The following is a 92,348-nucleotide window of genomic DNA, read 5'->3' as shown; positions in this document are numbered from 1 at the left end:
AGCTAATCTCACTTGGGCCCCTCTTTGCGCGAGAGCCCGAAAGCCCCCTTTGGTCCGAAGACATTATGCGGTATTAGCAGTCGTTTCCAACTGTTGTCCCCCTCGCAAAGGCAGATTCCCAAGCATTACTCACCCGTCCGCCGCTCGTCACCCAGGGAGCAAGCTCCCCTGTGCTACCGCTCGACTTGCATGTGTTAGGCCTGCCGCCAGCGTTCAATCTGAGCCATGATCAAACTCTTCAATTAATAAATCATGAATATATCTTTTGCCGACACTCTTTTAACGAGTGTCCACACAGATTGTCTCGTTGCTAATTGTTAAAGAACACTGCCTCTTGGGCTGCCCGAGTCGGCCTGGGCCTCTCTCAAGCGGGACGCGAATTCTACGCTATCCTTTGGTGATGTCAAGCAAATTTATTTAGTAATTTGTTTTTGTCACCCTTCGGATTTGTCGTTGCCGATGTCTCTCGAAGTGGCGCGCATTCTACAGAGTGGAGAATTTTGATCAACCGCTTTTTTCGGTTTTTTTGTTGTTTGATGGCTTATTAGCCATCTGGCGCATTAAACCGTCGTTTTTGCTAGTATTCTATGTAAGCAGAAGAGGAAAGCCGACCAATGAATTTAGCTTATTACAAAGACAAGTATCCCCGCCTGGGCATAGATTGCTATATAGAAGACAGCGCGATTGTTAAGGGCGATGTAACACTGGGGGACGATTCTAGCATCTGGCCCTTTGTTGCAGCCCGCGGGGACGTTAACCATATCCGTATTGGTGACAGGACCAATATACAGGATGGCACAGTATTACACGTTACCCGTAAATCGGAATCCAACCCTGATGGCCATCCCCTATTGATTGGCGATGATGTGACCATAGGCCACAAATGCATGTTGCATGGATGCATATTGGGCAACCGCATCCTGGTAGGCATGGGCGCTGTGATCATGGATGGAGTTATAGTGGAAGATGATGTGTTTATTGGGGCTGGGAGCCTGATTCCACCGAACAAGCGACTGTTGTCAGGTTATCTTTATGTGGGCAGTCCCGCAAAACAGGCCAGGAAACTCAACGACGCCGAGCTGGCCTTTCTCAAACAATCCGCCCTCAATTATGTCGAGCTGAAAAACGATTACCTCGCTCAGGGCTAGGCCAGATAATCTCTCAATGCCTGTCTCACTCTGGTTGTGTCAGGCATAACCCCCCGCCATAGGGAAAAACTCAACGCCGCCTGCTCGACCAACATACCGAGGCCGTCCAGTTGCCTGGCCGAACCATGCTCTTTGGCCCAACGATTGAAAGCCGTTTCTTCCCTGCCATACAGCATGTCATAGCAAACTATCCGGTTGTTAAGCAACCGGCTGTCGATGGAGGGGACCTCCCCTGCCAGGCTGGCAGACGAGGCATTGATAATCAGATCGTAAGGCTCATGGGGGACGTCCACCAAGCCGCTGGCGGATACCTGCCCGTAGGCGGAAAACTGTCTGGCAAGATCCAGCGCTTTTTTCTCCGTGCGATTTGCCACATGAATCAGAGCCGTTTCTTTCTTCAACAGCGGTAGCAGTGCGCCTTTAGCCGCCCCACCGGCTCCCAGCACAAGAACCCTGCTATTTTTTAACTCAATCCCATTAAAGATAAGATCGGTAACCAGGCCAGATCCATCAGTATTCTCTCCCAGTAACCTGTTGTCCTTCATTATCAGGGTATTCACTGCACCCGCCATCTCGGCTGACGAAGAACACTCATCAACCAGTCCAAAAGCCTGTTCTTTGAATGGCAGGGTCACATTGGCGCCTTTACCTCCGTGAGCGAAAAAGGTCTGCACTGTTTCGGAAAAGGCGTCCAGCGGTGATAGGATTGCGTCGTATTGCAAAGACTGATTTGTCTGCTCGGCAAATAATTTATGAATATAGGGCGATTTGCTGTGAGCGACGGGATGACCGAAAAGTGCGTACTTATCCATGGCATTGACGAAGATGAAGAACTGGCTGTCGAGACTAACGCAGAAAAGAACTGACGACAAACCATCCAGCCTGTATGAATTGATTGGCGGGGAAAAGGTGGCGGCAAAGCTGTGCCAACGTTTCTACGATATCATGGAGGAAGAGGTCAATGTGGCCGAGCTGCGCGCCATCCATCCACAAGATTTAACCCAGACCCGACAGAAGTTTTATGAATTTATGACGGGCTGGTTAGGCGGACCGCCTCTGTTTGAAAGCAAGTATGGACATCCAAGGCTGAGGGCCCGCCACCTGCATGCCAGGATAGACGATCAGTTGGTCAACCAATGGCTGTATTGTATGAAGCTGGCCTTAGAGCAAAGTGTCAAAGATAGGAAGCTGCGCCAGGTCATCTGGCAGAATCTGCTGCCCCTGGCGCACCATATGAAGAATCATTCGGCTATTTCTGAAAGCCAGTTGCGTGGCTGAAGAAAGTGTTGGTAGAGCTGTTCCTCACGACTACCGGGTAGAGGTGTGAAATCGTACTCCCACCTTGCCATTGGGGGCATGGACATCAGGATGGATTCGGTCCGTCCTCCACTTTGCAGGCCAAACAGAGTGCCCCTGTCATAGACCAGGTTGAATTCCACATAGCGGCCACGGCGGTATAACTGGAAATCCCGCTCCTGTTCACCAAATGGCAAGGCTTTGCGACTTTCAACTATCGGCACATAGGCGTCCAGAAAGCCGTTACCTACGGCTTGCATAAAGGCAAAACTTCTCTCGAATCCCCACTCGTTCAGATCATCGAAAAATAGTCCACCGACACCACGGGTTTCATCCCTGTGCTTAATATAGAAGTATTCATCACACCATTTCTTGTATTTGGGATAGACCTCTTCCCCAAAGGGTTGGCAGAGATCCCTGGCCACCTTGTGCCAGTGCTGCACATCTTCCATAAAAGGGTAGAATGGCGTGAGATCGAATCCTCCCCCAAACCACCACACTGGCGGTTCTCCTTCCTTTTCGGCAACGAAAAAACGAACATTGGCGTGGGAAGTGGGGACAAAGGGATTATGCGGATGAATAACCAGCGAGACCCCCATAGCCTGAAAGCTGCGTCCCACCAGTTCTGGTCGGGCAGCCGTGGCTGAGGGCGGGAGCTGAGTACCATAGACATGGGAGAAATTGACCCCTCCCTGCTCGATAACCTGACCTTTTCGGAGCACCCGAGTACGACCCCCACCGCCCTCCTTTCTCTGCCAGTTATCCTCGGCAAAGTTACCTTTGCCGTCCACCAACTCCAGGGTCTGGCAGATGCTGTTTTGTAATCCCAACAGGAACTGTTTAACCCGATCCAGATTAATTTCTGACATATTCAATCCACTACGCTCTGATTAGCTGACCGGTCAGGCCATGACGAATCTGCGAAGGCTGTGCATGCGCTCCCACCGCCCCATCTACAATCAGCACCTGATCCCTAAAGGCCTCTTCGACCTGCTGAGCAGTGCGGGCTGGCTCCTCACCCGCCAAATTGGCACTGGTGGACACCAGCGCCTTACCAAAAAAATCACATAAATCGCGCACTAACGGGTGGGCCGATACCCTTACAGCAACCAGATCGGACCCACCGGTAATCCAATCCGGCGCGGCCAGGGATTTGGGTAACAGCCAGGTAAAGGGACCTGGCCAACTGGAAACGATTTCCGTACGTCTGTCCATTGGAATGGCACTGTCTTTAACATAAGGCAGAAGCTGGGAGTAATTACTCGCTATCAGTATAAGACCTTTTTCCACTGGTCTATTCTTCAATGCCAGCAATTGCATGACTGCTTCTTCGTTATCCGGATCACACCCGAGGCCATAGACGGCCTCTGTAGGGTAAGCCAGCACAGCACCCTGTTGAAACGCTTCTTTTAACGCGGGTTGCCAATTGAAAGACATAAGAACTCTTACTTATTTTATGGTCTGGCGGCATGATAAAGCATGGACTGGGATGTGCAAACTGCCCTCTCAGTCCGAGGAAAGCTTATGTTGGCAGCCTCGTTGCGGACATTGCATTATACCGCCTTTATTAATCATCAGGGGCCACTTACAGACCGGGCAGGCGTGCTGCACAGGAGGCTGATTAAGTAGATAACGGCATTGTGGATACTGATCGCAGGCATAGAAGGTCTTGCCAAAGCGGTTGGTACGTTTTTGCAGATGACCTTTTTCACAAGCCGGGCAGGTAATGCTGCTTTCCTGAGGCTGCTCCAGCTTATCCACATGGTGACATTCCGGGAAGTTGGTACAGCCGATAAACAGACCGTAACGACCCTTCTTAACTGCCATGGAGGATTGGCAATGGGGGCACCGGGAACCCTCAATGACTTTGACTTCCTGGTACTGGTATTCATGCAGAGGTTTACTGAAATGGCAATCGGGGTAACCACTGCAGCCGAGAAAAGGACCGCTTTTACCTGAACGAATCTGCAATTTAGCCTGACATTGAGGACAATCCCCATAGGCATGCTGCAGAGCATGTTCATCGGCTTTGAAGAGGGAGTGATCTATCTTGGACATAAGGCCATTATGTCACACTCAAAGCCCGCTTAATATCTAAGCGTTGTCTGGGTCGGCTTGTCAGTGTAAGGGGCCTTCCGGCTCCTCAAACAACAGGTCTTCCATCTGTGCATAGGCATTCTCCTTACCTGGCACATTGAAAAGGACCATCAACACCACCCACTTGAGATCTTCCAGGCAAAATTCCATGGCGTCGATTTCCATGACCCTGTCAATGACCATCTCTCTGGTACTGGCATCCAGCACCTTGATCTGCTCCAGAAACATCAGAAATCCGCGGCATTCCACATCCAGACGCATCTCCTCCTCGTGGGTGAAGATACGGGTAACTGGCATGGCGGACATGTTCGCCAGGTAGGGGTTTGTATCGGATTCCTGCAAGGCAGCCAATTTTTCCAGCCAGGACAAAGCCTTGTATATTTCATCATGATGGAAACCTGCACGCACAAGCTCATCGGTCAACTCGTCCTGGTCGACACGGATTTCGGTTTCACTATGGATGAAGTTCTCGAAAAGATACATGAGGATGTCAAACATACTATTTTCCCCCCAATTTGACGTAACCACCGGGGACGGCAGTTACCAGGCCACGCAGCTCATATTCTAATAATTGTGCAAGCACTTGTGTCACCGGCATGCCGCTGCGCTGTGCAATCACATCAATGGATGTGACTTCGAATTCTACACTATCTAACAATGGATCCTTTGCCAAGCAATTCCCGGCACTTTTTTCCTCTCCAGGACCGTGGATACTCTGGGATTCTGAAGCAAACTCCTGAAATTCATCGAGAATATCTTCTACCTTTTCGACCAGTATAGCACCCTGCCTGATGAGGTGGTGACACCCCTTTGCCAGCGGATTATTAATGCTGCCCGGGACGGCAAATACCTCACGTCCCTGCTCAAGGGCGTACCGGGCCGTGATCAGGGAGCCGCTGCGAAGGGCCGCTTCCACCACCAGAGTTCCAACACTCAGCCCGCTGATAAGACGGTTACGCCGGGGAAAGTGCTCAGGCAATGCCCCCACTGGCGGGGCAAATTCCGACAACAGGCATCCGCCCTGTGTAATGATTTCATCAGCCAAATCCACATGCCGCCTGGGATAAATGTGATCCAGTCCGGTGCCCAGCACGGCGATGGTTCTTCCCTTCGCCGCCAGGGCCCCCCGGTGGGCCCACCCATCAATACCCAATGCCAATCCGCTGGTCACCACAATACCCCTTTCGGTCAGGGCTTTGGCCAGGTTATGAGCGGTGTCGCGGCCAGCGGGGCTTGGGTTCCGGCTACCGACAATGGCGATTTGCAACAGGTTCAAAACAGTGGGGTCGCCCTTAGCAAACAGAATCAGAGGTGGTCGGGCGATCTGCCTTAACCGGTCTGGATAATCCGGGTGATCTAAAGTGAGCAGAAAGTGGTGGGGTTCTGATTTCTGCCAGTGGAGTGCAGCATCAATCCAGTCAGTATTGGGATGGCGCAGACTCTGGATCTGCGTCGCCGAGAGCCCCATGTCCCGAAGCCTGGCGTCGTCCATATCAAACAGGCTGACCAGGTTATGGTCCGTCCGCTCCAGCAGGTTGGCCATACACTTGCTGCCCAACCCTGGCAATTGTTCCAAAGCCAGCCATTGCCTGAGTGAGTTCTTAGCTGACATGTTCCTCCCCTGAGCCTTACCCCTGGCTGTTTACGCTTCAGGGGTGCGCAACAATGGCCCCTCTGGTCACCATTTTGGAGGCTTTGGTAATCAGTGCATAGCTGGTTTTGTCGAACACTTTGAAAACCACCAGTTCGCCTATTTTCATCGGCGGAGCGGTAAGCGCCTCCTCCTCACCAAGCGCCTTGGAAAACCAGGTGGTTCCGGCGACATATTCGGGCTTATCCCGGGCGCTGATACTTGGACCTGGCTGATAGATGCCCATTACCGTCCCGGGTTGCATGTTCTGGTATTCTCCCAGATCCAAAGCGACCACATCCAGCTTGCCCATCATATTGTGCTCACGCAGGTTACCTATAACAAAGCCCCGTTGCTGTCCTGCGGGCGTCAATCGAATCTCCTCCCCCAACGGCAAGGTGTCTGCAGAAGCGAGTCTGTCTCCCTGTGTTGCCTCAAAATTAGACGCCTTGACCCTGACCAGGTGCATGCTCACTTCTTCGGTGGGTACCAGGCTGGCATCTGCCACATGCCTGACCTGCACGCCCAGAGGGTTATCGTCCATGTCATACAGTACATTCTGTTTACGCAGCACTATCATGTCGTCCAAGCCTGCATCATTCTGGCCCAGCACCAGATCCCCTTCCGCAAAACGTATTCCGCCGTCATAGTCTCCCAATAGCTTGGGCAGTCCAAGATAGGCTTCTTCTGTCATGACCAGTCCATGCTCCAGATATGGCTCGATCACTGACCAGGGCAGAACAGGTACAGGCTCTGCAGACTTCTGCATGCGCTCAACCGTTGGGCTTATTTTGATCAGAGGTTTGGCCCTGCTCACCAACAACTCGGGCTCGCCATCGGCATTGACTGTCAGCCTCAGTTCATCGCCGGGAAAAATCAGATGCGGGTTACTGATGGTGGGATTGTTCCGCCACAGCTCAGGCCACTGCCAGGGCTGTTCCAGATACAAGGACGAGATATCCCAAAGGGTATCCCCTTTTTTAACCACATAAGTACCGGGGGCATCAGGTTTGACCTGGACCGCCATACACCAGGCCGGAAGCAGCCATAGCAACAACCACTTCTTGGAAAACGTTAATTTCATATCTCCCCCAACGGGCAATGTTTTACCCTTGCGATGTTCAAATAGTGCCCAAGCACTTGGAGCAACGGCCCCATCACCCTGCCTGCGATCCCAGAAACAGAACGGGAACAAGTTATTATGTTTTATTGTCAATTGGGCTAGAATAGCTGGTAAATCCAAGGATTAAATAGCCTTTTGCGGCAATTCGTATGAGATTTAATATTCTTGGGATCACCCACCAATTGTAGCTGAAGAAAACATGGCCAAATTAGAAGTTCTGCGTTTCCCCGACGAACGCCTCAGAACCGTTGCCAGGCCGGTAACGGAAGTCGATGATCAGGTCCGCCGCCTGGTGGATGATATGTTCGAAACCATGCGCGAAGAGAATGGTATTGGTCTGGCAGCTACCCAGGTCGATGTCCACCAACGCATTGTGGTGATGGATGTGTCTGAAGAACAGAACCATCCGCTGGTATTCATCAATCCGGAAATCACCGAGAAAGACGGTCTCACCATCAGCGAAGAAGGTTGTCTGTCTGTCCCGGGCAACTACGCCAAGGTGGAGAGGGCCGAAAGAATCAAAGTCACGGCACTGGATCGCAACGGTAAGGAGTTCACCCTTGATGCAGAAGGGCTGCTGGCCATCTGCATCCAGCACGAGCTGGATCACCTGCGAGGAGTGCTGTTTGTTGATTATCTTTCCCCCCTCAAACGCCAGCGAATCAGGAAGAAACTGGAAAAAGAAGCCCGTCTGTTGGAAAAAGCCTGAGGTCCAGTCTTGAATCCCATGAGAATCGTTTTCGCCGGTACCCCGGATTTTGCCGCTCGTCACCTGCAAGCGCTGTTGACGTCCCATCATGAAGTGCTGGCAGTTTACACCCAACCGGACCGGCCGGCTGGGCGCGGGAAAAAATTGCAAGCCAGCGCCGTCAAACAGCTGGCTGAATCTCACTCCCTGCCAGTCTATCAGCCCGCATCGCTGAAGACAGAAGCGGCCCAGCAGGGGTTGGCCAGGCTAAAACCGGATCTGATGATAGTAGTCGCCTATGGACTGATCCTGCCCCAGACGGTACTCGACATACCCTCCATGGGCTGTCTGAATGTGCACGGCTCACTGCTGCCACGCTGGCGCGGGGCCGCACCCATTCAACGGTCTATCTGGGCGGGGGATGAGGAAACCGGTGTGACCATCATGCAGATGGACAAGGGCCTGGATACCGGAGCTATGTTGTATAAAGCCTCAGTACCCATCGAGACGACAGATACCAGTGCCAGTCTCTATGAAAAGCTGGCCAAAGTCGGTCCCCGGGCCCTACTTCATACGCTGGACCAGTTTGACAAACTGGTTCCCATCACCCAGGACGACAATCAGGCAAGCTATGCTGAAAAGCTCACCAAGGAAGAGGCCCGGATAGACTGGCAGCAGTCCGCAGAACAACTTCAACGTAATGTCCGCGCCTTTAATCCCTGGCCAGTGGCATACTTTGAGCTTGACGGCCAACCGATCAAAGCCTGGCAGGCCAGCGTATCAGCAGGTTCCGGACAGCCCGGTGAAATTCTTTCTGCTGACAAATCCGGCATTGTCGTAGCCACCGGCCAGAAGGCCCTTTGCCTGGAAGTCGTACAGTTACCGGGTAAGAAAGCCATGCCGGTGGCAGACATCCTTAATGCCAGGAAAGAGTTATTTAAAGTGGGAAGACAACTTAATTGAAGCCCTCCAGACTCAGGGCCGATGCGGCCACAGCTCTTTTCAGCGTGCTGGAGCAAGGTAAGTCTCTCAGAGAAGTGATGCCGGCTCTGCAGGCAAGGCATGAAGATAAAGACAAAGCCTGGCTCCAGGAGATGATTTATGGGTGCCTCAGAACACTACCCCAGTTGCAGCACTGGTCGAGACAGCTACTGAGCAAACCCCTGAAAGCCAGGCAGAAAGTGGTCGAGCATCTGTTACTGTTGGGCATCTATCAGCTGGCATTCACCCGCATCTCCCCCCATGCCGCAGTGGCAGAGACTGTGGGCGCCTGTCAGGAGTTAAAATGTCCCGGTTTAAAAGCTCTGGTTAATGCCTGCCTGCGCAACTTTATCCGCCAGCAACTGGCTGATAGACCAAGTGAAGATCCCCAGATTGTTTCTGGCCTGCCCAAATGGCTGTATAAGAAGCTGGTGCAGCAGTATCCTGACCAGTGGCAACAGATTGCCCAGGCCATGAACAGTAAAGCGCCGATCTGGCTAAGGGTGAATCAGACAAAAGTAAGCCGCCAAGTCTTCTGTGAAGCATTGGATCAGGAAAATGTTCAGTATCAGATACCACCGGATCATCCGTACGGGGTGATACTGGCCAAAGGATACGATCTGATGCGCCTACCGGGTTATGACCTGGGTTGGTTTGCCGCCCAGGACGGGGCGGCGCAATTGGCAGCCCCCTTGCTTGATCCACAGCCTGGCGACCGGCTCCTTGATGCCTGTGCGGCACCGGGAGGAAAAACCTGTCACTTACTGGAACTGCAAGATCAGTTACAAGAGTGTATTGCCCTGGACTCCGATGCAACACGCCTTAAACGGGTGGAGGAAAACTTGCAGCGACTAGGGCATCAAGCCAGGGTAATCTGCGGCGATGCGGCCAATCCTGCTACCTGGAACGAGAAAGGGTCGTTCGACAGGATTTTGCTGGATGCCCCCTGCTCTGCAACGGGCGTCATACGTCGCCATCCCGATATCAAATGGTTGAGAAAAGGTACAGACATAGCCCCTTTGGTCGCGCTGCAAGCCAGCATACTGGATGCCCTATGGACCCGGCTGAAGCCCGGTGGAGTACTGCTGTATGCCACCTGTTCGGTACTGCCTGAGGAAAACGCAGACCAGATCCGGCACTTCCTGCAGCGCCAGCACGATGCCGGACTGCTGCCGATAAATCCTGAGGAAACTTTGGATTCACCCGGTTTGCAACTCTTGCCGGGTGAAGGGCAAATGGATGGTTTCTATTATGCGAGACTGTTAAAGTCATAGAATTCAACGAATTCCGTTTCAGACACTCCTTTGAGCAGGCTGACAGGCAAATATAAGACAGACTATGAAGATCATCATTGTTGGCGCAGGTCAGGTGGGCGGTACACTGGCAGAGAACCTGGTCGGTGAAAAGAACGAAATCACCGTCATAGATTCAGACTACGACATACTGCGCAATCTTCAGGACAGGCTCGATCTGCAAGTGGTTTCAGGTTTTGGCTCCCATCCCGACGTGCTCAAAAAGGCCGGGGCGGAAGATGCCGATATGCTGATCGCCGTAACCAACAGTGACGAAACCAACATGACGGCCTGTCAGGTCGCCCACAGCCTGTTCAAGACTCCCACTAAGATAGCCCGTATCCGCTCGGAGCAATATCTGGCCTATCAGGATCAGTTGTTTAAGCACTCCGATGTACCGGTCAATCACCTGATCGCACCCGAACAACTGGTAACCCGCTCCATCAAGCGTCTGATCGACTATCCCGGTGCCTTGCAGGTAGTGGAATTTGCCGACGGGAAAGTCAGTCTGGTGGCAGTCAAGGCGTACTACGGCGGACTACTGGTGGGTCACGCTTTATCTGCCCTTAAAGAGCATATGCCAAATGTGGAAACGCGGGTGGCAGCCATCTATCGCCGTGGCAGGCCCATCCGCCCTCTCGGCACCACGGTGATTGAGGCGGACGACGAAGTCTTCTTTATCGCGGCGACCAAGCACATCCGTGCAGTCATGAGTGAATTGCAGAAACTGGAAGCCAGTTATAAGCGAATTATGATCGCGGGAGGCGGATTGATTGGCGCAGGACTGGCCCGCCAACTCGAGGACAAACATCAGGTTAAGCTGATAGAGTTCAACCAGGACAGGGCTAAGTACCTTTCCTCCCACTTAAAAAGAACCACGGTTTTCTTCGGTGACGCCTCAGATCAGGAATTATTGACGGAAGAACAAGTCGAACAGACGGATGTCTTTATCGCCGTCACTAATGACGATGAAGCCAATATCATGTCCGCCATGCTGGCCAAGCGCATGGGTGCGCAAAAAGCCATGGTGCTGATTCAACGAAGTGCTTACGTGGATCTGGTGCAGGGCGGTGAAATAGATATAGCTATCTCCCCCCAGCAAGCCACTATTTCTGCTCTCCTCACCCATGTAAGACGAGGGGACGTCGTCAATGTTTACTCACTGCGACGAGGTGCCGCTGAAGCCATAGAGGCCATCGCCCATGGAGATGCCAATACATCCAAGGTGGTAGGCAGAACCATCAACGACATCAAGCTGCCGCCCGGGACGACCATCGGCGCCGTAGTGCGCAAGGATGAAGTCATAATTGCGCATGGTGATACGGTCATCGAAGCAGACGACCATGTCATCCTGTTCCTGGTGGACAAGAAGTTTATCGGTCCGGTGGAGAAACTTTTCCAGCCCAGTGCATTCTTCTTTGGCTAGCCAGGACTGGCCTCTCCCCGCTTGTTGAACTAGCCTTGTATTTAGTCGACCAGACAGGTCGACGATGACAACCTGTTCTTGACGAGGATGTTCACCTCGCCCTTTGTCGCCGCCGTTACGTTTTGCCGGACCGTCAAACTGAATCTATCTTTCCCCTCACACTGGCGGCGGGTTGTCGCTACCGGTCAGGCCATACTGATTGCATAGCAAAAGGAGGACAATATGCAGAATATCAGTCGTCAGGAGCTGGAAGCCATGAATGAACAGCGTCACGAGGATTTTGTTCTGATAAATGTATTACCGCAGGAAGATTTCAATCAGGCTCACATTCGAACGTCGGTGAACATTCCGCTGGAGCAAGACGATTTTACCCGCTTGGTGGAAAAGGTCGCCGGGGACAAAGATCGCAAGGTTGTGGTTTACTGCGCCAACTTCGATTGTCCGGTATCCGGTAAGGCTGCCGAAAAACTGGAGCAAGCTGGCTTCAGTCGGGTCTATGACTATGAGGGTGGCACCGAAGACTGGAAAAAACATCACTGAAATACGCTGATTCGGATTCGATCTTTAAACCAGCTCACAACACCAATAAAAAACCCCAGTCCTATGACTGGGGTTTTTCGAGAATTGGTGCCCAGGAGAGGACTTGAACCTCCACGGGGTTTCCCCCACTAGCACCTGAAGCTAGCGTGTCTACCAATTCCACCACCTGGGCGAGAAGTGCGCGTACTTTATTGAGTCGGACCAAACTTGTCAACAGCCAAGTTTACTTTTTTATACTGACCGCTTAATTTGTAACCTTTGTCTTGGGAAAGTGCGGCGAAATGCTTTGACGTATCTCATTTCCCCATACAATGGCCTGGTTAAACAAGCCATGCAGCATCTTCTGGCTCAGTTCCAGTTGTCCCGACAACTTGATCAATGCCAGCCAGTTGGCACTCTCGAAAGCCCTCGCCAGGGCCAGATAGCTCTTCAGGCGCCCTTCCTGGCCACATAAGGCTGACTTGATTTCCTCGTCAATAGGCAGCTTATCCACCAGATTCAGCATATTTTGATCCAATAGGGCATCGAGCAGGGAAAACAATCCCACCAGGAACCCCTTGGGTGGATTGTCCTGATCCTTCTTGGCCAGGCTGACCAGCTCACAGAATTTAGCCCGCACCAGGGACAAGTGCAGCAACTCCATGGGCTTTTCCTCGCCCATATTGGCCAGCGCCAGAATGGAAATGAATTTCTTCAGCTCCATTTCGCCCAGATAATTCAGTGCATGTCGAAGAGAGGATATTTTGTAGCGCTTGTTGATAGTGGGATTATTGATAAAGCGCAGCAACATATAGGACAGTCCCACATCCCGTTCGAAGATCGCATTGACCCGCTCGAAATTGAACTCCCGGTTGGCACTCTCCTGCAGCAATTCCAACAACGCCAGCTTGGAAGTGGGCAGGTTGCGCTGGCGGATGACTTCCGGCTTGGAGAAGAAAAACCCCTGGAAATAGTCGAAACCCAGATCGCGAAACCGGTTGAAGTCCTCATGGGTTTCAACTTTCTCGGCCACCAGTTGCACCTTGGCCTGCTGGAACTTGGCAATATTGCGGGCGATGGTCTCGTAATCGCTTCTTAGGGTGTCCACCTTGATAATATCGACAAAGGGCAGGAATACATCCCATCTGGGATCGAAGTTATGGTCATCCAGCGCCAGCTTGTAACCCATATCCTTAATTTGCTTGCAGGCAGTGACCATTTCACTGTCCGTAGGTACGGCCTCCACTATCTCAACCACCACGGTCTCCGGATCCAGCATGGAGGGAAACCCATGCATCAGGGTTTCCTTGTGGAAGTTGATAAAGGAGGTCTTATGACAGGCAATATCCTCCAGCCCCAGGGTCAGGTGGCTGCCAGTGATAATCTTGGAGGTCGCCTCATCAGGCTTGATATCGGGAAAACAATTCTTGCGGCCATCCCTGAACAATAATTCGTAGGCATAGACATTCTTGTCACTGTCAAGGATCGGATGGCGGGCGATATAGGCAAACATAATCAGTCCCTCGGAGGGTCTGCTTTCCCGCGGGTTCACAGACCTGTTACTGGCATCTTTTCTCTGTCGTCGATAAGGCTGACTTTATCAGATGGCGGACAGAAAACCAGCGAAATGAAGCACCAGAGGCTCAACTGCGCCAAAAAGTTGGCGACAACAATACCAGCAAAGAGAAAACCTCCAGACGTCCGAACAGCATGGCCAGTACCAGCCACCACTTGCCCATGTCCGTGACATCGGCATAGTTTGCAGCCACGCCGCCCAGACCGGGGCCAAGATTATTCAGACAGGCGGCCGTAGCCGAGAAAGCGCTGATGTTATCCATACCACTGGCGATCATGGCAATCATAATAACCAGAAAGACCACTGCATAAGCTGAAAAGAATCCCCATACAGCCTCCACGACCCTGTCTGGCAATGCTCTGTCTCCCAGCTTGACCGAATAGATGGCTTTGGGGTGAATCAATCTGTCCACTTCCCTTTTACCCTGCAGGTATAGCAGCAATACCCTCACCACTTTCAACCCTCCCCCTGTCGAGCTGGCACACCCGCCTATAAAACTGGCGAAGAGCAGCAAAATAGGCAGATAAACCGGCCATTCGGCAAAGTTGTCGGTGGCAAATCCGGCAGTGGTGCTGATAGAAACCGCATGAAACAATGCCTGATCAAAAGCTGTCTCCACACTCCCGTACCACTGATGGGCCGTAAGGGTGGCAAAGCAAATCAGTACCAGTACGATTTGAATGACAAAAAACGCTCTCAACTCAGGATCATGCAGATAGGATCTCAGGCTGCGGTTATTGACGGCATTGTAGTGCAGGGCAAAGTTCAGCGCCGAGATCCACAGGAAGATTACGCAGACCAGGTTGATAGCCGGACTGTCGAAATGCCCCAGGCTGGCGTCATAATTGGAGAAGCCGCCAATGGCCACCGTCGAAAATGCGTGACAGATGGCATCAAACCAGTTCATTCCGGCAATCCAGTAGGCCAGCATGCAGGCGATCGTCAGACCCAGATAGATAAACCACAGATGTTTTGCCGTATCGGCAATTCGGGGCGTCATCTTGGAGTCCTTCACCGGCCCGGGAATCTCAGCCCGATACAACTGCATGCCTCCGACGCCGAGGATTGGCAGTATCGCAACCGCCAGGACGATGATTCCCATGCCTCCCAACCATTGCAACTGCTGCCGGTAGAACTGCATGGCTTTGGGTAAGTAATCGATACCTTCGATGACAGTGGCGCCAGTGGTGGTCAAACCGGAAAAAGATTCGAAGAAGGCATCGGTCACCGACATCTGCGGCTGTTCAAGCAGTAGAAAAGGCAGTGCACCGAAACTGGCCAGGACGGTCCAGAACAACGCCACTATCAGGAAACCTTCCTTGGCCCGCAACTCTTTGCGATAGGCGCGGTTGGGATACCAGGATAACAACCCCGTGATCAGGCAGAGAAAAAAAGCCATCAGAAAAGGCAGGCCTCCCCCATCTCCATAGATTAGCGAGACCAGGGCGGGAGGAATCATCGTTACACTGAACAGGGCAACCAGTAAACCCAGGATACGGATAATAGTTCGGTACTGCATCTTGGCCTTAGCTTGCCATCTGTGATTCGGCCAGCGACTGAAGAATAAACATCATCTGGTCCATATCGTGTGCTACATGGAGGGCCACCCGGTCCAGACTAGCCAATTCTTTATCCAGTGAAGAGGGATGGTACAGGATCAACGGCTTGCCTTTTGCTATCAGTCGTCCGGCTTCAGAAACGGCATGCCAGTGCCTGTATTGTTCGCTCAGGCGTAACACAACCAGATCGGCGCTGTCTTCCAGGGCCTCATTGACAGTAAGCATGAATCCCTGCAGGCGGCCTGCAGACGCCAGCCCGGATTCTTCTTTCCAGGGTTCGACCTCCTGCGGACAAAAAACCATCAGAGCCAAACCCAGTTTTGTTGCCCGGTCCCTCAGTATTGCCCGCCAGTCTGAGTGATTGTCTCCTGCCAGATAGATTCGCAAGGCCATGTGCCTGTGGTTGGTTAGCATCCGATAGACAATTATTGACCGACTGGGATCAAATCAAAAGACCAATCGGACAAAAAAGTAAATAAAGTCCACTGGTTATCTCAACCCGGACAAACTTTTTTACCAACCAATGCTGGGCAACCCCCGGTACCCGGTAATAGACTGGTTGGCGAATACATTGAGGGAATTAAGATGAAGTTTAAACAAATGCTGACGCTGCTGCTGGTGCTGACCTTACCTGTCCAGGCCGAGCAGCCCGAGCTTGAGCTGGACGTGAAGGAATTCAGCCTGCCCAATGGCATGCATTTTATCGTGCTTGAAGATAATTCCATTCCCAACGCCAACAGCTATTTTTTCTGGCGGGTGGGCTCTCGGAACGAGTATCCGGGAATTACCGGCCTGTCACACTTCTTTGAACATATGATGTTCAATGGCGCCAAGAAGTATGGTCCCAAGGAGTTCGATCGGACGATGGAAGCCGCAGGTGGCAGCAATAATGCCTACACCACGGAGAACTTGACCGTTTACACCAATTGGTTTCCAGCCGATCAGTTGGACCTGATCTTCGACCTGGAGGCAGACCGTATCGCCAATTTGGCCATCGACCCGCAGATGGTGGAAAGTGAGAGGGGGGTGGTGACCTCAGAACGCTCAACCGGTCTGGAAAACTCGAATTTTCGCGCCATCTGGGAAGAAGTCAAAGGCAGTGCGTTCCGCGCTCATCCCTACAGTTGGTCGGTCATAGGGCATGAATCCGATATCGCCAACTGGAGTCTTGAGGATCTGACTCAGTACCACAAGACCTATTATGCCCCCAATAATGCCGTGGTGGTCATTGCCGGAGCGGTGGAATTTGCTGAGGTGAAAAAACTGGCTACCAAGCACTTTGCCGCCATTCCCGCTCAGCAGCCGCCAAGGGAAGTGCATACGGTTGAGCCGCAACAAAGAGGCGAACGCCGCGTTTATCTGCACAAAGCCTCCGTTTCCAGCCCTAACATTCTGATGGCTTTCCATGTTCCTGACAGTCGCCATGCTGACTACTATCCACTGGCTATGCTGGCTGACATCCTGGCGACTGGCAAAAGCTCGAGACTGCAAAGTTCACTGGTGTTTGAACAACAGCTGGCCACCGATTTGTTTACCTACTTCCCCGAGTCTATCGACCCCAACCTGTTCTACATCTATGCCGTGGCAACACCGCAAACCAGCGCTGAGACACTCGAGCAGGGGATTATCAAGCAGTTGCAGGAAATCAAACACGACGGTGTTACAGAGGATGAGTTGCAGAAGATCAAAAACCGCCGCCTGGTAGACTTCTACCGGGAAATGGCCACTATCAACGGCAAGGCCAATACCCTGGGATCTTTTGAGATGTATTTTGGCGACTACCGGGCCCTGTTTGACGCGCCGCAGAAATTTGCCGCCGTGACTGCAGAGGATATTCGCCGGGTCGCGACCCAGTATCTGAAAAAAGCCAATCGCACCGTAGGGATCCTGGCAGCAGAGGAGGACAGTCATGAAGCGGATCTGTAAGGTATTTATCCAAATGACCCTGGCGGCTCTGGCCTTACCGGCTCTGGCTGGCAACTTTACCCTGCCCGCTTATCAGGTCCATAAACTGGACAACGGCCTGACACTTTATCTGATGGAACAAGATGAAGTACCGCTGGTGGACATGGTGGTGACAGTCAAAGCGGGTGCCATTGATGACCAGACGGCTGGCCAGGCCAGGCTCACGGCCGCCAATCTGTTGCTGGGGACCCAGTCGATGAGCCGGGCGGAATTTGAGTCGAAGCTTGACTTTGTTGGTGCGCAAGTCTCCGCCGAGGCGTCCCTGGAAGCCACTCATATTAAGGCTTCCATGGCCAGCAGGGATTTGGATCTGGTCCTTGGTATGATCAGGGACGCGGTGCTGCACCCAGCCTTAAACGGGGAGGAATTCAGCAAACACAAGCAGCGTTACCTTGCAGGGCTGGTACAAAAAACTGAGAGCCCCAAGGCCGTGATCAAGGACTATTTTAACAGCCAACTTTTTGCAGGCCACCCCTATGCCAGCCTGGTTGATGGCTCCACCGAGTCGGTGGAATCTATCGATCTTGAACAGGTCAGGGCCTTCCACCAGCGTTGGTACCAGCCGGACAATGTGGCCTTGGTTCTGGCCGGCAATTTTAATGCTGAGCAGTTGAAACAGAAGTTGCAAGATCTGTTTGGCCAATGGCAGGGAAAGGCACAGACCAGACCTCCGCTCACAGCCCCGAAGCCTTTGGAACAGGCCCACCTGCTGTTGGTGGACAAGGCAGATGCCTCCGAAAGCACGTTTATGATCGGCGGTCCCGGTATTGCCAGGAGTAACCCTGATTACGTGCCCTTACAGGTCATCAACACGGTATTGGGAGGCCGCTTCACCTCCTGGCTGAATGATGAACTCAGAGTCAACTCAGGGCTGACCTATGGCGCCAGAAGTCACTTCGAGACCATGCAACAGGGTGGCAGCTTCTATATTTCCACTTTCACCCGCACCGAAACCACCAAAGAGGCGATAGACCTGGCGCTGAAAACCTACGCAAAATTGTGGCAACAGGGAATAGACACTGAGACCCTTGAGTCAGCCAAAGCCTATGTAAAAGGGCAGTTTCCGCCAAGATTCGAGACCTCCTCGGAACTGGCAGATCTGATGGCCCAGATGTATATCTACGGCTTCGATGAGGACTTTATCAACGGTTTCTCTGCACGGGTTAACCAATTGACCACTGAGCGGGCCAAAGCCATCATCGCCAGGTACTTCCCCAAAGAAAAGCTACAGTTTGTGGTGGTTGGAAAGGCAGCAGACATCAAGGAAAAGCTGTCTGAGTATGGCAAAGTGCGGCAAACCAGCATTCAGGCTCCCTGAAACACTCATACAGAAACTCTCACTGGCGGCTAATGCCAGTGAGAGTTTTTAAAAGCTTCAGGCCAGTTCCAGTACCTTATCCACCAGCTTGTTAATACCAGTGGCCGCTTCGCCGATATTCTGCGCCAACATATAAGCCGGTGTGGTTACTACCTTGTGCTGTTCGTCAACGACAATGTCCTCTACCTGGCACTCCTGATGCTCTCCGCCCATCTGGCGGATTGCCGCAGCCGTATCCTGATCCGTGCCAATAGTCAGTTTGACACCAGGGCCATAGACCTTTGTAATCATGGCCGGTGCTATGCAAAGGTAACCAACGGGTTTGCCGGTCCTGGCAAAAGCCTGGCAGGCCGACAGTACCTGGGGATGTAACTGGCAGTCTGCACCTTTAAGTGCAAAATCACACAAATTCTTCGCCGCACCAAAGCCTCCCGGCAAAATAAGTGCATCGAAGTCTTTAGCATCCAGTTCATTCAGTGCCTGGATTTCTCCTCTGGCAATCCTCGCCGCTTCTACCAGCACATTGCGCGTTTCTCCGTCCATGACTTCCCCGGTGAGATGATTGACCACATGAAGTTGCGCTATGTCCGGCGCGAAGCACTGGTAACTGGCTCCCTGACTCGACAACGCCAGCAGTGTCAATACAGATTCATGAATTTCAGCACCATCGAAGACGCCACACCCGCTTAGTATTACCGCTACTTTCTTTTGCATACTCTTCCCTCCAGACAGCGTCATTTGTTACTTATGCTCTTTGCCACGAAACCCCATAGCCAATCGATATAAAGATTCGACAAAGAACACTTTTCATCCAACAGGGTTATGGTAGAGTAGCCTTCCGCTGGGGCCAAGTGAGATTTCTCTACCCCAGTGTTATCCACAAAGGATAATAATAAAAATAAACGGTTCCGCAGTTCCCCGTTTTATTCCAGAACCAGTAAATGTAAGCCCTTCAAGCACTTTGCCTGTAATCAGGTGATGTGTCTATTCGCCTGCCAGAAAACTTAATCAACAACTTTATCCACAGACTGAAGCTACTGTGGACAAGACTGGCATGGCTCAACGAGTTGGCTTGTGGCATGCTACCGGGCATTGTCAGCCAAGGGCTCTTCAACATGTCCAAACAACCTGAATATCCTCTGATCCTGGTCGACGGCTCGTCCTACCTTTTCCGCGCCTTCCACGCGATGCCGAACCTGACCAACTCCAAGGGTGACCATACCGGAGCCGTGTATGGGGTAATCAATATGCTGCGCAGCCTTATTCGCCAATATTCCCCTGAAAAAATTGCCGTGGTATTTGACGCCAAAGGTAAGACATTCCGTGATGATATCTATCCGGAGTACAAGGCCCACCGGCCCCCAATGCCGGACGATCTGCGCGCACAAATCCAGCCTATTCACGATATTATTCGCGCCATGGGATTACCAATCATTGTCGAAGACGGTGTGGAGGCAGACGACGTGATAGGCACCCTGACAAGACAGGCCAGCGAAGCGGGTATCAGGACGCTGGTCAGTACAGGAGACAAAGACCTTGCGCAGTTAGTGGATCACAACGTCACTTTAATCAACACCATGAACAACAGCCTGTTGGATCCAGACGCGGTGGTGGAGAAATTTGGCATCCCGCCGGAGCTGGTAATCGATTTTCTCGCCCTCAAAGGGGACAAGGTAGACAATATCCCCGGGGTACCGGGTGTAGGTGACAAGAGTGCGCTGGCCATGCTTCAGGGGCTGGGTGACCTGAACAGTATTTATGCCAGGCTGGAAGACATCGCCAGCCTTGATTTTCGTGGCGCCAAGGGTATGGCTGCCAAAATGGCTGAATACGAAGAGCAGGCCAGACTGTCTTATCAGCTGGCCACAATCAAGACGGATCTGCAGCTGCAAGTTACGCCGGAAGATCTCACACCATCGGGAGCGGACAAGCAAAAGCTCGCAGCGCTCTTTGCAGAGTTCGAGTTCAAACGCTGGCTGGAGGAACTGGGCGATCAGGATCCCACCCTTCCGGAAACTTCCTCTGACACCTCAATCAGCGCCGAACGCTATGAAACCATTCTGACCGAAAAGCAATTTTTCTACTGGCTGGAAAAGCTCAGCCAGGCCCCCCTGTTCGCTCTGGATACCGAAACGACCAGCCTGAACTACATGGAAGCCCAGATTGTAGGACTCTGTTTTGCCGTCACTCCAGGTGAGGCGGCCTACCTGCCCGTTGGCCATGACTATATGGATGCCCCACAACAATTGGGCCGCGCCTGGGTGCTTGACCAACTCAAGCCCCTGCTCGAAGATGAAAACCGTCTCAAGGTTGGCCAGCACATCAAATATGATATGAATGTACTGGCCAATTACGGTATCCGATTAAAAGGCGTGGCATTCGACACCATGCTCGAATCTTACGTACTCAACAGTGTCGCGGGCCGCCATGATATGGACAGCCTGGCTGAGCGCTATCTCGGCCACAAGACCATTCATTTCGAGGAGATTGCCGGCAAGGGTGCAAAACAGCTTACCTTTAATCAGATCCCGCTGGAACAGGCTGCTACCTACGCTGCCGAGGATGCCGATGTCACCTTGCAGTTGCATCAGACCCTCTGGTCACAATTGAAAGAGTCCAAACAGCTGCCGCAGATTGTTACCGAGCTGGAGGTGCCCCTTGCCACTGTGCTGGCAAAGATGGAGTATCGGGGTGTGCTGATCGACAGCCAGAAGCTCAGGCTTCAAAGTCAGCAACTGGCATCCAGGATCCTCGAGCTCGAGAAGGAAGTGTATGAACTGGCAGGTGAAGAATTTAACCTGGGGTCTACCAAACAATTGCAGGAAATCCTGTTCAACAAGCTTAATCTGCCGGTCGTAAAGAAAACGCCCAAGGGCGTGCCCTCCACCTCAGAGGAAGTCCTTCAGACCCTGGCTAATCAGTTCCCCATGCCCAAACTGCTGATGGAATACCGGGGCCTGACCAAATTGAAAAATACCTACACCGATAAACTGCCCAAGATGATCAATCACCGTACCGGCAGGGTGCACACCTCCTATCATCAGGCAGTGGCAGCAACCGGAAGACTGTCGTCCACGGACCCCAATCTGCAAAATATTCCGATTCGCACCGCTGAGGGCCGTCGGGTACGCCAGGCGTTTGTGGCCGAGCCGGGCTATAAAATCGTCGCGGCCGATTATTCCCAGATAGAACTGCGGATCATGGCCCACTTGTCCGCCGATAAGGGATTAGTGGACGCCTTCGCCCAGGGCAAGGATATTCACCGGGCTACCGCAGCGGAAGTATTTGGTGTCGCCCTGGACCAGGTCAGCGCCGATCAGCGACGCAGTGCCAAGGCAATTAATTTCGGTCTGATCTACGGCATGTCTGCCTTTGGTTTGGCGCAGCAATTGAACGTTCCCAGGCAGGAAGCGCAGAGCTATATGGATCTGTATTTCGATCGCTATCCCGGCGTACTGGACTATATGGAAAGAACCAGAGCGCAGGCTAAACAGCAAGGCTATGTCTCAACCGTTTTTGGTCGTCGACTTTATCTGCCGGAAATAAAATCCAGCAATGGTGCCAGAAGAAAAGGTGCAGAACGGGCGGCCATCAATGCCCCTATGCAAGGAACCGCTGCGGATATTATCAAGAGAGCCATGCTGGCAGTTGATAGCTGGATTGAAGCCCATGCGGCAGAAGAGGTGCGGATGTTGATGCAGGTTCATGACGAACTGGTATTTGAAATAAAAGAACAGAATCTGGACTCGCACCGGCAGCAGATTGTCGAGCTGATGGAAAACGCAGCCAGTCTGGATGTCCCTCTGCTGGTGGAAGCAGGCGTTGGCGCCAACTGGGATGAGGCCCACTGACCTATAGGGACTGATCAATAAAATCCGCATTTTCTGTAATAAAATTACAAAAAACACTTGCTTTCATCCGTAACCTGGCTATTATTCGCTCTGTAGGGTACAGAGGTAAGATGTTCTATCTTTCAGACCTTTGCTTTAGCCCCGGCTTGCCGGGGCTTTTTTTATGCCCGCAGGGTTTGCTGTTTGAGAGAATAAACCCTACCCCCAGACTGAATCTCAGGGTCCTGCCGCCAGTTGGCTGGAGACCGGGGTCGGGCCTTTCCCCAAGATCTAATTTAATTTCATAAAAGAAAATCAATTTCTTTTGAACTTATCCAATCTGCAGGGTTCTATATAAACGGTTTATGTGTGTCCCTGAGTGTGTAAAAAACCCCATCCGGCAGGATGGGGTTTTTTATTGGTAGACCAAAATCACAGGGAAGAGCTCAGGGTGTCTCTTTTGCGGGCGAATAGCCAAACCATTTATTCAGTACGGCCTCCATCTCACTGAGACCAATCCCCTCCAGTGACGAAAATGCGTGCACCGTCACGTCACCGCAAAAGGCCAGGCTGGCCTCTCTGGCCATCAACAACTGAGCCTTGCGTTTGCCGGACTTCAGTTTATCGGCTTTAGTCAGCAGGGCCAGGACAGGTAACTTGCTGTTAACCGCCCAATAGATAAGCTCCTGATCCAAATCCTTGAATGGGTGACGAATGTCCATCAGCACCACCAGCCCCTTGAGACTCTTGCGATCTTGAAGATATTCCCCAAGGGCCTTCTGCCATTTCTTCTTCATCTCCACCGGCACCTGGGCAAAGCCATAGCCAGGCAAATCGATAAGACGTCTTTCCTCATCCAGCTCAAATACGTTAATCAACTGGGTTCGTCCAGGAGTCTTACTGGTTCTTGCCAGTCCCTTCTGTCTGCTCAGGCGATTCAGGGCACTTGACTTGCCGGCATTGGACCGGCCGGCAAATGCGACTTCAATCCCCTCATCCGGGCCAAGATGACGAATATCAGGGGCGCTCATTAGAAATTTAGCCTGACTGTAACGACTCACTGGAACTCCTGGCGGGTCTGGCCAACGGGACCCGAATTTAGGGTAAAAAAGAATTCCGGGCTCTGGACCCGGACGTGACCAGCACATTGTACCATCGGCCGCCTGAGATGGCGTACCGGCGGTGCTAAAACCCTACAAATAAACGGGAAAATATTTTCCTCATGGATTAAATGTGTAAAATACGGCATGACCAGTAGCCAGCCCATAACAAAAGCTCAACGAGAATGACTATGAAAAAACTATGCCTGACGCTTTGCTTGATCTTTGCCCTGCCTGTATTTGCTGAAGGCGATGCCGAAGCCGGGAAAGCCAAGTCTGCCACCTGCGCCGCCTGCCATGGCGCCGATGGTAACAGCGCCGTGGATATGTATCCCAGCATTGCCGGTCAGCACGCGAGCTATCTGGTTAAGCAATTGCAGGAATTCAGATTGGGCTCCCAGACCAATGGCGAGGAAGGGCGTTACGATCCTGTTATGTCTGGTATGGCAGCCCCATTGTCTGATCAGGATATACTGGATCTGGCGGCTTATTTTACTGATCAGAAAGCCAAACCTATGGCCGCCCCTGAAGAGGTAATTGACGACGCCTCGATCCTCTACCTGGGCGGTAACCCTGAGGAAGGGATCACCGCCTGTGCCGCCTGTCACGGTCCCCGAGGTGACGGAGTAGGTCTGGCCAAGTTTCCCGATATCAGCGGACAGCATACAGCCTACATCAAGAAACAATTGCTGGATTTCCGTGCAGGCAAGCGTACCAACGACATGAACGGTATGATGCGGGATGTGGCCATGCGACTGAGCGATGCGGATATTGAATTGCTATCCAAATATATCCAGGGCTTATACTGATCTTTTTAAGGGCCGAGCATATCGGCTTTTTTATGGTGTGGGCGGTTCTGTAACGGATAGCAGACAGATAGACAGACCCAGCCGTAAAAATTTTTGTAAAAAAGTTGTAAAATATTTTCTATCCTGTATTCTTTCGCGTCAAACAACAAGGACAGAATTATTCCATCGGAAGGGAATGTTTTGAATTTTTTGTTGCGTTAGCTCGCATTTAGCGGATCCAGGGAAGAGTTGATAAAGCGTCTGGAAGACCAATAACAACAAGACTTCGTCAACAACAAGAAAAAGAGAAGTCGAGCGATAAGGCTGTCTGCACAGTTCAGGATGAACGAATAACGGGAGAAGTGTCATCTGGCACTTGGTTATACGAGAGGCGATAGGTAGACTGTCGCCTTTTCTTTTTTCTGAATTCACCTGCTTTGATCCTCTGCCCCCTCTGTCAGCATACGTCAATTGGCCATTATCACACCGATAAGCGCCGTGACTACCTTCATTGTTATCGATGCGCGTTAGTATTCGTTGACCCTGACCAGTTACCAAGCCCTGAACAGGAAAAGACCATCTACGATCTGCACCAGAATCACCCTGATGATGCTGGCTACCTGACATTTTTGCGCCGGCTGGCCATTCCCCTGCTGGAGAGGTTACCAGCCAATAGCCAGGGACTGGACTACGGCTGCGGACCCGTGCCTGTTCTTGCCAAAATGCTGGCGGTCGAAGGGCACAAAATGCAGTGGTTTGACCCCCTTTACCATCCGCTGCCCAGCGTCCATCAACAAAGAGTCGATTTCATCAGTTGCACGGAAGCTATTGAACACTTCCACCAGCCTGGAGCCATCTGGCATAACTGGATGGATATGCTCAACCCAGGCGGTTGTCTGGCCATCATGACCAAACGGGTGATCAGTGTTGAGCGGTTTGCCCATTGGCATTATAAGAACGACCAGACCCATGTTAGTTTTTTCAGTGAAGACACTTTCCACTGGCTGGCGACCCACCATAATCTGCAGCTGGAAGTTGTAGGCTCTGATGTGGTGTTTTTATACAAAGCCACAGTGTAAAATGGCCTTATTCCAACCGAGGTATTCATTCATGGCGCGAGCGTCAAAAAAGCCCAGGCTCCCTGGCGGCAAGGCATCCAAAAGTTCATCGGCCGATGATAAACGACATAAGCGCCATAGCGGGAAACCGGCAGGCAGTCGAAACACCGAGGCGAAAGAGGCGCTGGTGACTAAATCCAGGTCCCCCAAGGATCCCAGAATTGGCAGCAGGAAACCTGTCCCTCTGGTTGCTCCGGAAAAAACGCCGGCAGAGCCCCTCCGGCATTTCTCCCCTGCCAGAGAACTAAAAGCCATAGAACAGGACCAAAGGTTGGAGGCCCTGATGGACAAAGTCGATTCTGGTCACAAGCTGACCGCCGAAGAGAAGTCCTATGTAGACAAGCAACTGGCCCGCCATTTGGAACTCTGCCAGATGCTGGGTATTGAAACCGAGACCCCGGAGGCGCAGGATGATCCGGAGGAGGATTTGTACGACAGGTTTCACAACATCGATGTCGACAAGTTCAAGTAACGATGTCTGAGATCCTGCTCGTCAGCTTGCTGAGTCTGGCCTTCCTGATTGTCGCTTCACTGGCCTTGTATGCCGGCCGCCTGCTGTTTTTGCTTAAACGCCAGAACCAGCAGGAGAAGGGTAACAGACTGCGTCGTGAGGCACACATACGCCAGAGTATCCGCACCATCGCGCTGGCTGTTGAACAACAGCAGTGTGACCTGTCTGAAGCCAGTATCAGGCTGTGCGTTCTGATGGAGAACCTGTCCGACCGCGAGGATTATGCAGCGCTTTACCCTGCCCTGCATGAGCTGTACAGCAGGGTCAGTCATATGCCCACGCATGACGCCTGGAAGGCCTTATCAAAGGCCGACAGGCGGAGGATGGAAATGGAACGTCAGGAGCATGAAACAGAACTGGAGAGCCGCATTCTGAAAGAAACCCACCTGCTTAAGCAGAGGGTGTGAATCGCCCGTTCAGGCTTTTGACCTCATGGTAGCAATGACAGTCAACCAGATGATCATTGACCAGCCCCACCGCCTGCATGAACGCGTAGCATATGGTGCTGCCAACGAAATTGAAGCCCGCTTTTTTCAGGGCTTTTGACATGGCGTCCGACTCGGAAGTTGTTACCGGTACCTGACTGAGGCTTTGCCAACGGTTTTGTATGCTTTGTCCGTCGACGAATCGCCAGATAAATTCAGCAAAATCTTCGCCTTTTTCCTGCAACGCCAGGTAGGCCCGGGCATTCCTGATCACCGACTGCACCTTAAGCCTGTTGCGCACTATGCCGGGATTTTGCAACAGCCGTTCCACATCCCCTTCCCCCATTTCCGCAATACGTTGCGGGTTGAAACCATGAAAGGCCGCTTCGTAGCCGGGTTGCTTCTTCAGGATGGTTATCCAGCTCAGACCAGCCTGCTGTCCATCCAGGCATAACTTGGCGAACAGCTCCTGCGAATCATAAACCGGTCTCCCCCAGATTTTGTCATGATAATGCAAATACAAAGGATCCTGGGTTACCCAGTCACAACGAGTAAATTCTGACATTTAGAGCTCCTGTTTCGGCTATTTGGCCATCTTCGAGGCAAATGCCACGGCAAGTTTTAGTCCCTTACAGAACAAATTAGCCTACATACAAAGTCGCTCAAAAGGTATACTTGGCTGCATTTTTCTCAATAAACCAGCAAAAAACGGATCTCATGCAAAAGTTCGATATCAAAACCTTTCAGGGCCTTATCCTGGCTCTGCAGGACTACTGGGCTCGGCAGGGATGTGTCATTATCCAGCCGCTGGATATGGAAGTCGGCGCAGGCACCTTCCATCCGATGACATTTCTGCGTGCCATAGGTCCAGAGCCCATCAGCAGCGCTTATGTGCAACCCTGTCGCCGCCCCACTGACGGACGCTACGGGGAAAATCCCAACAGGCTACAGCACTACTATCAGTTCCAGGTCATGCTGAAACCCTCCCCTGATGATATTCAGGATCTCTATCTTGGCTCACTTAGCGAGCTGGGTTTCGATCCCCTGGTCCATGATATCCGCTTTGTCGAGGACAACTGGGAGTCCCCCACATTGGGAGCCTGGGGTTTAGGCTGGGAAGTCTGGCTGAACGGTATGGAAGTCACTCAGTTCACCTATTTTCAACAGGTGGGAGGCCTGGAGTGCGCCCCTGTGACCGGCGAGATAACCTATGGCCTGGAACGTTTGGCAATGTATATCCAGGGCGTGGACAGCATCTATGATTTGGTCTGGACAGATGGTCCCAGAGGCAAAGTCACCTATGGCGACGTATTCCACCAGAACGAAGTCGAGCAATCCACATATAACTTCGAATATGCCGACGTGGATGCCCTGTTTAGAACCTTCGATCAGTGTGAGAAGGACAGTCAGTTTCTAATTGAGAAAGGACTCGCTCTGCCCGCTTATGAGCAGGTCATGAAAGCGTCCCATGCTTTTAACCTGCTGGACGCCAGGCATGCCATCTCAGTTACGGAAAGGCAACGATACATCCTGCGGGTCAGGACGCTGGCCAAGGCCTGTGCCCAGAGTTATTACGACGCCAGGGAGGCCCTGGGCTTCCCCATGTGCAGACAGGAGGCTAACTGATGCGCCAGGAAAACTTGCTGATTGAGATAGGTACCGAAGAGTTACCCCCTAAATCCCTGACAAAACTGGCCTCTGCTTTTGCTGAGGAAATGCATAAGGCATTGCAACAGGCCGATCTGCAACATGAATCCGTACACTGGTTTGCCGCCCCACGTCGGCTCGCCCTTAAGGTAACAGGCCTGGCATATCACCAGCAGGATAAAGTGGTGGAGAAACGGGGGCCTGCCCTTAATGCAGCCTTTGATCAGCAGGGCAATCCAACCCGCGCAGCTCTGGGCTGGGCCGGGGGGCTGGGTATCAGGGTCGATGAAGCGGAGCGTCTGGTGACAGACAAGGGCGAATGGCTTATGCATAAGGCCAGAGTATCCGGACAGGGGTTGCCCGAGGTTCTTGCCGGGCTGGTGAACAAGGCTCTGTCTGCCCTGCCTATTCCCAAACCGATGCGTTGGGGTAACGGCAGCACACAGTTTATCCGCCCTGTGCATACTGCCTGCATGTTATACGGTGATGAGCTTATTCAAGGCACCGTACTGGGAATACAGGTGACAGATAAGCTCAACGGACACAGGTTCCACCATCCTGAACCGATCCAGCTGACCCATGCCGACGACTACCTTTCCACACTCAGGCAAGCCTATGTTATGGCGGATTTTGAAGAAAGGAAGGCCGCCATCAAGCAGGGCCTGACGCAAGTTGCAAGCCAGGAAAAGGCCAGGATTGCGCTTGAAGAGGATTTGCTCGAAGAAGTCACGGCGCTGGTGGAGTGGCCTGTTGTGCTGACCGCCTCTTTCGGTGCGGAGTTCCTGGCCGTTCCCAAGGAAGCCCTGATCCACACCATGAAAGGAGATCAGAAGTATTTTCCCTTACTGGACGAGGAAGGCAATCTGCTGCCCAGATTTGCCTTTGTCAGTAATATTGAAAGCAAGGACCCCATACAGGTAGTCAGGGGCAATGAGAAGGTCATCCGACCGCGACTTGCAGATGCAGCATTCTTCTTCACACAGGACAAGAGATCCAGCCTTGAGAGCCGTCTTGACAGCCTGGATACAGTTCTGTTTCAGCAACAGTTAGGCACGCTGAAAGACAAGTCAGTCAGAATCGCCGAGCTGGCAGGCCGGATTGCCACTGAACTGGGTGATGATGCCAAGCTGGCCAAGCGGGCCGGTCTGCTGTCCAAGACAGACCTGATGACCCAGATGGTTATGGAGTTTCCGGAAGTTCAGGGTGTAATGGGCATGCATTACGCGCGTTACGACCAGGAGCCGGAGCAGGTAGCCCTGGCGCTGGATCAGCAATACATGCCCAGGTTTTCCGGCGATCAGCTTCCCCAATCAAACATCAGCTGTGCCGTTGCGCTGGCAGACAAGCTGGATACGCTTGTAGGGATTTTTGGCATTGGCCAGGCACCTAAGGGGGACAAGGATCCCTTTGCGCTACGCAGGGCCGCTATCGGCCTGCTGCGTATAATTGTGGAGAAAGGGCTGCCTCTGGACTTAGCCGTGCTGATACAGAACTCTGTCAGCCTGTTTGGCGATAAACTTACCAATGCGGATGTCGAAGAACAGGTACTGGACTTTGTCCTGGGAAGGTTCAGGGCCTGGTATCAGGAACAAGATGTCCAGGTGGATGTGATTCAGGCCGTTCTGGCTCGTCGCCCTACCCGTCCCGCCGACTTCGACGCCCGAATAAAAGCCGTACAGCATTTCAAATCCCTTGAGTCTGCCGTGTCTCTCGCAGCCGCTAATAAGCGGGTGGCCAATATACTGGCCAAGAACGAGGTAGAGGGCCTTTCTGTGCTGAACCAGGCATTATTAAGGGAACCGGCGGAGAAGCAACTGGCTGAGGCTCTCGAACAGGCACATGACCGTGTGCAGTCTCTGATAGTGCAGTTGGAATACCGCAGTGCTCTGGAAACCCTGGCCAATCTCAGGGAGCCTGTCGATAAGTTCTTCGACCAGGTAATGGTGATGGACGAAGATCCCGCCATTCGCGATAACCGCCTGGCCCTGTTGCTGAAGTTACGCAACCTGTTCCTGCAGGTGGCGGATATCTCCATTCTAAACTGACGCTGATATTCTTAGTGTTAAGGCCATCCCCGGATGGCCTTTTTTAGCGCTAGCTATTGGTAAAAGGACAAAATGTTCACATCATGACGGGCAATTTGCTATAAATAAGGCAATTTTGCTCTCAATACCCTGTTCAAGGATTTCTCAATGCAATTCTGTTCCCTCAAGTCATTGCTGCCTCTGGTGTTATTCGCTACTTTGCTGGGTTGCGCCAGCCAACCCGAGATAGCAGCGCCTCAAACACCCCAAGAACTTTACTTGCGGGGCGTTTTTACCTGGTGGGAAGCAGATGAAAACTTCAAGCTTCAACAGGTGGACGATGATCTCTATAAGGCCGAGGCTGAGCTGATTGCCGACGGCCAACCCTATGATTTTCGCTTTGCCGACAGTCAATGGTCCAGTGGAGCCAATTGTGGTTATCTGAACAAGGCACAGGATGAGGTAGTAGGTCTAGGAAAACGGGTCAGCGCTACCTGCCATGCCGTTAATAATAATTTTAAATTCACCCCCAGAGAAACGGGCGTCTATGAGTTTTTTATTGATTTCAGCCAGCCTGAACGGCCACAGGTATATATAGAGCGCAAGGGTTAACGTAACTTACTGATAGTAAAAGAAAAAGCCTGCTTAAGCAGGCTTTTTTTTGGGTTCTATACGTCCAGATTGGCGACTCTGAGCGCGTTTTCCTCGATAAACGCCCGGCGTGGCTCGACCTGGTCGCCCATCAGACAGGTAAAGAGCTGGTCAGCGGCAACGGCATCTTCAATGGTTACCTGCAACATGCGACGACTTTCTGGATCCATGGTCGTTTCCCAGAGCTGACTCGGGTTCATCTCGCCCAGTCCTTTGTATCGCTGGATGTAAACACCGCGTTTGGACTCCGCCAACAACCAATCCAGCGCCTCGGCAAAGTGGTTGATCTTGTGAGTCTTCTCACCCCGGCTCACGTATCCACTCTCCTCTATCAGCCCGTTGATAGCAAGGTTCAAATCGCGGATTCGCTTGTATTCTGTGGAATCGATAAAGTCATAATCCAGCTTATACTCAGTGTCGATACCATGCTGACGGACAATGATGACGACATACTTATTCAACCTCTCCTTATTCTCACGAATTTCATAGCGGTACAGTGCCCCGTCATTTTCGTGATCCTGCAGGTTCTTAACCAACACTTGACCGACGGACTCAAGCTTTTGGGAGTCGTTCAGATCGGCCAGATTCAACACTTCCGAGTAGACCAAACGATTCAACAAATTCCTGGGCATGATTCGGCTTATTCTGTCGATCATATTCATGGTGGTCTGGTACTGTTTGACCAGGCTCTCCAGGGCAACGCCGCTGATGGGTGGAGCATTTTCGTTTACATGCAGTGCGGCATTATCCAAAGCCATTGAGGTCAGGTAGGCGGTCAATGCCGGGTCGTCCTTGATGTACTGTTCCTGCTTGCCTTTTTTCATTTTATACAATGGCGGCTGGGCGATGTAGACATAGCCTCTTTCAATAATCTCAGGCATCTGTCTGTAGAAGAAGGTCAGTAGCAAAGTCCGAATATGCGAACCGTCCACGTCAGCATCGGTCATGATGATAATACTATGGTAACGGAGCTTGTCTGGGTCGTATTCGTCTCTACCTATGCCACAACCCAGCGCAGTGATAAGGGTAGCCACCTCCTGAGAGGACAGCATCTTATCAAACCGGGCCTTTTCCACGTTAAGGATCTTGCCCTTGAGTGGAAGGATCGCCTGGTTTTTCCTGTTGCGCCCCTGCTTGGCTGAACCGCCGGCAGAATCACCCTCCACTATATACAGTTCTGATTTTGCCGGGTCTTTTTCCTGACAATCAGCCAGTTTGCCTGGCAACCCCGCCAGGTCCAGGGCGCCTTTTCGGCGGGTCATTTCCCTCGCCTTTCTGGCCGCTTCTCGGGCGCGCGCCGCATCGATGATTTTTCCGGCTATGACCTTTGCATCGCCAGGATTTTCCAGCAGGTATTCCTGAAGTTTCTCCCCCATAGTCGCTTCAACTGCAGTCTTCACTTCAGAGGAAACTAACTTGTCCTTGGTCTGGGAAGAGAATTTCGGGTCCGGCACCTTGACGGAGATAACCGCAGTAAGCCCTTCCCTGGCATCGTCTCCACTGGCATTGGTCTTGGCCTTCTTGTTCAGGCCTTCCGCTTCCATATAGTTATTCAACGTCCGGGTGAGAGCGCCTCGGAAGCCGGCCAGATGCGTACCGCCATCCCGTTGGGGAATGTTGTTGGTAAAACAATAGATATTTTCCTGGAAGCCATCGTTCCATTGCATGGCTACCTCAACGCTGATACCGTCGTCCCGCTCAAGGGAGAAGTGAAAAGCTTTCTGGTGAACAGGTGTTTTATTCTGATTCAGGTACTGGACAAACGCTTTGATGCCCCCTTCATAGCAGAAGTGGTCCGTCTTTCCGTCTCTTTCATCCAGGAGAATAATGGATACGCCCGAGTTCAAAAAGGACAGCTCCCTCAGCCGCTTGGCCAGGATGTCGTAGTGGAACTCAGTATCAGAAAACGTAGCAGCACTGGGCCAGAATCGGATACTGGTACCCCGCTCTTCTGTTTCCCCAACAGCAGACAGGGGTGCCTGAGGAACTCCGTGATGGTATTCCTGTTCGTGGATTTTTCCGCCTCGCCTGATTCTCAGTTGAAGCTTTTCAGACAGGGCGTTGACAACGGAAACCCCTACTCCGTGCAGGCCGCCTGAGACCTTGTAGGAGTTATCGTCAAATTTTCCTCCCGCATGCAGCACGGTCATGATGACTTCTGCGGCCGATACCCCTTCTTCCTGATGAATTTCTGTGGGGATACCTCGCCCATCATCCTTGACTGATACGGAACCATCTGTGTGGATCGTAATTCTGATGTCTTTACAGTGACCGGCAAGCGCCTCGTCGATAGAGTTGTCTACCACTTCAAACACCATGTGGTGCAGGCCCGTGCCATCGTCTGTGTCACCGATGTACATCCCAGGTCGCTTACGAACGGCATCCAGCCCCTTCAGGACTTTGATGCTGGACGAATCATAATTGCTCTCTGACATTTCTTACTCCTCTTTGACCTGGCCATGTTCCACGTGAAACACTTTCTTATCTGTATAGTTGTCGACAAAATCAATTTGTCCTTTCTCAATGGCGGTAACAAACAATTGTGCAGATGTATTCAGAAGGGCCTCAATGAAAGCCTGTCTTTTATCTTCATCCAGTTCTGCACCTATGTCGTCCAGCAGGAATACGCATCCCCTGCTTCTCGTATCCTGAAAATGTTGTGACTGAGCAAGTAGCAAGGCTGCCATCAGCATTCTTGCCTGGCCCCTGGAAAGTAGCTCCTGCGCAGCGACTGATTTAATCCTGAAACGAAGGTCAGCTTTGTGAGGGCCTACTGAAGTAAAGCCATATTTCTGATCCTTCTGTTTACTCTCGTGCAACGCCTGCTCCAGCGTCAGACTCGAATCCCATCCGCTATGATACGAGATTTCCGGACAAAACTCAGGTAGAAAATAGCTCAGATTACGCAATATGTAGGGCTCCAACGCCTCCACAAACACTTTTCTCAGCCTGTCAATCTGCTCGCCTGCAGTGGCTAGTATTTCATTCCAGTAGTGGCCTTCCCTGGATAAGTTACCCTGTCTAATCAGGGCATTCCTTTGTTTCAAAACCTGCTGATAGCGAAGTGAAAGCTCCAGATAAGAGGGTTCCACGTGGAACAATCCCCAATCGAGGAACTTTCGACGCAGGCCAGGAGAGCCCGAAATCACCTCAACACTGGCTGGAGTAAAAAGTTGTATCGGCAACAACCGCACGAGGTCAGATATCCGCTTCTGCGGTTCACCGTCAACTTTAATCAATGAGTCGCCGTTTCTGAACCTCTGGTATCCGATGTTCAGTAGTCCTGATCTTATTTCCGTAGCCACCTGACAGAACACGGTGAAAGCATCACACTCGTGTTGTATGACATGCTGGTGCTTATTACTTCTGAAGGAACGGCCAAAGCCAAGATAATGGATTGCTTCCAAAAGAGAAGACTTCCCGCTTCCATTGCTGCCAAGCAACAGATTCAAGCGGGAAGCGGGTCTGATATCGATATCGGTCAGATTTCTGAACTGCCGTATCTGGATTCGGTCCAGTTTCATTACTGGCTTACGGCCGGCATGGAATCGCTGATTACAACCTCATTGGCATGATCACATACAAGGCGGCGTCATCACCGGCGTCTTCAATCAGAGCACTACTGTTCGCGTCTGACATGGTCAATTTCACTGATTCAGAATGCACTGCGTTCAGCACATCGATCAGATAGGCAACATTAAAACCAATCTCCAGACTATCACCCTGATAACGAACGTCGACAATCTCTTCCGCTTCTTCCTGCTCTGGATTGTTGGCCGTTATCTTCAGCTCTCCCTCGGCCAGGTTTAATCTGACACCACGAAACTTCTCATTGGAGAGTATAGATGCACGTGAGAACGCCTGTTTCAGCACTTCCTTACTGGCCTCAACCACTTTATCACCGTCTTTGGGTAAGACACGGCGATAGTCTGGAAAGCGACCATCAACCAGCTTACTGGTAAAGATAAAATCGGTAGAGAAAATACGAATATGGTTGGCCCCTACCTGAACTTTCAATGACTTGTCGTCATTCTCTATCAGTCGAGAAATCTCCGTAACGCCTTTTCTAGGCACTATCACCTGCCGTTCAGGCAGATTCCCTTCTTCATAGGGAATGCGGCACAGTGCCAATCTGTGGCCATCAGTGGCCACCGTCCTGATAAGATTACTCTCTGTTTCGAATGACATACCATTCAGATAATAACGGACATCCTGCTGCGCCATGGAAAAATGCGTGCTGTCGATCAGGCGCTTCAGTTGGGCTTGGGTAATCTCAAACTCCAACTCACCCTGCCAATCCTCAAGATTCGGGTAGTCGGAAGCAGGCAATGTGGATAACGAGTATTTACCCCGTCCGGCTTTAAGTAATGCCTTGCTGCCTTCTAGCTTGAACTCCAAACTACTGCTATCGGAAAATCCCTTGCAGATGTCCAACAGCTTCTTGGCTGGTACTGTAATCTCGCCGTCTTCAACCTCACCTTCCAAGGCGACATTGGAGATCAGCTCAACCTCTAAGTCCGTGCCGGTTAGCCATAGTGTGCCCTCACTTACTTTGATAAGCACATTGGACAATATAGGAAGGGTGTGGCGGCGCTCCACAGCCCCGGCAACCAACTGCAGCGGTTGTAAGAAGTTTTCCCTACTTATTGTAAATTTCATGGGCGACTCGTTATTGTTCTCTAGGACGACAGGGTGCGAATCAGGTTCTGATAATCTTCTTTAATATCATGACTTTCTTCACGCAACTGGCTTATCTTACGACAAGCATGCAGTACAGTGGTATGGTCACGTCCACCAAAAGCGTCACCAATTTCAGGTAAGCTGTGATTGGTCAGCTCCTTGGCCAACGCCATGGCCACCTGCCTGGGTCGGGCAACGCTGCGGCTGCGTCGCTTCGAAAGTATATCGGCGACCTTGATCTTATAGTATTCCGCCACCGTTTTCTGGATGTTATCTATAGTAACGAGTTTTTCCTGCAAGGCTAACAGATCTCTTAATGCCTCGCGGACAAAATCTATTGTAATGGGCCTGCCGGTGAAATTGGCATTGGCTATCACCCGGTTAAGCGCCCCCTCCAGTTCCCTGACATTGGATCTGAGTCGTTTTGCAATAAAGAAGGCCACTTCATCGGGCAACTGAATCCTGTTTTCCACCGCCTTGCGCATCAGGATTGCGACCCTGGTTTCCAGCTCAGGAGGCTCAATGGCGATCGTCAATCCCCAGCCGAACCGGGACTTAAGACGATCTTCCACCCCGTCAATCTCCTTTGGGTAGCGATCTGAGGTAAGAATTATCTGTTGGTTGCCCTCAAGCAGAGCATTAAAAGTGTGGAAGAACTCTTCCTGGGATCGGTCTTTCTTGGCAAAAAACTGGATATCGTCAATCAGCAGCGCGTCCACCGAGCGGTAGTATCGCTTGAACTCCTCTATTGCGTTGTTCTGCAGGGCCTTAACCATATCCTGTACAAAACGTTCCGAGTGCATGTAAACCACTTTCGCTTCTCGGTTTCGTGCAATCAGGCCATTACCCACAGCATGCAACAGATGTGTCTTACCCAATCCTGTTCCACCATAGATAAACAAGGGATTGTAGGCGCCTCCCGGATTATCTGCGACCTGGCTCGCCGCCGCCCTGGCAAGCTGGTTTGACTTACCTTCAACAAAGTTGTCAAAGGTATAGGTGACATTGATATTACTTTTATGCTCCACCCTGACCTGATTTGCCTGTCCCTGTGCAAGACCGACGTTAAACCCCCTGCTCACAGCAGGGGCCTGGGAGGGAGACGGCTGATGCACCGGACTACTGGCGGGAACAGGGTTTGCAACACCGACATCAAAATGCAAGGTGGGCATATCCTCAGGATGACATAACTCGGCAAACAGTTCAGTGATACGGGAAATGTACTTGTCGCGAACCCAATCCAGCACAAACCTGTTTGGCGCAAACAGGGTCAGGGTTGAGTCTTCTATTTGCGCCTGTAAGGGTCGAATCCACATACTGAATTGCTGGGTCGGCAACTCTTGTTGAAGCCTCTTAAGGCATTCATCCCACAAAGACATTGAAAGGAAACTCCTCTTGGACAAGACACCTTGCCCAATGCATTTTTATGTTTTTATCGAACGCGGGGCCACCAAAACTGGCTCAAGATATTCTTAGCCGGACAAAACCGGGTTGTGAATTATCACCGATATTTATCCACATCTTCAATATTGATCTTTTCTGCAAATGTGCTCCTCCAGTAAAAAACGGGTATATCTATGTTTTTAATCACTTTATTATTTTTATTGGCGCCCCCTCTCTGGACCTGGAGCGACCGTTTCCAGAAAGGCACTGGGGATAAAATCCCACTTCTAAATGAAGAAATTATCACCACCTTCTCCCAGTTCTGTGGATAAAACAAGAAATCACCAAACTTTATTAACACAGGGCCTCTTGCTGCGGGGATATAATGCACAGGACGCCTTTATTTACATTGACAAGGGTCGGTCTGATCTCTAAAATTCGGCGTCCTTTTGAGCACATCCCGTGCTTGAATTGTCAACATCAGTAATAGAAGCGGCGGACTAGGTTATGAAAAGAACATTTCAACCAAGTAATTTGAAGCGTAAACGTTCACACGGTTTTCGTGCCCGCATGGCGACAAAGAATGGCCGCAAGGTTCTTGCCAGTCGTCGTGCTAAAGGCCGTGCTCGTTTATCAGCCTAATTGCATTTATCGAAGTGGGAGAAAATCAGTTTTCTAGGGAGCTAAGGCTACTTACTCCCACCCATTTCGAGAATGTTTTCCAACAAGCCATCCCTGCAGTCTCTCCCCAGCTGACTCTTCTTGCCAGGTTAAACAATCTGGATAATCCAAGAATCGGTATTACCTTGTCCAAGAAGCGTGTCAGGCGGGCCCATGACAGAAACCGGATAAAACGTATTGTCCGTGAGAGCTTCAGATTACATCAACACAAGCTTCCCCATGCTGATATAGTAGTGGTAGGCAAGTCCGGACTGGACCAGCTCACCAATGCACAGCTATTCGAGCTTCTGGAGAGGCTATGGAAAAAAATCACTCACCGCTGCAGTCAGCCGGTATCTGGCTGATTCACCAGTATCAGAAGTGGTTGTCTCCCCTGCTGGGACCCCGATGCCGGTTCCACCCCAGTTGCTCAGAATATGCCGTTGGCTCAATAAAAATCCATGGATTGTTGATTGGTTGTTGGTTAACCACCAAACGCATATTAAAATGCCACCCTTTACATCCGGGGGGAGATGATCCTGTCCCACCTCGAACACAAGATAATAAGTAGTCTGATATGGAATCCCAACGCAGTTTTCTCTTAATTGGTCTGGCCCTGGTCAGCTTTCTGCTCTGGCAACAGTGGCAACTGGATTATGGCCAGCCGCCAGTCCAGCAACCCGTTGCCGAGGTATCTTCAAGCCCGGTAGCAGAGACAGCTTCCACCCACGACGATGTCCCAACCGGCGAGACCCCTCCCCAGGCGCCTTCTGCTGCTGCAGAAGAGCAAAATCAGTTGATTCATGTGCGTACAGACAGTCTTGACGTATTGATTGAATCCCGGGGCGGTGACATCGTCTCTGCCAAACTGGTGGATTTTCCAGTTGAACAAGGCTCAGACGAAAGTTTCCAGTTGCTGAATCCGGCACCCGGGCAACTGTACGTGGCCCAAAGCGGCCTCATCGGCCAAAACGGCCCGGACGCAGCCAAAAGTGGTCGTCCGCTTTATCAGGTTCAAACAAACGAATACACACTGCAGGATGAGAGTCTGACGGTGCCGCTGACCTGGCGCTCGGCAACGGGTTTGACGGTAACCAAAAATTTCATCTTTACCTCCGGCAGCCACGCCATCCGGGTGGAGTATCAGATAGACAACCAAACCGGGAATGAGGTCCAACTGCAGCAATATGCCCAGTTGAAGCAGACCCTGGCAGGTCCTGAAGGCAGCATGTTTATGCCCACTTACCGGGGCGCGGCTTACTCAACCACAGAAGACCGTTACAACAAGTATGATTTCGAAGACATTCAGGATGAAAATCTTCGCAAAGCGACCATGGGTGGTTGGGTCGGCATGCTGGAACATTACTTTGTTTCGGCCTGGATCCCACCACAGGACCAACAGAACACTCTGTACAGCCGCATTCTGGGCGGCAGTTATGCCGCCATCGGTTACACCGGTACCCCTGTCAGTCTGGCCGCCGGCGAGTCCACTACGCTGAGCAGCACCCTGTATGCCGGACCCAAGGACCAGGATACCCTGGCAGGCCTGGCCAACGGGCTGGATCTGACGGTGGACTACGGTGTGCTCTGGTGGCTGTCGCAACCGCTGTTCTGGTTACTGCAGTTTATTCATGGCCTGGTGGGTAACTGGGGGCTGGCGATTATCTTTATTACTATTATCGTCAAGGGCGCCATGTATCCCCTGACCAAGGCCCAGTACGAATCCATGGCCAAACTGCGCGCCCTGCAGCCCAAGATGCAGGCTCTGAAGGACAGGTATGGGGACGACAGGCAGAAAATGTCCCAGGCCATGATGGAAATGTATCGCAAGGAAAAAGTTAATCCTATGGGGGGCTGTTTCCCTTTGCTATTGCAGATGCCTATTTTCCTGGCCCTGTACTGGGTATTCCTGGAAAGTGTCGAATTACGCCATGCCGACTTCTTCCTCTGGATCACCGATCTGTCAGTCAAGGACCCCTACTTTGTCCTGCCCATCCTGACGGGTGCCAGCATGTATCTGTTGCAGAAGCTGCAACCTATGACCATGACCGATCCCATGCAACAGAAGATCATGCAGTGGATGCCCGTAATGATGAGTATTTTCTTCCTCTGGTTCCCGGCAGGACTGGTACTTTACTGGCTGGTCAGTAATATCATTACCCTGATTCAGGCCAAGATGATCTATGCCTCCATGGAAAAGCGTGGGCTGAAAGCCCGCTAAACTGACAGGACAGTCGAAAGGCCCGTTGAACGGGCCTTTTTTATTTTCATTAGGTAGAATTCCCTATCTCATACAGCAACAGACAGCTAGGAGCCACGATGCCCTCATTCGATATCGTCTCAGAAATTGATCTGGTCGAAGTCAAAAATGCCGTTGATAACGCCAACCGGGAACTGGATACCCGCTTTGATTTTCGTAATGTGGAAGCCAGTTTCGAACTCAAAGAAGGCCAGGTAACCCTGACCGCAGATGCCGATTTCAGGCTCCAGCAGATGATGAGTATTCTGCGTGACAAATGCGCCAAGCGTGGCGTCAATGCGGCTGCCTTGGAAGAAGGCAAAGTCGATCCCACTGGTAAAATCGTCAAGCAGCAGGTGACCTTCCGACAGGGTATCGACCAGCCCATGGCTAAGAAGATCATTAAACTGCTCAAAGACAGCAAGATAAAAGTCCAGGCCTCCATCCAGGGCGAGCAGGTTAGAGTGAACGGGAAAAAACGGGATGATCTTCAGGAAGCCATCGCCCTGGTAAAAGGCGCCGAACTTGGCCAACCTTTCCAATTCAACAACTTCCGCGACTAAGCCGAAATGGCCGATTTGCAATCCATCGTAGCCCAGGCCACGGCTCCCGGCCGTGGAGGGGTTGGCATCGTCAGAGTATCCGGTACCCTGGCCGTACAAGCAGCCGAGAGAGTTCTCGGCCGTTTACCTAAGGTAAGGCAAGCCGAATACCTGTCTTTTCATGACAACGACGGGAAGGTCATAGACCAGGGCATCGCACTGTTTTTCCGCGGGCCCCATTCCTTCACAGGTGAAGATGTGCTCGAACTGCAGGGACACGGTGGGCAGATAGTAATGGATATGCTAATCCGAACCATCTTGTCTGTACCAGGGATCAGATTGGCCAGAGCGGGAGAATTCAGTGAACGGGCTTTCCTCAATGACAAACTGGACCTGGCTCAGGCCGAAGCCATTGCCGATCTGATTGATGCCAGTTCCGAGCAGGCCGCCCGCTCAGCCCTGCGCTCCCTGCAGGGAGAGTTTTCCCGACAGATTCATGACCTGGTCGAGGCGGTAATTCATCTGCGCATTTATGTGGAAGCAGCAATAGATTTTCCCGACGAAGAAGTGGATTTTCTTTCTGATGGCAAGGTGCAAGAAGATTTGGAATCCATTCTTACCGATTTGCACGCCATCCGTCATCAAGCCAAACAAGGCAGCATACTTCGGGAAGGCATGCGGGTGGTAATCGCCGGTCGTCCCAATGCGGGGAAATCCAGTCTGCTCAATGCCCTGGCCGGCCGGGAAGCCGCCATTGTCACTGATATCGCCGGCACCACCCGGGATATTCTCAAGGAACATATTCACATCGATGGTATGCCGCTGCATATCATCGATACGGCGGGTCTCAGGGAAAGCGACGATAAAGTGGAGCAGATAGGCATACAGCGTGCCTGGAAGGAGATTACCGAAGCCGATCGGGTTTTGCTGATGGTAGACAGTACGACCACCACACAAACCGATCCACACCGCATCTGGCCGGAATTTGTTGACCGTCTGCCCGACAGCCTGAAAATCACCCTTATCCGCAATAAAATTGACTTGTCCTCAGAAAGACCTGGACTCGACCAGGTCGGCAATATGACCCTGATTCGCCTGTCGGCTGAAAGACGTGAGGGTATTGAATTACTGGCGCAACACCTGAAAGACTGCATGGGCTTTAGCGCCGGTACTGAAGGGCAATTTATCGCCCGGCGCCGGCATCTTGATGCACTGGAAAGAGCGAATGAGCACCTGCAGACAGGCGTGAGCCAATTAGTGGAGAATAAGGCCGGTGAACTGCTGGCCGAAGAGCTGCGCCTGGTACAGCAACACCTCAATGAAATCACCGGAGAATTCAGTTCCGATGACTTGTTGGGCCGGATATTCTCCAGTTTCTGTATCGGTAAGTAACAACGTTGCAGATCAGGGCTTCTGCTGACCGGCCAGTTCCTGTCGCATCATATCGACCACAGGCTGAAATGTCTGACGATTCTGTTCACCCAACTCCAGCAAGGCTTCGTGCGCCGTCAGCAACATTTTCGCCCTGTCCCTGTCATCGGGCTCAATCTGCTGCCACTGTTGTAAAGGCTGCCCCAATTTTTCAGGCTGATCCAGCAGAATAAACACCTGATCCAGGCACATACTTTGAAGTATTCGATTCACTTCCTGGTTGGTCGAAAGCAAGGTAGGTTTGTGGTCATGGGCAGTGATCAGTTTCCTGGCAATCATCGCCAGCAGACCGAGGTTGGTGCTGTCCAGGTAGCTGGCCTCGCGCAGATCCACTACCGCATCGCGGCATTGACCAGGATCCTGAAACAACTTGTCGATAAGCCTGTCCAGTCCGCCGCTGGCCGTATAACGGACTTCACCGACAAACTTGAAGAAACAGATATCGTTCTGTCTGGCAAAGAGTATTTGGTTATCATTCATCAGATCCACCACGAAATAACCTAGGCTGGGGGGTTCCTGGCAAGGGAAAACAAAGCCAGATCATCAGGTAACTGGTTGGCCTCGGAGACTCCCAGCCTCCTGATCAACTGCGACAGACTACCGGGAAAAGGCGTGAGGCACCCTCTTAACCTGCGTAGCTTTTCGTCCAGGCTCGGTTCACTCAGGATATCCAGCACACCGTCGGAAAACAAATACAACGCAAAACTGTCAGGTAAGGTCAGGCTGTCGCTCCGATACCGGGCAAAATCGAACAGACCAGCAGGCGTGCCTTTATCTTCGATTGAGTGAATGCCGTCCTGTGTCACCAGCAAAGGCCAAGGAAACAGACCTGCGTTGGTATAGGTCATGCTGCCTGAAAGCTTGTCCAGCACAGCATAGAATATCACCACATGTTTACCCAGGTCCTCTTCCAGCAGCGCCTGATTCAAACTTTGAACCAGCAACTCGGGATGGACTATCTGGGCATTCTCGCCATGCCGGTACTGCTCGAGCAGGGTCATGATAAAACGCTTCAGATAAACAGTGACAAAGGCGGAAGCCACACCGTGACCGGACACATCCGCCATATAAAAACCAGCGAAGCGATCGTCGATATCGAAATAGTCGACAAAATCGCCGCTGACAAACTCTGACGGTAGCAGCAGGTGATCGAAACGCATACCGCCAGTCAGCAACGGCCCCTGAGGCATCAACCTGAACTGGATACGCTTTCCGGCTTCCTCCCCTTCCTGCAGAGCGTCCAGGGAGGTTTGCAACCTGATATTGGCTTCCTCCAACTCCAGGGTGCGGACCCTGACTTTATCCTCCAGTTGCTGATTGAGGCAGACAACCTGTTCGATATAAAGGTAGGAGCGTAATGACGCAATGACCGCAGTAACCAGCTTCTGGGAGGTCAGCTCGGTCTTTTCCTTATAATCATTGATATCGTACTTCATGATGACTTGTTGTTCCGGCGCATGGCCGGGCTGGCCGGTACGAAGGATTATACGTATGGCCTGGTTGGCAAGTTCACTGCGGATGTAATGGACCAGTTGCAGTCCGGCGTCATCAGACTCCATCACCACATCCAGCAAGACCAGGGCGATACCCTGTTCACTGTCCAGGATCTTTCGGGCTTCCTGGCCACTTCTGGCACTGATGAGTTCCACTCCCTTACCTTCAAAGATCAGGTCACGCAAAACCAGACGGGTAAGAATATGAACTTCTTCATCATCGTCGACGACAAGAATCCGCCAGGGCAGCAAATCTTGCTGGCTCTCAGGGGCAGCCTCATCATCGGCATAAAACAACAACTCGTCCTGATCATAATTCATTGTGAGTTTTCATGCCCTTGCTCAGTAGCCAAGCTTAGGAATACTTTTTGGTTCAACATAATTTTCACTATAGCGTCCAAAGCCAGCCACTGACAGTTTTGTCAGACTTATCCTCCTGCCCATGCCAATGATCAGGTTATTTTTACTGCAAGCAGGTATAATGGCGGCCTGTTTTTAGCATCGGGAGAAAGCGTGACTCAATTTGAAATTGTGGTTGGATCCATGCTTGGTGCCACCGAATATGTAGCCGATGCAGTGGGTGAAAAGCTCGAGCAGCTCGGCATTTCTTTCAGGATCCATCTTGCCCCGGATTTACACGAACTGGATCAGGCTGCTGTCTGGTTAATCTGCAGCTCCACCCATGGCGCGGGGGATCTTCCTGACAACATCCAGACGTTCGCCGGACAATTGCATAAGACCAGCCTGAGGGGGATACGCTACCTGCTGATAGGACTGGGGGACAGCAGCTACGACACCTTCTGTGAGGGGGGGAAACAGTTGCACAGACTGATGCAACAGGCCGGAGCAGAAGCCATTGCAGAGCCTTGCTATATTGATGTGTTGAGTCACCCCATCCCTGAGGATGAAGCCGTCAGTTGGCTGGCAGACTGCCTGAGCCAGTGCGAATGGCAACTGCAATATTCAGCAACAGGGACGACCCATTGAACCAGTCAGAACTGATTGCCCTGCAAGGGCCCATCAGCAATGAAGCCAGAGTAATTTACACCCTGGTATTAAGACCCGGTGCGGATCCGGCCACCGGCATGACACAACCTCTCAGTTACAGGCAGATGCTGGATTTACTGAACAGCAAACAATCCTTGTTCAGCCTGGGCCGGCAGATAAATCAGTTGTTAAAGGAACTCGCCGATCACGGCCTGTTGGATTGCAGGGAAGAACCCATCAGTAATAAGAGTCTGAACGGAAAGAGCCTGTTGCTGCCCCTGCTGGCCAAAACCAATCAGGAATTTGACCAGTTGCATCTGACCTGGCAACCCATGCAGATGAAATGGCAGCCTCATCAGGCTTTGTTCGAAGAGCTGGCCAGACTGGTGGGACTGCTGGACAATCAATACAATCAGGATGAGGTGGGAGACTTCATTGCCTACTGGTTGAGCCGTCCGGAAATGAACCTGACCCTGTTTCAGTGGACGCAAAAATTTGTCCTGCACCTGAAACGGAAACGTCTGGGACTGGGTACAATGAGCCGACAGGTGGGACATCAACTGATACCCAACACACCTGGCCTGACAATAGATGACAACGCCAAGAAACTGGTGGAGAAATACAGTGCAAAGCATAAAGGATAGACTCGAACAGTTGGCCAGGAGCCTGGGCAAGACCACACAGGTTAGCCAGGTGACAGACTATGAGGCGCTCAGAAAGGAATTTGAGGCCAAGGCCAACCGGGATGTTCGCCAGATGCAACTGGAAGCGAAAAAAAAGCGCATAGAACAGATTCACGGGCGCTCAGACCTGAATCCCAAATGGACCTTCACCAACCTGATTGAAGACAGCCAGGACGTGCGTGAAGCAGTCAGTATCGCCAAATCTTTTATCGCCGCCCATGATGATCCCAGTTGGCGCAACAGCGGTTCACATATGATGCTGTTCTATGGGGATTATGGGCGCGGCAAATCACATATTGCCGGCTCTATTGCCCACGAACTTATTGACCGGTACGAGATATCGGTACTCTATCGTCAGCTCTCCAGTCTGCTTGAGATGCGCTATTTCTCTTATGATTACAGTGCCAAAGACGACATCGGACAAAAGTTTCGCGATATCACCCAGGAATTGATGACAGTGGATCTGCTGATTTTGGATGAGGTTTGCGTCAATGAGATGCAACTGAAGAAAAGCGCACAAAGCTGGCTGGGTACCTTGCTGAGACAAAGATACAGCCAGAACAAAAACTGTATCCTCATTACCAACCATGATCTGGCAGGTCTGGAACAGGCGGTTGGACCATATTGTTTCGAATCCATTCGCGAATACGATACTTACAAAGTCAGATTTTCGGGTCCCAGTCGCAGAAAAACCGTACAGGACGAATTACAGCCGAACACAACAAAACCAGGCTACGTTCCCAATCAGGTCCGGTAGGCAGCCGGATCCTGACAACTGTTTACTGATCTTTATCCCCAGAGCCTGCCTGAGCAGAACCCCTACCTGTCCGGATCCGACCAGGATCAAATTCGATCCTGCTTCATTTTATGCACAGCTGGAGCACAGGAATATCTCTTGTGTGGATAAGATCTATAGCAAAGCTGTTAGGAACCCTTGCTTACTAAAAGAATAACTTTCAACTTTCCCTGCCCTGTGGATAAGATCCCCGTTTAACCCCAGCTTATACCCACAGGATCAAAGCTTTCCCACAGCAATCAACTCATTGTAAGTGGTTGTTTAAAAAGTGTTTTATTCACTTACCCCAAGGATCTGGCCTCCTTAAAAACAATAATAATAAACAAATAGATCCTAAAAGATCCTTTAATACATTTAACGGATCCGAAGATCCGGACGATCCTTTGTTCGAATTTTAGTCGTTCCGTTTAGCAGGGAAAATCTATAGAATATGCGCCCCGATTTTGCTGGACTGAGGTGAGGATGTTCTACACAGAAGATTTTGATGTCATCGTCATTGGTGGTGGTCATGCCGGTACCGAAGCCGCCCTTGCTGCTGCCCGCATGGGCGTAAAAACGCTGCTGCTGACGCACAACATCGAAACACTGGGCCAGATGTCCTGCAATCCAGCCATCGGTGGTATTGGCAAAGGCCACCTGGTCAAGGAAATAGACGCCTTGGGTGGTGCAATGGCCCTGGCTGCAGATCGTGGCGGGATCCAGTTCAGAACACTTAATGCCAGTAAGGGGCCGGCCGTCAGGGCTACCAGGGCCCAGGCCGATCGCGCTTTGTACAGGGCCTCCATCCGGAAGATGCTTGAGAATCAACCTAATCTGACCTTGTTTCAGCAATCCTGTGAGGATCTGATCGTCGAAAATGATCGCGCCTGCGGCGTGATAACACAGATGGGATTGAAATTCCGCGCACGGACAGTGGTATTGACGGTGGGAACCTTCCTTGGCGGTGTGATCCACATTGGCCTTGAAAACTACCAGGGAGGCCGGGCCGGTGACCCGCCCTCCAATGCCCTGGCTAATCGTCTGCGGGCATTACCCTTCAGAGTCGGCAGGCTGAAAACCGGCACCCCTGCAAGGCTTGATGCCCGCAGTCTGGATTTTTCCAAAATGCAGGAACAGCCCGGAGATGATCCGCTGCCGGTGTTTTCCTACATGGGCAGGGCCAGCGATCATCCGCGCCAGATACCCTGCTATATCACCCATACCAATGAGCAGACACACGAAATCATCAGAAATAACCTGCACAAGTCGCCCATGTATGCAGGGGTTATCGAAGGTATCGGTCCCCGTTATTGCCCCTCAATCGAAGACAAGATCGTACGTTTTGCCGATAAGACTTCTCATCAGATCTTTGTCGAGCCAGAGGGACTTAACAGCATCGAAGTTTACCCGAACGGCATCTCCACCAGTTTGCCATTCGATGTACAGTGGCAGTTAATCCGGTCCATCAATGGATTTGAAAATGCGCATATCGTCCGACCGGGTTATGCCATTGAATATGATTTTTTCGATCCCCGGGATCTGAAACAATCCCTGGAAACCAAGTTTATCCAAGGGTTGTTCTTTGCCGGCCAGATTAATGGTACGACAGGCTATGAGGAGGCGGGGGCCCAGGGGTTGATTGCCGGCATGAATGCCGCCCTGCAAGTGAAGGAAAAACCTTCCTGGACGCCCAGAAGAGATGAGGCTTATGTAGGGGTGTTGATCGACGACCTGGCCACCATGGGCACCCAGGAACCCTACCGGATGTTTACCAGCCGTGCCGAATACCGTTTACTACTGCGCGAGGACAATGCCGATCTGCGTCTGACCACCAAAGGCAGGGAACTGGGGTTGGTTGGGGACCTGCGCTGGGCTGCGTTTAACCAGAAGCTTGAAGCCATAGAGCTGGAACGCCAACGTCTTCGCAGTCACTGGGTCCACCCCGGACATGCTGCAGCGGAAAGTCTCAATCGGCACCTCAAGAGTGCCATTGTACGCGAGCATTCCCTGGAAGAGTTGATCCGCCGGCCAGAAATGACCTACCAGCAGTTGATGCAGATAGAGGATCTTGGCCCAGGCGTCAGCGATCCCCAGGCGGCAGAACAGGTAGAGATCCAGATAAAGTATGCCGGCTACATTGAGCGCCAGCAGGAGGAGATAGAGCGGACCCTGCGCAACGAAAACACCGTGTTGCCACTGGAATTTGATTACAGCCGTATCTCTGGCCTCTCCAACGAAGTGGTCGCCAAGCTGAATGCGGCCAGGCCGGAAACCATTGGCAAGGCGTCCAGGATCTCCGGCATTACACCTGCGGCCATTTCTCTGTTGCTGGTCTACCTGAAGAAACAAGGCCTGCTGCGTAAGAGCGAGAGAAAAACAGCCTGATGATCCCAGCAGATGCCGAACTCCTGGCCAGCTTGCAACAGCATCTGGCCTCTTTATCCCTGGAAGTCGACGCCGGAAAGCAGCATGATCTGATCGCTTTCGTGCAATTGATCAACAAGTGGAACAAGGCCTACAACCTTACCTCAGTCCGCGATCCGCAGGAGATGCTGGTTAAGCACATACTCGACTCCATCGTCGTCGCCCCTCACCTGAAAGGGCAGCATTTTATCGATGTGGGAACGGGGCCTGGTTTACCGGGTATTCCACTGGCCATTATGTTGCCGCAGTGCCAGTTCGTGTTGCTGGACAGCCTGGGAAAACGTATTCGTTTTATCAAGCAGGCGGCACATGAACTGGGGTTGACCAACATAGTGGCGGTGCAGAGCCGGGTGGAAGAATTTGTTCCTTCCCGCCCCTTTGATGGAGTGCTCAGTCGTGCCTTCGCCTCGGTAAAAGATATGTTGCACTGGTGTCAGCATCTGGTAGATTCACAAGGGGTATTTATTGCCCTCAAGGGCCAGTTTCCGGCCGACGAAATACAGCAGATGCCACCGCAATTCCGGCTGGGGGAGGTCATCCGGTTAGAGGTGCCGGGGCTGCAAGCCGAACGCCATCTGGTGACTATTCACAAGCACTGACTAGACAATTTTGGGGAAAGCGAATCTTGGGTAAGGTTATAGCCATAGCGAACCAGAAAGGCGGCGTGGGTAAAACCACAACGGCAGTCAATGTGGCCGCTTCCATGGCTGCTACAAGGCGTAAAGTATTGCTTATCGATCTCGATCCCCAGGGTAATGCCACCATGGGCAGTGGCGTCGACAAATTTGAGGTGGACGCCACCTGCTACGAATTGTTGATCGAGGAAAAGCCTGTTGAAGAGGTGGTCATCAGGGAAACCAGCGGCAAATATCATCTCATCGCCGCCAATGGTGATGTCACCGCTGCCGAAATCAAACTCATGGAGCTGTTTGCCAGAGAGGTCAGATTGCGTAACGCCCTCAAACCGGTGCGCGACTATTACGATTATATCTTCATCGACTGCCCCCCTTCCCTCAACCAACTGACCGTTAATGCCATGGCGGCTGCCGATTCCGTATTGGTTCCCATGCAATGTGAATACTATGCGTTGGAGGGGCTGACCGCGCTGATGGATACCATCCGCAAGCTGGCTTCCGTGGTCAATCCTGAGCTGAAGATTGAGGGGGTACTGCGAACCATGTACGACCCCAGAAATCGACTGGCTAACGATGTGTCCGAACAACTCAAACGCCATTTCGGTGAGCAGGTCTATCGTACTGTCATTCCCCGCAATGTCCGTCTGGCTGAAGCCCCCAGCTTTGGTACGCCGGCCATGTACTATGAAAAGTCTTCCGCGGGGGCCAAAGCTTATCTGGCCCTGGCCGGGGAAATACTCAGACGCCGGGACAGAGAAAGACCTGTGGCCAAGGCCGGGTAATTCGGTAGAATTCCGCCGCAGCCAGAATAGAACTTGAGGATTTCATGTCGAGCAAGAAAAGAGGACTAGGCCGGGGCCTGGACGCATTATTGGCGACCAGCAGCCAACACAGCAGTGAGGCATCCGAGCAGGAAAAGCTGGAAAAAGGCGGCGAGTTGCAAAAATTGCCCATCGAATTCCTGCAGCCGGGAAAATACCAGCCGCGCAAGGACATGTCTCCCGAAGCCCTGGAGGATCTGGCCTCTTCCATCCGCTCCCAGGGCGTTATCCAGCCAATTGTGGTGCGTAAGCTTTCCGAACAGAAGTATGAAATCATTGCCGGGGAAAGACGCTGGCGGGCTTCGCAGATGGCGCACCTGGATGTGGTGCCCTGCCTGATCAAGAACGTGCCCGATGAAGCTGCCGTGGCCATTGCCCTGATTGAAAACATCCAACGTGAAGATCTCAATGCCATGGAAGAGGCACAGGCTCTGCAACGACTGCTCACGGAATTCGAACTGACCCATCAGGAAGTGGCTGATGCGGTAGGAAAATCCCGGGCCAGTGTGACAAATCTGCTCAGACTGAACAATCTCAACGATGACGTAAAATTGTTGCTTGAGTACGGCGATCTCGAAATGGGCCATGCCAGGGCCCTGTTGTCACTGGAAGGCGATCTGCAGAACGACGCCGCCCGTGCCGTGGTGGCAAAAGGGATGACAGTCAGGGATGCGGAGAAGCTGGTGCGCAAGATGCTTGAACCGGTGCAGCCAAAAGCCGACAAGAGAACCGATCCGGATATCAAACGACTGGAAACTCAACTTTCCGAAAACCTTGGGGCTGCCGTTTCCATCAGTCATAACAGTCGCGGTAAGGGCAAGCTGGTGATCAGCTATACCAGCCTGGATGAGCTGGATGGCATACTGTCGAAAATTAACTAGCCAAAAACAATCTGTTAGTCCTTTATTCTCAGAATTTATAAGGCTATAGCTGTATCGGTTAATTGTTGAATATTTGCGGTGAAACAGTATAATTTTGGCGCTTTTGATTTGAGTTTGAACTGAACGGGGATACAGGTGGCATCAGATTTGGCCGGAGCGGGTAAGTTACTGGCCAGGAAAATGATTGCCGTTCAATGTGTTACAGCTACCTTCCTGTGTGGGGTTTTGTGGCTGCAATGGGGCTGGAAGAGCGGATTATCTGCGGCTGTCGGTGCGCTTGTAAGTATTCTTCCCAATCTTGTATTTTCCCACCTTGCCTTTAAATTTGCCGGCGCCAGTAAAAGCCAACTGGTAGTGCGCAGTTTTAGTCAGGGCTCAAAGCTCAAATTGTTAATAACGATTTTTCTATTTGTTGCGGCGTTTCAGTGGCCGGATCTCAAAGTCGGGTTCATGTTTGTCGGCTTTATCGCAACAATGCTGATTCAGTGGCTTAGTCTTATTTTCATCGAGAAGCGCTGAGAAAAACGATTTCTAAAAACTTGTTGGGTTGACTAATGGCATCAGAAATAACATCGCAAGAATACATTATCCACCATTTGACCAATGCCACCATGTGCACCACGGATTCAGGCATCGCCTTCAACAAGGCATGCGCCGATGCAGGATTCTGGACATGGCACATTGACACCTTGGGTTGGTCCATCGGACTGGGTATCCTGTTCCTCTGGTTCTTCCGCTCGATCGCCAAAAAAGCGACTTCCGGCGTACCTTCCAAAACCCAGGCCTTTATCGAAATGGTGGTGGATTTCGTCGACAGCAACGTCCGCGACACCTTCCATGGCAAGAATAAGCTCATTGCCCCTTTGGGCCTGACCATTTTTGTCTGGGTCTTTTTGATGAACCTGATGGATCTGGTTCCTGTGGATTTACTGCCCTGGATTGCCGGTCAGATTGGTTATGTGGGATTCGGTGTGGATCCACACGATGTGTATATGAAAGTGGTTCCTACCACTGACCTGAACATGACCTTTGCCCTGGCCCTGGGCGTATTCTTCCTGATTATCTTCTATTCCATCAAGGTCAAGGGTATCGGCGGCTTTATGAAAGAGCTGACGTTCCAGCCGTTTAATCACTGGGCTTTTATCCCGGTCAACTTTATCCTGGAAACCGTCACCCTGCTCGCCAAGCCCATGTCATTGGCACTGCGTCTGTTCGGCAACCTCTATGCCGGTGAGCTGATCTTTATCCTGATGGCCATGCTGGGATTGTGGCAGTTGCCACTGCATTTCCCCTGGGCGGTGTTCCATATTCTGGTCATTGTATTGCAGGCCTTTATCTTCATGATGCTCACTGTGGTTTACCTGAGCATGGCCCACGAAGACCATTAACGCATTAGAGAGCTTATTTCTAATTTAACCTTTAACATTCAACTTTAACTTAACTAAAAATCGGAGATATACATGTTATACATCGCTGTTGCTCTACTTATCGGTATGGGTGCTCTGGGTACGGCCATCGGCTTCGGTCTGCTGGGTGGTAAATTCCTGGAATCAGCTGCTCGTCAGCCAGAGTTGGCGCCACAACTGCAAGTTAAAATGTTCATCGTGGCCGGTCTGATCGACGCCATCTCGATGATCGGTGTTGGTATCGCTCTGTACCTGTTGTTCGCTGTTGGTGCTTAAGTTTTATCCACTTTCAACGCGAACAACTAACGAGGAGGAGCGGTCGTGAATATTAACGCCACTCTAATAGGCCAATTAATCGCATTTGCCGTGTTCGTGCTGTTCTGCATGAAATTCGTGTGGCCGCCTATCATGGCTGCGATTGAAGAGCGTCAGAAGAAGATTGCCGATGGGCTGGCTGCTTCTGACCGTGCCGAAAAAGATCTGCAAATTGCTCAGGAAAAAGCCAAGGAGCAATTGAAAGAAGCCAAGTATCAGGCAGCGGACATCATCGAGCAGGCCAAAAAGCGTGCCGCGCAAATAGTCGACCAAGAGACAGAACGCGCGCACCAGGAGCGTGAGAAAATCATTGCCTCCGGCCACACCGAGATTGAAGCCGAGCGCAACCGTGCCAAGGAAGAACTGCGTAAGCAGGTCGCCGTCCTGGCGGTAGCAGGGGCAGAGAAAATTCTGGCGCGTCAAATTGATGCGGCGGCACAGAGCGACATAGTTGAAAAACTGGTCGCCGAACTATAAGGGATATGAGCTATGTCTGAATTGACTACCATTGCTCGTCCCTATGCCAAAGCTGCTTTCGATAGTGCGGTCGAGAACCAGGCAGTGGACAAGTGGCAGCACATGCTGTCTTTTGCCTCTGCCGTTGCTGGTAACGACAGGATACAAGATTTGCTCAGCAGTGCCATGGCGGCAGAGAAGCTGGCAGAAATCTTTATCAATGTGTGTGGTGACGAGCTCGACCAGCAGGGTCAGAACCTGATAAAGGTGATGGCCGAAAACGGACGCTTGAAAACGCTTCCTGATGTATTGGGTTTGTTTAACCAGCTTAAAGCCGAATTCGATAAAGAGGTAGAGGTCGTTATTACCTCTGCCACCGAACTCAGCGCTAAACAACAGTCCGATCTCAGCGCGTCTCTTGAAAAACGCCTTGCACGAAAAGTTAAGCTGAATTGTAACGTGGATCCTGCTTTAGTCGCCGGCGTCATTATCAAAGCCGGTGATACGGTTATCGACGGTTCCATCCGCAGTAAACTGAACCGTCTCGCAGACGCGTTGCAAGCATAACGGGGAAAGAGTATGCAACTGAATTCCACTGAAATTGCAGAACTGATCAAAAAGCGAATTGAGCAGTTCGATGTAGCAAGTGAAGCACGTAATGAAGGAACTATCGTCGGTGTGACCGACGGTATTATCCGTATCCATGGCCTGGCAGATGTCATGCAGGGTGAGATGATCGAGCTTCCTGGCAATCGCTATGCTATCGCACTGAACCTGGAGCGGGACTCCGTGGGTGCGGTAGTGATGGGTCCTTATGCCGACCTGCAGGAAGGCGTTAAGGTAAAATCCAGTGGCCGCATTCTGGAAGTGCCGGTAGGCCGTAACCTGCTGGGCCGTGTGGTAAATACCCTGGGTGCGCCAATCGACGGCAAGGGTGCTATCGACGCCGAAGCTTATGAGCCGGTTGAAAAGATTGCACCTGGCGTTATCGAACGTCAGTCGGTCGACCAGCCCGTGCAGATCGGTTACAAGTCCATCGATGCTATGATCCCTGTTGGTCGTGGCCAGCGTGAGCTGATCATCGGTGACCGCCAGACCGGTAAGACTGCCCTGGCGGTGGATGCCATTATCAACCAGAAAGGCACCGGCATTAAATGTATCTACGTGGCCATCGGCCAGAAGGCGTCGACTATCGCCAACGTAGTGCGTAAGCTGGAAGAGCACGGCGCTATGGCCCATACCATTGTAGTCGCTGCCTCAGCTTCCGAGTCAGCCGCCCTGCAATACCTGGCGCCTTACTCCGGCTGTACTATGGGTGAGTACTTCCGTGACCGCGGTGAAGATGCCCTGATCATTTATGATGACCTGTCCAAGCAGGCCGTTGCCTATCGTCAGATTTCACTGCTGCTGCGTCGTCCGCCGGGCCGTGAAGCCTACCCTGGTGACGTATTCTATCTGCACTCCCGTCTGCTGGAGCGTGCATCACGCGTCAATGCCCAGTACGTGGAGAATTTCACCAAGGGTGAAGTGAAAGGCAAGACGGGTTCTCTGACCGCCCTGCCCATCATTGAAACCCAGGCTGGTGACGTATCTGCCTTCGTACCCACCAACGTAATCTCCATCACCGATGGTCAGATCTTCCTGGAAACCAACCTGTTCAACGCCGGTATTCGTCCTGCGGTGAACGCCGGTATCTCGGTTTCACGGGTAGGTGGTGCGGCACAGACCAAGATCATCAAGAAACTGGGCGGCGGTATCCGTCTGGCCCTGGCCCAGTATCGTGAACTTGCAGCCTTCTCTCAGTTCGCATCAGATCTGGACGAAGCGACCCGTGCCCAGTTGGAGCATGGTGAGCGCGTAACCGAGCTGATGAAGCAGAAACAATACAGCCCGCTGTCCGTGGCGAAAATGGCTGTGTCTCTGTTTGCCGTTGAGAAAGGCTTCCTGAAAGACGTAGAGCTGAAGAAAGTCCTGGACTTTGAATCTGCCCTGCATGCTTACATGGACAGCGAATATGCCGAGCTCATGAACACGATCAACAGCACGGGTAACTACAACGACGAGATCGAAGCAACCTTGAAAGAAGCCCTGGGCAAATTCAAGGATACGCAGACTTGGTAATGTACTGGATGCGCTTTAAGCGCATCCATCGTTGAGTAATCGGGAGAGTGTCATGGCCGGTGGTAAAGAGATAAAAGGTAAGATCGGGAGTATTAAGAATACTCAGAAGATCACCAGCGCTATGGAAATGGTCGCCGCCTCTAAAATGAAGAAGGCCCAGGACCGTATGGCTTCCAGCCGTCCATACGCTGACAACATGCGAAGCGTGATTGGTCACCTTGCCAACGCCAACCTTGAATACCGTCATCCTTATCTGGAAGAACGTGAGATCAAGGCCGTAGGGTATATCGTTATTTCTACTGATCGTGGATTATGTGGTGGCTTAAACACCAACGAATTCAAGGCAGTGGTAAAAGACGCGAAGGAATGGCAGAAGAAAGGCGCGCAAGTGCACTTTGCTGCATTGGGTTCCAAGGCCTGCGGTTTTTTCAATCGTTTCGGCGGCAAGGTATTGGCAGCGGAATCGGGTATTGGTGATGCGCCCAGTGTTAAAGACGTGATTGGCCTGGTCAAGGTCATGCTAAACGCTTTTGACAACGGCGAGATCGACCGCCTGTATCTGGTATACAACAAGTTTGTGAATACCATGACCCAGGAACCCACGATCAATCAATTGCTACCTTTGCCCAAGTCTGACGACAAAGCATACAAGCACCGTTGGGACTACCTGTACGAGCCGGATCCAAAACCCATTTTGGATATGTTGCTGGTACGTTATGTGGAATCCCAGGTATATCAGGGTGTAGTGGATAATGCCGCCTCCGAGCAGGCTGCGCGAATGGTTGCCATGAAAGCCGCGACAGATAACGCGGGCAACCTGATAGATGAACTGCAACTGATCTACAACAAGGCCCGCCAGGCGGCGATTACGCAGGAAATCAGCGAAATCGTCAGCGGCGCCGCTGCTGTGTAGGCAAAGGTTTTAAAATCAAGAGGACAAATTATGAGTCAAGGTAAGGTCGTCCAGATTATCGGTGCCGTAGTGGACGTAGAGTTTCCACAATCAGCGGTACCCAGGGTTTACGACGCACTCAGGGTAGCCTCTGGCAACCTGAGCGGGCTGACACTGGAAGTTCAGCAACAATTGGGTGGCGGCGTGGTGCGAGCTATTGCCATGGGTACCACAGACGGTTTGAGCCGTGGTCTGGAGGTAGAAAATACCGGTGAACCCATCATGGTGCCAGTGGGTAAAGCCACGCTGGGCCGTATCATGGATGTACTGGGCAATCCTATCGATGAGGCAGGTCCCATCGGTGAGGAAGAAAAATGGTCTATCCACCGTGAAGCCCCAAGCTATGAAGAACAGTCCAGCACGGTAGAACTGCTGGAAACAGGCATCAAGGTTATCGACCTGGTATGCCCGTTCTCCAAAGGCGGTAAAGTCGGTCTGTTCGGGGGTGCCGGTGTGGGTAAGACCGTTAACATGATGGAGCTTATCCGGAACATCGCCATCGAGCACAGCGGTTATTCCGTTTTCGCCGGTGTGGGTGAACGTACCCGTGAAGGTAACGACTTCTACCATGAGATGAACGACTCCAACGTTTTGGACAAGGTTTCTCTGGTATACGGTCAGATGAACGAGCCGCCGGGCAACCGTCTGCGTGTGGCCCTGACCGGTCTGACCATGGCTGAGAAGTTCCGTGATGAAGGCCGTGACGTACTGTTCTTCGTGGATAACATCTATCGTTACACCCTGGCCGGTACTGAAGTATCGGCCCTGCTGGGTCGTATGCCGTCTGCGGTAGGTTATCAGCCCACCCTGGCCGAAGAGATGGGTGTGCTGCAGGAGCGTATTACCTCCACCAAGACAGGTTCAATCACGTCCATCCAGGCCGTATACGTGCCCGCGGATGACTTGACTGACCCCAGCCCGGCAACCACCTTCGCCCACTTGGATGCGACTGTGGTACTGAGCCGTGATATTGCTTCTTTGGGTATCTACCCTGCGGTTGACCCGCTGGATTCCACCTCCCGTCAGTTGGATCCACTGGTTATCGGTCAGGAGCACTACGACGTGGCCCGTGGCGTGCAGTCCGTACTGCAGCGCTACAAAGAGCTGAAGGACATCATCGCCATTCTGGGTATGGATGAACTGTCTGAGGAAGACAAGCAGGTGGTCAGCCGTGCGCGTAAGATTCAGCGTTTCCTGTCCCAGCCTTTCTTCGTGGCTGAAGTCTTTACCGGATCGCCGGGTAAGTATGTGCCTTTGAAAGACACCATCAGTGGCTTTAAGGGCATCCTGGAAGGTGAATACGATCACCTGCCGGAGCAGGCCTTCTATATGGTGGGTTCAATCGAAGAAGCCATGGAAAAAGCCAACAAGGCTAAGAAGTAAGGGTGCTGTGCCGGCTTATGCCGGCATAGCGGTTCAAACCGTTAGGAGGTGAAATGGCTGCTATGACTGTACATCTCGATGTGGTTAGTGCCGAGGAGAAGATTTTCTCCGGTCGGGTCGAAACCATTCAGGTGACCGGCAGCGAAGGCGAGCTGGGTATCTATCCCGGTCATGCCCCGCTACTGACTACCCTTAAGCCTGGTATGGTGCGCCTGGTCAAACAGCATGGTCACGAAGAGTTGATCTATATCGCTGGCGGCGTGCTGGAAGTCCAGCCCGGTAATGTTATCGTGCTGGCCGATGTGGCCGTACGCGCTGCTGACCTGGACGAACAGGCCGCCCTGGAAGCCAAACGTCGTGCCGAAGAACACATTGCCAACCTGAGCAGTGATCTGAATTACGCCGAAGCGGCTGCCGAACTGGCAGAGGCCATCGCCCAGCTTCGACTGATCAAGAGCATGCGCAAGTAAGCAAGGCGCAGTCAGATTAAAAAAACCCCGCCTCGGCGGGGTTTTTTATTGGGTTCGTGCAGCGAATCAATGCAGGGGTTGTGAGACTGCCTCTGCCTGTCCCCGACAACTCTGAAATTGTTCGATTTCGAACACTTCTGTGCGTATTCGGTACATCTACTTAGGCCAGTTCCGGCTGAGTATGTGTAACATATTGAATATATGTAGAATTATAAATGGCACGGCTTTTTCAATATCGCTATGACAAGCAATTGGAGGAAGAAGCCATTGGACATTCAAATTACCCCCCGTCGATCCGCTAAGCCTGTCTGGCTGGGTGCTGGACTTGCCGGTCTGTGTTTCCTGTCTTTTTACCTGCTCGGGCAGGATAAACTGCCCACAGCCAGCGCATCGGACCTTACCCTGTTGACAGTGCATCAGGGTCCCCTGGAAATGCACAGTCAGGCGTTTGGTGAGTTGTTCTCGGCGGAAGAGCGACTGCTCACCAGCCAGGCACTGGGCAAGGTAGCCGCCATTCACGTTCGCCCCGGGGCCAAAGTGGAGCCTGACAGTCTGATCCTGACCCTGTCCAATCCTGAACTGGAACAGCAGGTCAGCCACGCCAGAGGCGAACTGGTTCGTCAGCAAGCGGCGCTTCAGTCTTACCAGTTGGAGCAGAATAATGCCAGGCTGGACTTTGAGGGGCGCATTGCCGCTATCGCCGCCGATCTCGAGGAAGCCGAACTGGAGCTTAAGGTGTTCAAGGAGCTTTCAGAACGGGGAGTATCCGCCAGGCTCGATATCCTGCGGGCCGAACTGGAAGTCAAACAACAGGCCAAGCGTCTGGACTTCGAACAGCAAAAATACCGGCAATTCCTGAAGATGCAGACCCTGCAGTACAAGCAGCAGGAAATCGAGGTGGATCAGGAACAGCAGCAACTGGATCTGTTGGTCAGGCAACTGGAGAACATGCAGGTCCGGGCCGGGATCGCCGGTACTCTGCAGAGCCTGGAAGTAGAGCTGGGTCAGAACGTGCCCCAGGGCGCTTCGCTGGGCAAAGTCGGCAGTGACAGCAAACTGCTGGCAAGACTCAGGATCCCACAGCATCAGGCCGACCTGATCAAGGTCGGTGCCCCGGTACAGGTGGAAACGCGAAAAGGCCAGGTAACAGGCCGGGTTAACCGGATCGAGTCGGTGGTGAACAACGGTGTGGTGCTGGCTGAAGTCGGCTTTGATCAAGCACTGCCGGTGGACGCCAGACCAGCCATGCCGGTTACCGGGCAAATCTTCATCCAGTCAATGGATAATGCCCTGTCTATTCCCCAGGCGGCTGGACTCAGTCCCCGTACCCAATTGCAACGCTTTGTGATTGCAGAGCATGGCCTGGCGGTGAAGCGCACCATAGAGCTGGGTGATGTCAGTCAGGGCAGGCTGGTGGTGCTTTCTGGCCTTCAGCCCAATGAACAACTGGTGGCGCAGATGCATGACAGCTGGGCCGACCATGAGAAAATACAGTTGCAACAAAAAGGATAAATCATGAAAACCGTCGTATCGATGCAAAATATTCACAAGAAATATCAGGGTCAGCAGATCGAAACCCATGCTTTACAAGGGGTATCGCTGGAAATACAGCAGGGCGAATTTGTTGCCATAACCGGACCTTCGGGCTGCGGTAAATCCACCTTGCTGACCATTATGGGACTGTTGGACGGTGCCAGCGAAGGACAATACCGTCTGGCCGGCATCGACACCCAGCATCTGAAAACGGATGAACGCACCCGCATCCGTAACCTGCACATAGGTTATGTGTTTCAGTCTTTTAACCTGATTGACAGCCTGACAGTATTTGAAAACGTGGCCCTGCCTCTGGAGCACAGGGGCGAAAAAGCCGCTGTTATTAAAGAAGCTGTGGTAGAGGCGCTGGACAAAGTCGGCATGCGGCACAGAATGCAATACAGGCCGAATCAGATTTCAGGTGGTCAACAGCAGCGGGTGGCCATTGCCAGAGCCCTGGTGGGTAAACCGGATCTGATCCTGGTGGATGAACCCACTGGAAACCTGGATACCAAAAACGGTGATGCAGTTATGCAGTTGTTGCTCGAACTGAACAAGCAGGGGTCCACCATCGTCATGGTTACCCACGACAGTCGGTACAGCGGCCTGGCTCACCGCCAGATTCAACTGCTTGACGGCCGGGTGGTGGCAGAAAAACAAGTTCGCCAGGCGGACAGGGAGGTCGCATGAGCCTGTACCGAGGATCGCTCAGACGGGGCCTGATAAGGTTGTTTTCAGAACCCCGGTTATCCCTGCCTTTGATGCTGACACTGGGTCTGACCCTGGCGGCGGTGCTGACGGTACTTTCCATCGCTCAAACCCTTCTGTTTCAGCCGCTGCCCGGGGTTAAACAGGAACAACAGCTCTATCAACTGGACGTCAGACTGCAATTCAACGACGAGATGAATGTGTCCTTTCTCAGTGATCGGCGTCGCTTCGCCCATCTGCAGCAACGCTTTGCCGGGCTGGGGGACTGGGCCCAGGTTGTCAATCAGGATAGCCAGGCGGAAGTGGAGGGTCAGCAGTACCAGGTCACCCTGCTTAATGCCACCAGCGGTGCGACCGATGTAATTGGTCTGCCTCTGTTGCTCGGTGAAGGGACCTCGGCTGACAACGCCAAAGAGGGGGTCTGGATTTCGGCATCCCTCTGGCGGGCGGTGTTTGGTGAGCGGTCAAATCTTCAGGGAGAGACCATTCGTATCGGCGGTCGGGACTGGCCGGTTTTTGGGGTGCTGGGGGATTTCACCAGCATGGATATAGAGGGTAACAGCAGCCTGATTCGGGAGCAGGTCTGGCGCTTTGCCCCCCTGCAAGAGTCTCTTCTGAACAACGAATCACTGAGCCTGGGCACTACCCAGTTGAATTTACTGCGGGCACCAGGCGGTCAGGTTCCGGACAATCGTCAGTTGGAAGACTGGTATCTAACTTACCTGGATACTCAAATCAGTGAGCCCCGGGCCCGTGAGTTCATCTTGTCAAAGCCCCATTCAGTATCGGTACAGTCATATCGGGATTTCTTTGTCGGTGACAGCGGTAAGCTGGTGAGTTTGCTGATTGTGGCCATGGTCAGCCTGCTGGTCATGGCCTGTCTGAATCTGCTGAACATGTTTATCGCTCACTATCAGGGACGCAGCAAGGAGTTCTCTGTTCAGCTCTGTATGGGCGCTTCAACCAGGCGCTTACGCCTGCTGGTATTCCTGGAGAACCTGCCCATGTTTATGCTGGCCAGCGTTACCGGACTGTTGGGGGCGGCCTGGCTGATCAGGGTGCTGCCTGACTTGGCTGGTGACAGTCTGCCGCTGCTCGATAAGATCAATCTGGACAGCCTGAGTTTGCTGGTGGCGATGCTGCTGGTGATGCTGATCAATCTGCTGTTTGCCAGTGTGTCCCTGCTGCATGTGCAACAGCAGGCCCTGACCGACAACCTCAACAGCAGTGGCAAGGGCACGCCTGCGCAACAGAAACAGGGCCTGAACCGCATGTTGATGGTCCTGCAACTGACCATCGCCTGTACCCTGATGACTGCCGCCATGACTTCGGTATACAAGAGCTATCAGGATGTCTACCAGTATCCAGGATATGAGATGGTCAATGCCTATGAGATTAGCCTGGCTTACAAAGACGAAGCCTGGCAACAATCTTTGTATGACTTTGAGAGCTACAGTGGCAGCGAGCTTCAGCAATTGCGTTCGGCGCTGGCGGACAGGCTGCGCAAGCTGGAGCCGCAGGCGGTGGTCGACGTGGAGAGCTTGCCCCTCAGTCAGAGCCTCACCATGCGGGCCTACCCGGATCCTGAGACAGGCGAGTCCCGCATGTACCTGCCCAGACAATGGGGCAGGGGTTACCTGGAAAGCTTCCATATCCCCCTGCTGGCGGGAGCCGACCTGACTGGCCCACAAAACGGCTCACGGGAAGTGCTGGTGGATCTCGACTACGCCAGGCAGTTGGAGGGGGTTGAGTATTGGCAGAACCTGGTGGGTAAGGAAATTAAGCTGGGCAACGACAGCGATGACATCTTCCGGGTGGCCGGCATAGTGGGCAATACCAGACCTGTGTTAGGGGGGCTGCTGAATAGCACGCCGCCGGTAATCTATTTTGCCGATGTCAATGCCGATGCTAATGGCAGTGACCAGCCCCGGTTGCAGATGGTGGTGCTGATGCCAGAGGGACAAACTCTGACACGGGAGCAGCTTGTTCCCATATTGTCTGACCTGGATCCAAGACTGGGTGAAATCGGCTTAGAGAGTATGCAACAGCGGTGGCAGACCATGACTGCAGAGTCGAGGCTGAATATGTATGTGGTGCTGGGAATGGCCGTTCTGACTCTGGCCCTGGCTGCCATCGGTGTGTCCGGACTGAGTCAGATGAATGCGGCGCAAAAGCGTTATGAGCTGGCCGTGCGCATGGCGACGGGTGCCAGGCAGAATCGCCTGTTGGTTTTGCTATTAAAAGATGCCACCCTGATGTTGAGTGCCGGCCTGGGCTTGGGTTTGTTTGGCTCAGTGCTGGGCTATCAGTACCTGACAGGTCTTATAGACCAGGCACCGGCGTTTAACTGGCCAACCAGTCTGCTGGTCAATGTGATTCTGGCGGTGACCATGCTGTTGTCCGTGGTATTGCCCGGCTGGCGGGTGATCAGGGCTGACCCCATGCAAGTATTGCGTGAGTTGTAATTGTCCATCAGAATCTGTCAGGGGCCGCAGGGCCCCTTTTTTGAATTAGGTGGGGAGTAACATGGGGGCAACCAAGGGGCTGATCTTAGTGGCCGACGATGATCAGGATATCCGCCTGGCACTGAAGATGCTGCTTGAAAATGAAGGCTACCAGACAATAGAAGCGGCCAGTCAGAAGGATATCGCCGTGGTGCTGAGCCGGCAGCAACCTGACCTGGTATTGCTGGACATGAATTTCAGCCGCGATACCACCAGTGGCGAGGAGGGCCTGACGCAGCTTCGCCATTTAACCGAACTGGGTATCAGGACCGTATTAATGACGGCCTGGGGCAGTGTCGAGCTGGCTGTGAAAGGTATGCAGGAAGGCGCCGCCGATTTCATTGAGAAACCCTGGGACAAACACAGATTACTGCAGATTCTGGAGCAGCAATGCAAAATCAGGGATCTTGCGGTTCAGAATCAGACATTCAGGGCCATGTTAAACAGCCCCGAGGAGGACTGGATTGCCAATTCCTCCTCTATGAGGGCATTGGAGAGTCTGGTCAGGCAGGTGGCACCTACCCGCGCCAACATACTGATACTGGGTGAAAACGGCACGGGCAAGTCGGTGCTGGCCAGGCGCATTCACCGGCTTTCATCCCGCAGCCAGCATGCCTTTATCTCGGTTAATATGGGCGCTATCCCCGCCAATCTGTTTGAGAGCGAGTTGTTCGGACATCGCAAAGGAGCCTTTACCGATGCGCGTGAATCCCGGGTGGGGCGTTTCGAACTGGCCAACGGTGGCACTCTGTTTATGGATGAGGTCGGTACCTTACCGCCGGAAGTGCAGCCAAAACTGTTGCGGGTACTGGAAACCGGCGAGTATGAAATGGTCGGTGCCAGCCAGACCCAGCAATCAGACGCCAGAATTATCAGTGCCACCAATGCGGATTTGCAAAAGCTGGTCGGTGAGGGACGGTTCAGGCAGGACTTGCTGTTCCGGCTCAATACCTTTGTGCTGGAATTGCCGGCGCTGCGCCAGCGGCGGGATGATATCGCCGATCTGGCAGACCTGTTTTGCCGTCGGTTTTGCCGCCAGTATGGCAAAGAGCTGGCTATAGCCGACTCCACTCTGGACCTGTTGCTGGACTATGACTGGCCCGGCAATATCCGTGAACTCAGTCATATTATCGAGCGGGCGGTGCTGATATGCCAGCATAAACTGATCACCGCAGAGCACCTGCTGCTGCCACAGCAGGCATCCATGCAGGCCTCCTCACTACCCTCCAGGACCCTGGATGAGGTTGAACAGGAAATGATCCAGTCCGCCCTGTCCAGATGCCGGGGTAGAATCAGCCAGGCGGCACAAGCACTGGGTATTTCCAGAAATGCGCTATATCGGCGGATGGAGAAATTCGGCCTGGATAAGCGGGAATTCAGTGATGACTGAGAGGTTCAGCAGAGAAACGCTGCTGCTGATGGCGATACTTGCCACTGTTGTTCTGATATTGGTATTGGTCGCTCTTTTGCTGTCAAGCTGGCAGTGGAGCTGGCTCGGAATAATTACCACCCTGCTGATTTTCACCTATCCCCTGGGGTGGTGCGGATGGCGGGCATGGCGATATCTGACGGAGCCCTGGATGCGTCTCACCGCTTACACCCAGAGTTTAAATGAGGGCGAACAGCGGGTGGTTTTGTCGCAAGCCAGCCGACCTTCTCTGACAGAGGGCTTGGTGGTTGAGATAGACAGGTTGGCCCGTCACCGACTCCAGGCTGTGCAACAGCAGCAAAGTTTCAGTCTGCTGCTGGCTCAGGTATTCGATAACTGGCCACAGCCTGTCTGTGCTTTTGGAGAATCCACCATACTGGTGTACGCCAATCGAACCGCCCGTGAACTGCGTGGCATTTCGCTTTTGCTCGGGGCCAGGGCTGGCGATATGGGATTTGTGTTCAGCGACAACCAGCTCCATCACCCCAGTTTGCAAAAGGGCTGGCAAAACCAGAGCATCCGTTACCGTCTGGCCGAAGAAGACTATTGGCTGTTTATTGCCAACGATATTTCCCTGCCATTGCACCAATCAGAAATGATCATTCAGAACAATCTGGTCAGGGTGCTCAGCCATGAGTTACGCAATTCCCTGACGCCCATGGCATCCATGACAGATACCCTGTTGGAAATGCAGAGCTGGCCCCCCGAACAGGTCAGGCAGGTACTGGACAGAGTTCGCCAGCGGGCGCGGGGCCTGCTCAACTTTGTTCAAAGGTTTGCCTCCGTGAGCCAGGTGCCGCAGCCGCGCCAGGAATGGTTTGACCTGAGCTCGCTGGTCGAGCAAAGCCGCAGCCTGTTACCTGGGGGCACGGAATTAAGCTTTTTCGGGGAGCATCGCTGTCACGGGGATCCCATCCTGCTTGGACAAGTGCTGATGAATCTGGTTAAAAATGCCGTGGAAGCCCAGCTAAAACCGGAATCGGAAATACAGGTGCGCTTTTTCCACGCAGACGGCATGCAGTTCCTGATGGTGGAAGATCAGGGCGAGGGATTCGCCAACCTCGACAATGCCCTCACTCCCTTGTACACCACTAAAGCCGAGGGGGCGGGCATTGGTCTGGCACTGGTCAATATGATAGTGGCCAGACACGGCGGCAGAATCAGGATTACCAACCGGCCTGAGGGCGGGGCTTCGGTAGAACTGAGCTGGCCCCTGACAATCCGTTCCCCCTAGCTGACAGCCGCCGCTGGCGTTCGTCCTGTAACTGATAGAGAGGATCACAATCCAGGCTTTCCAGCAGGGTCAGGGCGTGGGCCGCGGCCTCGAGTGTGGACAACTGATGTTCGGCCCTGGCCTTACGCTTGTAACGACTGGCAGGGGGCGATTCCAGATGGTAGCAGCGCAAGCCATGCAACCAGGTATTCAACTGCCAGATTCTAAAGGCTTTTCGCCAGGTGCCATCAATAAGTATCAGGGCTTTGGGCAAGACCCTTGAGGAGTTGGACTGTTCCAACGCTGCACTTTCCGGGTTGGGATAGAGCACGGCCACATGCTGCGGTTGCTGCCGGCAATAGTGTTCCACAGCCATGAAATCTTCGGGTGTTTCTCCCACAACAATATCCAGTCTGGTCAGACACAGAGCCAGCAGACGCAGGGTATTTTTTGCAACCCGGATCTCGCTAGGATGCTGCAGCACAATTAACCTGGTCTGATTGTCCAGTTGTCTGACCAGGTGGCAAAGACAAACGGATTGAGGATAGCGGCAGATTGCACAATACTGGCGTGGGGACATAAGGCACAGATCAAGATGAACAGCGAACACAAGTATACCCGAATCTGGAAGACGGTTCAGTTGGTGCCCCCTGGCAAGGTGGCCAGCTATGGCCAGATCGCCGATCTGGCCGGCCTGCCTGGGCGGGCCAGGCTGGTCGGAAAGGCGCTGGGATACGCTCCTCCCGGGATGCAGGTGCCCTGGTATCGCATTCTGCGATCCAATGGCCAGATAGCCTTTCCTCCAGGCTCTGAGGCGGCAGAAGAGCAAAAAGGCCGTCTTCAGGAGGAAGGGGTGGCCGTGCTAAACAACAGGGTAAGACTGAAGGCGTTTCAGTGGACGCCGGACCTGGCTGAGTTGTTGTTCAGGCTGGAATTTTGAACCGGCGTATAATCAGTACAGCTTAACTATCGGAACTTGCTATCATTATTCGCTCTGCCGAAGTGGATCAATCCCGACTGGCAAGCAAAGGGAGAGGCCCTTCAGAGTGACTTGGGTATGTTGAAAGAAATCAGTATTGATGAATTGGCAGTAGGCATGTATGTGCACAGCATAGCCACCCAAACCGGCGACCTGAAAATCAAGACCCGCGGCATGGTTTCCAGTTGGGACACCATCAGGGATTTGAAGCGCAAGGGTATCCAGTCCCTTATCATCGACCCGGAGAAGCAGAAACAGCGACAAAAGTCCGGCGTGCCGGAAGTGCTGCCGGACGAGGACAAGGATGTTTCGGTTTCTTATGATACTGAGATTGGCCGGGCCAGGTTTCTGCATGACCAGGGCAAAGTGCTGATGAAAAGACTGTTGACGGCCATGGAGCTGGGATCCCCTCCGGAGCCTGAGGTGGTCGATGAATATGCTGATCGGGTCATTGCTTCCAGCAAACGTAATCCTGACGCCTTGATGACCCTGACCCGTATCCGTGACAAGGGCGGATATCAGATGGAACATGCCACTAATGTGTCAGTGCTGATGGCCAGATTTGCCCAGTTCAGGCAGATGTCAGAAGGGGAAGTCCATGCCCTTACCCTGGCAGGGCTGATGCATGATCTGGGTATGGTCCTGATCCCCGACAGCTTGCTGGAAAAGGAAGCCGCGTTGTCGGCCCATGAGCGAGAAATGGTTCAGACCCACGTGGAAAAAAGCCTGTCGGATCTCAGAAAACAAGCTGTCTTTCCCGCCGAGGCTATACAGGCTATTGCCGAGCACCATGAGCGTCTTGACGGCAGCGGCTACCCTGATGGTTTGAAGGGAGACCATATCAGTCTGTATGGTCGGATGCTGGCCATTGTGGACAGCTTCGATGCCATGACAGCGGAGCGACCCTATCGTAAGGCCATGCCTACCAGCAAAGCATTAAAGATATTACTGCAGGCTCCTGAACTTTACGATGAAACGCTGGTGCAACAATTTGTCAAATGCGTGGGGGTCTATCCCACAGGCAGCCTGGTCAGGCTGGATAATGGCAAGGTTGGGATGGTCATCAGGCAAAATGAGAAATTGCCGCTGCAGCCCAGAATCAAGGTGTTCTATTCACAGACTGCCGGACACTATCTGCCTCCCAAGGTATATGACCTGGCCACGCCCAGAATGAACTTCGATATTGAAAGGGCAATACTTCCTGAAGAGCTGGGCATTGATTTTGTACGGTTCTTTAATACCTCCATCGCCCCTTAACCCCGTCCCCGAGGTCGTCCATAATGCTCTGCAACTGGTTGGGGGTTAGATCGGAAGGTCAAAGGCCCAGACCTATCAGGGGGTTGCTCAATACAGAACTGCCTGGGCGAGATTTCAGCAGTAAGGGATGCGACTTCAGGTAGCGGGCCAGGTGTTGCTGTAAATCTCGGGTAAGACATACAGCTGCTCCTCAGACTTCTTACACCCGGACCTTCAGCTCGTTAACAAGATGATGGTTTAAGCCCGGCCAGACATCTGTTAAAAAGGTATAAACAATCCACGGGACAATCCATGAGAATCATTTTTTCCCTGCTGCTGCTCTTCTTCTGCCTACCCCTCCTTGCCGGGGAGAATAGCGCTGAGCTGCTAAAACAGCGGCTGGACTGGTTTATGGAAGGAGCTTCGCGAAATGACGCTCAGGTACACCAGGCTTTCTGGGACGAAACCCTGATCTATACCAGTTCGTCCGGAAAGCGGTTTGGCAAGGCCGAACTGATGAAAGATGTCCTGTCGGCGGGCCCCGTGTCCGCGGGGCATGACGCCGTCCAATACAGTGCTGAACAGGTTGAAGTCCGGGTTTTTGGTGAAGTGGCTGTGGTGGCCTTCCGCCTGATAGGGAAAAACTCGCACCAACAGACCGACTACCTTAACAGTGGCACATTTATCCGCCGTGAGGGTCAGTGGCGGGCAGTCATCTGGCAGGCGACCCGCGCGGCCGAGTAACCCTTACAATGCCAGTGCCGGCAGGCGGCTAACAATGCCACAGCCAATAGACCAAGCCAGCCAATGCTGCCTCCGCCATGCACACTTACATGGGTTTCACGGTACTCATACTCCTGACTTTCCAGTGGCAGGTAGAGCAGATCACTGTCGTTATAACTGTCGTAAACGGCCACCAGTTCATTGGTGTCACCGTCATACAGCTCAATCAACAGTTCATAATCATCGTCAACAAAGCCCTCCAGCAGCTCGGTGCTTACTTCAAAGTAATCTTCGCTGTTTTCGCCTTCAATAGTGAAGATGGAAGTAGTGTGATATTCCCGAAATGTGTCGCCCCTGGTCAGATACAGCCTGGCATAGACAGGGACAGTGACATAACGGCTGTCGGCATCGAAGCCCAGCAGGAACTCTGAGTAGTAGCCATCATGATCAGTGTCACTGATCAGGCTGATCCAGGCGTCGTAGATCCAAAAATCCTCCGGACCTGAATAACTGGATCTCAGTTTGAGTTGCTGAGCCGGTTGTTGCTGAAGATTCGCCCCCTGACTCTGGGCCAGTGGGACCGAGGATTTGATACTCTGCCCGGATTGGTTTCCCGGCAGCTTTTCAATGGATCTGGCCCGCCAGATCTCGCTTGACTGGGCAATTGGCGCCGCCGCGAGCAGCAAACAGGTAAGTAGCAGTGGCTTCATGGGGATCTCCTTGATGACTCCATGTCAGTGTGGGAGACCGCCGGTGAATTGAAACTGAACCCTTCCTAAACCCCGTAGGTTGAAGGCTTAAAACCGCACGCAAAGTCATTGAAATACCTGAAAAGTAAGCACTAACTTAGTGTTTTGTGTTGCGCCAAGTTACGGAAGTAATCATAAAGCTGTGATCAAGCCCGCCTGGAGGCCAAAGGGTCGAAAAGCTGCATTAAACACAGCAAGGGTCGGACTTCCCTGATCCTGTTCCAGTGCACAGAGAGTGCGGCGACTGATACCGACCAAAATTGCATATTCGGTCTGGTTCATTTCCAGAATTTCCCGGCGCATGATCTTCAGAATCTGGCCGGCGGTCAGCTCTCCTTTCTGATAAGAAATCAGCAATGCCGTAATGATCTCTCTTTCAGGATTTTGTGCAGAATTTTTCCCAGGCTTTACTGAATCAGAACACATTGGCAGATTGGGTGTAGCGGTAAATTATGCGCAAAATAATACACATGAACTGCTTCGCTCTCAATGGCTAGTTCAGTGAATCTTGCCCCGAGGTGATGGTAAGATGGACAAAATTCAGCCTCTATCTGTACAGGGGATAAAGCACCCGGCAACTGCCGGGCATCCACTGATGTGCAAAATATTGCTCTATTCAATATTCTGGATCTGCTCGCGCATCTGTTCAATCAGTACTTTGAGCTCCACTGCAGACTGAGTGATATCGGCATCGATGGACTTGGATGCGAGGGTATTGGACTCGCGGTTGAACTCCTGCATCATAAAGTCCAGTCGGCGTCCGACCGCCCCTCCTTTGTGCAGAATTTTGCGCGTTTCAGAAAGGTGTGAGTGAAGTCTGTCCAGCTCTTCGGCCACATCAAGACGGGCTGCCAGCAGGATCATTTCCTGTTCAAGGCGGCCGGCATCCAGCTCGATCCTGGCCTCCTCGAATTTGCTGCTGATTCTATCTCTCTGCCATTTCATCACGGCGGGCATTTTCTCCCTGACTTTGCCCACTTCCACTTCTATGCCCTGCAGACGTTGCTCAATGAGTTCCTTCAGATTTTCCCCTTCGGCGCCTCTGGCACTGACCAGTTCTTTCAGGGCATTGTCGAAGGTTTCCAGCAACTGGGCCTGCACGGTATCCATGTCTGCTTCCTCAGCACTGATAACTCCTGGCCAACGCAATACGTCGAACGGACTTACCCCGGTTGACTGGCCATGGGATTGCACCCAGTCCGCCGCCTCCATCAATTGCTTAGCCAGGGCTTCGTTAAGTGTTACTTTGCCGACGGCAGCATCGTTGGCCACATAGCGCAGACTGCATTCCACCTTTCCCCTTTGCAGGGCCTGGCGGAATCGCTCTCTTAACAGCGGTTCCAGGGAACGAAATTGTTCCGGAAGCCTGAAATAGGTTTCAAGATAACGCTGATTCACAGAGCGGATTTCCCAAACGGCTGTGCCCCATTCGGCAGTGTGTTCCTTGCGGGCGAATGCGGTCATGCTGTATATCATCGGGTAGCGTCCTTCACTGAGTTTTGAGCCAGTATAACTGATTCTGCATCTTGCAGCAGTTTGCGGTTATAATTGGCGGCCAAAATCGACTGATATCGTCCCAGGAGTTCCCAATGCGTCCAAGTGGCAGAACCGCCAGCCAGATTCGTCCCGTTTCCATCACCCGCCAGTTCACCTGCCATGCAGAGGGCTCTGTGTTAATTGAGTTTGGAAATACCAAAGTGATTTGCACCGCCTCAGTCGAAGAAGGCGTGCCGCGGTTTATGAAAGGACAGGGAAAAGGCTGGATCACCGCCGAGTACAGCATGCTCCCGCGCTCCACCCACACCCGTAGCGATCGTGAAGCCGCCAGGGGTAAGCAGGGCGGTCGTACCCTGGAGATACAGCGTCTTATCGCCCGTTCTTTGCGGGCCGCAGTGGACCTTAAGTTGCTGGGAGAAAATACCATCCTGCTGGATTGTGACGTAATTCAGGCTGACGGCGGCACACGCACGGCGTCGATTACCGGTGCCAGTGTGGCCCTGGCGGATGCCCTGACCTGGATGCGGGCCAGGGGATTGATTAAGACAAACCCGATGAAATACATGATTGGCGCTGTGTCAGTAGGTGTATTTAAAGGCACCCCCGTGGCCGATCTGGAATACCTCGAGGATTCTGTAGCCGAAACCGATATGAACGTGGTGATGACAGATTCAGGCAAGTTGATCGAAGTTCAGGGCACGGCCGAAGCCGAGCCGTTCAGTTTCGAAGAAATGCAGGAAATGATGGAACTGGCCAAACACGCCCTGCGCGAGATATTCGATATCCAGCGTGCCGCGTTAAATTGAGCCGGGGACAACATGCAGACTTATCAAAAACAATTTATTGAGTTCGCGTTAGAGCGTGAGGTGTTGAGGTTTGGTCAGTTCACCCTGAAGTCCGGCCGTACCAGCCCTTATTTCTTTAATGCCGGACTGTTCAATACCGGGCGGGATTTGGCCAGGCTGGGCCAGTTTTATGCTGCAGCCCTGCTCGACTCAGGTATCGAGTTTGACCTGCTGTTCGGCCCGGCTTACAAAGGGATTCCTATCGCCACCACTACCGCAGTGGCCCTGGCTGACAAATTCGGTGTTGACAAGCCTTACTGTTTCAATCGCAAGGAAGCCAAGACCCACGGTGAGGGGGGTTCACTGGTAGGCAGCCCGCTGCAGGGCCGGGTGATGCTGGTGGATGATGTCATCACGGCGGGCACCGCCATCCGCGAATCCATGCAAATCATTGAAGCCGGCGGCGCGAGCCTGGCCGGCGTGTTGATTGCCCTGGACCGGCAGGAAAAAGGCCAGGGAGAGCTGTCTGCCATCCAGGAGGTCGAGCGGGATTTCCAAACCCGGGTAGTGTCCATTGTCAGTCTCAATGACCTGGTGGAGTATCTGCAAGACAAACCGTCGATGGCTGAGCATTTGAACAACATCAGACTTTACCGTAAGCAGTATGGTATCTGAGTCTTTTGCCGAGGCGGATCATCAGCTGGACACCCTGGGTTTACGTTGTCCCGAGCCGGTAATGATGGTGCGTATGACCTTGCGTAAGATGACCGAGGGTCAGACGCTGCTCGTGCTGGCCGACGATCCGGCCACCACCCGTGATATTCCAAGTTTTTGCCGCTTTATGGACCATCAACTGTTGAGCAGCGAAACAGCTTCCAGCCCCTATCGTTATCTGATCAGGAAAGGCCTGTAGCTTCCAGGTTAGTTAGCACTTGCTTTGGATGCATTGCCTGAGTAAGTTTTTGAGTGTGCCGGCAGTTTGGCTGTCGGCACTGCTCAGCTCCTCCAGATACAGCTGCCGGGTTCTAAGCAACCGTTCCAGCGTGCTTCTGTGAATCTTCAGATTAAGGATTTCCAGTCCCTCGTCGCTGTAGGTCAGCCTTGTGACCGGTCTGAACTCCTTCTGAGGGTTGACCGTTGCCTTCAATGCAGTCCACCTGAGACTCTCTCAGCCAAGGCTCCCTGCAGATTGCTCAGTGACGCTTCCTTCAGGGTTTTCAGGCACTTCTGGCAAGTTTGCCAAAGGTCTCTGTGCCGCTGCACCAGCTCCGTCAGCAGATCGCGTGTTCTGTGGATGACTTGCCAACCCTCCTCGTTTCGATGCAACTTCGAAAAGGTATCGGCCAGCAGTATCGCGGTAGCAGTGAGCTGTACCACCCACATCCTGTCTTGTGCGCGGGGCTGCTTCAGCAAGAGCTCGATTGTTTCGAACGCACAGCCAAGAAAAGGTAAGGCCTGCTCCCATTGCTCCTGGTAACGAAAACATTGAGCAGCCGACCACCAACGATTGAAATGAGACATGACGAAATCCGGATTGGCGCTCAGCCAGGCCCGGTGAGGAGGGCAGAGAAAATCACGTTGCATATGACGATCCTTGGTCTGTTAAAAGAGGATAAGACCAAGTTAGTGCAAATGAGAATAATTATCAACAACGCATTTGGTATGCCTTGCATAGCAGGCAGCAGAGCAGAAAAGTGACTCAGTCGAGAGAGGCGGGGCGCCAGGGCACCCCTGAACGTAGCTGTATTATTGCATTGCCCGCAACATCCAGGCAGTTTTCTCATGGATGCGCATACGATCTGAAACAAGAGCCGCGGTAGACTCGTCGTCGCCTTCCTGGGCCAGTTTCAATACGTCCCTGCAGGTCTTGACGACCTGCTCGTGACTCTTGGTCAGAATCACCACCATCTCTGAGGCGGCCGGTATGTCTTCGACCTCTTCGATGGAAGAATACATGGAGAGAGCCTTGTATGTGCCCGGTGCGTAGACGCCCAGGGTCCGGATGCGCTCGGCAAGATCGTCAACGGCGATGGCCAGCTCAGTATAATGCTCTTCGAACATCAGGTGCAGCTCGCGAAACTGTGGGCCGGTGACATTCCAATGGAAATTATGTGTTTGCAGATAGAGAGTGTAAGAATCTGCCAGTAACCGCTTCAGACCCTCTGCAATATCTTCGCGGTCCTGGGTGGTAATGCCAATATCAATGTTGCTCATCTTGTGCTCCTTTTTCCCTTAGTCATCATGTTCCTGTTATCCACGATGACCTTTTATGAAGGACAAATACGCCGTAAACAACTATCTCATCGATTGCTTGCGGGTGCCAATGCAACAGGTCAATTCTGGCAATCGATTTTTTCGTTACTTGATCAGTTGATTGACCTGAGTCTTGACATAAAGGGGGATTCACTGGGAATTTGCATCTGTGGCAGGGCCTGTTTGACAAAATCCATAGCAAAACTTGAGGGAAAAGTGGTCGTAAATTTAACTATCTTGTCATGCTGAATGAAGAAAAAGTACGAAGCATAAAATGGTTCGGCGCTGCTCTCGATACTCGCATCCAGATAGTAGCCGTTGATTTCCCGTCCCTGTACCTGAAGATTCACCAGGATATCCTCACTCATGAACAGGGGGGGCAGACTGTGTTCCCGGGCAAAGGAAGTCAGGTTTTTGCGCAGTTTATCCGTTTCGTCTTCTATAATGCCCGGTAAATTGCTGAGATCGCTGGTGGGAATAGGATAAACGCTGACCTCAATACGGTCATTGTCAAAGTCGGGATCCTGATACGTCAAGGTCGAGCCTTCCAGCGGATCGTTATAGACCAGCCGTTTGCTCAGTTTGAAATTAGAAACCTGATTAGGGGCCTTGAGATCCACCTCATAATCATCCGATTTAAGTGTCCTGGCCAGATAGCCTGAGCCGAATACACCTTCAGAGAGTGCATCACTGACAAAGTAACTCACCAGTTGATCGGCCAGTTGTTGTGGACTGTCCAGCCCCTCCGCGAGCGGCAGACTGTAGCGGTACTCTTTGAGCAGTATTCCACGCCAGGCCAGCAGCAGTTCTGCTTTCATTTCACTTTGCGGACCATAGAAGCTGGCCGTGGTCAGAATCAGTTCGTAATCGGGGCCGGACTCTTCCAGCATGACCAGGGGAAACAGATTCGTGCCTTCGAAGCCCGCCTGGTAGTGGCTGGCATCCAAGGCATTTTCCTGGCAGTGGCTGGCCAGTGACTGTCGGGATTCTTCACACTCACGGCTCAGCGCCTCACTGTGAATGCGATAAAACAGGCTGATAGCCGGCAGGTTTTGTTCTTGCTGGAGCTTTTTACTTTCCTGGATGCTCAATTCCGGCAATAACTCAGGCTGGCTGCTGCACCCCGCCATCAGCAGGCAGAAACATATCAGTGGAAAAGAGGAGAATCGCATTGCCGTCCCTGTGGCGGAGAATGAGCCAGAGTGGGCATTGTAGAGCCTGGCCAAGATTTAGCCAAATGAAACTTTATCGACAGCCCCAGGCAAAGACTTACACCCAAATCAGGATCAAGCGCAACAGATGCCAGGGTAGCGTGACCTTGTCCCGGGCAACCTCGGTGACACAGCCAGCTGTGAAGCAAATTGCCAGTCCAGGTGGCGAGCTGAGGGCCCGAGTGCCTTTGCTGCGGGCAATCTGTTGATACGCCAGTATAAAGTCAGTATTACGACGGTATTCTGCCCGCTGCTTTTCCAGACGCTTCAAATGCTTATGTAATAGCCATTCAGCCAGCATGTTCCGGTGCCTTCTGTATCGGCAGGCTGACCAGGTGACGGGCAGCCTGCTGCGTCTGGGAGAACCCGACCCGGGCAAAAAGACGGTGCAGGGTACGTACCAGATACACCAGCATCAGCAACTGGAGTAACAAAGTAGTGCTGATACTCAACAGCCAGGAAGCGCTGACGGCATGGAGGGCAAGGGTAAGCAGCAGCAAACCAGACAGCCAGAAGGCACCGAGTAATGACCCAAAACAAATCATGCAAATCAGGGCCAGTACCACTGCCCGGACTGACAGGCGCCACTCTGTGCGGGCAATCCGGCCCACGCATTTGGTCTGGTCCTTATAGGCCGCGGCCAGTTCTGACAGGGCTGCCGCCAGCAACTTAATGCTGTCGGCGAAGGATTCCTGACCAGACTGGCCGGGGGAGGAGCTATTCACCAGCCCCCCTTATTTGCGACGCATCAGGTAGGTAAAGAGTGCGCCGGCTGCGAAGGCGACTCCCGCGCTGGCCAGAGGATGGTCGGCAATCAGCCTGTTGGTGCGGGATACGGTACTGTCAATCTGACGCTTAAGTTCTTCTTTTCTGGCTGCCAGGGCCTCATTTGAGTCGGCCGCGCGTCGGCGAACGGTCTCTTCTGCGCTGGACGCTCTTTCTGCCCATTCGTCTATCTTCTCATGTGCAGCCTTGGTGGCGCGCTCGGTGGTTGGCGATTTGCCGCCGTTGCCTGCGCTGCCTGTGGGAGTTGCTGTAGCCATAATATTCTCCTTTCGTGATGCCGGGTAAGGTTTTAGCTTTCCAGGTAACTTCAGCAACCCTAATGCCAGGTGAGGTAAGTTGTTAAAAATCAGTTGCTTAGGGAGAAGTGCTCGTAGGGAGGAGCAGGCAGGTCATGTACGGACGGTAGGGAATTACAGTTGAAGTGGTAAATTTTACAGGGATTGGCAGGGGTAAATACCTGTCAGATGGGTATACGACCCCCTGCCGGACTTGTCAGAGATTCTTGTAGACCTGACCGTCTTTCATTACAAAATTGATCTGATTCATGCGACTGATATCCTCGATGGGGTTACCCGGCACAGCGACCAGGTCGGCCAGTTTACCGGCTTCCACTGTACCCAGCTGATCTTCTATATTCAGCAATTTGGCACCGTGGTAAGTGGCTGCCCTGATAGCTTCAATGGCCGGCATGCCGGCCTCCACCATCAGGACAAACTCCTGTCCATTGTCACCATGGGCGGAAACACCCGAGTCTGTGCCGAATGCGATTTTTACGCCGGCTTTGTAGGCCCTGGCGAACGTTTCCTGAATCAGTGGACCAATGGCCGCCGCCTTGGGCCGTACCAGCTCCGGGAAGAAGCCATCAATCTTGGCTTTTTCCGCCACCCAGTTTCCGGCCAGCACGGTAGGGACATAGTAGGTGCCGTGTTTCTTCATCAGATTGATCACCTCCTTGTCCATGTAAGTACCATGCTCAATGGATGTGACCCCGGCCTCTATGGCGCGTTTCATCCCCTCTTTACCATGGGCGTGCACCGCGACCGTCATGCCGTAATCCCTGGCGGTATCGACAATGGCCTTGAGCTCATCCTCCATAAACTGGGGATTCTGGCCACTCTTGGCCACACTCAAGACCCCGCCGGTGGCAGTAATCTTAATCAGGTCGGCACCATCTTTATAGCGCTGGCGAACGGCCTGTCGTGCTTCGGCGACGCCGTTAACCACGCCTTCGTTGGGGCCCGGATCACCCATAATCGCCTTTGCCCGTCCGTTGGTGGGATCCCCATGGCCGCCGGTGGTGGCAATAGTCTTGGCGGCCGTGTAGATGCGGGGGCCTTTGACCAGCCCCTGTTCGATGGCTTTTCGTAAGGCTACCGATTCGTTGTGGCTGTCACCCAGATTGCGAATAGTGGTAAAGCCTGCATCCAGTGTCTTGCCAGCGTAGTGCACCCCTTTGAGGGCGTAGTCCGCTTCATTGAGAGTGAAGCGCTCCATATAGGCCCCTGGTCCCTGTTGCGAACTGATATGGGTATGCATATCCATCAGGCCGGGCATCAGAGTACTGTCTTTCAGGTCCACCAGGGTATCCTCCGCCCCCGGCTGGATATAGCCTTCCATGACGTTGGTGATCTGGTTGCCTTCGACTATCACCGTCATTTCGGTCAGCAGCTTATCGTTCTTGGCTGTGATCAGTTTACCGGCGTGGATATAGGTGGCGGCTTGGGCTGAGCAGGCCAGGCCAAGACCCGCCAGTAATGTGAGGGCGGATTTTTTCATTATTATGTTCCTGTGGTATGGGAACTACCCACAGTAGAAGACCAGGGAGCACAGATCAAAGCTTCTGGTCGCAGGGAGGCTGCCAGTCGTGGCAACTGGGGTCCCGGCGGCCTCCGAACCTGCTTGACCAAAGGGCGTATGCGACTGAACCCCCTCCTTTGCGGATAAACTAAGCTGCTGGATGCAAGGCAACATTTGCTATGATAGGCCTTTAGTAGTCCGCTCTTGAACAGGGGAAGCCAGATGCGCCGCAGTCAGACAGTAGTAAATGAAGAAGTCCAGTATTCCGAGCAACAGGAACTGGTGTCGACGACAGATCTGCGGGGTGTGATCACTTATGCCAACGACAGTTTCTGTCAGGTCGCCGGTTACAGGTTTGATGAGTTGGTGGGTAAAAACCATAACCTGGTACGTCATCCCGATATGCCTAAGCAAGCCTTCAGGGATTTATGGGAGAAGTTGGAAAAAGGGCAGGCCTGGCGCGGCATGGTCAAAAACCTGTGCAAGGATGGACGTTATTACTGGGTGGATGCCTATGTCACCCCGATCTACGACAAAGGTAACAAAGTGGGCTACCAATCGGTCCGGGTCAAACCTCAGCGGAAGTTTGTCGAACGGGCTGAGAAGGCATACCGTGACCTTAACGCCGACAAATTCAGTGCCCGGGAGACCGGTCCGCAGCAGAAGTTCCTGGCTGCCGGTGTTATCGTCCTGCTGATGCTGGTCATGCTGTTCTGGTTTGGCGGCTGGATAGCGGGTGCCACCGGACTGGTTTCCCTGGCTTTGTTAGGGGGACTTTTCTGGGATGAAGTGGTCAAATTGCCGGTTGCGGCGAAATCCCTGCAACGATCCTACGACAGCATCAGCCGCTACATATACAGCGGCAAGGGTGTGGACAGCCACTTCGACTTCCATCTGGGACTCAAACAGGCCAGGATCCGCACCGTGCTTGGGCGTATGCTGGATTCATCCCATGGGCTGGCCGGGGTGGCAAGAACCACCAGCGAAGCTGCCCACACCACTGCTGCAGGCCTGGAGCAGCAGAAATTTGAAGTTCAGCAAATTGCCACGGCTATTACCCAGATGGCCGCCACCAGCCAGGAAATTGCCCGTAATACCGTCGACACCTCATCCAAGGTTCGTGAAGCCAGCGATTTCTGTTCCACTGCAAGGGACAGCGTGCAGCACAGTAAAGGAAAGGTCAGCAACCTGGCCAAGGTGGTGGAACAGGCCGCGGGGTCGGCCAACCAACTGGTGATGGAGGCCGACAAGGTCGCCGGGGTGATGGGTGAAATCGAAGCCATCGCCGAGCAGACCAACCTGCTGGCCCTGAACGCCGCCATTGAGGCGGCCCGGGCTGGCGAAAGCGGCCGGGGATTCTCGGTGGTGGCCGATGAAGTTCGCGCCCTCAGTACCCGGACCCAGACTTCCACTGCCAATATTCACAAAAGTCTGCAGGCCATGCGTAAGACCCTCAAGGAGTGGGTTTCCAGCATGGAGGCCAGTAAGGAGCAGGCGATGGATTGTGTGCAGGATGCCAATGAGTCAGCCGGGGCCATCGGCGATATCTACCAGATGATGGCCGAGATCGCCGACTTTTCAGCCCAGATTGCTACGGCTTCAGAAGAGCAGGAAAAAGTCTGTGAGGAGATCAGCCGCAATATCGGTAACATTACCCAGGTGGCAGACGACAACACCCAGGTGGCCCAGTCCATGGAACAAAGTTCCGATTCACTGAAGAAGAGTATCGACCAGATCGCCGCCATGGTAAAAACCTTCGGCTAGCACTGGCTTTCAGAGTATGCCAAGGCTGAAGCTGTAGTCACCACTGTCGATTACCAATTGCCTGTGTCCCTCCAGTTGGGTCTCTCTGCCGCGTCCGACCAATTGGTAAAACACATTCTGATGCAGCCTGGCGTAGAGATTACGCCAGGCATTGGCATAAGGCAGCAAATCGGCGGTGACACGATCCGACATCAATGTCACCGGATGTTCCTCACCAACCACAAAGCTATGACCCGTATTGGTAGTGAAGACTAACACACCCTGTTCTTCTCGCCAGTTGGTGACGATCAGGGGAACGTCTTCAACCTGAATGCCGACTTTCTCCACAGGGGTAACCAGATAGTAATTTTCCCCTTCCCGTTTCAGTACACTGGCAAACAGCCTGACCAGGGCTTGGCGGCCAATGGGGGTGCCCATGTAGTGCCAGCTTCCATCATGGCGGATTTGCATATCCAGATCCCCACAGAAGGGCGGATCCCATTGTTCGACCGGCGCAATCGCACTGTTGTGCTCCTTCAGTTGCCGTTCGAGGCGTGACAGATCCATCAGGGCATCAGGGCGTCAAGAATTTCCCGGAGTTTTGCCTTGATCACCCGCATGTTCTCGGGACCCGTTCTGAGCAATTGTTTTTGCGGAGGAGTCAAAGACTCCAGTCGTTCATCCACGTATTTGTACATGACGCTGTCCGAGGTGACCTCAACAGGCATAGGCACTTCAGGAGTATCCAGAAGGTGGTTAATCGCATCAGTCAGCACAGTATCGAAATCCCTGGAGCCTTCACCCAGCTCAGCCATAACCTCGTTAATGGCCGGCTTGTATTTACCATAAAGCTGAATGAGCTGATCTGTGTCCAGACTGTCCAACGCTTCTACATAAGGCGTATAGCGTTTATAGCTGGCCGCATCGATCCATTCCTTGCCTGCCTGGCGATACACCCGGAATTCCTGTTTGGGGGGCTGCAGGACTCCGTGATTGGCCGCCAGTTGTTCGTCAGACAGGTTTTTGCTGAAGACCACGAAGCGGCGCAGCAGGTCTTCATCCACCAGCAGCCTCGCCATTGCCTCATACTCGCCGGTTTCCAGCACGGCAGTCTTGACCGCGCCATCGGTGATATCCAAAGGCTCGGGTTCAGGCGTCGGTTCAGGGGCAGGTGGCTGCATATTCTCCGGTGTTTCCAGCGGCGCTGCGGCGTCGGGGTCCAGTTCAGGCTCTGGCTCTGGCACCTGTGGCTCGTCCACTGGCATGGCCACCGGTTCTTCCACCCTGGGTGCCGGCTCGGGGTCCGCCTGCCAGAAATAGACCGCGACCAGTCCAATCAGGATCAACGCCCCGACAAGAAAATGGGGGATCAGGGACTTCTTTTCTGCAGTGTCATTATCTGTCATAACCACTCGCCTTATGGGTTTGCTCTGTATATCAGTATAAGTCAATCGCAGCCGGGATCACATCCACAACCCCTCTGCGGCCTCTAACAACAATGATAGTGCAACTTATTGATTAATCAGTACAACAATTCAAGACCACCAGAGCATGCCACAGTTCCCCTGGTGACTCGCTAGACAGTCAGCAAACGGCGGATTACACTGGTCAGACGAGGTAATTTAACCCTTTTTTAACAATTTGCGGACCCGGTCCCCAGGTAGCGAGTTCCTGTCATGAGTTACATTTTGCTGGCAGTACCCTTTTTCTTTTTGCTAATCGGTCTGGAACTGATCCTGGAAAAGGTCAGGAAAACGGATTATTACCGGGTTAACGATGCCGTCAACAGCCTCAGCGCCGGAGTGCTGAGCCGGGCGACCGGCATTGCCCGCAGACTGGTGCCCTTTACCCTCTATGCACTGGTATTCGAACATGTGGCTCTGATGTCTTTACCCGACATGGCCTGGGTCTGGGTGCTGGCATTCGTGCTTTATGACTTCTGTTACTACTGGAATCACCGGCTGGGTCACGAAATGAATATTCTGTGGGCCGCCCATGTGGTGCATCATTCCAGCGAAGAATACAACCTCACTACAGCCCTGAGGCAAAGCAGCAGCGGGTTGTTCAGTTGGCTGTTCTATCTGCCTATGGCGCTGCTCGGTATCGAGCCGGTTATTTTTGTGGCAGTGGGTTCCCTCAACCTGATCTACCAGTTCTGGGTGCATACCCGCCATGTACCAAAGCTGGGCTGGTTTGAATGGGTCTTCGTTACGCCCTCTAACCATCGGGTCCACCATGCCCAGAATCAGGTCTATATCGACAGAAACTATGGGGGCGTATTTATTGTCTGGGACAGACTCTTTGGTTCCTTTCAGGAAGAACTGGACGAAGAGCCACCCCTGTTTGGCATTCGCAAGGCCCTGCATAGCTGGAATCCCTTGTGGGCCAATGTGCATGTATACAGCCAGTTGGCTAAAGATTGCTGGCATGCCGGCCGCTGGCAGGACAAACTGAGTATCTGGTTCAGACGCACCGGCTGGCGGCCGGCCGATGTGGAAGAAAAGTATCCGCTACCCAGAGCCGATCTCACCCGCTTCAGAAAGTTTGATATTCCCCTCACCGCGACCACCAAGGTTTATTGTGTCATCCAGCATGGCCTGACAGTACTGGTTACCTTTATGCTGATGTTGTCGGTGGACAAACTGGCCCTGGGACAGCAGTGGGGCCTGCTGGGCTTTGTGCTGCTGTCCAGTTTCAGTATCGGTGCACTAATGGAGCAGCGCCCCTTTGCCTGGTGGCTGGAGGGGATGAAAAATATACTGGTGCTGGCCGTACTTCTGTATCTCAGCTTGCCGGCCTGGTTGATGGCCGGTCTGGGGCTGGGTACCCTGTTAAGTATTGGGCTTTTGCTGAGCATACGTATCAAGGCTCCCGTCCGGCCTTTTGTGCAGATGGAGGAGCAGCCACGGGGCTGAACTGAAACCGGCTTTGTCGCGTAATCTGTTGAACCACGCAGACGAATCGCGGAGCAAAGCCATGAAGTACCAACTGAAGGAACTGACCAGTAACCGCACCCATTGGGATCATGTCTGGGTACAATCCTGTGGGATGGGCATTTACCTGCTCAAAGTGAGCATCAACGGCAGGGAAGCTACGGTTTTCGAAGGTGATAGGCCAGCCAGCTTTGCATGCGTTGGGCAAATCCGGGCAAGCCTGGCCGCTTGCGTGATAGATCAGGCAGAACTGCTTCATCAGTCCACCTATGATGAAATGATCGGTAATCCAGGTCAGGCAGGCTGCATGAAGTTACCCCTCAATCTCAATCCATCCCCGCTATAATCAGGAAGCAAAACTGCCTGTCAATCGACAGGAGCCACACCAGTGTAAAGCAGAGGCTTTACACTGGTGTAAAACTGTTCCATTAGCTTATAACTAAACGTGCTTGTTTATCGTTTTTAAGTCGGTATCCTAATATAAGAATTTCGATTATGGAGGGTAAATGTCTGAATTTAACTGGCAAAGGGCCGTAATTAAAGTTGGCAGCGCACTGATTTCACCGGATGGTCATCAGTGCAGTGCCAAGTACTTGTTGGCCATCGCCAGATTCATCACCGAGAGTCGGGAACAGGGTAAGCAGGTTGTCATCGTCTCTTCAGGCAGTGTGGCAGCGGGTCGCAGTACCATTGCCCACAATGCCCATCCGTCTATTGCGGAAAAGCAGGCCATGGCTGCAGTCGGCCAGACACAGATGATGGCCAACTGGTCGAGGTTTTTTGACTTCCCCTGCGCCCAGGTCCTTTTGACCTATGATGACTTTCATGACCGATCCCGCTACGTCAATATCAAGAACACCCTCAGGGAATTGCTCAACAATAATGTACTGCCGGTGGTCAATGAAAACGACACGGTCGCCGTTGATGTGCTTAAGGTGGGCGACAACGACAATCTGGCGGCTTATGCGGCCATGGTGGCCGAGGCCGATACGCTGATCATCTGCTCAGACATCGATGGCCTGTATAACGCCGACCCCAGGATCAATCCCGAAGCCGAACTGATTCCCGTGGTGGAGCAGATTAATGGAGAAATCTATGCTCTGGCCGGGGGGCCTGGCACTAAGGTGGGCACGGGCGGCATGCGCACCAAGATTGAGGCCGCTGACAAATGTGCCGAGAGCGGTATCCAGACGCTGATCGTCAACGGCAGCAAAGGGGAAGTCTTCGATGCGCTGCTCGATGGACGCATTCCCGGTACCCGCTTCACACCCACCAAAACGCCAGATTCCGCCAAGGAGCAGTGGCTTAAGCATACCCTGATAGCCACCGGCCGCATTGAGGTGGATCAGGGGGCCAAACGGGCCCTGATCCAGACCGGCGCGTCCCTGCTGCCCATCGGAATTACCAAGGTAGGGGGAGACTTCCTGGCCGGTGATGCCGTGGAGATTTGTCATGAGAACGTCCCCTTTGCCAAGGGCGTGGCCTTGTACAGTGCCGCAGATCTGAATGCCATCAAGGGCATGCGCAGCGACGACTTCGAGAACGTGATCGGCTATTCCTCCGGCGAAGCCGCCGTCCACCGGGACGATCTGGCCCTGCTTTAACTGCCCGGTCCCAAACAGCACAGAATTCACCGCAGCCGGCATGCAGGACGGCTGCCTCCCAACAAGGAGAATGTATGACTTTTTCTATCAAAGAGATGGCCAAGAAGGCCAGGATTGCCTCCCGCCAGGTGGCCAAACTGACCGCCAGCAAGAAGGTCGAGGTGCTCAACAGTATCGCCGACAACATGCTGAAACAGACGGACAAAATCCTGGCCGCCAATAAAGAGGATCTGGAGGCAGGACGTCAGGCAGATCTGTCCGAAGCCATGCTGGACAGACTGACACTGAGCGAGCAGAGCATTGGTAATATTGCCAATGCGGTGCGCCAGATTGCCGCCCAGGACGATCCGGTTGGCAGTATCCGCGATATCCGTCGCCAGCCCAGTGGTATCGAAGTGGGCAAAATGCGCATCCCGCTGGGGGTGGTTGCCATGATTTACGAGTCCCGCCCCAATGTGACTATCGACGCCGCCGCCTTGTGCTTCAAGGCCGGTAACGCAGTGGTGTTACGGGGAGGAAAAGAAGCCCTTCATTCCAATCTGGCCCTGGCCGAGTGCATTCATCTGGCATTGAAGAGTCATGGTGTGGATCCTAACGCCGTGGTCGTGGTGCCGGACCCGGATCGGGCCATTATGAACGAGCTGATGACACTGAACCAGGATATCGATCTGATCATTCCCCGCGGTGGCGAGGGCCTGATACGCTTCGTCTCAGAAAACAGCCGCATCCCGGTTATCCAGCATTACAAGGGCGTCTGCCATCTGTATGTGGATAAAGCCGCCGACGAGGTCAAGGCCCTGAGCCTGCTGATGAACGGCAAGACTCAGCGTACCGGCGTCTGCAACTCGCTGGAAACCCTGCTGGTGCATAAGGATATCGCCGCCAGTTTCCTGCCCATGGCGGCCGCCATGTTTGCCGAGCACAAGGTTCGGGTGCATGCCTGTGAAAACAGCATCGCTTATTTCGACGGCGCCGAGCCGGCCACCGAAGCAGACTGGGATACCGAGTATCTGGCCATGGAGATTGCCGTTCGGGTAGTGGACAGCTATGACCAGGCCATTGAGCATCTGGAGCAGCACAGCTCGGGACACACCGAAGTGATCGCCACCCAGGACTACTCCCGTGCCCAGCAGTTTATCCGTGACGTAAACTCTGCTGTAGTCATGGCCAACGCATCATCGCGTTTCTCTGACGGCGGCGAGCTGGGTCTGGGGGCTGAAATAGGCATCTCCACCAGTAAATTGCACGCTTACGGTCCCATGGGTGCCGAGAGCCTGACCACTGAGAAGTTTATCGTGCTGGGTGACGGCCATATCCGTCAGTAACCGGTAACACGTTTTACTTTGATAAAGGGGCTTATCGCCCCTTTTCTTTTAGCCGTTCCAGTTCCCGGTTCAGCTCATAGGCCGGTTCAGTAACGATACGTTCCAGCACCCGGATCCGCTCTTCCAGTTGCCCGATGGTCTGATCTTTTTTCTGAGAATTGCATGGACTATCAGATTTCCGGAAGGGTGAGGATACCTTGCCGTTAAGCCAGTCCATCCATTGCCAGCCATGGCGGTGATCCAGCCAGCACAATGCCAGCGACAACGCCAGCAGCCCGGCAAACAGCAAAATAAACAGTTCGATGGTCATGGGGTTGCTCCTTTGTGAGTTAGCTACCCTTACAGTCCCGGGCTTGCCTTATTTATTACAAAATTTTTTGTTGTAATAAATTCGCGCTGACGCAGACTACTGCCACAAATCGTCTGTGATAAGGGATACCCCTGGAATTTGCCAGTCTGATCAATAAGTACGGACCACTGCTCAGCCGGGTCGCCGCCAGCTACGGACCACTGCTCAGCCGGGTCGCCGCCAGCTATGAAGCCAATCCTGAACTCAGAAAAGAACTGCTGCAGGAAATTTCCCTGGCGGTATGGCAGGCCATGAGCGCCTTTCGCGGCCAGAGCAGTGAAAAGACCTACCTGCTCAAAGTGGCCCATAACCGTTGTGTCAGCCATGTGGCCAGTCAGGTACGCCTTCGTGACCGGGAAGCCCTTGACGAGTCGCTGCCAGATGACAAGGGGCCCGAGCCCGAAGCCAGTGCGATAGGCCATCAGCGCCAGAATGCGTTACTGGTGGCAGTACGCCGCTTACCGCTGCAGGAACGCCAGGTGGTCACCCTGTTTATGGAAGGCCTGAGTTATCAGGAAACTGCCGAAATCTGCGGACTGACCGGCAACCACGTGGGTGTTATTCTCAGTCGCGCCAAGGCGCGCCTAAGTAAGGAACTGGAAGATGTCTGAACAAGATCCCCTCAAAGCCCGGTGGCAGAGCCTGGACCTGGAACTGCCCGACACCCGGGAGCTGGAAAAGCGTTGGCGGCGAACCAGGTGGCGGCAGTGGAGTTTTCTGCTGCTTGATCTGGGTGCTCTGGTGGTACTGGCCGTACTCTACGCACAGCTGCGGCATGAGCTGCACTGGTTCGAACGCTTTTGGATCATCGCCATGCTGGGGGTGGCCCTGCTGGCAACAGGCTATGCCCTATGGCTGCGACGCATGATTCTCAGGGCGTCCCGGGGTGATATCCGCCACTACCTGCTTTGCCTCCTTCAGCAGGGCCGGAACAACCTGCAACTGGTCAGATTGACCCGGGCCTGTCTGCTGGCCATGCCGCTGGCTTTTGTGCTGCTGATGGCGGGGGGCTGGTACTTCGGTGCCATCAGTTCAGAGGCACTGAAAGTCAGGGGCTCACTGACCCTGCTGGCGCTGCTGGTTATTATTCCTCCCTGGTGGTGGTTGACCGCCAGGCAACGGGAAAAACGTCAGCAGGAGCTGGAAAGCCTTGAGCAGCTCCATCAAAGCCTGCATGGTCAGATATGAAAGCGAGGGTAAAGGGACTACACTCGCCGCCACCTATTCCAAGCGGGCAGCTCTGATGAGCGATATCGACGAACTTTTTCACAACAACCGGCAGTGGGCCGAGCGCACCCAACAGGCTGAGCCGGGATTTTTCCGCAAGCTGTCCGAGCAGCAGAGTCCCCAGTATTTGTGGATTGGCTGCGCCGACAGCCGGGTGCCGGCCAATCAGATAGTCGATCTGCTTCCCGGTGACATTTTCGTGCATCGCAATGTGGCCAACCTGGTGATCCATACGGATCTTAACTGCCTGTCGGTACTGCAATATGCAGTGGATGTCCTAAAGGTCAAGCATGTGATTGTCTGTGGCCATTACGGCTGCGGAGGCGTTGAGGCCGCCCTGGCAGGACGGCAACTGGGCCTGATCGACAACTGGCTGGCCCATATCCAGGATATCGCGGCCCGTCACGATCCGGAATTGCAAAAGCTGCCGGGCGAGGAGCGAATCCAGCGTCTGTGTGAGCTCAATGTACTGGAGCAGGCCAACAACGTCAGGCGCACGTCCATCGTGCGGGACGCCCTGGCCCGGGGACAGCAACTGGCCATCCACAGCTGGATATACAGCCTCAGAAATGGCAGATTAAAGGACCTCAAAGAGTAGGAACCGGCATGTCGATGTTTCTTAGTCAAATCAGTATCTTTCCAATTAAATCCACCCAGGGGCTGCGAGTTAGTCGCAGCGATGTGGACTCTTATGGGCTGTCATTTGACAGGCGCTTTATGCTGGCAGACAGCAAAGGTCGCATGCTGACCGGACGGGCCCTGCCCAAACTGGTGCAGGTCAAGGCCGTACCGGTCAGGGACGGGCTGAGGGTCTGCCATCCAGAAAGTGCCGATCTGCTGCTGCGCTACGACGATTTTGCCCATGGCGGTATGGCCACCCATGTGTGGAAAGACGAGTTCGAAGGACTGCGCACCACCGACGAGGCCGATCACTGGTTCAGTGAACTCCTGGGCCGTCAGTGCCATTTACTGTACTGCGGGCAGACCTCCGTAAGATTTGGGGCCAAGGCCGGCGTGCCGCTCAGCTTTGCCGACGGCTTCCCACTGCTATTGATTTCCCAGGCCTCCCTGGAGGAGCTCAACCGCCGTTCTGCCGTTGCCAGTGAGATGGCTCAGTTCCGGCCAAATCTGGTGGTCTCCGGCACTGCACCATTTGCTGAGGACGGTTGGCAGCGCATCCGTATCGGCCAGGTGGAGTTCAAATTGGATTGTCCCTGCAGCCGTTGTATTTTTACGACCCGGGATCCCCTGACCGGTGACTTCCTGCCGGATAAGGAGCCCCTGGCCACCCTGTCGAAGTTTCGTAAAGATGCCACAGGTAAGATTAATTTCGGCATGAACCTGATCGCCCTGAATGAAGGCATGATAGAAGAAGGGATGCCCATCGAAGTGCTGCAAACCCGCACTGCGGAAGTCTACAAAGAATCCTGAGCCGGGCTGGCAGTTGGCAGAAAAGCCGACGGATCAATTGGTTAAGTCAAGCTCACTCCTCACTCTTCACAGCATAAAAAAGCCCGGCCAAATTGACCGGGCAAAGGGCTTTAACAGCACCTAACGACAGAACTGTATACACATGCCTCCGGCATGACTGCTGCGGCAGGAACCTGGGCCGCACATTGCCAATCCTGGCATTCCAGGGGAGAAGCGAGTGCCGGAGGGTGACTCCGTCCGGCGTCCCGGTTAGCCAGTCACTATGGCTTTCATCTCCGTCATATAGCCACGCAAAACCTGGCCAATTCTTTCTACCTGATGCTCGCGTATGGCCTGATTGACCTGCACCAGAGTCTTGTTGTCCACCTTGTTGCCGGTGCTCTGCAAGCCCTTTCCGATAAGGTCAGTGCCCACGTCGGGCATCAGCTTTTCGGCCAGCAGCGGAATGGCGGCATTGGCAAACAGGTAGTTGCCGTACTCGGCCGTATCTGAAATGACCACATTCATCTCATACAAACGTTTACGGGCGATGGTATTGGCGATCAGCGGTGTTTCATGCAGGGACTCATAGTACGCCGACTCAGGCAGCATGCCTGACTCCACCATCACATCGAATGCAAGCTCCACACCTGCCTTGATCATGGCTACCAGGAAGATGCCCTTATCGAAAAATTCCTGCTCGTCGATCTTGCCCTGATACACAGGGGCCTGTTCGAAGCCACTGCGACCCGTTTCTTCACGCCATCTGAGCAGGTTGGCGTCGCCGTTGGCCCAGTCCTGCATCATGTTGCGGGAGAATTCGCCGCTGAGAATATCGTCCTGGTGTTTTTCAAACAACGGACGCAACAGAGACTTGAGCTCCTCTGACAATTCATGCGCACGGATCTTGGCCGGGTTGGACAACCTATCCATCATATGAGTGATGCCGCCTATCTTCAGGGCTTCGGTCACAGCCTCCAGGCCATACTGAATCAGTGCTGCGGCATAAGCGGGGTCGACCCCGTCCTGCACCATTTTGTCATAGCCCAGGATAGCGGCAGCCTGCTGCATCCCGCACAGTATGGTCTGCTCTCCCATCAGATCCGATTTGACCTCGGCCACAAAAGACGATTGCAATACGCCGGCGCGATCGCCGCCGGTGGCAGAGGCCAGTGCCTTGGCGATGGCCAAGCCCTGGCCATCAGGATCGTTTTCCGGATGCACGGCAATCAGCGTGGGCACCCCGAAGCCGCGCTTATACTCTTCGCGTACTTCAGTACCCGGGCACTTGGGGGCACACATGACCACAGTGATATCACCGCGGATTTGCTGCCCTTCCTCGACAATATTAAAACCATGGGAGTAAGACAGGGTTGCGCCCTGTTTCATCAGCGGCATGACGGCCTCGACCACACTGGCGTGCTGCTTGTCCGGCGTCAGGTTGTAGACCAGGTCCGCACTAGGAATCAACTGCTGGTAAGTACTCACTTCAAAACCATTGCTGGTGGCCCGTTGCCAGGAATCACGCTTTTCATCAATAGCTGACTGACGCAGGGCATAGGCCACATCCAGACCGGAGTCCCGCATATTCAGGCCCTGGTTCAGGCCCTGGGCACCACAACCAACAATCACAATCTTCCGGCCTTTGAGCACATCACAGCCGTTGCTGAACTCTTCCCGGCCCATAAAGCGACAGCGCCCTAATTGATCGAGCTGCTGGCGCAGATTCAGGGAATTAAAATAATTTGCCATTTATCTCTCCGGAGTCGCCCGCAAGCGGCTCATAACCATTCTTCTTACAAGACAGTGACGTACTTGTGTTGAAGCAGAGCTTAGTCTATTGGCTTTGTTGAATAAAATGATATATTTGCAAAATAGTATTTCATTATTTGCAACATATATGGACATCCGCAGCCTGCAACTCTTCCAGCACCTGGCCTCCACCCTCCATTTTGGCCGCACCGCCGAGGCACTCTATGTGAGTCCTTCCACCCTGAGTCGCGCTATTCAACGACTGGAAGAGGAATGCGGTGCCGATTTGTTTGTACGGGACAATCGTAAGGTCAAGCTGACGGCAGCCGGCAGTCGTCTGCTGGAGTTCAGCCAACAGACGTTGAGTCAGTGGCAGCAGGTCAAGGCCGAAATTCACAGTCACAGCCGGGAAGTCAGCGGAGAACTGAGCCTGTTCTGTTCAGTCACCGCCAGCTACAGTCATCTGCCCGCCTTGCTGGAACGCTTTCGCCATCTCTACCCCCAGGTGGAAATCAAGCTGACCACCGGCGATCCGGCCCTGGCCACCGAGCGGGTGCTGGCAGGCAAGGCCGATATGTCTATTACCGTCGGCGGCCCGGACTTTCCGGACGAACTGGCCTTTCGGCACCTGGATACTCTGCCCCTGGTGATGATCTGCCCGGCGGCCCTGCGCCTGACCCAACTTGAACAGGTGGACTGGCGCGCGGTGTCCATGGTTCTGCCTGAATCTGGCCCGTCCAGGCGTATCGTACATCACTGGCTGGCCGAACAGGGCGTCCGCCCCAGGGTATATGCCTCGGTGTCCGGCCATGAGGCCATTGTCAGTATGGTGGCACTGGGCTGTGGCATTGGCATCGTACCCCGTCCGGTGGTGGAACAATCGGTGGTGTCAGGCAAGATCAGTATTATCCCCCTGCCGGATATCGAATCCTTCCGCCTCGGTCTTTGCTGCCTGAGGGATCGCGAAAATGAGCCGGTAATCAAAGCCTTGCTGCAACAAATCTAGACGGGTTAGTATCACCAGCCTGATTTCACCGCTGGTATCTGCTTTGCTCTGGATCCCCTTTACTCTGTTGGCTGCGTTTATGCAGGCCTGGCGCAATGCTTTTCAGAAAAAGCTCAGCCTGGATGTGAGCGCCGGTGGCGTCACCCTGGCAAGATTTCTGTGGGCCGGGCCCCTGGCGGCGCTCTATCTGTTGGGTCTTTACCAGGCAGAACCTGTGGCCATGCCGGAGTTTTCCGCCGGCTTTCTGAGCTTTATCGGGGGCGCGGCGCTGATGCAGATCCTGGCCACCATCCTGATGGTCAAACTCTTCCAGTTCCGCAATTACGCCATCGGCGTGGGTCTGGCCAAGAGTGAAGCCATTCTGGCAGCGGCCCTGGGGGTGGTGTTTTTTGCCTCGCCCCTGACCTGGCTGGGTTGGCTGGGAGTGCTGGTGGGTGCATTGGCGGTGTTTCTGCTCAGTGGTGCCAGCGCCCTTGGTACCTGGTCCAACCGCGCAATGGCTCTGGGCCTGGGCAGCGGCCTGTCCTTTGCGCTGACGTCCCTGTGGGTAAGGGAAGCCAGCCTGGAACTGGGCCTGCCCTTTCCGCACGGGGCTGCCTGGGTGCTGTTGCTGGTCATCCTGTTGCAGACCCTAATCCTGATCCTTTGGCTGGTGTTGAGGGAGCCCGGTACCCTGAAGACCCTTCTGAAACGGTCACGCCTGACCTTTACCATCAGTTTTTGCAGTTGTGTAGGTTCCATCGGCTGGTTTACCGCAATGAGCCTCGAATCGGTGGCACTGGTCAAGACGTTGGGCCAGGTGGAGATATTGTTCAGCCTGTTGATTTCCCATTACCTGTTTCGTGAGAAGCTGGCCAGAGCAGATAAGTGGGGCCTGTTGCTGATCGTGCTGGCGGCTGTCTGTGTGGTGTGGGCATAGGGTAGCCGCCGGTGACCGACCCCTGTCACCCGTTACTCGTCACACGTCACGTCTGCCCGGCCCTCCATGGACATAGCCGGTGAGAGTTCCCTACAACACCGGAATACGACCGCCACGGATGGCGGAAGTGCCGAAAACGCAGGAGCAGTTCTCGGCCTGTCCATCCATGGACATAAAAAAACCGGCTCAGGCCGGTTTTTTCTGACACCTGTGAGCTTACCTTTCCCTGACTACCCGCAGGCCAATGTAGTTGGCGCGGAAGTTGGGATCCAGCTCCATGCGGGTGGACACCCTGGCCAGGCGCGGGGCAAAGTTCCAGGCGCCGCCCCGCACCACTGCGCCGTCCTGTGAAGAGCTGGACACAGTCCACTCCCAGACGTTGCCCACGGTATCGAACAGGCCGAAGCTGTTGCGGTCAAAAGAGGCCACCGGCGCCGGGCTGATGTTGCTCCACTGGCTGCCACACCAGCCGCAGTTGGCGTTGCCGGTACCCACGCTCTCGCCCCACCAGAAATCGGTTTCGGTATTGGCGCGGGCGGCATATTCCCACTCTATCTCGGTGGGCAGGCGATATTTGTTGCCGCTGGCTTCGGACAACCAGTTCACATAGGCCAGGGCGTCGCGCTGGCTGATACAGGTCACCGGATGGCTGTCTGTTACCGCATAGCCAGGGGTACGCCAGTTAAGCTGGTCCTGCCAGACCGGCTCGCCCTGCTCGTAGAAGGCACAACCGCGGTCTTTTTCGGCTTCGGTCACATAGCTGGTTTCTTCGACGAAGCGTCTGAAATCGGCCACGGTGATTTCGAACTCGCCGATGCCGAAAGAGTTGTTCAGGGTCTGGGTCTGGACCGGACGCTCATTTTCCAGGCCCGTGCCGTTAATATCGCCCATCCGGAAAGAGCCCGCAGGCACCACTACCAGTTGCGGACCGGGGACGTCGCCGTACAGGATGTCCTGCACTTTCTCGCCCTTGTTGAAGGCGAACTGGGCGCGCTTCATATCCACCTTGAGGGTAGTGCTTTCCTTCAATTGCAAGGTCTGACGGAAGGTTTCATAGCCGCGCTTGACCACCTCCAGCTCATGAGGGCCTGCCGGCAACATGATCTGCAGCTTGGTGGAGCCGTAGCTGACGCCATCGATAAAGACTTCATCGTCATACACATTGGAACGCACCGTCAGCTCATACATAACCGACTCGTCCACCGGCGCGGAACCGTCGCTCTGCACC

Annotated in this window: 96 protein-coding genes, 1 tRNA gene, 1 rRNA gene and 1 pseudogene (1 of these 99 cut by a window edge); 61 read left to right on the top strand and 38 right to left on the bottom strand. The window is 53.1% G+C overall.

Features of this window, described 5'->3' with window-relative positions:
• Window positions 1–245 (bottom strand): 16S ribosomal RNA (locus J0A66_RS11780); the annotation flags it as partial.
• A gap of 369 nt (window positions 246–614) precedes the next feature.
• Here J0A66_RS11780 and J0A66_RS11775 point away from each other — a divergent pair.
• Window positions 615–1,148, top strand: a complete 534-nt coding sequence (locus J0A66_RS11775) for a gamma carbonic anhydrase family protein (RefSeq protein WP_206574008.1) — start codon at window positions 615–617, stop codon at window positions 1,146–1,148.
• Here J0A66_RS11775 and aroE read toward each other — a convergent pair.
• Window positions 1,145–1,960: a shikimate dehydrogenase gene (gene aroE / locus J0A66_RS11770; RefSeq protein ID WP_206574007.1), complete on the bottom strand. Its 816-nt coding sequence runs from the start codon at window positions 1,958–1,960 to the stop codon at window positions 1,145–1,147. The genes J0A66_RS11775 and aroE overlap by 4 nt on opposite strands.
• On the opposite strand from aroE, the gene J0A66_RS11765 reads away from it, so the two are divergent.
• Complete coding sequence (locus J0A66_RS11765; protein WP_241264149.1) at window positions 1,959–2,426, top strand: group II truncated hemoglobin; 468 nt, start codon at window positions 1,959–1,961, stop codon at window positions 2,424–2,426. The genes aroE and J0A66_RS11765 overlap by 2 nt on opposite strands.
• Here J0A66_RS11765 and hemF read toward each other — a convergent pair.
• The 6 genes from hemF to J0A66_RS11735 form a co-directional block, all read right to left on the bottom strand.
• The gene (gene hemF, locus J0A66_RS11760; protein WP_206574006.1) at window positions 2,390–3,313 is read right to left on the bottom strand and encodes an oxygen-dependent coproporphyrinogen oxidase; all 924 of its coding nucleotides are present in this window, start codon (window positions 3,311–3,313) and stop codon (window positions 2,390–2,392) included. The two genes, J0A66_RS11765 and hemF, sit on opposite strands and share 37 nt — an antisense overlap.
• Window positions 3,314–3,323: 10 nt before the next feature.
• Window positions 3,324–3,881: an L-threonylcarbamoyladenylate synthase type 1 TsaC gene (gene tsaC, locus J0A66_RS11755; protein WP_206574005.1), complete on the bottom strand. Its 558-nt coding sequence runs from the start codon at window positions 3,879–3,881 to the stop codon at window positions 3,324–3,326.
• A 69-nt stretch (window positions 3,882–3,950) separates the two neighbouring features.
• Complete coding sequence (locus J0A66_RS11750; protein WP_206574004.1) at window positions 3,951–4,502, bottom strand: DNA topoisomerase family protein; 552 nt, start codon at window positions 4,500–4,502, stop codon at window positions 3,951–3,953.
• 60 nt (window positions 4,503–4,562) lie between these two features.
• A complete protein-coding gene (locus J0A66_RS11745; protein ID WP_206574003.1) occupies window positions 4,563–5,039 on the bottom strand; it encodes a DUF494 family protein in 477 nt (158 codons plus the stop codon).
• Window position 5,040: 1 nt separating this feature from the next.
• Window positions 5,041–6,153: a DNA-processing protein DprA gene (gene dprA, locus J0A66_RS11740; protein WP_206574002.1), complete on the bottom strand. Its 1,113-nt coding sequence runs from the start codon at window positions 6,151–6,153 to the stop codon at window positions 5,041–5,043.
• Between the two features lie 37 nt (window positions 6,154–6,190).
• Window positions 6,191–7,255: a LysM peptidoglycan-binding domain-containing protein gene (locus tag J0A66_RS11735; protein ID WP_206574001.1), complete on the bottom strand. Its 1,065-nt coding sequence runs from the start codon at window positions 7,253–7,255 to the stop codon at window positions 6,191–6,193.
• 238 nt (window positions 7,256–7,493) lie between these two features.
• Between J0A66_RS11735 and def the strand changes: the two genes are divergently transcribed.
• From def to J0A66_RS11710, 5 genes are all read left to right on the top strand, one after another.
• Window positions 7,494–8,003, top strand: coding sequence for a peptide deformylase (gene def, locus J0A66_RS11730; RefSeq protein ID WP_206574000.1), 510 nt, complete (start codon window positions 7,494–7,496; stop codon window positions 8,001–8,003).
• A gap of 18 nt (window positions 8,004–8,021) precedes the next feature.
• Window positions 8,022–8,945 carry a methionyl-tRNA formyltransferase gene (gene fmt / locus J0A66_RS11725; protein ID WP_206573999.1) on the top strand — a complete coding sequence of 308 codons (924 nt, stop codon included), beginning with the start codon at window positions 8,022–8,024 and terminating at the stop codon, window positions 8,943–8,945.
• Complete coding sequence (gene rsmB / locus J0A66_RS11720) at window positions 8,942–10,237, top strand: 16S rRNA (cytosine(967)-C(5))-methyltransferase RsmB (RefSeq protein WP_206573998.1); 1,296 nt, start codon at window positions 8,942–8,944, stop codon at window positions 10,235–10,237. The genes fmt and rsmB overlap by 4 nt, the downstream gene beginning before the upstream one ends.
• Window positions 10,238–10,301: 64 nt before the next feature.
• The gene (trkA, locus tag J0A66_RS11715; protein WP_206573997.1) at window positions 10,302–11,681 is read left to right on the top strand and encodes a Trk system potassium transporter TrkA; all 1,380 of its coding nucleotides are present in this window, start codon (window positions 10,302–10,304) and stop codon (window positions 11,679–11,681) included.
• Between the two features lie 222 nt (window positions 11,682–11,903).
• Window positions 11,904–12,221 (top strand): rhodanese-like domain-containing protein, encoded by a 318-nt coding sequence (locus tag J0A66_RS11710; RefSeq protein ID WP_206573996.1) that lies wholly within the window; start codon window positions 11,904–11,906, stop codon window positions 12,219–12,221.
• Window positions 12,222–12,306: 85 nt separating this feature from the next.
• Here J0A66_RS11710 and J0A66_RS11705 read toward each other — a convergent pair.
• From J0A66_RS11705 to J0A66_RS11690, 4 genes are all read right to left on the bottom strand, one after another.
• A tRNA-Leu gene (locus J0A66_RS11705) sits at window positions 12,307–12,393 on the bottom strand.
• A 72-nt stretch (window positions 12,394–12,465) separates the two neighbouring features.
• A complete protein-coding gene (locus tag J0A66_RS11700) occupies window positions 12,466–13,713 on the bottom strand; it encodes an EAL and HDOD domain-containing protein (protein WP_206573995.1) in 1,248 nt (415 codons plus the stop codon).
• A gap of 130 nt (window positions 13,714–13,843) precedes the next feature.
• The gene (locus J0A66_RS11695) at window positions 13,844–15,295 is read right to left on the bottom strand and encodes a TrkH family potassium uptake protein (RefSeq protein ID WP_206573994.1); all 1,452 of its coding nucleotides are present in this window, start codon (window positions 15,293–15,295) and stop codon (window positions 13,844–13,846) included.
• 7 nt (window positions 15,296–15,302) lie between these two features.
• A complete protein-coding gene (locus J0A66_RS11690) occupies window positions 15,303–15,722 on the bottom strand; it encodes a YtoQ family protein (protein WP_206573993.1) in 420 nt (139 codons plus the stop codon).
• A gap of 198 nt (window positions 15,723–15,920) precedes the next feature.
• Between J0A66_RS11690 and J0A66_RS11685 the strand changes: the two genes are divergently transcribed.
• A complete protein-coding gene (locus J0A66_RS11685; RefSeq protein WP_206573992.1) occupies window positions 15,921–17,261 on the top strand; it encodes a M16 family metallopeptidase in 1,341 nt (446 codons plus the stop codon).
• A complete protein-coding gene (locus J0A66_RS11680) occupies window positions 17,245–18,618 on the top strand; it encodes a M16 family metallopeptidase (RefSeq protein WP_206573991.1) in 1,374 nt (457 codons plus the stop codon). The genes J0A66_RS11685 and J0A66_RS11680 overlap by 17 nt, the downstream gene beginning before the upstream one ends.
• A gap of 57 nt (window positions 18,619–18,675) precedes the next feature.
• Here the strand turns inward: J0A66_RS11680 and elbB are convergent, their stop codons facing one another.
• On the bottom strand, window positions 18,676–19,332 hold the full coding sequence (gene elbB, locus J0A66_RS11675; RefSeq protein ID WP_206573990.1) for an isoprenoid biosynthesis glyoxalase ElbB: 657 nt from the start codon (window positions 19,330–19,332) through the stop codon (window positions 18,676–18,678).
• Window positions 19,333–19,733: 401 nt separating this feature from the next.
• Here elbB and polA point away from each other — a divergent pair, with 401 nt between their 5' ends.
• The gene (gene polA / locus J0A66_RS11670; RefSeq protein ID WP_206573989.1) at window positions 19,734–22,469 is read left to right on the top strand and encodes a DNA polymerase I; all 2,736 of its coding nucleotides are present in this window, start codon (window positions 19,734–19,736) and stop codon (window positions 22,467–22,469) included.
• Between the two features lie 425 nt (window positions 22,470–22,894).
• On the opposite strand, the gene yihA is transcribed toward polA, so the two are convergent.
• Entirely contained in the window at window positions 22,895–23,509 is a 615-nt protein-coding gene (gene yihA, locus J0A66_RS11665; RefSeq protein ID WP_206573988.1) for a ribosome biogenesis GTP-binding protein YihA/YsxC, read from the bottom strand.
• Window positions 23,510–23,739: 230 nt separating this feature from the next.
• Between yihA and J0A66_RS11660 the strand changes: the two genes are divergently transcribed.
• From J0A66_RS11660 to J0A66_RS11645, 4 genes are all read left to right on the top strand, one after another.
• On the top strand, window positions 23,740–24,357 hold the full coding sequence (locus tag J0A66_RS11660; RefSeq protein ID WP_206573987.1) for a c-type cytochrome: 618 nt from the start codon (window positions 23,740–23,742) through the stop codon (window positions 24,355–24,357).
• A gap of 416 nt (window positions 24,358–24,773) precedes the next feature.
• Complete coding sequence (locus J0A66_RS11655) at window positions 24,774–25,415, top strand: class I SAM-dependent methyltransferase (RefSeq protein ID WP_241264148.1); 642 nt, start codon at window positions 24,774–24,776, stop codon at window positions 25,413–25,415.
• Window positions 25,384–25,926: a Der GTPase-activating protein YihI gene (gene yihI, locus J0A66_RS11650; protein ID WP_338143883.1), complete on the top strand. Its 543-nt coding sequence runs from the start codon at window positions 25,384–25,386 to the stop codon at window positions 25,924–25,926. Before J0A66_RS11655 ends, yihI begins: the two co-directional genes overlap by 32 nt.
• Before the next feature lie 2 nt (window positions 25,927–25,928).
• Window positions 25,929–26,372 carry a DUF2489 domain-containing protein gene (locus J0A66_RS11645; RefSeq protein ID WP_206573985.1) on the top strand — a complete coding sequence of 148 codons (444 nt, stop codon included), beginning with the start codon at window positions 25,929–25,931 and terminating at the stop codon, window positions 26,370–26,372.
• On the opposite strand, the gene J0A66_RS11640 is transcribed toward J0A66_RS11645, so the two are convergent.
• Window positions 26,356–26,955 carry a DNA-3-methyladenine glycosylase I gene (locus J0A66_RS11640; protein ID WP_206573984.1) on the bottom strand — a complete coding sequence of 200 codons (600 nt, stop codon included), beginning with the start codon at window positions 26,953–26,955 and terminating at the stop codon, window positions 26,356–26,358. The two genes, J0A66_RS11645 and J0A66_RS11640, sit on opposite strands and share 17 nt — an antisense overlap.
• Window positions 26,956–27,107: 152 nt before the next feature.
• Here J0A66_RS11640 and glyQ point away from each other — a divergent pair, with 152 nt between their 5' ends.
• The 3 genes from glyQ to J0A66_RS11625 all read left to right on the top strand — a co-directional run bounded on the left by glyQ (window position 27,108) and on the right by J0A66_RS11625 (window position 30,673).
• Window positions 27,108–28,016 carry a glycine--tRNA ligase subunit alpha gene (gene glyQ / locus J0A66_RS11635; RefSeq protein ID WP_206573983.1) on the top strand — a complete coding sequence of 303 codons (909 nt, stop codon included), beginning with the start codon at window positions 27,108–27,110 and terminating at the stop codon, window positions 28,014–28,016.
• The gene (glyS, locus tag J0A66_RS11630; RefSeq protein ID WP_206573982.1) at window positions 28,016–30,082 is read left to right on the top strand and encodes a glycine--tRNA ligase subunit beta; all 2,067 of its coding nucleotides are present in this window, start codon (window positions 28,016–28,018) and stop codon (window positions 30,080–30,082) included. The genes glyQ and glyS overlap by 1 nt, the downstream gene beginning before the upstream one ends.
• 147 nt (window positions 30,083–30,229) lie before the next feature.
• Complete coding sequence (locus tag J0A66_RS11625) at window positions 30,230–30,673, top strand: early set domain-containing protein (protein WP_206573981.1); 444 nt, start codon at window positions 30,230–30,232, stop codon at window positions 30,671–30,673.
• A gap of 56 nt (window positions 30,674–30,729) precedes the next feature.
• On the opposite strand, the gene gyrB is transcribed toward J0A66_RS11625, so the two are convergent.
• The 4 genes from gyrB to dnaA are packed head-to-tail and all read right to left on the bottom strand — an operon-like array spanning window position 30,730 to window position 36,771.
• On the bottom strand, window positions 30,730–33,147 hold the full coding sequence (gene gyrB, locus J0A66_RS11620) for a DNA topoisomerase (ATP-hydrolyzing) subunit B (RefSeq protein ID WP_206573980.1): 2,418 nt from the start codon (window positions 33,145–33,147) through the stop codon (window positions 30,730–30,732).
• 3 nt (window positions 33,148–33,150) lie between these two features.
• A complete protein-coding gene (gene recF, locus J0A66_RS11615; RefSeq protein WP_206573979.1) occupies window positions 33,151–34,236 on the bottom strand; it encodes a DNA replication/repair protein RecF in 1,086 nt (361 codons plus the stop codon).
• A gap of 31 nt (window positions 34,237–34,267) precedes the next feature.
• Window positions 34,268–35,371, bottom strand: coding sequence for a DNA polymerase III subunit beta (gene dnaN / locus J0A66_RS11610; protein WP_206573978.1), 1,104 nt, complete (start codon window positions 35,369–35,371; stop codon window positions 34,268–34,270).
• 20 nt (window positions 35,372–35,391) lie between these two features.
• The gene (dnaA, locus tag J0A66_RS11605) at window positions 35,392–36,771 is read right to left on the bottom strand and encodes a chromosomal replication initiator protein DnaA (protein WP_206573977.1); all 1,380 of its coding nucleotides are present in this window, start codon (window positions 36,769–36,771) and stop codon (window positions 35,392–35,394) included.
• A gap of 511 nt (window positions 36,772–37,282) precedes the next feature.
• Between dnaA and rpmH the strand changes: the two genes are divergently transcribed.
• From rpmH to mnmE, 6 genes are all read left to right on the top strand, one after another.
• On the top strand, window positions 37,283–37,417 hold the full coding sequence (gene rpmH / locus J0A66_RS11600; RefSeq protein ID WP_082633349.1) for a 50S ribosomal protein L34: 135 nt from the start codon (window positions 37,283–37,285) through the stop codon (window positions 37,415–37,417).
• A gap of 14 nt (window positions 37,418–37,431) precedes the next feature.
• Window positions 37,432–37,800, top strand: a complete 369-nt coding sequence (gene rnpA, locus J0A66_RS11595; protein WP_206573976.1) for a ribonuclease P protein component — start codon at window positions 37,432–37,434, stop codon at window positions 37,798–37,800.
• On the top strand, window positions 37,755–38,006 hold the full coding sequence (yidD, locus tag J0A66_RS11590; RefSeq protein ID WP_206573975.1) for a membrane protein insertion efficiency factor YidD: 252 nt from the start codon (window positions 37,755–37,757) through the stop codon (window positions 38,004–38,006). The genes rnpA and yidD overlap by 46 nt, the downstream gene beginning before the upstream one ends.
• 6 nt (window positions 38,007–38,012) lie before the next feature.
• Window positions 38,013–39,656, top strand: a complete 1,644-nt coding sequence (yidC, locus tag J0A66_RS11585; RefSeq protein WP_206573974.1) for a membrane protein insertase YidC — start codon at window positions 38,013–38,015, stop codon at window positions 39,654–39,656.
• A 98-nt stretch (window positions 39,657–39,754) separates the two neighbouring features.
• A complete protein-coding gene (locus tag J0A66_RS11580) occupies window positions 39,755–40,237 on the top strand; it encodes a YajQ family cyclic di-GMP-binding protein (protein WP_206573973.1) in 483 nt (160 codons plus the stop codon).
• Between the two features lie 6 nt (window positions 40,238–40,243).
• Window positions 40,244–41,608, top strand: coding sequence for a tRNA uridine-5-carboxymethylaminomethyl(34) synthesis GTPase MnmE (gene mnmE, locus J0A66_RS11575; RefSeq protein ID WP_206573972.1), 1,365 nt, complete (start codon window positions 40,244–40,246; stop codon window positions 41,606–41,608).
• Between the two features lie 12 nt (window positions 41,609–41,620).
• Here the strand turns inward: mnmE and J0A66_RS11570 are convergent, their stop codons facing one another.
• Together J0A66_RS11570 and J0A66_RS11565 are read right to left on the bottom strand one after the other, a co-directional pair.
• Window positions 41,621–42,127 (bottom strand): STAS domain-containing protein, encoded by a 507-nt coding sequence (locus J0A66_RS11570; protein ID WP_206573971.1) that lies wholly within the window; start codon window positions 42,125–42,127, stop codon window positions 41,621–41,623.
• A gap of 20 nt (window positions 42,128–42,147) precedes the next feature.
• On the bottom strand, window positions 42,148–43,461 hold the full coding sequence (locus J0A66_RS11565) for a PP2C family protein-serine/threonine phosphatase (RefSeq protein ID WP_206573970.1): 1,314 nt from the start codon (window positions 43,459–43,461) through the stop codon (window positions 42,148–42,150).
• A 192-nt stretch (window positions 43,462–43,653) separates the two neighbouring features.
• Here J0A66_RS11565 and mioC point away from each other — a divergent pair, with 192 nt between their 5' ends.
• The 21 genes from mioC to J0A66_RS11460 all read left to right on the top strand — a co-directional run bounded on the left by mioC (window position 43,654) and on the right by J0A66_RS11460 (window position 64,857).
• Window positions 43,654–44,127, top strand: coding sequence for an FMN-binding protein MioC (gene mioC / locus J0A66_RS11560; protein ID WP_206573969.1), 474 nt, complete (start codon window positions 43,654–43,656; stop codon window positions 44,125–44,127).
• Window positions 44,088–44,771 carry a DnaT-like ssDNA-binding domain-containing protein gene (locus tag J0A66_RS11555; protein WP_206573968.1) on the top strand — a complete coding sequence of 228 codons (684 nt, stop codon included), beginning with the start codon at window positions 44,088–44,090 and terminating at the stop codon, window positions 44,769–44,771. The genes mioC and J0A66_RS11555 overlap by 40 nt, the downstream gene beginning before the upstream one ends.
• A complete protein-coding gene (locus J0A66_RS11550) occupies window positions 44,752–45,567 on the top strand; it encodes an ATP-binding protein (RefSeq protein ID WP_206573967.1) in 816 nt (271 codons plus the stop codon). Before J0A66_RS11555 ends, J0A66_RS11550 begins: the two co-directional genes overlap by 20 nt.
• Window positions 45,568–46,068: 501 nt before the next feature.
• Complete coding sequence (gene mnmG, locus J0A66_RS11545) at window positions 46,069–47,970, top strand: tRNA uridine-5-carboxymethylaminomethyl(34) synthesis enzyme MnmG (protein ID WP_206573966.1); 1,902 nt, start codon at window positions 46,069–46,071, stop codon at window positions 47,968–47,970.
• The gene (gene rsmG / locus J0A66_RS11540) at window positions 47,970–48,608 is read left to right on the top strand and encodes a 16S rRNA (guanine(527)-N(7))-methyltransferase RsmG (RefSeq protein ID WP_206573965.1); all 639 of its coding nucleotides are present in this window, start codon (window positions 47,970–47,972) and stop codon (window positions 48,606–48,608) included. Before mnmG ends, rsmG begins: the two co-directional genes overlap by 1 nt.
• A 26-nt stretch (window positions 48,609–48,634) precedes the next feature.
• The gene (locus J0A66_RS11535; RefSeq protein WP_206573964.1) at window positions 48,635–49,426 is read left to right on the top strand and encodes a ParA family protein; all 792 of its coding nucleotides are present in this window, start codon (window positions 48,635–48,637) and stop codon (window positions 49,424–49,426) included.
• A 44-nt stretch (window positions 49,427–49,470) separates the two neighbouring features.
• A complete protein-coding gene (locus J0A66_RS11530; RefSeq protein WP_206573963.1) occupies window positions 49,471–50,346 on the top strand; it encodes a ParB/RepB/Spo0J family partition protein in 876 nt (291 codons plus the stop codon).
• A 135-nt stretch (window positions 50,347–50,481) separates the two neighbouring features.
• Window positions 50,482–50,865, top strand: coding sequence for an ATP synthase subunit I (locus J0A66_RS11525; protein ID WP_338143882.1), 384 nt, complete (start codon window positions 50,482–50,484; stop codon window positions 50,863–50,865).
• A 35-nt stretch (window positions 50,866–50,900) separates the two neighbouring features.
• On the top strand, window positions 50,901–51,734 hold the full coding sequence (gene atpB / locus J0A66_RS11520; RefSeq protein ID WP_206573962.1) for a F0F1 ATP synthase subunit A: 834 nt from the start codon (window positions 50,901–50,903) through the stop codon (window positions 51,732–51,734).
• A gap of 72 nt (window positions 51,735–51,806) precedes the next feature.
• The gene (gene atpE / locus J0A66_RS11515; RefSeq protein ID WP_206573961.1) at window positions 51,807–52,028 is read left to right on the top strand and encodes a F0F1 ATP synthase subunit C; all 222 of its coding nucleotides are present in this window, start codon (window positions 51,807–51,809) and stop codon (window positions 52,026–52,028) included.
• Window positions 52,029–52,073: 45 nt separating this feature from the next.
• Window positions 52,074–52,544, top strand: a complete 471-nt coding sequence (gene atpF, locus J0A66_RS11510; RefSeq protein WP_206573960.1) for a F0F1 ATP synthase subunit B — start codon at window positions 52,074–52,076, stop codon at window positions 52,542–52,544.
• A 12-nt stretch (window positions 52,545–52,556) separates the two neighbouring features.
• Window positions 52,557–53,090: a F0F1 ATP synthase subunit delta gene (gene atpH / locus J0A66_RS11505; RefSeq protein ID WP_206573959.1), complete on the top strand. Its 534-nt coding sequence runs from the start codon at window positions 52,557–52,559 to the stop codon at window positions 53,088–53,090.
• Window positions 53,091–53,102: 12 nt separating this feature from the next.
• Window positions 53,103–54,644, top strand: coding sequence for a F0F1 ATP synthase subunit alpha (atpA, locus tag J0A66_RS11500; RefSeq protein ID WP_206573958.1), 1,542 nt, complete (start codon window positions 53,103–53,105; stop codon window positions 54,642–54,644).
• A gap of 52 nt (window positions 54,645–54,696) precedes the next feature.
• The gene (gene atpG / locus J0A66_RS11495; RefSeq protein ID WP_206573957.1) at window positions 54,697–55,557 is read left to right on the top strand and encodes a F0F1 ATP synthase subunit gamma; all 861 of its coding nucleotides are present in this window, start codon (window positions 54,697–54,699) and stop codon (window positions 55,555–55,557) included.
• 30 nt (window positions 55,558–55,587) lie between these two features.
• Window positions 55,588–56,979: a F0F1 ATP synthase subunit beta gene (gene atpD, locus J0A66_RS11490; RefSeq protein ID WP_206573956.1), complete on the top strand. Its 1,392-nt coding sequence runs from the start codon at window positions 55,588–55,590 to the stop codon at window positions 56,977–56,979.
• Window positions 56,980–57,032: 53 nt separating this feature from the next.
• Window positions 57,033–57,449, top strand: a complete 417-nt coding sequence (locus tag J0A66_RS11485; protein WP_206573955.1) for a F0F1 ATP synthase subunit epsilon — start codon at window positions 57,033–57,035, stop codon at window positions 57,447–57,449.
• A gap of 267 nt (window positions 57,450–57,716) precedes the next feature.
• A complete protein-coding gene (locus tag J0A66_RS11480) occupies window positions 57,717–58,961 on the top strand; it encodes an efflux RND transporter periplasmic adaptor subunit (RefSeq protein ID WP_206573954.1) in 1,245 nt (414 codons plus the stop codon).
• A gap of 3 nt (window positions 58,962–58,964) precedes the next feature.
• On the top strand, window positions 58,965–59,672 hold the full coding sequence (locus tag J0A66_RS11475) for an ABC transporter ATP-binding protein (protein ID WP_206573953.1): 708 nt from the start codon (window positions 58,965–58,967) through the stop codon (window positions 59,670–59,672).
• The gene (locus J0A66_RS11470) at window positions 59,669–62,155 is read left to right on the top strand and encodes an FtsX-like permease family protein (RefSeq protein ID WP_206573952.1); all 2,487 of its coding nucleotides are present in this window, start codon (window positions 59,669–59,671) and stop codon (window positions 62,153–62,155) included. The genes J0A66_RS11475 and J0A66_RS11470 overlap by 4 nt, the downstream gene beginning before the upstream one ends.
• Window positions 62,156–62,216: 61 nt before the next feature.
• A complete protein-coding gene (locus J0A66_RS11465) occupies window positions 62,217–63,584 on the top strand; it encodes a sigma-54-dependent transcriptional regulator (protein WP_206573951.1) in 1,368 nt (455 codons plus the stop codon).
• Window positions 63,577–64,857, top strand: coding sequence for a sensor histidine kinase (locus J0A66_RS11460; protein WP_206573950.1), 1,281 nt, complete (start codon window positions 63,577–63,579; stop codon window positions 64,855–64,857). The genes J0A66_RS11465 and J0A66_RS11460 overlap by 8 nt, the downstream gene beginning before the upstream one ends.
• Here J0A66_RS11460 and J0A66_RS11455 read toward each other — a convergent pair.
• Window positions 64,790–65,416 carry a tRNA-uridine aminocarboxypropyltransferase gene (locus J0A66_RS11455; RefSeq protein WP_206573949.1) on the bottom strand — a complete coding sequence of 209 codons (627 nt, stop codon included), beginning with the start codon at window positions 65,414–65,416 and terminating at the stop codon, window positions 64,790–64,792. The genes J0A66_RS11460 and J0A66_RS11455 overlap by 68 nt on opposite strands.
• Before the next feature lie 15 nt (window positions 65,417–65,431).
• Between J0A66_RS11455 and J0A66_RS11450 the strand changes: the two genes are divergently transcribed.
• The 3 genes from J0A66_RS11450 (at window position 65,432) to J0A66_RS11440 (ending at window position 67,795) form a co-directional block, all read left to right on the top strand.
• On the top strand, window positions 65,432–65,776 hold the full coding sequence (locus J0A66_RS11450; protein ID WP_206573948.1) for an MGMT family protein: 345 nt from the start codon (window positions 65,432–65,434) through the stop codon (window positions 65,774–65,776).
• A gap of 117 nt (window positions 65,777–65,893) precedes the next feature.
• Window positions 65,894–67,072: an HD-GYP domain-containing protein gene (locus tag J0A66_RS11445; RefSeq protein ID WP_206573947.1), complete on the top strand. Its 1,179-nt coding sequence runs from the start codon at window positions 65,894–65,896 to the stop codon at window positions 67,070–67,072.
• A gap of 291 nt (window positions 67,073–67,363) precedes the next feature.
• The gene (locus J0A66_RS11440; RefSeq protein ID WP_206573946.1) at window positions 67,364–67,795 is read left to right on the top strand and encodes a nuclear transport factor 2 family protein; all 432 of its coding nucleotides are present in this window, start codon (window positions 67,364–67,366) and stop codon (window positions 67,793–67,795) included.
• On the opposite strand, the gene J0A66_RS11435 is transcribed toward J0A66_RS11440, so the two are convergent.
• The 3 genes from J0A66_RS11435 to J0A66_RS11425 all read right to left on the bottom strand — a co-directional run bounded on the left by J0A66_RS11435 (window position 67,750) and on the right by J0A66_RS11425 (window position 69,999).
• On the bottom strand, window positions 67,750–68,484 hold the full coding sequence (locus J0A66_RS11435) for a choice-of-anchor H family protein (protein ID WP_206573945.1): 735 nt from the start codon (window positions 68,482–68,484) through the stop codon (window positions 67,750–67,752). The genes J0A66_RS11440 and J0A66_RS11435 overlap by 46 nt on opposite strands.
• Before the next feature lie 171 nt (window positions 68,485–68,655).
• Window positions 68,656–68,949: a helix-turn-helix domain-containing protein gene (locus J0A66_RS11430; protein WP_206573944.1), complete on the bottom strand. Its 294-nt coding sequence runs from the start codon at window positions 68,947–68,949 to the stop codon at window positions 68,656–68,658.
• 186 nt (window positions 68,950–69,135) lie between these two features.
• Complete coding sequence (locus J0A66_RS11425) at window positions 69,136–69,999, bottom strand: YicC/YloC family endoribonuclease (RefSeq protein WP_206573943.1); 864 nt, start codon at window positions 69,997–69,999, stop codon at window positions 69,136–69,138.
• A gap of 113 nt (window positions 70,000–70,112) precedes the next feature.
• Between J0A66_RS11425 and rph the strand changes: the two genes are divergently transcribed.
• Genes rph through tusA form a run of 3 tightly spaced genes read left to right on the top strand, consistent with a single transcriptional unit; the run spans window position 70,113 to window position 71,718 of the window.
• Window positions 70,113–70,826 (top strand): ribonuclease PH, encoded by a 714-nt coding sequence (gene rph, locus J0A66_RS11420; protein ID WP_206573942.1) that lies wholly within the window; start codon window positions 70,113–70,115, stop codon window positions 70,824–70,826.
• 12 nt (window positions 70,827–70,838) lie between these two features.
• On the top strand, window positions 70,839–71,480 hold the full coding sequence (pyrE, locus tag J0A66_RS11415; RefSeq protein WP_206573941.1) for an orotate phosphoribosyltransferase: 642 nt from the start codon (window positions 70,839–70,841) through the stop codon (window positions 71,478–71,480).
• Entirely contained in the window at window positions 71,470–71,718 is a 249-nt protein-coding gene (gene tusA, locus J0A66_RS11410) for a sulfurtransferase TusA (RefSeq protein ID WP_206573940.1), read from the top strand. Before pyrE ends, tusA begins: the two co-directional genes overlap by 11 nt.
• Before the next feature lie 12 nt (window positions 71,719–71,730).
• Here the strand turns inward: tusA and J0A66_RS11405 are convergent, their stop codons facing one another.
• From J0A66_RS11405 to J0A66_RS11370, 8 genes are all read right to left on the bottom strand, one after another.
• On the bottom strand, window positions 71,731–71,952 hold the full coding sequence (locus J0A66_RS11405; protein WP_206573939.1) for a hypothetical protein: 222 nt from the start codon (window positions 71,950–71,952) through the stop codon (window positions 71,731–71,733).
• Window positions 71,949–72,389 (bottom strand): hypothetical protein, encoded by a 441-nt coding sequence (locus tag J0A66_RS11400; protein ID WP_206573938.1) that lies wholly within the window; start codon window positions 72,387–72,389, stop codon window positions 71,949–71,951. Before J0A66_RS11400 ends, J0A66_RS11405 begins: the two co-directional genes overlap by 4 nt.
• Window positions 72,390–72,551: 162 nt before the next feature.
• Complete coding sequence (locus tag J0A66_RS11395; protein ID WP_206573937.1) at window positions 72,552–73,019, bottom strand: Dps family protein; 468 nt, start codon at window positions 73,017–73,019, stop codon at window positions 72,552–72,554.
• Between the two features lie 152 nt (window positions 73,020–73,171).
• Window positions 73,172–74,230 carry a hypothetical protein gene (locus J0A66_RS11390; RefSeq protein ID WP_206573936.1) on the bottom strand — a complete coding sequence of 353 codons (1,059 nt, stop codon included), beginning with the start codon at window positions 74,228–74,230 and terminating at the stop codon, window positions 73,172–73,174.
• Window positions 74,231–74,327: 97 nt separating this feature from the next.
• Window positions 74,328–74,570 carry a hypothetical protein gene (locus J0A66_RS11385; protein ID WP_206573935.1) on the bottom strand — a complete coding sequence of 81 codons (243 nt, stop codon included), beginning with the start codon at window positions 74,568–74,570 and terminating at the stop codon, window positions 74,328–74,330.
• Complete coding sequence (locus J0A66_RS11380) at window positions 74,560–74,994, bottom strand: hypothetical protein (protein ID WP_206573934.1); 435 nt, start codon at window positions 74,992–74,994, stop codon at window positions 74,560–74,562. Before J0A66_RS11380 ends, J0A66_RS11385 begins: the two co-directional genes overlap by 11 nt.
• 9 nt (window positions 74,995–75,003) lie before the next feature.
• Entirely contained in the window at window positions 75,004–75,312 is a 309-nt protein-coding gene (locus tag J0A66_RS11375) for a DUF883 domain-containing protein (protein WP_206573933.1), read from the bottom strand.
• Window positions 75,313–75,547: 235 nt separating this feature from the next.
• Window positions 75,548–76,831, bottom strand: a complete 1,284-nt coding sequence (locus J0A66_RS11370) for a metal-dependent hydrolase family protein (protein ID WP_206573932.1) — start codon at window positions 76,829–76,831, stop codon at window positions 75,548–75,550.
• Between the two features lie 243 nt (window positions 76,832–77,074).
• Here J0A66_RS11370 and J0A66_RS11365 point away from each other — a divergent pair, with 243 nt between their 5' ends.
• Complete coding sequence (locus J0A66_RS11365; protein WP_206573931.1) at window positions 77,075–78,616, top strand: methyl-accepting chemotaxis protein; 1,542 nt, start codon at window positions 77,075–77,077, stop codon at window positions 78,614–78,616.
• A gap of 9 nt (window positions 78,617–78,625) precedes the next feature.
• On the opposite strand, the gene J0A66_RS11360 is transcribed toward J0A66_RS11365, so the two are convergent.
• Both J0A66_RS11360 and J0A66_RS11355 read right to left on the bottom strand, forming a co-directional pair.
• Window positions 78,626–79,162 carry a DUF1285 domain-containing protein gene (locus J0A66_RS11360; RefSeq protein ID WP_206573930.1) on the bottom strand — a complete coding sequence of 179 codons (537 nt, stop codon included), beginning with the start codon at window positions 79,160–79,162 and terminating at the stop codon, window positions 78,626–78,628.
• Entirely contained in the window at window positions 79,162–80,001 is an 840-nt protein-coding gene (locus J0A66_RS11355; protein WP_206573929.1) for a DUF3014 domain-containing protein, read from the bottom strand. Before J0A66_RS11355 ends, J0A66_RS11360 begins: the two co-directional genes overlap by 1 nt.
• A 270-nt stretch (window positions 80,002–80,271) precedes the next feature.
• On the opposite strand from J0A66_RS11355, the gene J0A66_RS11350 reads away from it, so the two are divergent.
• The 4 genes and pseudogenes from J0A66_RS11350 to J0A66_RS11335 form a co-directional block, all read left to right on the top strand.
• A complete protein-coding gene (locus J0A66_RS11350; protein WP_206573928.1) occupies window positions 80,272–81,510 on the top strand; it encodes a sterol desaturase family protein in 1,239 nt (412 codons plus the stop codon).
• Window positions 81,511–81,571: 61 nt separating this feature from the next.
• Complete coding sequence (locus tag J0A66_RS11345) at window positions 81,572–81,874, top strand: DUF6482 family protein (RefSeq protein ID WP_206573927.1); 303 nt, start codon at window positions 81,572–81,574, stop codon at window positions 81,872–81,874.
• Between the two features lie 160 nt (window positions 81,875–82,034).
• Window positions 82,035–83,132 carry a glutamate 5-kinase gene (gene proB, locus J0A66_RS11340; protein ID WP_206573926.1) on the top strand — a complete coding sequence of 366 codons (1,098 nt, stop codon included), beginning with the start codon at window positions 82,035–82,037 and terminating at the stop codon, window positions 83,130–83,132.
• Window positions 83,133–83,170: 38 nt separating this feature from the next.
• Window positions 83,171–84,457, top strand: a pseudogene (locus J0A66_RS11335) (glutamate-5-semialdehyde dehydrogenase); the annotation flags it as partial.
• Between the two features lie 31 nt (window positions 84,458–84,488).
• Here J0A66_RS11335 and J0A66_RS11330 read toward each other — a convergent pair.
• Window positions 84,489–84,767 (bottom strand): hypothetical protein, encoded by a 279-nt coding sequence (locus tag J0A66_RS11330; protein ID WP_206573924.1) that lies wholly within the window; start codon window positions 84,765–84,767, stop codon window positions 84,489–84,491.
• Between the two features lie 125 nt (window positions 84,768–84,892).
• Here J0A66_RS11330 and J0A66_RS11325 point away from each other — a divergent pair, with 125 nt between their 5' ends.
• From J0A66_RS11325 to J0A66_RS11310, 4 genes are read left to right on the top strand one after another with little or no spacing between them, the layout of a single operon-like run.
• Window positions 84,893–85,417 carry an RNA polymerase sigma factor gene (locus J0A66_RS11325; protein ID WP_338143884.1) on the top strand — a complete coding sequence of 175 codons (525 nt, stop codon included), beginning with the start codon at window positions 84,893–84,895 and terminating at the stop codon, window positions 85,415–85,417.
• A complete protein-coding gene (locus J0A66_RS11320) occupies window positions 85,410–85,994 on the top strand; it encodes a hypothetical protein (RefSeq protein WP_206573923.1) in 585 nt (194 codons plus the stop codon). Before J0A66_RS11325 ends, J0A66_RS11320 begins: the two co-directional genes overlap by 8 nt.
• Window positions 85,995–86,049: 55 nt before the next feature.
• Window positions 86,050–86,631, top strand: coding sequence for a carbonate dehydratase (can, locus tag J0A66_RS11315; protein ID WP_206574021.1), 582 nt, complete (start codon window positions 86,050–86,052; stop codon window positions 86,629–86,631).
• A gap of 8 nt (window positions 86,632–86,639) precedes the next feature.
• A complete protein-coding gene (locus J0A66_RS11310) occupies window positions 86,640–87,464 on the top strand; it encodes an MOSC domain-containing protein (RefSeq protein ID WP_206573922.1) in 825 nt (274 codons plus the stop codon).
• A 249-nt stretch (window positions 87,465–87,713) separates the two neighbouring features.
• Here the strand turns inward: J0A66_RS11310 and ilvC are convergent, their stop codons facing one another.
• Window positions 87,714–89,195 carry a ketol-acid reductoisomerase gene (gene ilvC, locus J0A66_RS11305; RefSeq protein ID WP_206573921.1) on the bottom strand — a complete coding sequence of 494 codons (1,482 nt, stop codon included), beginning with the start codon at window positions 89,193–89,195 and terminating at the stop codon, window positions 87,714–87,716.
• 148 nt (window positions 89,196–89,343) lie between these two features.
• Between ilvC and ilvY the strand changes: the two genes are divergently transcribed.
• Both ilvY and J0A66_RS11295 read left to right on the top strand, forming a co-directional pair.
• Window positions 89,344–90,201 (top strand): HTH-type transcriptional activator IlvY, encoded by an 858-nt coding sequence (gene ilvY, locus J0A66_RS11300; RefSeq protein ID WP_206573920.1) that lies wholly within the window; start codon window positions 89,344–89,346, stop codon window positions 90,199–90,201.
• 43 nt (window positions 90,202–90,244) lie between these two features.
• Window positions 90,245–91,120: an EamA family transporter gene (locus J0A66_RS11295; protein WP_241264147.1), complete on the top strand. Its 876-nt coding sequence runs from the start codon at window positions 90,245–90,247 to the stop codon at window positions 91,118–91,120.
• Between the two features lie 216 nt (window positions 91,121–91,336).
• Here the strand turns inward: J0A66_RS11295 and J0A66_RS11290 are convergent, their stop codons facing one another.
• Window positions 91,337–92,348, bottom strand: the 3' portion of a protein-coding gene (locus J0A66_RS11290; RefSeq protein ID WP_206573919.1) for a formylglycine-generating enzyme family protein. Its footprint extends 875 nt past the window's final position; only the last 1,012 of its 1,887 coding nucleotides appear in the window; its start codon lies beyond the right edge, outside the window — the gene reads right to left on this strand; its stop codon occupies window positions 91,337–91,339.

It is taken from the genome of Bowmanella dokdonensis (assembly GCF_017254865.1).
Taxonomy (GTDB): Bacteria; Pseudomonadota; Gammaproteobacteria; order Enterobacterales; family Alteromonadaceae; genus Bowmanella; species Bowmanella dokdonensis.
The sequence above is the reverse complement of the archived record's forward strand: the minus strand, read 5'-3'. Positions and strand labels throughout refer to the sequence as shown.

What these genes read in the sequence shown, in the direction of transcription:
- atpG (WP_206573957.1), top strand. Translation starts at nt 54,697, where the DNA reads ATGGCCGGTGGTAAAGAGATAAAAGGTAAGATCGGGAGTATTAAGAAT.
- ilvC (WP_206573921.1), bottom strand. Translation starts at nt 89,195, where the DNA reads ATGGCAAATTATTTTAATTCCCTGAATCTGCGCCAGCAGCTCGATCAA.
- J0A66_RS11345 (WP_206573927.1), top strand. Translation starts at nt 81,572, where the DNA reads ATGAAGTACCAACTGAAGGAACTGACCAGTAACCGCACCCATTGGGAT.
- J0A66_RS11385 (WP_206573935.1), bottom strand. Translation starts at nt 74,570, where the DNA reads ATGCTGGCTGAATGGCTATTACATAAGCATTTGAAGCGTCTGGAAAAG.
- elbB (WP_206573990.1), bottom strand. Translation starts at nt 19,332, where the DNA reads ATGCAAAAGAAAGTAGCGGTAATACTAAGCGGGTGTGGCGTCTTCGAT.
- yidC (WP_206573974.1), top strand. Translation starts at nt 38,013, where the DNA reads ATGGAATCCCAACGCAGTTTTCTCTTAATTGGTCTGGCCCTGGTCAGC.
- J0A66_RS11775 (WP_206574008.1), top strand. Translation starts at nt 615, where the DNA reads ATGAATTTAGCTTATTACAAAGACAAGTATCCCCGCCTGGGCATAGAT.
- atpA (WP_206573958.1), top strand. Translation starts at nt 53,103, where the DNA reads ATGCAACTGAATTCCACTGAAATTGCAGAACTGATCAAAAAGCGAATT.
- dnaA (WP_206573977.1), bottom strand. Translation starts at nt 36,771, where the DNA reads ATGTCTTTGTGGGATGAATGCCTTAAGAGGCTTCAACAAGAGTTGCCG.
- tsaC (WP_206574005.1), bottom strand. Translation starts at nt 3,881, where the DNA reads ATGTCTTTCAATTGGCAACCCGCGTTAAAAGAAGCGTTTCAACAGGGT.
- J0A66_RS11470 (WP_206573952.1), top strand. Translation starts at nt 59,669, where the DNA reads ATGAGCCTGTACCGAGGATCGCTCAGACGGGGCCTGATAAGGTTGTTT.
- def (WP_206574000.1), top strand. Translation starts at nt 7,494, where the DNA reads ATGGCCAAATTAGAAGTTCTGCGTTTCCCCGACGAACGCCTCAGAACC.
- J0A66_RS11765 (WP_241264149.1), top strand. Translation starts at nt 1,959, where the DNA reads ATGGCATTGACGAAGATGAAGAACTGGCTGTCGAGACTAACGCAGAAA.
- rph (WP_206573942.1), top strand. Translation starts at nt 70,113, where the DNA reads ATGCGTCCAAGTGGCAGAACCGCCAGCCAGATTCGTCCCGTTTCCATC.
- J0A66_RS11360 (WP_206573930.1), bottom strand. Translation starts at nt 79,162, where the DNA reads ATGGATCTGTCACGCCTCGAACGGCAACTGAAGGAGCACAACAGTGCG.
- glyQ (WP_206573983.1), top strand. Translation starts at nt 27,108, where the DNA reads ATGCAAAAGTTCGATATCAAAACCTTTCAGGGCCTTATCCTGGCTCTG.
- ilvY (WP_206573920.1), top strand. Translation starts at nt 89,344, where the DNA reads ATGGACATCCGCAGCCTGCAACTCTTCCAGCACCTGGCCTCCACCCTC.
- mnmE (WP_206573972.1), top strand. Translation starts at nt 40,244, where the DNA reads ATGGCCGATTTGCAATCCATCGTAGCCCAGGCCACGGCTCCCGGCCGT.
- J0A66_RS11355 (WP_206573929.1), bottom strand. Translation starts at nt 80,001, where the DNA reads ATGACAGATAATGACACTGCAGAAAAGAAGTCCCTGATCCCCCATTTT.
- atpE (WP_206573961.1), top strand. Translation starts at nt 51,807, where the DNA reads ATGTTATACATCGCTGTTGCTCTACTTATCGGTATGGGTGCTCTGGGT.
- gyrB (WP_206573980.1), bottom strand. Translation starts at nt 33,147, where the DNA reads ATGTCAGAGAGCAATTATGATTCGTCCAGCATCAAAGTCCTGAAGGGG.
- J0A66_RS11465 (WP_206573951.1), top strand. Translation starts at nt 62,217, where the DNA reads ATGGGGGCAACCAAGGGGCTGATCTTAGTGGCCGACGATGATCAGGAT.
- J0A66_RS11460 (WP_206573950.1), top strand. Translation starts at nt 63,577, where the DNA reads ATGACTGAGAGGTTCAGCAGAGAAACGCTGCTGCTGATGGCGATACTT.
- J0A66_RS11475 (WP_206573953.1), top strand. Translation starts at nt 58,965, where the DNA reads ATGAAAACCGTCGTATCGATGCAAAATATTCACAAGAAATATCAGGGT.
- J0A66_RS11640 (WP_206573984.1), bottom strand. Translation starts at nt 26,955, where the DNA reads ATGTCAGAATTTACTCGTTGTGACTGGGTAACCCAGGATCCTTTGTAT.
- atpB (WP_206573962.1), top strand. Translation starts at nt 50,901, where the DNA reads ATGGCATCAGAAATAACATCGCAAGAATACATTATCCACCATTTGACC.
- J0A66_RS11395 (WP_206573937.1), bottom strand. Translation starts at nt 73,019, where the DNA reads ATGAGCAACATTGATATTGGCATTACCACCCAGGACCGCGAAGATATT.
- J0A66_RS11660 (WP_206573987.1), top strand. Translation starts at nt 23,740, where the DNA reads ATGAAAAAACTATGCCTGACGCTTTGCTTGATCTTTGCCCTGCCTGTA.
- hemF (WP_206574006.1), bottom strand. Translation starts at nt 3,313, where the DNA reads ATGTCAGAAATTAATCTGGATCGGGTTAAACAGTTCCTGTTGGGATTA.
- recF (WP_206573979.1), bottom strand. Translation starts at nt 34,236, where the DNA reads ATGAAACTGGACCGAATCCAGATACGGCAGTTCAGAAATCTGACCGAT.
- J0A66_RS11350 (WP_206573928.1), top strand. Translation starts at nt 80,272, where the DNA reads ATGAGTTACATTTTGCTGGCAGTACCCTTTTTCTTTTTGCTAATCGGT.
- J0A66_RS11710 (WP_206573996.1), top strand. Translation starts at nt 11,904, where the DNA reads ATGCAGAATATCAGTCGTCAGGAGCTGGAAGCCATGAATGAACAGCGT.
- J0A66_RS11390 (WP_206573936.1), bottom strand. Translation starts at nt 74,230, where the DNA reads ATGCGATTCTCCTCTTTTCCACTGATATGTTTCTGCCTGCTGATGGCG.
- glyS (WP_206573982.1), top strand. Translation starts at nt 28,016, where the DNA reads ATGCGCCAGGAAAACTTGCTGATTGAGATAGGTACCGAAGAGTTACCC.
- J0A66_RS11320 (WP_206573923.1), top strand. Translation starts at nt 85,410, where the DNA reads ATGTCTGAACAAGATCCCCTCAAAGCCCGGTGGCAGAGCCTGGACCTG.
- atpH (WP_206573959.1), top strand. Translation starts at nt 52,557, where the DNA reads ATGTCTGAATTGACTACCATTGCTCGTCCCTATGCCAAAGCTGCTTTC.
- J0A66_RS11440 (WP_206573946.1), top strand. Translation starts at nt 67,364, where the DNA reads ATGAGAATCATTTTTTCCCTGCTGCTGCTCTTCTTCTGCCTACCCCTC.
- proB (WP_206573926.1), top strand. Translation starts at nt 82,035, where the DNA reads ATGTCTGAATTTAACTGGCAAAGGGCCGTAATTAAAGTTGGCAGCGCA.
- J0A66_RS11565 (WP_206573970.1), bottom strand. Translation starts at nt 43,461, where the DNA reads ATGAATTATGATCAGGACGAGTTGTTGTTTTATGCCGATGATGAGGCT.
- J0A66_RS11435 (WP_206573945.1), bottom strand. Translation starts at nt 68,484, where the DNA reads ATGAAGCCACTGCTACTTACCTGTTTGCTGCTCGCGGCGGCGCCAATT.
- J0A66_RS11695 (WP_206573994.1), bottom strand. Translation starts at nt 15,295, where the DNA reads ATGCAGTACCGAACTATTATCCGTATCCTGGGTTTACTGGTTGCCCTG.
- fmt (WP_206573999.1), top strand. Translation starts at nt 8,022, where the DNA reads ATGAGAATCGTTTTCGCCGGTACCCCGGATTTTGCCGCTCGTCACCTG.
- J0A66_RS11580 (WP_206573973.1), top strand. Translation starts at nt 39,755, where the DNA reads ATGCCCTCATTCGATATCGTCTCAGAAATTGATCTGGTCGAAGTCAAA.
- J0A66_RS11310 (WP_206573922.1), top strand. Translation starts at nt 86,640, where the DNA reads ATGTCGATGTTTCTTAGTCAAATCAGTATCTTTCCAATTAAATCCACC.
- tusA (WP_206573940.1), top strand. Translation starts at nt 71,470, where the DNA reads ATGGTATCTGAGTCTTTTGCCGAGGCGGATCATCAGCTGGACACCCTG.
- yidD (WP_206573975.1), top strand. Translation starts at nt 37,755, where the DNA reads ATGGAAAAAAATCACTCACCGCTGCAGTCAGCCGGTATCTGGCTGATT.
- J0A66_RS11645 (WP_206573985.1), top strand. Translation starts at nt 25,929, where the DNA reads ATGTCTGAGATCCTGCTCGTCAGCTTGCTGAGTCTGGCCTTCCTGATT.
- polA (WP_206573989.1), top strand. Translation starts at nt 19,734, where the DNA reads ATGTCCAAACAACCTGAATATCCTCTGATCCTGGTCGACGGCTCGTCC.
- J0A66_RS11455 (WP_206573949.1), bottom strand. Translation starts at nt 65,416, where the DNA reads ATGTCCCCACGCCAGTATTGTGCAATCTGCCGCTATCCTCAATCCGTT.
- trkA (WP_206573997.1), top strand. Translation starts at nt 10,302, where the DNA reads ATGAAGATCATCATTGTTGGCGCAGGTCAGGTGGGCGGTACACTGGCA.
- dprA (WP_206574002.1), bottom strand. Translation starts at nt 6,153, where the DNA reads ATGTCAGCTAAGAACTCACTCAGGCAATGGCTGGCTTTGGAACAATTG.
- J0A66_RS11570 (WP_206573971.1), bottom strand. Translation starts at nt 42,127, where the DNA reads ATGAATGATAACCAAATACTCTTTGCCAGACAGAACGATATCTGTTTC.
- J0A66_RS11735 (WP_206574001.1), bottom strand. Translation starts at nt 7,255, where the DNA reads ATGAAATTAACGTTTTCCAAGAAGTGGTTGTTGCTATGGCTGCTTCCG.
- J0A66_RS11700 (WP_206573995.1), bottom strand. Translation starts at nt 13,713, where the DNA reads ATGTTTGCCTATATCGCCCGCCATCCGATCCTTGACAGTGACAAGAAT.
- J0A66_RS11750 (WP_206574004.1), bottom strand. Translation starts at nt 4,502, where the DNA reads ATGTCCAAGATAGATCACTCCCTCTTCAAAGCCGATGAACATGCTCTG.
- J0A66_RS11375 (WP_206573933.1), bottom strand. Translation starts at nt 75,312, where the DNA reads ATGGCTACAGCAACTCCCACAGGCAGCGCAGGCAACGGCGGCAAATCG.
- mnmG (WP_206573966.1), top strand. Translation starts at nt 46,069, where the DNA reads ATGTTCTACACAGAAGATTTTGATGTCATCGTCATTGGTGGTGGTCAT.
- J0A66_RS11365 (WP_206573931.1), top strand. Translation starts at nt 77,075, where the DNA reads ATGCGCCGCAGTCAGACAGTAGTAAATGAAGAAGTCCAGTATTCCGAG.
- rsmG (WP_206573965.1), top strand. Translation starts at nt 47,970, where the DNA reads ATGATCCCAGCAGATGCCGAACTCCTGGCCAGCTTGCAACAGCATCTG.
- aroE (WP_206574007.1), bottom strand. Translation starts at nt 1,960, where the DNA reads ATGGATAAGTACGCACTTTTCGGTCATCCCGTCGCTCACAGCAAATCG.
- J0A66_RS11745 (WP_206574003.1), bottom strand. Translation starts at nt 5,039, where the DNA reads ATGTTTGACATCCTCATGTATCTTTTCGAGAACTTCATCCATAGTGAA.
- J0A66_RS11485 (WP_206573955.1), top strand. Translation starts at nt 57,033, where the DNA reads ATGGCTGCTATGACTGTACATCTCGATGTGGTTAGTGCCGAGGAGAAG.
- J0A66_RS11530 (WP_206573963.1), top strand. Translation starts at nt 49,471, where the DNA reads ATGTCGAGCAAGAAAAGAGGACTAGGCCGGGGCCTGGACGCATTATTG.
- J0A66_RS11400 (WP_206573938.1), bottom strand. Translation starts at nt 72,389, where the DNA reads ATGCAACGTGATTTTCTCTGCCCTCCTCACCGGGCCTGGCTGAGCGCC.
- yihI (WP_338143883.1), top strand. Translation starts at nt 25,384, where the DNA reads ATGTGGTGTTTTTATACAAAGCCACAGTGTAAAATGGCCTTATTCCAA.
- J0A66_RS11625 (WP_206573981.1), top strand. Translation starts at nt 30,230, where the DNA reads ATGCAATTCTGTTCCCTCAAGTCATTGCTGCCTCTGGTGTTATTCGCT.
- pyrE (WP_206573941.1), top strand. Translation starts at nt 70,839, where the DNA reads ATGCAGACTTATCAAAAACAATTTATTGAGTTCGCGTTAGAGCGTGAG.
- J0A66_RS11555 (WP_206573968.1), top strand. Translation starts at nt 44,088, where the DNA reads ATGGCAACTGCAATATTCAGCAACAGGGACGACCCATTGAACCAGTCA.
- atpD (WP_206573956.1), top strand. Translation starts at nt 55,588, where the DNA reads ATGAGTCAAGGTAAGGTCGTCCAGATTATCGGTGCCGTAGTGGACGTA.
- J0A66_RS11430 (WP_206573944.1), bottom strand. Translation starts at nt 68,949, where the DNA reads ATGTGTTCTGATTCAGTAAAGCCTGGGAAAAATTCTGCACAAAATCCT.
- J0A66_RS11330 (WP_206573924.1), bottom strand. Translation starts at nt 84,767, where the DNA reads ATGACCATCGAACTGTTTATTTTGCTGTTTGCCGGGCTGCTGGCGTTG.
- J0A66_RS11680 (WP_206573991.1), top strand. Translation starts at nt 17,245, where the DNA reads ATGAAGCGGATCTGTAAGGTATTTATCCAAATGACCCTGGCGGCTCTG.
- rpmH (WP_082633349.1), top strand. Translation starts at nt 37,283, where the DNA reads ATGAAAAGAACATTTCAACCAAGTAATTTGAAGCGTAAACGTTCACAC.
- J0A66_RS11450 (WP_206573948.1), top strand. Translation starts at nt 65,432, where the DNA reads ATGAACAGCGAACACAAGTATACCCGAATCTGGAAGACGGTTCAGTTG.
- J0A66_RS11370 (WP_206573932.1), bottom strand. Translation starts at nt 76,831, where the DNA reads ATGAAAAAATCCGCCCTCACATTACTGGCGGGTCTTGGCCTGGCCTGC.
- dnaN (WP_206573978.1), bottom strand. Translation starts at nt 35,371, where the DNA reads ATGAAATTTACAATAAGTAGGGAAAACTTCTTACAACCGCTGCAGTTG.
- J0A66_RS11445 (WP_206573947.1), top strand. Translation starts at nt 65,894, where the DNA reads ATGTTGAAAGAAATCAGTATTGATGAATTGGCAGTAGGCATGTATGTG.
- J0A66_RS11685 (WP_206573992.1), top strand. Translation starts at nt 15,921, where the DNA reads ATGAAGTTTAAACAAATGCTGACGCTGCTGCTGGTGCTGACCTTACCT.
- can (WP_206574021.1), top strand. Translation starts at nt 86,050, where the DNA reads ATGAGCGATATCGACGAACTTTTTCACAACAACCGGCAGTGGGCCGAG.
- J0A66_RS11425 (WP_206573943.1), bottom strand. Translation starts at nt 69,999, where the DNA reads ATGATATACAGCATGACCGCATTCGCCCGCAAGGAACACACTGCCGAA.